Here is a 115,343-nt window from a genome sequence, read left to right as displayed (position 1 = left end):
CCGGCCAAACAAATTGAGCTACTAAAGAAAAAAGATTTTGGCCAATACATTGATAAGAAAAGAAGTGATCTCGTTGTTGGCTTTATTACCACCAATGATATCACAGGCGGTAATTCGGGTTCGCCGGTGATTAATGGGAATGGTGAGTTGATAGGTCTTGCATTTGACGGCAACTACGAAGCATTAAGCCACAAACTGGCTTTTGACAAGGATTTGAACCGCACCATCAATGTTGACATTCGCTATGTGCTTTGGTGCATTGATAAACTCGGCGGAGCGGGTCACCTAATAAAAGAGTTGAAGTTGATGAAGTAATAGCTTGTTTAAAAAATATCTTCCGTTACCGGTTGCCGGTTGCCCGTTATAGGGGACTGGTAACCGGTATTTTTTTTCTTATCATTGCAAAGCAAAATTAATTGTTGAAGAAAGTCATAGCCATACTACCAGGCCTCTTATTATACTTAACTGCTTTTTCACAACAGCCGCAGTTTAGTCTTTCCACGGATGCCAGTGTGATGCGAAGTTTCAGAAAAGATCAACGGTTTTGGGCTTTCGGACAAACGGTGACCGGTCATTTTCATTTTACACCTAAGGAGGGGCTATATGCATGGTTGGCTTATTATACCAACGGCAAATTCAACAATCATGTAACAGCCGGCGCTAAAACTGTTTTTGCCACGCCGATGGAAATAGCCTATATCAACCAGGCACTGCTTCGCTACAAACATATTTCAATTGGCTGGAGACACTATTTCAAAGGAGCCTATAATAATGAAGACACCTGGAACCTTTATGGTTACGCTGGTTTTGGGCTACTATTCGGTAGCGTGGAAAACACTCATTCTGTCGCCATTGACACGGTCGACTATCATCTTCCGGTTTTAAGCGGCAAAGCGAACTTTAAGCGATTAACGTATGATCTTGGCCTGGGCTTTGAAAAGCCTGTAGGTGGTGATATCTCGCTTTATATGGAAGGCAGGGTTTTTATTCCCGCAATGGGTTATCCCAGTCCTTATCTTTTTGTAAACGACAGAGCTCCCCTGGCCGCTTCCGTGAATGCGGGGCTACGAATTTTATTTGACTATTAAACACCTTTTTTATCAGCAACATGCCAGCAGAACTAAAGATCAGCCACGTAGCTTTATACAAACTGTTTATTCCGCTCAAAGAACCATTTGTAATATCACTAGGTCCCATTCTCAATGCAGAAAATGTTTTAGTTGTTATCCATACCGAACAGGGAATAATTGGCTTTGGCGAATGCAGCCCTTTTATGAGTATCAACGGTGAAAGCATGGATACCTGCTTTATCGTTGGACAATACTTTGCAAAACTGTTCAAAGGTAAAAATGCATTGGCCATTGAAGATCGCATTGCCGAGATGGATAAACTGATCTATGGCAACAGCAGCATTAAGAGTGCTTTTGACATGGCCTTGTATGATATCGCCTCACAACATGCCGGTGTACCGCTATACAAATTTCTTGGCGGCAGCAATAACAAAACAATCATTACTGATTATACTGTCAGCATCGGTGATCCCGAAAAAATGGCGGCTGACGCTATGAAGATAAAAGAAGAAGGCTATCCTGCTATTAAGATCAAATTAGGAAAAAATGGCGCCACCGATGTACTTCGGATAAAAGCCATCCGGGAAGCAGTAGGTGACGAAATTCCTTTGCGTATCGATGCCAACCAGGGTTGGGATGTAGAAGAAGCTATCAGCACACTAAAGGCATTGGCCCCTTTTGAGATCCAGCACTGCGAAGAACCGATTCCCCGCTGGGATTTTATGCGGCTACCGGAAGTCAGGAAAGAAAGCCCTATACCCATTATGAGTGATGAAAGCTGTGGAGATGAACACGATGCGGAGCGTTTGATTCAGTTGGGCGCCTGTGACTATATGAATATCAAATTGGGAAAATCAGGTGGCATCTTCAAAGCATTAAAGATGGTAAAACTGGCGAAAGCCGCTAAACTCCATTTGCAGGTTGGCGCTTTTATGGAATCAAGATTAGCTATGACAGCTTTTGCACACTTCTCACTATGTAGTCCCATCATTGAACATTTTGATTTTGACACAGCACTCATGTTCAGTGAAGATCCCGTAACCGGCGGTATTGTTTATGAAAAGAATGGTGTGGTAAAAGTGCCGGAGGTAGCAGGGCTTGGCGCCTCTGTTGATAGCAATTGGTTGAATAAACTGGAAAAGGTCATCGTTTGACAAACCCACCTATAGATATGGATGATCTGCTTGTATTTAAATCTTTCTATACTCAGGAAGAAGCTTTTTCGCTTTGAAGCACACTGCCTGGCCATCATAGCAGGATTTATTCTTTTACTAAAACGGAAATCGCCGGATGCTGCCTTTTTTAATAAGGCAGGAATTGCAATACATGGCATACTTGGTATAAGCAATATAACCTGGTTTCAAATTTTCCTCGATACTAACACGCTGCCTATGGGATACCTGACAACTCTAATCTATTTTCTTTTCGTGATGCTACACGCCATTGCTATCCAGCAAAAAAATCAACAGCGATATCACCCTGTCCAAATAGATGGAGAATTAAAGTAAAAGCCATGTTGATGTTTCTATTCATCTTTGACTATAAAACTTAAGATTAGCGAATTAACTACCATTGCGTGGTAAAAAATCCCCTTTCTGCAGCAGTTTCAAATTGATTGTAGCATGTAAAGCGTTGATCTATTATCCAGTGCACCGGGGTTCCTGCCTCTGGTCACGCAGGCATCGTATTTGTCCATTTAATTACAAATAAAAAGTTATGTGGCAAAAGATCCTTAAAGGAAGAATGTTTATGCTGACAATGGTAACAGGTTTAGGACTCATCGCTTCACCCTTTTTACAAGCTCAACAACATATTATAGCCAACAAGGATAATACGAGACCTGAACCCGGCAGGCAATATTCCAGCCTCGCCAATTTGTCAAACATGGCCATTACAAAAAATAGTGGTTACAATGAAATACAATGGACCCCGGTAGCAGAACAGACCAGTCAAAAATTTTATGTTGAATATAGCTTTGACGGAATTCGTTTTGAACCCGCAGGACAGGTAAGCTGGATGAATGGAACATACAAATACCGTCACCAGTTGAACGATACAAGACCAACAATATATCGTATCAGGGTAGAAGGATTAAGTAATAATCTTTACTATTCAAAAACATTTAAGCTGGAAGGATACGGGATTCCCCCGGTAAAAATATACCCGGTTAATGTTACAGGCAATGTCATCAATGCAAATGCCGGGTTACCGGTTGAAAGAGTTATGATTGTATCGGCTGACGGATTCCAGGTTTTTGCGAAAGATCTGAATGGTCAACGTGATTTTATACCGATTGCTATTCCTTCGCTAAATAAAGGTATTTACCTGATCACGTTTTATGGAAACGGATGGCTGAACACAACAAGATTTCTTATCTCCTGATTCTGACAAATAGAAAGGGCCTGATGGAAATCAAGCCCGGAGGTTATTTTTTCAGATTAGTATAGGTTGAATAATTCAAGAAATATTCCAATTTTTTCAGAAGCAGCGGAGAATTATTAAGACGATTTATTATACGGTGATTGGGCTTTAGTTTCGTGAGATTACTACTTCATAATTTTTTCCGCAATCATTTTTCTTTTATCCAAAAAAGCGGGAAAAATTTGGACATTTTAAGCTGGTTGTATCCACACAAATTAATCTACTAGTAACCATACGCATAGTCTCACGCTGAAGAGTATTTGATTTTCCTGCACAAGGGAAACAGCTGTTGAGCTAATTCAATCAATCGGCTTCATCATCACCGTGGCACTAACAGGGCAGACACTGCTAAACTCTGAAGATGCTTTAACGGGCTCCGGCACTTGTTCCCGGTCTATTGTTTTATATCCCTTTTTTTCAAAATACTTCGATGCTGTTTCTGTCAGCAGGTACATCGAAATGATTTCTTTTGATTTGGCTGCCTGTTCAAGGGTATTAACCAATGTTTCAGCAATTTATCTATTTCTAAAACCAGGATGAACTACCATGGACCTTAATAAGCCAAAGCGTCCATATCGTTCCATTCCAATTACGCCTACCAGTTGATCATTCTCGATTGCAGTATAGAAGTCGGTTAACAATACGGGTAAATCCTTTGTCGGCAGTTTTTGCGATTGTAACAATTGTATTATCTCGTCACGTCTCCGGTCTTCGGCATGTATTATATGCATAAGAAAAGTTTGAACTACGAAAATATAAATGCAAGTCACATTTTTACAAACCCGTTCTTATGCTAACCTGCTTTTTATTTTTTTGAATATTCCAGCTTTCCGAAACGGAAAATTGCTTTTGATTGCATTTGTACACATTGATTACTTCGTTTGCTGAGCCCTCAAATTTTTGCATGCAATAGTCTACACAGCAGGCTGTTTCATTTTGTTTTACTTCGTTGTTAGTAGTGTTCATTGTTTATTGTTTTAAATGGTTAAAAATCTTGAGTTGACGATAAATTAATTACAGCAGTCAGGTCCGCAGCATGATTTTTTTTCTTCCGTAGGTTTTTCGGCATACACTGTAACACTCCTGATGCCCGTTCCCGATTGTTTGAAATTCTCTATTTGAGTTGTCGACAGATAGTTTTTTAAAATGTCATCCGGGATAATGATAGGCTTGTCTTTCTGAACCGTGATATTTTTAAATCCATTGGCTTCCATCAATTGGAGGTAATCCGCTTTTTGAATCGCTCCGGCCACGCAACCGGCATACATTTCCGCTGCTTCTTTAATTTTTGCGGGCAGTTCTCCTTCGAGTACGATATCTGAAATGGAAAAATGGCCGCCTGGCTTTAATACCCGGTAAATTTCTTTTATAACGCCATCTTTATTGGGCACCAGGTTGAGTACGCAGTTACTGACTATCACATCCGCCACATCCGCACTGACAGGCATGTTTTCTATATCACCCTGCCTGAATTCAACGTTGTTGAAACCCCTTACTTCAGCATTTTTTCTTGCCCGCTCTATCATGGCAGGCGTAAAATCAATGCCGATCACCCTGCCGGTTTCACCTGTCTCGTGTCTTGCTATAAAAGCATCGTTTCCGGCGCCGCTGCCCAGGTCAATTACAGTATCGCCCTTTTTGATCTTAGCAAATTGGGTGGGGAGTCCACAGCCCAATCCTAAATCGGCGTCAGGATTATAGCCTTCCAGCTTTGTGTAATCGTCTGCCATGATGTTGTATACATCGGTACTGCAACAACCGGAACCGCAGCAGGAACTTTGATTGGTTTCTTTATCCTGCAAGGCAATTTCACCATATTTCTGCCTTACGAGGTCTTTTAGATTTTCTTGAGTGTTCATATGTTTTAGTTTTAAGTTATCGTAATATACCGATAGGATTGGTCAAAAAAAATGTCAGATGCAACTACCGCAACCAACTTTGTAAGCGTCAAACAATTGATTGATCCAGGCCTGGGCCGCTTTCCATTCTTTTTCATCAATGCAATAACAAACCTTGGCTCCTTCAATCTCACCTTTGATCAAACCCGCTTCTTTCAATTCTTTTAAATGTTGCGAAACGGTGCTTTGGGAAAGTGGTAACACCTCAACAATATCGCCACACATACAGGATTGCTGCTTGGCCAAAAAATTAAGGATGGCTATTCTCGCCGGATGAGCCAGGGCCTTAGCATATTTTGCCAGCCTGTTTTCTTTTACACTGAACTCGTATGATTTTGTTGCACCCATAATATTATCGCAATATTACGATAAGATTTTACATCAGCAAATTTTTTTTCACAGAATTTGTCATTCTGCGGACAATTAGTCCTGCCTTGGAATAAGATTACTACTATTATTTCCGCATCGGGAACCGCTACCAAACCTGGAATATTTCTCTTGACCCCGTCAGATACATATCGTGATAGCCTTTCATTTTCTCCTGCATTTCTTTCATCTTGTCCGTGTCTTGCTTATACTCTTCCCAGCTTTCTTCATAGGCCGTGAGGTTCTCGTATTGAGAAACCATTATCACCCTGTTGTACTGGCCCGTCATATCAGTTAAGATATTTACCAGTTCTTTGTTGCCAGCCATCACCTCTTTGAAAAGTTTGGCAAGCTTTGAAGCGTTACCGGGTTTGCAAACAAAAGTGTCATGTACAATGATCATAGCTTTATTTTTTTTGTGTTAAGGTTTCAATTTATATGCTAAAATCTGTCCAAAAAATATGCAGGAAATAAAATTTTGAATCAGGAGATAAAATCAGGTTGTAAGGTTATCAGTTGAAATGATAATGGTGTGACCACCAATTTCCATATTGTACGCAACCTTAAAAATGAACTTCCCCTTACTGCAAGGACGACATTTAATGCAAATTATTTCACTGCACATTGCAGCATTCTGCATTTTGGAGGACAGGCACACAGCCTTTAGTTCAACCGTAAATTAGAAACACTAAAGTATTTTTTAGCAATCTCCCCAGTTTTGATTTTCCTAACTTTACTCCATGCAAACCAAAAATGTGCGTTCGGTTTCAGAGTTCAATAATGAACTAAAGCTAAAAGGCTTTAAAGTGTTTCAAATTGAAAGCGATGGCCAGGCAACCCGCATTTATAGCAGAAAGGATTTTTATAAAATTTGCCTCACAACCGGTAAGAGCATTATTCACTATGCAGACAGGAGTTTTGAAACCGAGGGGACTGCTTTGTTTTTTGGCAATCCCCATATACCTTATTCATGGGAGACCATTTCAAGAAGTTATGTAGGCTACACTGTTCTTTTTTCAGAAGACTTTTTAAAATTATCTGACCGTTCTGAAAGCCTGCAACGGTCACCGCTCTTTAAGATTGGAGGCACACCTATTTTGAAAATAAATGAGCAACAGCGGGAATTTTTAAATACGATCTTCCAAAAAATGATTGATGAGCAACAAACCGATTATGCTTACAAAGACGACCTGATACGGAACTACATTAATTTGATTATTCACGAAGCTTTGAAACTGCAGCCTTCGGAAAACTATGACCAACACAAAAATGCTGCTTCACGCATTACTTCAGTATTTCTTGAACTGATGGAACGGCAGTTTCCGGTTGAAAGCACCGACCGTCCGCTTCAATTAAAGACCGCGCAGGATTATGCAAAGTCATTATCTGTACATGTTAATCATTTAAATCGTGCCGTGAAAGAAATTACCGGCAAATCAACTTCTACGCATATTGCTGAAAGGATTGTTACTGAAGCGAAGGCATTATTGCACCATACCGACTGGACGATTGCTGAAATTGCTTATGCGCTTGGCTTTGAATACCCTACCTACTTCAACAACTACTTCAAAAGAATAACCGGTACTATTCCCTCATCTTTACGGGTGGAGATTGCTTGAAATCCTTAATCATTGGTTTGATAATCTTTACCATGCAGGGTAATTATGGAGAGACCTTTGTGGTATGTTATCAAATGCAGTGGCAATGGACGAGCTGGAAAACCAAAATGTCTCCAATCAGAACGAAAGCGAAATATTTGATAGAATGAGAGCGGGAGGTTTATTTCGTTTTGATGACCCGCAATTTGCGAAGGTGAGGGAGTTGGTTGCCCGTGCACAAGAGTTGTCTGTGCATCTCAATGCTTCTATCAATATTGATCAGGTAAGAGAACGTTTAAGCGAGATCATCGGTTCTTCAATAGATAAGAGCACAAGAATATTTCCTCCATTCTTTACCAATTTTGGACGGTTTATTACTCTTGGTAAAAATGTATTTATCAACCATGCCTGTTCATTTCTCGATTTGGGTGGCATTACAATTGAAGATGATGTATTGATAGGACCCAAGGTCAACCTCATCACCGAAAATCATTCGTTAGATCCTGCAGACAGACAATCACTCCTGTTAAAGTCAATAGTTATCAAACGGAATGCATGGATTGGTGCAGCAGCCACGATACTGCCTGGTGTAACCATTGGTGAAAATGCTGTTGTTGCAGCAGGGGCAGTGGTTTCTAAAGATGTTGCAGACAATACGATTGTGGGCGGTATTCCTGCTAAAATTATTAAGCAAATTGATTTATCATAAATTTTAAAACCATGAAATGAGCCATAAAATTTTCGAGGTATTATACCAATCACCGATGAAAATTTTATGGCGAATTCCATGTGGCCAAAATACAATAAAAAATATACACATGAAAAGAATAGCAGTTTTTACAATGCTGTCCCTAACGATGATGGGACAAACTTATTCACAAACAAATCAAGAAGTAAAATGCAAAAAGATGAAAACAACAGAACAAACAGATCATTACACTTTTCAGTTAAGTGATAAAGTAACCCGGCAAAAAGTAACTTACAAAAACCGTTACGGAATATCTATATCAGCTGATTTATACCTTCCTAAAAATCGTGGAGGCGAACCATTAGCTGCACTTGCCATCAGCGGCCCGTTTGGTGCGGTTAAAGAACAATCTTCGGGACTATATGCTAACACAATGGCAGAACGTGGCTTTGTTACCCTTGCCTTCGACCCATCTTATACAGGTGAAAGTGGAGGCGAACCACGTAATGTAGCATCGCCCGACATTAATACGGAAGATTTTAGTGCAGCAGTGGACTATCTCGGTTTGCAATCGCTTGTTGACAGGAACCGGATAGGTATCATTGGTATTTGTGGTTTTGGTGGCATGGCGCTGAACGCCACAGCAATTGATAAACGTGTGAAGGCCGTTGCAACCACCAGCATGTATGACATGTCACGGGTGATGGCAAAAGGTTATTATGATAAACTTACCAGTGAACAACGCAATCAAATGCTTGAGCAGATGAGCCAGCAACGTTGGAAAGATGCAGAGAAGGAAACACCAGCTGCCGGCCCACGTATTTTACCTGAAAAGCTGGAAGGCAACGAACCTCAATTTGTAGTGGATTATTTCAATTACTACCGCACTCCCCGTGGTTTTCATCCAAATTCGCCCAACTCAACCGGTTCATGGACTGCTACCAATGCGCTATCGTTTATGAATATGCCACTCTTAACATACATCAAAGAAGCCTCACCCCGGCCAATTCTTTTAATAGCAGGTGAAAATGCCCATTCACGTTATTTCAGCGAAGATGCTTACAAAGCAGCAGCCGAACCAAAAGAGTTAATGATTATTCCGAACGCCAATCACGTTGATTTGTATGATAAGGTAGATGTTATTCCTTTTGACAAGCTGACATCATTCTTTACAAAGAGTCTGAAATAAGAAAAGCTTAAAGGAAAAAGATTTAAAGCAATGTATTGTCAAAACATTTAACTCCGGATAATTTTTAAAATATGAAAGTCATTATCGCATTATTGCTGGCTCTAATCTTCATCCCGCTCTACGCATGTAAAGCTGATGGCGATACTGCTTCTGCGAACAATTCCAATAACATTACAATTACAGACAGCATGAAGCTCAGAATAACCGTCGGTGATAAAGTGCTTACGGCGAGATTGTACGACAATGTGACAACAAGGGATTTCATTGCCCTTCTTCCCATTACAGTAAACCTTGAAGATTTTGCAGGAACGGAAAAGATTTTTTATCCGTCCCGCACATTATCTACAAATGAACGTAAAGCCGTAAGCGACCCTGCAATCGGTGATATTAATTGCTATGCACCGTGGGGTAACATTGCTATTTTCTATAAAAACTATTCCGGCTCAAGAGACTTGATCAGGATAGGAAGAATTGAGGGAGCAATAGATGCACTAAGCATTCCGGGGTCGGTGAACAATGTAAAATTTGAACTGGTGCAATAAAAATTAAACCGGTGAACCTTTTATATGAAAGCCGGACTGCAAGTAGAGCACATGGGCCGCCCTTGCAGATGGATTGATGAAAAACTTTCCTTACCCAATTTATTTTTCTTTTAATTCAATCCAGGCAGGCGCATGATCACTTGTTTTTTCCCAACCTCTTACATGGCGGTCTACTCCAGCCGCCACCAATCGGCGGCTTAGTTGTGGGCTCAATAAAAAATGATCAAGCCTGAGACCAGCATCACGACTAAAAGCATTGCGGAAATAATCCCAGAAAGTATAAACTCTCTCATTCGGATGCAGTTTGCGGATTGCATCTGTCCAGCCCTGGTCCGTCAATCGTTTAAAAGCGGTACGAACTTCTATGCGAAAGAGTGCATCATCAACCCAGCGTTCAGGCTTATATACATCCAACTCTGTTGGCATCACGTTAAAGTCGCCAATCAGAGCCACCGGTACCTCATGAGCAAGTAATTTTTTTGCGTGAGCAGACAATCGCCTAAACCATTTCAGCTTGTAGTCAAACTTAGGGCCGGGATAGGGATTACCATTTGGCAGGTATAAGCAGGCAATCACCATCTTGTTTATAATCGCCTCCATATAACGACTATGACTGTCTTTCGGGTCTCCCGGCAATACCCGCCTTAACTCCTGTATTTCTCCATAGCGGGATAAAATAGCAACGCCGTTCCAGCTTTTTTGTCCATTCCATATGGAATGATAGCCTGCCGCTAATATCTCCTTTTCAGGAAATTTGTTTTGCATTGCTTTAAGCTCCTGTAAACAAACGATATCTGGTTTTGCCTCTTTCAGCCACCGGAGTAAGACAGGCAGTCGTCCATTAATGCCATTCACATTATACGTCGCAATTTTCATCGTAGTAATTTACGGCCCTGTCCAAGGTAGTATTTCAGGCAGAAGAAATTACATATGGCTATAACAAATATTCCAAAAGAAGACTTTATGAATAGCCAAAAACTATAGACCCGATAGACGAATCCAAATTTTCAAACCCATATAGGCTGAATTATAAATCAGCAGACCCGCTTACAGAAAATCATGTTTTTTAGCTTTAATGTATCCTTCCTGCAATGGAGGAAGCAGGACTTGACGAACCTGCGGCAATGCCTGCATATTTATCAATTTTGCCCGGCTCCGGCTCTTCTTTTTGCTTTCCTTCTTAACGATAGTAAGCCCAGGCATACCTGGTGAGGTAATCGAATTTTCAGTCATAAGTTTAATGATTAAGGGAGCTGTGAGAATGAAAAAAGTATGCCGGATAAAGATTCAAATGTCATCTTATCAACATATTTTTTTAAAAGAATGTCAATGTTTGATCATTAATTTGAAGGCCGGCAGCAGTGGCTTTTAAACACTTATCAAAACCCGTTATATAACCAATTTGCAGCCAACAAGTAGAGAAGACGATTGATTAATTTTCGGTGGAGATGGAAGAATAGGTTGCTACCGGAATATTGACCACCTTTTTCCTCCATACAATTTCTTCCTGTATTTCTATTAAAAGAAGACGGCTATTCCTTAACTCCGTTTCTGATGCGCCGGAAGTAATCAATTGAGTATGCCACGCAGTCTGATCGACCAACAGGTCCAAAAGATCAGATAACTCCAGATTTTTTAAATCCAACATCGCAGTTGCGTTTGGATGCAGATAGCAAATGGCGTGCAAATAAAAATTACGCTTTATACAAAAAAGGTTGGGTAAGATTCGAGAAAATAGCTCTACACTCAAACGAGATGTAGAAAATATTTCCAGAAAAAATGTAGCCGACCAAAATTATGATAACTAACAGTTGGTAGGAAATAGGCTAAGTAACTTTAATCGATCCCATTCATTAACCAGCCAGCTTATTGAAATTATTCCCTGGCCGGTTAGCCTTTCTTTTTTCAATCTCCGCCTGGACCTGCTTGAGTTTGGCCTTACTGTTTTCCAGATCTTGCCGGCTGGTGCTTTGCGCTATAACCCGGATATGATCGGCTGTATACTGGCTTAATAAGTCAAGCAGCTCGGGCAGGTTATATTTCTTTAAATCAATCATGACGGCAAATTGAAATCACGTATGTATGCAAAAAACATACAATTAGTTCTATTTTTGAAGTCCCGGAGATGTTTTATCAAGAAAATGCGGAAAACTGCAAGGGGATTTGCCCATAGTCCGAAAACCTGCACCAATTACGGAGGAAAACTACTTCAGCTTTCATTCATACCATTTGATTACCGGTTTGTAGTATTACATTTCTCTCCTAATCGAGTATCTTTAAATACTTGCTTTTAGGGATCAGATTAAGGCACATTAAGGCAGCATAGTTGGTTATTCAAACCAACTGTGCGGGTATGACGATTATTATTGGAGACTATTAAACAGGATTATGACTGAAGAATACCTGAAACAAATGAACCTTGATGAACTCATTCAGCTTATGATGAAAAACATTCAGGAGCTGCAGGCGATGCATAAAGCCAACAAGCAAGAGCCGGGAATAGATGAAAAAAGAAAGCAAGTGGAGTTGCTGCATAAAATTATCGCTGAAAAAAAAGGAGAGATCAAACCCGATCTTTCAAAATAGAAGACCCCGCTTATTTCCCCGAGCTTTTCAGGTAAAAGAAATAACCTAAAAAGCTCAATGCAATACAAAATGACATGATTGCCAAAGAATGAATACCCAGCGGCATAGTATAATTTACCAGTGTAAGGCCGGCACCCATTCCCGCTAAAAGCGCTGCCCACTTTATATTGCTATCCTTATTTTCACGGGCATCCGTTTGTAAAATAGAGGAAGCAATGTTTTCGGCAATTCCTTTTTCTACAATTTTATTTTTTAAGCGATATTCAAAAATCCGTTTCAAAATCGAAATAATAAAAACCATAAACGACAGGAGCACGAATATCACGGCAACGGCTCTAAATACTTCTCCGCCAATGCGTGGATAATTGTCCTGGGCACTGGCAGCAGTGGTTATTAATCCGGCCAAAACAACGGTAACGATCTTTTTCATTTTTATATTTTTTACTTTTTTGACTTATTGAATTTGACGCATGTATTTTATGAATGTTGCACTATACCAGGTCCAATGCCTGCATTTTTCTTTGATAGTTTTTATACATATCCAGGCAAAAGAAGAGGAGTATGACAAAAACACTAATGATCATTAAATAAACTGCCAGCGAACCGATACCCGCAAACAATAAAGCCAGGTATTGACGAAAAACATATCCGGCTCCACCCAATAAGATCATAACAAAAGCCAGCAGGAAAATGGGTAACCTGTCTGCGGCAACTTGTTTTTTGGGAAGTTGAGCTACGACTAATTCTGCAAGGTTGAATTCAAAGCAAGGTTTCTCCTGTTCGGCGATGCCTGCAAACAATAGTTCATAGGTGGCGACCCTGGCCTTGCAGTCATTACATACCCGGAGATGATCCGCCATATTGCTATTTGATTGCTTCCCATCCAGCAGGAACCGCTGAATTTCTTCGTCGGTTAAATGTTTGTCTAACATAAATCCTCCTTTTTGTAATGAACTAACAAATTTTCTTTTAATGCCTTTCTTGCCCGGAATAAATAGCTCTTGACCGTCCCTTCCGGCAAGCCGGTGATATAACCAATTTCATCATAACTCAATTCCTGCTGATGATACAAACTGATCAATGTTCTATAAACAGGTGATAATGTTTCAATGGCTTCACGCAGGATGGCTGAAAGGTCTTTCTGCACGACAAGATCGTTACTGATCTGCGATGAATATGTTTGGAACGGGTCCCTATCGCCATAGTCTTCTTCCGGAACCTTTTCTTGTTCCAAATTGCCGGGGAGCAGCAATTTTTTCTTTCGCAGGTAATCAAAACAATTGTTATAGCTGACCTGGGCTATCCAGGTTGATAGCTTTGATTCAAATTTGAAAGAGCTTAGTTTATGGAACACTTTCAGGTAAATGTCCTGTGCAAGGTCCTTTCGATCTTCGGGGTTATCAATCATTTTAAAAACGATCTGGGCTACCAGGGGTTCCGTATTTTTTACAATAAGACCAAAGGCGGCGTTATCGCCGCCCAATACCTTTTCTACCAGTTGCCTGTCTGACCAGTTATTCCCTGCTGATGTATTCACTGTTTGATTCGACGGGTGAAGAAAAAAAATGTTGCAATAAAGATCCTGATACTGTGTCAACCGGATTTTGGCGATATGTATCCCGCCGCCAGGATTCACAAAGAAAAATACTTAGTGGGAAATATTTCAGTGACATAATGCCGGGATAATTTCCGGTTGAAGATAGTACCGGTTTTTGATTTGGTTACATCTTCTATTGTGCCTGTTACAATAAATTGCTGAAATTTGGGAGACATGCAACTTACCTCCGAACAAGAAGCCGTATTAAACACCAATACCAACCTGGTGATCAATGCCGTGGCAGGCAGCGGCAAAACCACTACGCTTATTGAATACGCTAAAAGCCGCCCGGCCAATAGCAAAATATTATACCTCGCTTTTAATAAAACAGTAAAAACGGAAGCAATTCAAAAGTTTGCAGCGGCGGGCATCAGCAATGTAAAAGTTGAAACGGCCCACTCCCTGGCATTTGATCATGTAGTGAAGCATAGCCCTTACCAGGTAGTAGCCGGTTATAAAAGTCATGAATGGTGCGATATGCTGGGCATTAAAACCGGCGACCGCCATGCTGATTTTATTGTAGCCAGCCATGTCACCAAGTTTATCAGTTATTTCTGCAACAGCCACCTGGTGAAAGTACAGGAGCTGAATTATGCGGATGTTGTTAGCGATATAAAGGCAAAAACCTTCGTAAAAAATTTTTATGCAGTCATTGAAGGTTTCACCCGGCAGGCATTGGCCAAAATGGATAAAGGCGATATAGCCGTCACGCATGATTTTTATTTAAAAAAATTCCAGTTAAGCCGTCCTGTTTTACACTATGAATATATTTTGTTTGATGAAGGGCAGGATGCCAGTGCAGCTATGCTTGATGTATTTTTAAAACAGGACGCTGTTAAAATAATAGTTGGCGATGCGCACCAGCAGATCTATGGCTGGCGCTATGCTATCAACAGCCTGCAGCAGGTGGATTTCCCGGTTTACAATCTCAGCAACAGTTTCCGATTTGATGATGAAGTGGCACTGGTGGCCAATAAAATATTAGCCTGGAAAAAGAAGTTGCAGCAAACACCGGCGGTAAAAATTACCGGCGCCGGCAAGCCTGATGCTGCCAATGCTACAAAAGCTACACTGGGCAGAACCAACCTGGGTTTATTGTTCAGCGCCATTGCGCAATGGCAACATGGCCAATTAGACAAGTTGTATTTTGAAGGTAATATCAACAGTTACACGTTCGCCGATGAAGGCGCTTCTTTATACGATGTACTCAATTTGTTCACTGGTAAAAGAGATAAGATAAAAGACAAGCTGATCGCTGAAATGAAAAGCATGAAGGAGCTGGAAGAGTATATTGAAAAAACAGAAGACAACAGCTTGGGCATGATCGTGGAAGTGGTGAAAGAATTTGGCAATAAGTTACCCGGCCTTATCAGTGAATTAAAACAACATCATACTGCTACAAAGGAAGAAGCCGAAAGGATCTTCAGCACCGTGCACCGCTGCAAGGGCATGGAGTATGATGAAGTGACCCTGCTCGATGATTTTATCAATGAAGAAAAATTAGAAAAATATATCGGGCAATATGGCGGCGATAATATAAATGAGGGAGATAAAAACCGGCTGGCTGAAGAAGTAAATATTTTATATGTGGCCGCCACCCGCGCCAAAAATAAATTGATCATGCCGGCGGAAATAAATCCTTTGCGAAGCATAGAACTGGCGGCGCCCATGCCAACGCAGCATGCCCGTTATAAAAACAACTTTTCCGATGACTGGGACGTTTACAGCCGTTCAGCAGCAAAAAATTATGGAGCTGGAAGTACATCAAAGAAAACAACCAACCACGGCAAACGCTGGACGGATGAAGAAGAGGATACGCTGGAAGAACTTTATGCCGCCGGCACTTCATTAAAAGATATAGCCAAAAAATTAGGCAGGGGAGAGAACGGTGTCCGGATTAAACTGATGAATATAGGTTTGTTGGATGAAGGGGATGTGTTTTGAAAGAGATAAAACATGATGGCCCAATTAGAACACAATCACAAAAATCATAAATAACTTCCTGTAACCAGCCATTACGCCTATTTGCTGAAATACCTAAACGAATAGCTTTATAAGGAGGACCATCCTACAACAACTGTTCAATATATTTCTTTTGTTTATCCTGTTTTCCACTCGTAAATATTAATTTCAATTTTTTTGAATATTGTATCTGAACTAAAGACAGATTCCAGTTGGTCAATAACGATACCTTCCATTAATTTCAAATGGTCGGCATCAACGTATTTCAACTGCTCCTTGTGTATTTCCTTTAAATGTTGTTTTGTGACAGGCAAGTGATAATCCTTATAACCATTTAATAATTGCTGTCGAAAGGGATAAAGTGCCAATAGTTCTTTGATGTTCCACCAGTGCGGCTCTAAAATAAATTCGGCCTTTAATGTATTGTTAGGGTAAAAATCAATTTTCAGTGCTAACGCCATATAAGTGTTTTACTTGGGAAATCCTATAAGCACTCAATACACAAAAGCAGGATACAGCAATTCAATTTACTGATAATTTCTTTGTGATTGTTCGTACAAGCTGAAAATTCTGTAATTGTTGAATGTTAAAAAAAGATATAAAAAGATTGATGCCGGCCATTCTATTTATGGTTCCCGATTGCAATCAGTTTCTTCACATCATGAACGATTATCTTCCTGCCCCTGGTCTCTAAAATATTCGCTTCTTTAAATTCGCCCAGCACCCGTACTATATTTTCTCTTGCTGTACCCACCAGGTTGGCAAGGTCATCACGGCTCATATTGATTTCGACAGGCATGCCTGGTTGAAAATTCACTTTGTATTTCTCGCGGAGTACAATCAGCTGAAGAGCCAGTCGCTCTCTTACCGATTTTTGAGCAAACATGGAAAGACTGTTTGCCAGAACGGCAAACTCATGACTGAGTGTTTTTAATAAGCGTCTCGACAGAATTTCAGATTGATGCAGGGCAGCCATGAAATCTTCTTTAGGAATAAACGCTATCCTGCTTTCTTCCAATGTAGCAGCAGAATCCGGGTACCGGTCTTCGGCAAGTATGGCGTGATAGCCGATCAATTCGCCGGTATTGGCTACATAAATGATTTGCTCTTTGCCTTCTTTGTCTACTTTATATTTTTTTATTTTTCCTTCCGTAATAAAAAAAATGCCGGAAGGAGTAGAACCCTCTCTAAATATGATTTCTCCTTTTGCGTATAGTTGTTCAGATTTATGAGCGGTTAACAATGCATAATCTTCCGTTGGCAAATCCGCCAAAACGGATTCGCTTTTAAAATTCCATTGATCTATGGGAAAAATGCCTCGTATGCTCATGCCGGTGGGCAAATTTACCCATTTAAAAATTGATAAAACTCACTTTTTGAAGTGACAAGGTTTAACGCAATGCAGTGATAGCACAGGTAGTTTTGTAGCTATGAAAACGGAACAACCGGCAAAAAAAGATTTGTATTATACCAAAGACCACGAGTGGATCGACTTCCAGGGGACGATTGCCTACGTGGGCATTTGTGGTTTTAAATTGCTTGGCTTTAAAGAAATACAGCAGCTGATCTTTAATGAACCTGCGGGATTCAAGAGACAAGGAGAAGTACTGGCTACGATCCGGTACAACGATTATCAAATTCAAGCACACATGCCGGTAGACGGTAAAGTATTAGCGATAAACGATTCATTGAGCAGCGGCAATGGAAATATGCTGATAGCACAACCCGAAGGCAACGGATGGATTGCAAAGATTATTCCGGCACAGCCTTATGAAAGAAAAGACCTGCTAATGCCAAAAGAATATCAAATGAATAGTAAAGGGAAATCTGCCGTTTAGCATTCACCAGGAAAACAGATCACTTATGACCCTTCTTGAAAGAAAAGTTGATGCTGACAAATGGTTTTATTCCGATCTAAACTTCGATCAACTTTATCCTGTGCCTATCCAGCAATTAGCCCGTATGCACTGGACCCCACTGGATGTGGCCCGAAAAGCTGCCAACTTCCTGGCAGTAAAACCAAATGTAAAAGTATTGGATATCGGCAGCGGTGTGGGTAAGTTTTGCCTGGGAGCTGCTTATTACAGACCTGATGCTTTTTATTATGGGACTGAGCAAAGGAAAGATTTAGTATACCAGGCCGATGCCGTCAAAGAAATGCTGGGTTTTGAAAACGTTGCCTTTTTTCATGGCAATTTCACACAATTAGATCTCAGGGATTATGATCATTTCTATTTCTACAATTCCTTTTATGAAAACCTTGCTGGCACAGATAAGATTGACAACAGCATAAATTACTCCGGGGAATTGTATGACTATTACAGCCGCTATTTATGTAATCAACTTGAGGGAATGCCGGCAGGCACAAGACTGGTCACTTTTCATAGCCTGGATGATGAAATACCACATGGTTATCAGAGAGTGGATTCAGGAGTTGACGACCTGTTGAAGTTTTGGATTAAAAAATAATAGCCCACTTTAAGAATATGCCAATTGATTTTGAATCAGAAATAACAGAGATAAGCGGCAAGCTCAGCCAGGTGGAAGGTTATTTGAGTTGCGAGAAAATAATAGTTCGCAATATTCAAAAGCAATTTCAAAATGGTAAGAATGACGAAAACATCCTTGCGTACCTGAGAGGAATTTCAGACTGGTTTAATAAAGAAATAAAAACCGGCCAGCAGTCAGCAGAGAGTGTCAACTACATGTATGCATCGGGTTTCATCGATACCCTGTTGAAGATGTCTTACTGGAAAAACTGGGTGAGAACTATTGACCGATAATATTAAAAAACTGCCATGACTATTGAAGAATACAAAACGTTTATTGTGCAAAAACTGGGAATGGCAGGTGATTGCGAAGAAACAGAGCAGATCATTAACAGATCGATAGAGCTTTTGAAAGAAAAACATTTACCAGCAAAAGTAAAGTCAGATTACCTGGCTAAACTGAAAGAAGGGTTAAAGGAGCTATCGCCTGCCAGCTTTGATTATATCCACTGGTGCAATATACAGTGCGCCATTTTGTATTTAAGAAAGCTGGCAAAAAAATAATCTTCGGAATGATATTATGAAAAGAAAGCATATTGGAAGTACTTTTTGAAATTCAAAACGGAGACTAAAAAAACCAGCATTGGTAACGATCATGGCTGATGTAAGATTATTTGTGAAGACTTTGATGAATGTCGCCGTCCCGATCGTTTGGATGGGCGACGGTCAGCGGTAAAAGAACACCAAAATCCGTTGATCTAGCCCTCCAAACTTTATTCAGATGCTTTTGGAAACGCAACTATTTTTCTAACCGGATTCATGCGGCGAACAATGTTTAGACCCAAATTACTAGATACCCTGAAAAATTATAACCGCCAGCAATTCACCAAAGATTTGATGGCCGGCTTGATAGTAGGTATAGTAGCACTGCCACTGGCTATTGCATTTGCTATTGCATCGGGTGTATCACCGGAGAAAGGGCTTTATACAGCCGTGATAGCAGGATTCATTATTTCGGCCATAGGAGGAAGCCGTGTGCAGATAGGCGGTCCTACCGGGGCTTTTATTGTAATTGTATACGGCATTGTTCAGCAGTATGGCATTAATGGTTTGATCATTGCCACATTTATTGCAGGTGTTATGCTTATTATTATGGGCATTGCCCGGCTGGGATCGGTCATTAAATTTATCCCTCATCCCCTGATCATTGGTTTCACGAGTGGCATTGCGCTTATTATCTTCTCGTCGCAGATGAAAGATTTTTTTGGCCTGCAGATGGGAGCGGTTCCGGCTGATTTTATTAATAAGTGGGAAACTTATTTTGCCAACTTTCAAACAGTCAATGTCGATGCTTTTTTAATTGCTGCTGTAACCGTGTTGATCGTTTTCCTCTGGCCGAAAATAACACACAAGATACCCGGCTCCTTAATTGCGATTATCCTTACCACAGCAGCCGCACAACTGCTGGATCTGCCTGTTGAAACCATCGGTAGCAAATTTGGGAGTATTCCTTCCAGCCTGCCGGCGCCCGCTATACCTGATCTAGATTTCAACACGATAAAAAACCTGGTACAACCAGCCTTTACCATTGCATTACTGGGTGGTATCGAATCTTTGCTTTCCGCCGTTGTGGCCGATGGAATGACTGGTGGCAATCACAGATCAAATATGGAACTGGTGGCCCAGGGAACCGCGAATATCTTTTCTTCCATCTTTGGCGGCATTCCTGCCACTGGCGCCATTGCCCGGACTGCTACTAATATAAAAAATGGTGGACGCACACCCATTGCCGGGATAATCCATGCCATTACCTTATTACTCATCATGCTTTTTGTTGGTCAATGGGCTGCTTTAATTCCTATGGCAACCCTGGCAGGTATTCTGGTGGTTATTGCCTACAATATGAGTGAATGGGAAAGTTTCGTATCTGTATTGAAGGGCCCCAAAAGTGATGTGGCTGTTTTGATCACCACTTTTTTGTTAACCGTTTTAATTGATCTGACCGTGGCGATTGAGATAGGAATGATACTGGCCGCTTTTCTTTTTATGCGCAAGATGATTCAATTCAGTACTGTGAGTATTTTGAAAAAAGAGATTGAGGAGACGGATAACGGAAAGGATGAAGAAGCTGTTGGAAATTTTTCTATTCCCAGAGATGTGGAAGTTTTTGAAATTACCGGGCCGCTATTTTTCGGGGCTGCACATAAATTTAAAGACGCCATTAAATTTATTGAGAAAACACCCCGGGTGTTGATTATACGAATGCGACAGGTACCCATTATTGATGCCACAGGCATAAAAACGATCGAAGAAGTATATAAAGAATCAAAAAGGCGGGGCACTAAACTGGTACTAAGTGAAGTGCACAGCGGGCAGGTGTTAAACGAACTGAAGGACGCCCGGCTACTTTTTGCCATTGGCAAGGCCAATGTGACGAATACATTGGAGCAGGCGATTGAAAGGAGTAAAGCAATTCTGAGGGGGTGATGATCCGAAAAGAAATTAGAGTTTAATAACTACCTCACGCCAAACTCTTTCTACCTCCACTTGAAGCTTTATTTATTGACAAAGTGCGGAATATCAAAAAAGAAAAAGGGCTCCATTTAATGAAACCCTTTAGTGTGGCTGCTCCTGCTGCTGGACTTGAACCAGCGACCCTCTGATTAACAGTCAGATGCTCTAACCAACTGAGCTAAGCAGGAATAATTTGCTTTGGGGGTGCAAAAATAGGGATTTTCTTTTTCCAGCCAATTTGTTAGAACACAAAAAAATAAAGCCCGTAGAAAAATTTTGTCAACATCTGGTTATTCCGGGCTTCGGGCAATTACGAAATTGACCAGGTATTTTCCCCTGATTTTTATAATTATTTCCTAAACAAACCTTCTCCCCGCCAGAATTTGAGACGATATTTATCGTTAAACATCCGGTATCCAATGAATCCTATCTTACACTTTAGCCAAACAGGCTGCTGCAGCGCTGTCATTGGCAGTTTCTCTTTGCCCAGATTTCACAACCATTTAAATTGCCCAGGCAAAAAAGTATGACCAAGCTCCTTACCTCCGTGCCTAAGGTTCAACCCAATGTAGTGCTGGTATTTGGAGCGGCCCTGCTGACTATCGCCCTATTTGCCACCCTGATTGCGCTTAGCAACCGGCAAACCAAAAAAAACGAAGAACTCGTCAATCACACCTATAAAATAAACCGGCAAGCCGAAGGTATTCGTTCGGCACTTGCTGAAACTGAATTATTGACCAGGCAGTTTGTGACCGATCGTGACCAGCGTTGGCTTCCGGCCCTTCGCTCCGCCTGGACGGGGATAACGCAGCTGGCAGACCAAACTTATTCACTGGCAATCGATCCCGCCCAGCGGGAAAAAATGGCCGGATTAAAAAAATTGATTGCGGGGAAAATTGCTTCCCAACAATCTATTGTAAATACGTTTGATTCGAATACGCATTCTGGACATCATGGCAACGATCAACAACTTACCCTCTCTATCCAAAAGGTGATCGGTGAGTTTCTGCAACGCCAGGAAGAGCTGTTGAAAGAAAGGATCCTGGCAAGTAACCATGCCCGCAATAGGGCAACTGCTACCATCATTATTGGAGCCACATTGTTGTTTATTTTTATTGCCGGCTCCCTTCTTAGCCTGAACAATGATATCCGCCGCCGTAAACTGGTTGAGGAAGAAATTAAAACCAGGGAAGCAAAATACCGTCGCCTGATAGAAGAAGCCGGGGTTACCCTGTTTACATCGGATAATAATGGCCTGTTTACCTATGTCAACGAACGCTGTCAACAACTGACAGGATTTTCGCAGGAAGAATTATTAGGCCAGAGCTTCACCACGCTTTTATTACCTTCTTGGATCGGGCAAATTTCGGCTGTGTATTTACAGCAAGTAAGAGATCAATCGGCTGATCTCACCGTAGAATTTCCCATTCTTACCAAAGACGGTGATATAAAATGGGTGGAACAACACTCCGTAGTTTTATACAGCGATCAAAAAAATCCGATCGGTTATCAATGTGTGGTAAAGGATATTACAGAGAAAAGAAAACAGGATGAAAAAATAAAGGAATCTGAATTCCGTTTTCGCACTACCCTGGAAAAAATCGGTGATAATATCTGGGAACATGATTTTTCGACAGGAAGAACTCAATTTCCACAAACATCGCACGACTTACTGGGTTTCCAAACGCATGAATTTTCTAATTATGCAGATCTCTGGTGGTCCCGTATACATGAAGATGATAAGTGGGTACTTGAAGAAAATATCAGGAAATACAAATCCGGAATTATTGACCAGCACTCAGAAGAATACCGGATGATCAGTTGTGATGGCAGGGAAAAATGGGTACTGGACCGCGGGATTGTAACTGATAAAATGCCGGATGGAACGCCTATAAAAATATTGGGTACCCACACTGATATTACAGTTTTGAAAGATACCCAAAAAGAACTGCGTGAATCCGATCTTAAAATCAAGGCCATGCTGGAGAGTAGTAAGGATGCATTTTACCTGCTTGATACGGATTGCAAAATCATCCTGCTGAATAAAGCGGCTCTGCGTGACCTGCGAATCATTGCCGGCAAAGATTGTGAATCCGGCGAAAACATGTTGGACTGTATTTCTCCTGTAAAAAAAGAAATTTTTCAGACCCTGTTTCAAAATGCGCTGGCAGGAAACACAGAAGAGTGGGAAGTAATGCTAAACACCCTGGAAGGAGAAAAATGGTTTTATATTAATTTTTTCCCGGTGTTGAATGCCGACAATACGGTGCAGGCTGTCAGCCTTTCTTCTAAAAATATTACCGAACACAAACTGATTGAAGCGGCGCTCGGGAAAACCCGCGCAGGACGGGCTTAAAAATATTTTTTCACCTGATACCGGCAAAGAAGTATAGCAAATAAGAAGCTTTAAAACTGACAAAACTGGTCAAAGGAATACTAGAACCAATTGAAGAATCCACCCGATTCCATACCCACAAAAATGCCATCGTCTTTTAACTCCACGGGCCAGTTTTTTAAGTAGTATCCTTCACCACTTATATTTCGTCCGTTTTTCAAATCATACCTATAGCGATGTAAAGGGCACACTACATTGCCCAGCGCATCAATATACCCTTCAGCCAGTATACCGCCGGCGTGGGGACATTTATAGGCAAAGGCAAAAAAATTGTCCCGGTGTTTACCAATACAAATTTTTTTCCCTTTTACTTCCACCATGGCAATATTATTATCTGCAAAATCCAGTTCGTTAAGATGATTAGCGATCTTATGCCAGGTATATTGTTTTGACACGAAGTTTTTTGAATTATACTATTTACACGAATTCCTAAAAAAAGCACACTGGCTTCACTTATCTAATAAAGAAACTCTGTTTTATAAGGATACCTGATCCGGTACATTTCTCTCACTTTTTGTAAAATCGTTTCACGAAGTTTATCCAGGTTTCTTCTTTCTATTGCTGATACAAAAACAGCGTTACCATTGGTTTCATTATTCCACCTTTCGTAGAGATCCTCCAGTATTTCTTTTTTGGTGCTTTCTTCTAACCATTCATCAAAGGTTTTCTCTTCATAAAGATCCATTTTGTTGAAAATGGTCAGTGTAGGTTTTTCGGACGCATTCATTTCATGCAATGTCTTATTTACTACGGCTATCTGGTCCTCATAGTTCGGGTGAGAGATATCGACAACATGTAATAAAATATCCGCTTCCCTCACCTCATCCAATGTGCTTTTAAAACTCTCTACCAGGTGGTGTGGAAGTTTACGGATAAATCCAACCGTGTCACTCAGCAGGAACGGTGTGTGCTCAAAAACCACTTTGCTGGTAGTTGTATCCAGTGTAGCAAATAATTTGTTTTCCGCAAACACATGCCGTTTACTCAGCAAATTCATAATAGTTGACTTTCCTACATTGGTATAGCCCACCAGTGCAACACGAATAAATTCCCCCCTGTCCTTACGTTGCGTAAACGCCTGCTTGTCTATTTCGGCAAGTCGTTTTCGCAACAGCGAAATTTTGTCCCTCACTATACGACGGTCTGTTTCTATTTCGGTTTCACCAGGGCCTCTTGTACCAATACCACCTCCCAGGCGTTCCAGGTGCTTCCACATACCTCTTAATCTTGGAAGTATATATTGATATTGCGCCAACTCTACCTGTGCTTTCGCCTGTGCTGTTTTTGCCCGGCGGGCAAAAATGTCAAGTATCAGGTCAGAGCGGTCGATAGCTTTTATGTCCAGTGCTTTTTCTATGTTGGTGATTTGAGAACCGCTGAGTTCGTCATCAAATATTACAATGCGGATATTTTTACCCTGCACATAATTTTTTATTTCTTCCAATTTTCCTTTGCCTACAAATGTGCGGCTGTCAGGATGCTGCAGCTTTTGAATAAAACGCTTCACCGTAACGGCACCCGCCGTTTCTGCCAGGAACGACAACTCATCCAGGTACTCCTGTACCTGTGTTTCTGTCTGATCTTTCTGCACCAGGCCGACCAGCACCGCCGGCTCTTCTTCTCTGATTATATTTTTCTTATCCAGCATATTAAAAAAACACCCTCATGATACATGAGGGATGCGCAAAGTTAACGGTAGAAAAATAAAAAAGGACTTCACTATTCCGTGAAATCCTTTCAATATATTTTAAGCCAGCTCACAATTATAGTCCGCTGATCGTAAGTCCGATCGAAAAAGGTCTTATTTCTGCAGCTACCCCTTCTTTAAACAAAGTGGTCAGCTGATAGCTCCCATATAATGTAAAATGACCAACACCTACCCTCGCCGTCCCTACCAACCTGGTTGTATTAAAAAATCGTTTGCTGGTTTCTTTCATCGTGTAAGAGTTCAGCGTATTACCACTTTTGTTTTCGAGGTCCTTGTTGCGGGTATGTGCATTGATCATAGTTCCTACCTTGGCGCCGATGGCAAACTTGAAACTCTTATCGCTGTTAAAAGGGTTGGCAACATACCTGAACTCTACCGGAGCCTCGAGGTAGGTTGTGTTTAATTTTGTCTTCTTAAAATGGTTCGTGTCCGACTGATCCCTGAACTGCATTGTTGTGGTGGCATCTTTAATGCCTACATAAGTGTCTTTGAAAATGATATGATCGGAAGAAATTCCCGGGCCAAAAGCCATGCTCAATTTTGGATTGGTTTTAAAGGGGAAATCGAACATGAAATAAACGTTGAAACTTTTTGAAAAACCACCGGTATTGATCGAATCAGGTTTACCCGCCCAACCGGCATAACCCAGCTGGATCATAAAATGGTCATTGGCACGGCCTGCAAGGCTAAGAGGCTCTTTTTTCCTGGTGACGATTGAATCTTGGGCAAATAACGAATTGATGAGGAGACAACTAAATGCAAACAGGGCGATTTTCTTCATAAATCAAGTTAAGGTCGCAAATATATTTTTCTTTCGGTTAAAGTAAGGTTAAGAACAAAGCAATTATTTTATTTCTTACTTTTGCCCTCCATCAAAAAGTTCTTAAGAAAGTTGATCGAATAACCAGGACCCTTAGCTCAGCTGGTTAGAGCACCTGACTCATAATCAGGGGGTCGCAGGATCGTGCCCTGCAGGGTCCACAAGTTTAAAAGCATTTGTAATTTCGGTTACAGGTGCTTTTTTTTATGTACTACGTTTACATTCTATACTCATCGTCCCGAGACAAATATTGGTTATACAGCTGACATTGGATCAAGGTTGGTTAAACATAATTCGAAGCATAATGGTTTTACACAGGGAGCAACTGACTGGATAATTGTTTTCTCAGAAACATTTTCCACCAAACAAGAGGCCTTGAAAAGAGAACAACAGATAAAATCATGGAAGAGCCCCAGGCTTATTGAAAATTTGATCCGGCAGGGCTCGGCTGGTTAGAGCATCCCGATTTGATCGGGGGGTCGCAGGATCGTGTCCGCCTTCGGCGGATCCACAAGTTTAAAAGCATTTGTAATTCCGGTTACAAGTGCTTTTTTTATGTACTACGTTTACATTCTATACTCATCGTCCCGCGACAAATACTATATTGGTTATACAGCTGACATTGGATCAAGGTTGGTTAGACATAATTCGAAGCATATTGGTTTTACACAGGGAGCAGCTGACTGGATAATTGTTTTCTCAGAAACATTTTCCACCAAACAAGGGGCCTTGAAAAGAGAACAACAGATAAAATCATGGAAGAGCCGCAGGCTTATTGAAAATTTGATCCGGCTGGGCTCGGCTGGTTAGAGCATCCCGATTTGATCGGGGGGTCGCAGGATCGTGTCCGCCTTCGGCGGATCCACAGGACGGTGTCCGTCGAAGGCGGATACACAATTAAAAGCATTTGTAATTTCGGTTACAAGTGCTTTTTTATTTATTTATTACGGCTACATCTTATATAGCTGACCATGGGATTATGGATTATGGCTTTTTGAAAATTGATCCGATAGAATGTCATTGGGCAAGTAGCGATTCACAGAGATTTTTCATCAATTTCAGCTTTTGAAAAATTCTCATTACTTCATAGCATTATCATATGTTCTTCTTTAAACTTTATAAATCTAAAAATGTTATAGCTCAAAATCCAGCTCATAATTCTTTTTGATAGTTAACCGGTGGTTAACGCAAGTAATGATGGAGTATGGAAACCGGAAATTGTACCTTTGATAATTATTACAGTTTTATTCTGTTATCCTAAAAAAAGTCTGGTGTAATGAAGCACATTCTTGTTACTGGCGGAGCAGGGTTTATTGGCAGTCACCTGGTTGAAACATTATTGGCAAAAGGTGATTACGAGATTTATTGTATTGATAATTTTGACCCGTTTTATGCTTACTCCGTAAAAGAACAAAACCTGCAAAGCGCAAAAGCGCATCCCTTATTTCACCTATATCAGTTCGATCTTGCACTCACCACTCCCGAAGAGCTGCTTAAAACATTTGACTCAGTTTCTTTCGACGCCATCATTCACATGGCTGCTAAGGCAGGTGTCCGGCCCAGTATCCAACATGCAGCTTCTTATTATAGCACCAACGTAACGGGTACCCTGCATTTACTGGAGTTTGCCCGGCAAGCCAATATTCCCCGCTTTGTATTTGCCTCATCCAGCAGTGTGTATGGCCGAAACCCCAATGTGCCGTGGAAGGAAGCAGACCTGCTTCAGCAGCCCATCAGTCCCTATGGCGCCACCAAACTTGCAGGCGAAGAAATAGGAATGGTTTATTCGCAGCTGTACCCCTTACAATTTATCGCTCTCCGCCTGTTTACCGTATACGGGCCAAGACAAAGACCCGACCTGGCGATTCACCGATTTTATGACCAGATCCGGGACAATCGACCCATTAATTTATTTGGCGATGGCAGCACTCTCCGCGACTATACGTTTGTCAGTGACATTGTGGACGGAATCATCGGTGCTTTAAATTATACAGGTAACGATTCGACAATTTTTAATCTTGGTGATAGCAGGCAAATATCCTTACTGCGGCTGGTACAGGTATTAGAAGAAAGTATGGAGACAAAAGCGATCATAAACTGGCAGCCTGAGCAGCCAGGTGATGTGCCGCAAACTTTTGCTGATATTTCAAAAGCAGCCGGTCTTTTAAACTATCAGCCCGCTGTTATGTTTGAGGAAGGGATTCACCGCTTTGTTGAGTGGAAAGAAAAACAGCGTTTGCACCTGAAAACAGCTTGAAAATAATAGGATGCATTCAAAATCTTTTTTGTTGGTAATCCTGCTTGCAGCTTTTCTTTTATTTATTAAACTAGGCGCAACTACGGTTTTCCAGGTGGCGGAAGCAAGAAATACCCGGGTGTCAGCCGAAATGATTGAACGAAAAGATTACATCGTACCTTTTTTCAATGGTGAACTAAGAACGGACAAGCCTCCATTGCACTATTATGCCATGTTATTGGCCTATCGCCTGGGTGGTATTAATGAAACCAGTGCAAGGTTCTTCTCCGCGGTTTGTGGTTTATTCATTATTGTCGCCACCTGGTTATTTGCAAAAAGAAATGCCGGAACCGGTGTCGCCCTATGGAGTTGTCTTGTTTTGCTAGCGTCTGTTCACGGTATTTTTCAATTTCGCCTGGCGACACCTGATCCGTATCTCATAGCCTGTCATGTACTGTCACTTTTTTGTTTTTGGGAAGGATTTAAAAATTACAAGCGGTCCTTTTTATGGTTGATGTATTTCTTTTTGGGACTCGCTATACTGGCAAAAGGGCCTGTAGGATTGGTATTACCAGCCATCACAATTTTTTTATTTCTTCTATTGAAAAGGGAATTCCCTGTCAGCGCTATTTGGAAACTCAAGCCATTACAGGGATTGATCATTATTATGGCCGTTGCTTTACCCTGGTTTTATTTAGTACATGTAAAAACTGACGGCATATGGACGCATGGATTTTTTTTTGAACACAATATTGGCCGATTCAATGATCCGTTTGATGGCCATAAGGGGCCGTTTATACTAACCTGGGGCTTTGTGATCATGGGTCTTTTCCCTTTTTCCATTTTTCTCATAAGGGCTATTGCAATGGCATGGAAAAAACGGGCCACCAATGCCTGGCTTTTTTTTAACCTGGTAGCAGCAATGGTTATTATTTTGGCTTATTCAGTGTCGGCTACAAAACTTTTAAACTATACTACTCCAGCCTACCCGTTCCTGGCTCTTGTTATAGGTTCTTTTATCTTTTCAACGATTGAATCAAAGGAAACAGTCAAAAAATTATGGCCTGAATGGATCATATTGCTGCTAATTGCATTGGTATTGCCAGCAGGATTTTATTTTTGGGCGCAATCTGAAAAATTCATGACGTCGATTGCCTGGATGAGTATTTTGTTATCAGTGCTGCCACTGGCTGTGGTGGCAGGGGTTATCTATTATAAAAAAATGTACATAGGAAAATCTTTTTATTTAACTGCATCAGGTGGAATACTTGTCAATATTCTATTCTTTTCCATCCTGTTTCCTGCACTGGATGCCAATGGCTCGGTGCATCAATTAAAAGATAGAGTAAAACCCGGCATGGCTGTTATCGCTTATCGTAAATTTAATGACGCATTTACTTTTTATCATCAAAAAAATATTCCTGTTATCAGCTCAACAAACACTATTGTTGAATTTTTGAAATACAATCCCAACGCACTAATAGTAGAAAGAGCCAGTGCGCCGCATCTGATGGACAGCGTTCAAGGCCTGATTATTAAAGAAAGTGCAAAAGATCTTTTTAGCAGGCAGTATAGTTTTATATATGAATTGAAAAAATAATCTCAAGAAGAAACGAATTATCAGTAACAAACAAAACCACAAAAGTGAAATCAATTTCAGTAGTCGTCGCATTATACAACGAGGCCGGTAATATAAAAGCCTTATTGGAACAAACAACTGCAGCTTTACAAAATTTAAATTATGAATTAATACTCGTGGATGACGGTTCTACGGATGAGTCCGTTGCTGTCATCAGGCAGCACCTGCAGCCACATATGAAGTTGGTTGTCCTGCGAAAAAATTATGGGCAGTCAGCCGCCATGGCTGCCGGTATTGATGCCGCAACCGGTGAGTTCATTGCCACCATGGATGCCGACCTTCAAAACGATCCCTCCGATATTCCCTTTATGCTGGATAAGATGATAGCAGAAGATTGGGATCTTGTTGCCGGTATACGGGCCAACAGGCAGGATAATGTAATCAGGAAAATACCCAGCCGCATCGCCAATAAGATCATTCGCACAACTACAGGCGTTACCCTACATGATTATGGCTGTACTTTAAAAGTTTTTCGGCGTGATATTGCGAAGAACCTCGGACTCTATGGTGACATGCATCGTTTTATTCCGGTGCTAGCCGCTGTACAGGGAACAAAAATGACTGAAGTACCGGTGAAGCATCACCCACGCATTCATGGTAAATCAAAATACGGGATGGGTCGCACATTTAGAGTGATGAGTGATCTCTTGTTGATTTTGTTTATGCAGAAATATTTTCAACGACCCATGCACATATTTGGTCCTGCAGGATTATTATCCTTTTTTGCAGGTTTACTGGTCAATGTATATTTATTGGTATTGAAAATCCAGGGAGCGCAGATCGGAAACCGCCCCTTGCTGATTTTGGGTGTTATCTTGCTGCTGGCTGGTCTGCAATTAATACTGTTTGGATTTGTAGCAGAAATATTGATGCGTACTTATTACGAATCACAACACAAGAAAGCCTATCGCATACGATCTGTGGTCCAAAATAACAGTGGTAAAGAATGAAGAAATGGATGCTCACTGTTCTCAAAGGAATTATTGCCATCGTAGCAATGTATTTTGCTTTTCGAAACATTAAGTGGGAAGAGCTGAAAGCCATCCGGTGGAGCCTTTCTTTAGTATGGCTGTTACCAGCCATACTTCTTTACAATGGTTCACAGTTTATCAGCGCCTACAGGCTATTACAATTTTATAAACTACTCGAGCCGACGCTTGTTTATCGTTTCAACCTGCAGTTATACTACATAGGCATGTTTTATAATCTTTTTTTACCGGGTGGCGTTGGTGGCGATTTTTATAAAGTGATGGTTATAAAAAAAAGAGGTGCCGCACTATTACAGGCTACCAAAGCCACTTTGCTGGATAGGGCTACCGGCTTGCTGGTACTACTGTCTATTATAACCGTTCTCGCCAATTTCGTTGAGATCAACTTACCGCATAAAATTTTACGGATAGTCGCTATCGCTGTTATTCCCGGTTTTTTTTGTTACTGGCTCATAATCCGCCGTTATTTTAAACCATTTGGTGCCGTTATACCAAAAGCTATTTCGCTATCCCTTCTCATCCAGTTTTGTCAATTGTTATCTTTTTGTTGTCTTCTTCTTTTTTTCCAGGCTCCCTGGGAATCGATCCCCAGGTATGCAGTAGTATTTTTTGCCGGCTCGGTAATCGCTGCTTTGCCGGTAAGCATAGGCGGTATCGGAACCCGTGAACTAGCTATGGCAACGGGTGCAGCATACCTCTCCCTGTCTCCGGCCATTGCTGTATCGGCCAGCCTTTTTTTCTACATCATCACGGCATTAAGCGCTTTAACCGGCTGGCTTTGCAGCAAGCATTCGCTTGTCCGGATAATGGAAGAGAAAAACAACTAGGGAATTACTTTACCTCTTCAAAATCAATGTAGTCGCCTGTTTTTTTTGACACAGGTTTTTCTTCAGCAGGTCTTGCAAAATCCTGGTACATGTCGGTTTGCTCCTGCATTTGGGTATGCATTTCCCGAAACTTCTTCTTCATTTGACGAGTCGTTTTATAAATGGGAACTATAAAACGAAAAACCAGGTTAAAAAGGAACCAGGCCAGCAGCCCGTATAATATTACCTTCATCATAACCACACAAAGCTACAATTACCTACTAAACCCTGATGGATTGGATCGTTAAAAAGCGGCGAATGACAGAGAAAGATCGGTAAATTGAGGTGTAACGATAAGTTTTGGAGAGAATAACTTATTTCCCTTACTTTTGCAGCGGAAGCAGAATTAAAGAAGGGAACGAAGACGTTCCCTTCTTCTTTTATCTACTATGAGCATAGACGGACAAATACAGTTACTGGAGCAAAAGGTGAGGGCGATGATTGAAGACGAACCCGGAATCTTCCTGGTCGAGATCAGGATCAAACCAACTAACAATGTGAAAGTATTTTTGGATGCGGATACAGGGATGAGCCTGGATAAGTTGATACATTACAATCGGAAACTATACAGAGATTTGGAAGAGAGCGGTTTTTTCCCAGGCAATGATTTTTCGCTCGAAGTATCTTCACCGGGATTAGATGAACCATTAAAGCTCCACCGTCAATACCTGAAAAATGTTGGCCGGGCTGTAGAGGTGATTCGTTTGGATGGGGTAAAAAATGAGGGTAAGCTTATTACTGTTTCTGATACTGATATCGTAGTTGAAGAGGAAAAAGGGAAAGGAAAGAAAAAAGAAGTGGTTCACCACACCGTTCCGTTTTCAGCTATCAAAGCAACCCGTGTACAAATTAAATTTTAAATAAGCGAAGTCCCGCTTGCTCTTTTTACATGAATGAGCAGAAGGATAACGCATAAAACAACAAAAATTCAAATCAAATTTTGAGAAAAGCAATGAGCGCCGGCTCAGTGCTCTGATCTCAGACCTGACAAAAAATTGAGAGTTATGGCAAGTATCAATCTTATTGAAGCGTTCCAGGAATTTAAGGATGCGGAAAATATTGACCGCCCTACCATGATGAAAGTGGTAGAAGATGTATTTAAAACCCTGCTTCGCAAAAAATACGGCAGCGACGAAAACTTTGACGTTATCGTAAATGCTGAAAAAGGTGACCTTGAAATTATCCGTCACAGGATGATTGTTGAGGATGGGCAGGTAGAAGATCCGTTGGCGCAGGTGGCCTATTCCGAGGCCGTTAAGATTGAACCAGATTTTGAAGTAGGTGAAGAGTTGTTCCAGGAAATTGATTTGTATGACTTTGGACGCCGCGCCATTCTTGCCGCCAAGCAAACCCTGGCGAGTCGGATCAGCGACCTAAAGAAAAACGTATTGGCCCAAAAATATAGTGACCGGATTGGTGAGATCATTAGCGCAGAGGTGTACCAGGTTTGGAAAAAAGAGATCTTATTATTGGATGAAGAAGGAAACGAATTGATCCTGCCAAAAAGCGAACAGATACCCCAGGATTATTTCAAAAAAGGAGAAAATATCCGTGCCGTAGTGAAGAGAGTGGACATGAAAAACAACAACCCGGTGATCATTCTATCCCGAACTGCCCCTGAGTTTTTGGCTAAATTATTGGAGATAGAAGTGCCGGAAATTTTTGACGGTCTGATCGTAATTAAAAAAATTGTTCGGGATCCGGGTGAAAGGGCTAAAGTTGCAGTAGAATCTTATGACGATCGCATAGACCCTGTTGGAGCCTGCGTAGGTATGAAAGGTAGCCGTATTCATGGCATTGTCCGGGAGCTGAAAAATGAAAATATTGATGTTATCAATTGGACCAACAATATCCAATTGCTCATTCAAAGGGCTCTCACTCCGGCAAAAATCACCAGCATGGAGCTGAATAATGAAAAAAATCATGCGAGTGTATATCTCAAACCAGACCAGGTCTCACTGGCTATTGGCCGTCGTGGTGTAAATATCAAGCTGGCATCTGAATTGACGGGTTATGAGCTGGACGTATATCGTGATTCTGAAGAGGAAACCGGAGAGTTTGATGTAGATCTTGAAGAATTTAGCGATGAAATCGAAACCTGGGTTATTGATGAGCTGAAGAGAGTGGGTTGCGATACTGCAAAAAGCGTATTGCGATTGACACCTGCAGAGCTCGAAAGAAGAACAGACCTGGAAAAAGAAACTATCGACGATGTGAGAAAAGTATTGCAAGCAGAGTTTGAAAATGAATAAAAAGTCAGTTGGTCATATAAGTTGAACGGTCAAAGCAGCTTTTTGGAGTGACCAGGTGACTACAATGACTTATATGACAAATTTGACATATTGAATTAAAATAACTGAATGGCAGAAATAAAACTTCCAAGATTATTAGCAGCAGCTAAGGAGTTCAACATTGGACAGGATACCTTAATTGACTTCCTGATAGGAAAGTCATTTCCTAAAGAGGAGCTTAAGCCTACGTCCAAGCTTACCGAAGCAATGTATAAGGCATTGCAACAGGAATTTCAAAGCGATAAGGCTGCAAAAATGAAAAGCGACCAGGTGGATCTACCCAAAGGTTCGCAGGACGCAAAAAAGAAAAAAGAAGAAGAAGAAATCAATTTTAAGAAAGAAGAGAAAAAAGTAGCTCCTAAAAAAGAGGAGCCGCCTGTCGTAGAAGTGGTAGAGGAGAAGCCGGCACCAGCAAAGCCAGTTGAAACCAAAGAAAAGGAGGAAGAAATTGTAAAAATTGAAGCTCCCGAAATTTCGACGCCGAAGATTATTGATAAAATTGATTTGTCGGCAATCGATTCTTCAACCCGTCCTAAAAAGACGATCAAGAAAAAAGCTGAGCAGGAAGCTGAACTTCCGCCGGTAGAAGAAAAATCGGAAGAGGTGAAAAAGCCGGCCGCGCAAGCTGAAGAAATTAAAGAGGTAGCCAAAAAGGAAGAGCCAAAAGTAGAAAAGGTCGTTACACCAGCCGAAGAGCCAGTTGCAGAAGAAGATGCTCCTCCTGTAATTGAAAATATCAGAGCGGAAAAGCTGGAAGGCCCAAGAATATTGGGCAAGATCGATTTGCCCGTTAATAGTGATACAAGGCCAGTTAAAGATGAGAAACGGAAACGGAAACGTATTCCTATTGAGAAAAGAGAAGTCAGACCTGATAATAATCAAAATCAAAACAGGGGCGACAGAAGACCCGGACCTGGTGGACCCGGCGGTGGCGGCGGTTTCAATCGCGGTGATCAGCGGGGCAGAGGAGGACAGCATGGTGGACCCGGTCACGGAGATCAGCGTGGTGGACGTCGTCCAATGATTCATCGCGAAGAAAAGCAGATCGATGAAAAAGCCATCCAGGAAAAGATAAGAGAAACCCAGGCCAAGTTGACCGGTGGTGGTGGTAAGGGTAAAAACCTGAAAGCCAAAATTCGTCGTGAAAAAAGGCAGGAACTGGCTGATGCCATAGGTGAAGCAGCAGATGATAACAAACTGCAGGTGACTGAATTTATCAGCGTAAGCGAATTAGCTAACCTGATGGATGTAAGTTTTGCAGAAGTGATCAGTAAGTGTATGAGCCTTGGTATCATGGTATCTATCAACCAGCGTCTTGATGCCGAGGTAATTGAATTGGTGGCAAGTGAATTTGGTTTCGATGTTGAATTTATCAACATGGAAAAACAAATGGAAATGGAAGAAGAAGAAGACGAAGATGATGAAGATGAGTTGGAACCTCGTTCCCCGATTGTAACCATCATGGGACACGTTGACCATGGTAAAACTTCGTTGCTCGATTATATCCGTAGTGCCAATGTGGTAGCGGGTGAAGCGGGTGGTATTACCCAGCACATCGGAGCTTATCAGGTTGAATTACCCAACGGAAAAGAAATTACATTCCTCGACACTCCCGGTCACGAAGCGTTTACTGCGATGAGGGCCAGGGGTGCGAAAGTTACAGATATAGCAGTTATCGTTATTGCGGCTGATGATGCAGTAATGCCTCAAACCCGTGAAGCAATTAGCCACGCACAGGCAGCTAATGTGCCCATGATCTTTGCTATTAATAAGATTGATAAGGATGGCGCAAACCCTGCAAAGATCTACGAACAACTTTCCCAAATGAACATTTTGGTGGAAGAGTGGGGTGGTAAATTCCAAAACCAGGAAATAGCAGCCAAGAGCGGTTTGAACATCGACAAGCTATTGGAAAAGATATTGCTGGAAGCCGAACTCTTAGACCTGAAAGCCAATCCTAACAGGGAAGGTACAGGAACCATCATCGAAGCTTCATTGGATAAAGGCCGTGGTTATGTAGCTACACTGCTGGTTGAGAATGGAACCTTACGGGCAGGTGACCTGGTAGTGAGCGGTCAATATTATGGTCGGGTAAAAGCCATGTTCAATGAACGAAACAAGCGGGAAGACGAAGCTGGTCCTTCAGCACCGGCAGTTATTCTCGGATTAAACGGGGCTCCCCAGGCTGGTGAAAAATTCAAAGTTTACGAAGATGAATCTGAAGCCAAAGAAATAGCTAATCGCCGGGCTCAAATTTTGAGAGAGCAGGGAATGCGGGCCAAAAAACATATTACCCTCGATGAGATTGGTCGCCGTTTGGCATTAGGAAACTTCAAGGAATTAAAAATTATTATCAAGGGTGACGTGGATGGTTCAGTAGAGGCCTTGAGTGACTCATTACAAAAACTTTCTACCCAGGAAATCCTGGTAAGTGTGATCCACAAGGGTGTGGGCCAGATCAACGAAAGTGATATCGTTTTGGCTGAAGCATCCGACGCTATCGTTATTGCCTTTAACGTTCGTCCTTCGCAACAAGCATCAAGACTGGCAGAAAATGCGGGTATTGAAATCAAGATGTACTCGATCATTTACAACGCTATCGAAGAAGTGAAAAGTGCGATGGAAGGTATGTTGGAGCCTACTATCCAGGAAAGAATTGTCGCTAATGTTGAAATACGTGAAGTGTTCAAGTTTGATAAAGCTACAGTCGCAGGATGTTATGTAACCAGTGGAAGAATGAAACGGGATTCCAAGATACGCCTGATCCGCGATGGTATTGTAATTTATCCAACAGCAGGTGCCGTAGCTGAATTGGGCTCACTGAAACGTTTCAAAGATGATGTGAAAGAAGTACTGTCGGGTATGGAATGTGGTTTGACTATCAAGAATTATAGCGACATCAAAGTAGGTGATGTGGTAGAAGCCTACGAACAGGAAGAAGTAAAACGGACACTTTAAATTGTAAGATACAAGGAACAAGGCGCAAGATTCAATGGATTTCTTTCTTGTGCCTTGTCTCTTGGGGTCTTGTACCTTCCACAGAAACTTTTGTTAAATACCTTTCAACGTGTTTACCGGTTTGACCGGTAAAATTACTTTTGATATCATGTATATTATAAAAAGAACACTGGCTGCCAGCCTGTTATTTCTAACAGGAGCGATGGCTGCCCAGGCGCAACCAAAAAAAATAAAAGCCGATGGCATCATCGCAGTCGTTGGTGATCGCATTATACTGCAATCGGATATTAAAAATTCTATTGAGGATGCCAAACGCCAGGGGAGCACCGTTCCTGAAGGCGCCGAATGTATGCTGATGGAGCAAGCTGTTGTTTCAAAAGTTCTAATGCTGCAGGCTGAGAAGGACTCTTTACCGGTATCTGATGAGGATGTGGAAGCTGAACTGGATCAGCGGGTCCGTCACTTTATCAACCAGGTAGGAAGCCAGCAGGCACTGGAAGAATATGCGGGAAAAACTGTTTACCAGATCAAAGATGACGCAAGAGAATCCGTTAGAGAAAACAAGTTGGCGTCGGCCATGCAACAAAAGATTGTGAGTGGTGTTAAGATTACTCCAACAGAGGTAAAAGCTTTTTTTGACCGCATACCAAAAGATAGCTTGCCTTTTTTTGAATCAGAACTGGAAGTGGGCCAGATTACTATTATTCCAAAGGCCTCAAGAGATCTGGAACAATATATAGTGTCCGAACTGAACAATTATAAAAAACAGATTGAAACAAAAGTGGCTTCTTTTGAGCAATTGGCACAACGCTATTCAGAAGACCCGGGAAGTAAGGACCGTGGCGGCCGGTACCAAATTAACCGCAATGAAAAAACATGGGATCCCGCCTTTCTTTCGGCTTCTTTCCGCCTGAAAAATGGTGAAATATCTTCACCGGTAAAATCAGAAAAGTTCGGCTACTTCCTCATACAAATGATGGAAAGAAGAGGTGATGATGCGGATGTTCGGTTAATTTTAAGAACACCCCCCGTAACTGATGCTGAAATCAATCAGGCCAAAGCAAAACTGGATACGGTTCGTTCAAAAATTATCGCCGGCACTATTGGTTTCAATGAAGCGGCCACGAAATACAGCGACGACGAAGCGGCAAAATACTCAGGTCCATTTTTGCTCAACCGTGACGGCTCGCCATATGTCACTATCGATCAAATGGATAAGGAAATGGTAGCCATGTTGAGCAAAATGAAAGTGGGCGATTTTTCTCAGCCAACGCCCTTTACGACCGAACAGGGTAAAAAAGGGGTTCGTATCGTTTACTTAAAATCCCGTTCAGAGCCCCACCGGATGAATATGTCCGATGATTACAGCAAGATTTCGCAAGCCGCCCTGGAAGAAAAGAAAACCCAGGCGCTTGACAAATGGATAAAGGCTAAACTACCTACCTATTACATCATGGTGGATGACGACGCAAAAGCGGAATGCCCTAAAATGCAACGCTTTGCAAGCACTGATCTAAAAGGCTATTAAATATTAAAAAATATCGGCAAGCCGCTTCATTAAGGAGCGGCTTTTTTTATCATTTCATTCAAGTTCGGCACTCCGTTTAATCGTTGTTCTAGCTTAACTTTGCGCCTTCCTTTCAAATACATACATGAGTGACCCGATCAAGCACGAATGCGGCTTAGCATTCATCCGGTTAAGAAAGTCTTTCTCGTATTATCAGCAACAATACGGCACCGTATTATGGGGACTTACCAAGCTTTATCTGTTGATGGAAAAACAGCATAACCGCGGCCAGGATGGCGCCGGTATTGCCACCGTTAAACTGAATGTAGAAGCTGGTTATCCCTTTATGAACAGGATGCGAAGCAATGCTAAACAAGCTATTGCAGATATTTTTCAACAAGTAAGCAGTGAGATAGAAGAATTGGAAAAATATCATCCGGGTATAAGAAATCATCCCGGATTGATGAAAGGCCACGTGAGCTATTTGGGTGAATTGTTATTGGGACATCTTCGCTATGGCACACAGGGAAAAAATAAACTGGAGTATTGCCATCCCTTTATTAACCGCGACACTATACCGGCCCGCAATCTGGCCATGGCCGGCAACTTCAACCTGGTCAATACCGACGAACTTTTTGCTTTAATTGGAAAAGAGCCGTCGGAACAAATGCGGTTCAGTGACCTTGCTGCGATGATCGAGGTGGTGCATGATTTTTTATGCAAAGCTGATGAAGAAGCGCCTCAGGGTTATGATATAACAGAAGTTTTGAAAAAAGCTTTTTCGCTGTTTGACGGAGGTTTTCATGTTGCTGGCCTTACAGGTAACGGAACTGGTTTCGTACTTAGAGATGCTCACGGTATTCGTCCCTCCTACTATTATGTCAATGATGAAGTAATCGTTGCAGCTTCTGAGCGGGCCGCCATTCGAACTACTTTTAATGTAGGTGAAAATGAGGTGAAAGAATTAATGCCGGGTGAAGGTTTAATTGTAAATGAAAAAGGCGATTACCAGATTGTCCAGATTTTACCAGCTAAAGAAAGGAAAGCCTGCAGCTTCGAACGGATTTATTTTTCGAGAGGCAGCGATGAGAAGATCTATAAAGAACGAACAGCACTCGGCTATAACCTCAGCGAGCAGGTATTAAACGCTATTGACAACGATACACGCAATACTATTTTTTCTTTTATTCCGAATACAGCTGAAGTTGCATTTTATGGTTTGGTGAAAGGCATGGAAGACTACCTTAACAAAAGAAAAATTGAGCGGATTCTTTCCTGGAATAAAGATTTTGATGAAGAAAAGCTGACAGAAATGATCAGCCGGCGCATTCGGATGGAAAAGATCGCCATCAAGGATGTGAAAATGCGCACTTTTATCACCGAAGATGCCAGCCGTAATGAAATGGTCCAACACGTGTATGACATTACTTATGGTACCCTGCGGCCCTATGAAGATACATTAGTAGTGATCGATGATTCCATTGTAAGGGGAACGACGTTAAAGGAAAGCATTATCCGGATGCTGGCCCGTCTGAAGCCAAAACGTATTATCGTTGTTTCTTCCTCGCCTCAGATACGCTACCCTGATTGTTATGGCATTGATATGAGCCGCATGGGCGATTTTATAGCCTTTAATGCCGCCGTCGCACTGATGAAGGAGCGTGGCATGGAAGGTGAGTTAAAAGAATTGCTGAACCGCTGCAAAGAATTACAACGCAATAACCAGTTGCATACAGAAAATGTCGTTAAACAGGTGTATAAGCCTTTTACCGCTGAGGAGATTTCGGCCAAAATTGCTCAATTGGTGACACCTTCTAATGTCGATATTCCCGTTGATGTTATTTTCCAAAGCATTGAAGACCTGCATAAGGCTTGCCCCAACAATTTAGGTGATTGGTATTTTACCGGCAACTACCCGACTCCGGGGGGGAATAAAGTCGTAAACAAGGCTTTTATTAACTACATGGAAGGAAAAAATGTGAGGGGGTACTAACTGTTGAAAGCCGGCAACCAATAATCAAATACATTATGGATAATGAATGTATTGTCATTATTGATCCACAAAAAGACTTCACCAGCATTCATGGCAGTTATGCCCGAAGACACGAGGGTATAAGCCAAATCCTGGATGCAAAAGCGAATATAAACAAGCTGCTAACGCAAATAGACAAAAATCGGTTTGTCATTGTTAGTTCAAATTATTCGATAAACCAGTTTGCCGGGGGCCTGTCGATTTGTATACCCGGTACAGAAGGCCATGAGATCGATATAAATGCAAATACCAGCTTCACATACGTTTCAAAGAAAGAGCACAGTTGTTTTTCCTCTTTTGAGTTTCTCCATTACTTAAACACTAACCATATCCACAAGCTGGTACTATGCGGCTTCCTGGCAGAATACTGTGTGATGGGTACTGCAACCGATGCTTTAAGAAATGGATATACGGTCAGCTTGTTAGAGGATTGTATTGGAACTGGAGATGATGTTCAGGAGCGAAAAAACAAAAGCCTAAGCGAATTAAAAAAGCTGGGTGCAGCGGTTGTTAGCCACGAAGATTATTTAAATTACCTGTATACTAATCCCAGTCTGCACCGTTAAGAAAGTTGTGAAAGTGCCCATTTATCGCCAGGCCGTGCCGCCCCTTCGGTCAAAATATTTCCTATTTCGTATCTTGTACTTTGTTGATATTGAAACTTGTTACATGAAACCGGGCATGATAACTGTTGTCTCACACCGGAGAATGAATATTGGCGAGGTTCCATCCGATCATTAAAAAATAAAAAATATACGCATGAAAACACTCATATTGGTGCGTCATGCCAAAAGCAGCTGGGACGATTTTTCTATAAATGATATTGACAGGCCATTAAATGATCGGGGGAAAAAAGATGCGCCGGCTATGGCAAAGCGATTGAGGGATAAGGATATCAAAATCGATGCGTTTATTTCGAGTCCTGCTAAGCGGGCCCGTAAGACAGCTGAAGCATTTGCAAAAGAATACAAAGAAGAAAAACAGAATATTGCTTTTTTTGATGAATTATACCTTGCCAGTCCCTCTACTTTTTTTGATGTCATCAGCAAAACAGATGATCAATTCAAAACGATTGCTGTTTTCTCTCACAATGATGGTATTACTTCCTTCGCCAATATGCTTACTTCAACAAGGATTGATAATATTCCCACCAGCGGAGTATTTGCTGTTAAGATTAAAACAAAGCACTGGGCTGATTTCGAAAAGGCAGAGAAAGAGTTCTGGTTTTTCGATTCGCCCAAAAAAGGGGAATAAATTTTCTGATGCGATGATGGCAGGTTATTAAATGGAAAATCCATGGACAAGGAGATCCGGCAACATTTTGATAATTTACACAGCAACAATGCTGATCAGCGTTACGCTTCTTTCCGATATATTATCAGTCTGACAAAGGAGCCAGTCGTTTGGGCTTATGAAGTGTGGGATGAGTTATTGCCTTTATTAAAAAAAGGAGATAACCATCAGCGTACAATCGCCGTTCAGGTTCTAAGCAACCTCGCCAAAAGCGATCCGGAACAGCGAATGCTGAAAGATCTTGATAAATTGATGGAAGTAACAAAAGATGAAAAATTCGTGACGGCCCGGCATTCACTTCAGTCTTTATGGAAAATAGGGATCGTCAATAAAGAATTGCAGGAAAAAGTGATAGACCGGCTTAGTAAGCGCTTTAATGAATGTATCGACGAAAAAAATTGCACACTTGTCCGATATGATATACAGGAAGTGTTCAGAAAAATATACGATGTAGTAAAAGATGAAAAGATAAAAGACGTTGCCTCGTTGCTTATCGGGACAGAAGAAGATCCCAAATATTCTAAAAAGTATATGGGGCTATGGAAAGATATTTTGAAAGTAAAGAAGTAATCAGGCCATCGAAATGTTTTTTTTCCTCACTTTCTCAAGAAAAGAACTGACTACTGAAGAAAGTTTGGTTTCTTCCGTGTTTAAAGGGATTTTATAATCAAAAGCATCTGCCTGTTGTAGCATTTTTTCCAATTGAAAATGGTGCTGCTTCACAGAAAAAGCGAATTTTTTTGTCATAAGATATTCTGCCAGGTATTCTTGTTCTGTTTGGCCCGGCGTGGGAATGACAATTGCCTTTTTCCCAAGTTTTGCAATATCCATTATGGTTGAGTAGCCACTTCGGCTAATCATAAATTCTGCTTTCTCCATTTCTTTATTGAAATCATCAGTAGGTAAATGGTTAAAGAAACGAATATCATTGGTAGAGGGAATCAAACTCGCCTCACCGGGCAGCCCCCTGACTATGGTCGCCGTTCCATGATAATGGCCCAATGCATCGACTATTTTATTTTCAAGCAAGGTCCGCTGAGGTTCTGGCCCGGATAAAGAAATAAATAAATGCTTTTTGAGTTGTGAGATATTATTCTTTTTTAATCTTGACAATGGTCCTAAATAATAAACCGGCGCTTTCGGAAATAGGGCCGGATGAGACAATTCACCAGCTAGCCCATATGTTCCTTCCAGGTCAGGAACCCAACATTCGTTGAAACGATTAATAAAAGAAGAATTCCTTTTTTGTATCAACCGGTCAATCCACGGACCAAATGGAGTTTTGATGGCGAGCTGGTGGGTTATAAAAGCAGATGGAACTCTTGAATGGTACAATCCAAAACGATTATCCGAAATGACCGCATCAACCTGGTATTGGTCCACTACTTCCCTGAGCCATTCGTTTTCGGTTTTAATCGCCCGCTGCAGTTTGGGAAGTTGGAAAAAAACCGCCCGAATTAGCCCAGCTGCCGTTCTCCCATACTTTATGCGGTAGCCTCGCAGTTTTAGAAAGGGAAGGGACGGGAACTCCTGTTTGAGCAAACTTTCCTGGGCGCCCTCAGCAGCTAACCAAACATCAGCATTTTGCCGCAACATTTCATAAATCAAAGGTATACAGCGGGTAGCATGCCCGAGCCCCCAGTCTAGCGGGGCGACCAGGATGCGTGGTTTACCTGCCTGTTTTACGGCGGAGTCTTGATACATGTTAATTTTTATGATTTTTAGGCAGAAAGCATACTAATTTCTTGATAAATTAGTTCTAAATTAGAATCCCCAAATTATGAAGAACATTAATAAAATAGCTTTGTTACTTTTGTTGACAGGAATGGTTTTTCTTTCTGCTTGTAGCCGGAATTACTATTCCGGTTCTGGAAAAGGTAGCAATTGTGGATGTCCCAGTCATAAAGGTATGTCGGGTTATTAAAAGACGCTGAACGATGAAAATGCCAAACAGGGATTTATTAGTACTGCTGAAAAGCGAATTCATGAGCCAACAGGCTATTGAACACGAAGTGGAATGCCTGAATGATATGCTTCGCAGAAGTGAATCGGATGAACAGTTTTGTATTGCTCATGAGTTGGTAGACCGTAACCGCATTACTTCCAAACCAAAAAAGATCCTCCGGGCAGTTCGTTATACCGAGTTAAAACAGTTTCGTTTTTTAATCAACAAAAATTAATTTTTACAGATCAGGCTTATAAAAAAGGAGAAAATGAAAATTTTCTCCTTTTTATTTTTTGATTGGCGCTACGATATTTTCCTCAATGCTTCACCTAATTTTTCAATCATTTCACCGATCTCTTCTTTCTTGCATGTTCCAACACTTAGCCTGTACCATGGCGAACTGTGGCTGGCGCCAAAAGCATAAAAAGGAACCACGGCAAGTTTGGCTTCGTTCAGAACATAAGTGGTGACATCATTTTGATTCTCCAGCAATTTTCCCCCAGCTGTTTTTTTACCAGCAAGATCAATTTTTATAGTAAGATAAATGGCGGCTTGGGGTGCTATGGCATCCACCAACAGTCCTTCCTTTTTTAACTGCTGGAAACCCTCATAAATTTTGCCCAGCCTTTCTTCTATCTCTTTTTTAAAATGGGCCATGTATCGTTTGATCGCATCACGGTTACCCAGGTAATAGGCCACTGCTTTTTGCTCGGCCATGGGGGCCCATGCACCGATATGTGTCAGAATGGCTTTCATTTTATTTATAATAGAAGCGGGGCCAAAACTCCAGCCCACTCTTACACCGGTGGCGGCAAACACTTTGCTGATAGCATCGATGAAAATCGTATAAGACCGCATCTCTGGCCGGAGAGATACCGGATTGTAATGTTCAATATCGCCGTAAGTGAGATGCCAGTACATCTGGTCGTACATGACATACAGTTTTTTTTCGTTGTCTCCCCGCCTTTTATTTTCTTCAAGCACCAGATCACAAATGGCTTCCAGGTCCTGCTTTTTAAAAGTAGTTCCTGTAGGGTTTTGAGGCGAGCATAATGCGATCAGCGATGCTTCTTTTATAAACGGGCGTATATCATCAGCAGAAGGCATAAAATTGTTTTCTGCTTTTGCTTCAACCACGACATGTTCACCTCCTACAAAATGAGTGTAATGATTATTATTCCAACTGGGTACTGCATAAATTACTTTGTCGCCTTTATCACATATAGCCCTGAAGACGGAATAGATTAAAGGTCGTCCGCCAGAAGCCACTAATACCTCGCTTATGCCATAGTCAAGTCCTTCGGTGTCTTTTGTAAATGAAACTATCGATTCACGCAGATCAAGATTTCCTTCTGCGGCTGGATAATTGGTAAAATGCCGGCGATAGGCTTCTACAATAGCGTCTTCCAACTCTTTTGGAATCGGAAAAATAGAAGGATCAAAATCACCTACAGTGAAATTGTATATCCGCTCACCCTGGCGGATTTTCTCCCTGATCTCCCCACCGAGTTTTACAATTTCAGAACCTATTAATGTTTCGGATAGATGCGACAGCTTCATGTCTTTTAGATTTAGATAAACGCAAGGCAGAAGCCTTCATGATGCCGCAAAAGTAGAATGATTCATGCAGATGACAAGCAAAGGCTTGACCAATGGCAAATACAAAGAAAAAGAAATAGCCGTCGGAGTGACGGCTACTTAAATAATTTAGACGAACATTAATGATGACCGTGCCCATGACCACGACCATGGCCTTTATGCTTGTGCTTATAGGGCTTACCATAGTAGCCGCCGTGTTTGCTGTATTTTATACGATGACTATCATAGTATCGATAGGCCCTTGGTTGATTAATTACAACCTTATATCCCCTGTACAGATCATAGTTTCTATAAGCAGGAGGAAGATGGGCCGAAAAAATCCAATTGCCTCCTGAAATATAGACAAACTGATGCCGGGGTACATAGTAATACGCTTCAATGTCCGGCAAATAGTAATATTCAACATAGTCGTATCCTCCCGGACCCCAATCGGGTTGAGAATTGATATTAATGCTTACGTTGACCTGGGCTTTACTGTTATTTGAAAAAGCCAGAGCAACAATGAGTGTGGTGACGGATAAAATAGTTTTTTTCACAATTAGGGCTTTTAGTTACTCAACAATTTTCAAAGAAAATGCCAACTCTGCCTAACAATAACTTAAACCAAAACCTTCGTAGTTGCTTTACAAATAGTATTTATACGATGATTGGCCAATAAAAAAGCTCCCTTTATGGGAGCTTATCTCATAAATACAAATCTGTTAATCTTGTGCGGGTTTTTCATTATACTTTTTCTCTGCTTCCTTTGCTTTGGCAAAATCCAATACTACACCGTTGATGCAATATCTCAAACCGGTTGGAGGTGGGCCATCGTCAAACACATGGCCTAAATGAGATTTACAACGTCCGCATTGAACCTCGGTTCTTTGCATTCCATGAGAGTTATCGGGTGTATAAATAATACTTCCTTTACTAATCGGATCATAGAAGCTGGGCCATCCGCACCCACTTTCAAATTTAGTATCGCTTTTGAACAGCGCATTTCCGCAAACAGCACAGTAGTACGTTCCTTTTTCACTCAGGCTTTCATAAGGGCTGCTCCAGGGTCTTTCTGTTCCTTTCAATCTTGCAATATTGAATACCTCTTTAGGCAATACTTTTTCCCATTCACTATCCGGGACATTTACTTTGCTTGTATCTGTATTGGAATAAAGCGGATGCTTTTTAGAAATATCCATGCTTTGTTGTTTTGAGTTTGAAGAATTGGTGTTCGACTGCGAATAGCTGCATTGCTGCAACAGCGAAGCCAGTAGCACAATCATAATTAATTTAGGTAGCCGCATATTTAATGTTTAACAAATTTACGATAAGCATGTTTTAACGGTTTTAGAAGTAACTGTCGCAGTCAACGATTAACATTTTATTGAAAATTCCCGAAATTTTGAACCTCCCTAAGTTGACTGCGGATTTTTAGCCACACTACGTTATATTTGTCACTCACCAAGATTAGATAGTGATTATGTTTAATGTGATCCTGTTTGGCCCTCCTGGTAGCGGAAAAGGTACACAATCTGAAAAATTAGTAGATAGATATGGGTTTGTACACCTGTCAACCGGTGATTTATTAAGAAAGGAACGACAGCTGAAAACTCCCCTTGGAATTGAGGCTCAACAATTTATAGACAAGGGCCAACTGGTTCCGGATGAAGTGGTGATTGGTATGATCAGTTCCGCCCTGGATGAAAATATGGGAGCAAGCGGCTTTCTTTTTGATGGATTTCCCCGAACTGTTGCCCAAGCAGAGGCATTGGATCGTTTATTGGATTTGAAAAAGTCTGAAATAGCGCTGGTCCTCTTCCTGGAAGTAAATGAAGAGGAACTGATCAAACGACTCGTTCACCGTGGTAAAACTTCAGGCAGAACAGATGATGCCGATGAAAACATTCAGCGCAAAAGGCAGGAGGTTTATAAAAATGAAACCCTTCCTGTTGCTGCTTATTATGCTAAGTCAAAGAAAGTGGTCAACATAGATGGTATCGGAACTGTAGAAGAAATTTTTGCAAGACTTTCCGCACAGGTAGATAAAAAAATGAAATCACTCGTTTAAATAGCAGGAACCCCGGAAACGCCGGGGTTCTTTCTTTATGTGTTGAGTGGTTTCTTTTTTATCAAACAGGATTCGTAAAATTGCAGCTTAGCGATCACTATATGAGTTTCGAAAAAGAAAATTTTCTGCGTACAAAGTTGATTCGTTATCTACAACGGCTTGATCCTGCAACACCACCACGCTGGGGTAAAATGAGTGTACAGCAGATGATCGAACACTTTGGTGGGGACGCTGTACGCAATGCCAACGGAAGATTGAAAATTGAAACAATCATTACGCCACCCGAAAATCTGCAACGGATGCGGGACTTCATGATGGGAAATAAACCTTTTAAAGAAAATACCAAGAATCCTTTACTCGGAGAAGAACCCCGGCCTTTGCGATACAAAACAGTGCAGGCGGCCATAGGCGCCTTACAACAAGAACTTATTTATTTTTTTGAAGCCTTTGAAAAAAATCCGGACCTCATTACAAGGAACCCCATTTTTGGCGACCTGAATTTTGAGCAAAACGTACAACTATTACACAAGCACGCCCTACATCATCTCCGGCAGTATGGCGTAGAGCCATTGGATGCCTAGAATTTATCCTTCAGCAACGAATCAGCTTTTTGTAAGCCAGTCAATATTGATTCCTTTACTTTGGATACTTTCAGCTTTTCGGATTTTAAATATTCAATCCTTTTTTCCATGTCGTTGACCGCGGAATCCATATTGAATTCCTCCATCCATTTATTCATTGCAAACTCAGCATAGCTAAGATCCTTTTGAAGGCTATCAAGTTTTAGTTTCAATGGAGCGGCAGCTTGCTTTGCTTTTGCTGGAAGTTTTTCTATTGAATCTATCAACCGCCTGGTTGCCTGCTCAGCTCTTGTTAATTTACCCATTTTTGCCATGCCTATATCATGTCCATCCATTACCTCTTTCCATAGAATTTGGGCTTCCGTTCTCGGTTGAGCTTCTGTCGGGCCGCTTTTTTCATTTTCTGAATCATTGCAGGAAATAAAAATACCTGCAACTATAAATAATATTACAAAAAACAGATGTCTCATATGCCATTTTGTTTTTACGGACAAATGCAAAGATAACCCGTACTGTTTACACGAAATAGATAACAGTCAAAGTCTGTTTTCAGCTAATTTCGTTTTCGAATATTGAATGATTGCCGCTATGAATAAATTACAAAACTATGTTACCGGCCGATGGATCACCGGCGAAGGTGATGGCCAAACATTATATAATGCCGTCACGGGCGAAGCAATTGCGTCCGCTTCTACAAAAGGATTGGATTTTAAATCAATTGTTGAATATGCCAGGAATACAGGCAACCCGGCCTTGCGGAAATTAACTTTCCATGAAAGAGGAAACAAGTTGAAAGCACTCGCCTTATATTTAAGGGAACATTTAGAAAAGTTTTATTCCATCAGTTACCAAACTGGTGCTACAAGAGCAGATAGCTGGGTAGACATTGAAGGAGGAATTGGCAACTTGTTTGCCAATGCATCACTGCGCAGAAAATTTCCTGATGAATCCTTTTGTATCGACGGCGAATCACACAATTTGAGCAAGCACAATAGTTTTATGGGTACGCATATCCTCGTACCCAAGGAAGGCGTAGCCATTCACATCAATGCTTTTAATTTCCCGGTGTGGGGAATGCTTGAAAAAATTGCGGTGAATTTATTGGCAGGAGTGCCCGCCATCGTAAAGCCGGCGACTGTTACATCCTACCTGACCGAAGCAGTAGTGAAAGAAATTATCGCTTCAAAAATATTACCAGAGGGTGCTTTGCAACTCATTTGTGGTAGTGCAGGCGATTTACTGGATCATGTCAGCTCGCAGGATGTCGTTACGTTTACCGGCTCTGCATCCACGGGTTTATTGTTAAAATCCAATGAACGGATATTGAAAGAGTCTGTTCCCTTCAATATGGAGGCAGATTCGCTTAACTGCATAGTCCTTGGTGAAGATGTAACCCTCGGCAAACCCGAGTGGGATATTTTTATCAAAGAAGTAAGAAAAGAGATGACCGCAAAAGCAGGACAGAAATGCACGGCGATACGAAGAATATTCGTTCCCGATAATAAAATGGAAGATGTGTGGAAAGCCATTGCCACTTCCCTTTCGCAAACGACAATTGGCAATCCGCTTAATGAAAAGGTAAGGATGGGCTCACTTGCGGGACAAGATCAAAGACAGGAAGTAAAAATGCAGGTGGAAAAATTATTGGCATCATCCCAACTAATTTATGGCTCGATGGATAGTGTGGAGGTACTGGATGCAGATGCAAAAAAAGGAGCTTTTGTATCGCCTCTTTTACTATTAAACAAAACGCCTTTTAGCAGTAATGAGCCTCACGAGGTAGAGGCTTTTGGACCCGTAAGCACTGTTATGCCGTATAAAAATATGGATGAGGCGATCGAGCTTAGCAAAAAAGGTAAAGGGTCTTTATGTTCCACTATTGTCACGGCGAATAATAAACTGGCCCGGCAATATGTTTTAGGTGCGGCAACACATCATGGGCGAATGTTGATATTAAATACAAGTTGTGCAAAAGAAAGCACTGGTCACGGCTCACCTTTACCGCTATTGGTACACGGTGGCCCAGGCAGAGCTGGCGGAGGCGAAGAAATGGGTGGCATTCGGGGAGTGAAACATTATATGCAAAGAGTAGCACTGCAAGGTTCGCCTACCACTATTACTGTCATTACAAATGTTTATCAGCAATATGCTGAAGGGAAGGATCCTGGAAAACATCCCTTCCGGAAGTATTTTGAAGACCTGGAAATCGGTGACCAGTTAATCACGGATAAAAGATTGATAACCTCTGAAGACATTGACCGTTTTGCAGATCTTAGTGGCGACCATTTTTATGCACATATCAAAACCACTAATTTTACAAACACAATGTTTGAACAACAGGTAGCGCATGGATATTTTATTATGAGCGTCGCTGCGGGTTTGTTTGTTGACAGCTATGAAAAAAATCCGGTGTTGTTGAACTATGGCATTGATGAGTTAAGGTTTACCAAGCCCGTTTATCCCGGCGCAGAAATATATATTAAATTCACATGTAAAGAAAAGCTGCCGCAGGATTTAAAACCCGCCCGAACGGCTGATACCGTTCAGTCGGGCGGGGATGAAAATGATATTCCGAAAGGAATTGTAAAATGGCTGGTTGAAATACTGGATGACACAGAAGAACCGATGGTAGGGATTGCCACGATATTAACAATGGTTAAAAGAAAAGAAAACTAATATGCTTACTGAAGTAAAAGAAGGCTATGTAAAATCTGAGTTCCACAATGGAATTACCACAATCGAATTTTTTCATCCCCAAAGCAATTCCCTGCCCAGCCGCATACTGGAAGAGCTGGCTCACGTAATCCACGGCGCTGGCAATGATGAGACTACCAAAGTAATAATTCTCCGGTCAGGTGGTGATAAAGCGTTTTGTGCCGGTGCTTCATTTGACGAATTAAAATCTATTAAGGATAAAGAACAGGGACTTCATTTTTTTAGTGGCTTTGCCCATGTAATCAACGCACTGCGAACCTGTCCAAAATTTATTATTGGCAGGATTCATGGCAAATGTGTTGGCGGTGGTGTTGGCCTGGCGGCCGCTGTTGATTATGCAATAGCGGTTGAATCTTCGGTGGAAATAAGATTAAGCGAGTTGGCAATCGGTATTGGTCCTTTTGTAGTGGGCCCCGCAGTTGAAAGAAAGATTGGTTTATCCGCCTTTTCACAACTCGCCATAGATGCCACGATGTGGCGCAATGCTGACTGGGCAAGAAGAAAAGGTTTATTTGCGGAGTTGCATCCAACTGTCGAAGGGATGGATGAATCTATCCAGCGATTATCGCATACGCTTATGCAATCAAGCACTGAGGCTATGGCGGAGTTGAAAAAAACATTATGGAAAGGCACTGAACATTGGGATAAGCTATTAATTGAAAGAGCTGCTATCAGCGGTAAACTAATATTAAGCGAGTTTTCCAAAAAAGCCATTGAGAAATTCAAGGCAGTTAAATAAATTATTGTGTCTGATATCTTATCAAGCTTTAGTGATAAAAACTTTCATTTACTCTGCGATAAACTTGGCCGTAAGGATAAAGACTTAAGAGGTATTTTAAAAAAATACGGTTACCCACCGCTTTGGTCAAGACCCAGCAGTTTTTCGACACTTATTCATATTATCCTGGAGCAGCAGGTTTCATTAGCTTCTGCTCTTGCTGCTTTTAATAAACTGAAGGAAAAGATTGGCTCTGTAACTCCCGAAAAGCTCTTGGCACTTTCTGATGAAGAAATGAGAGCCTGTTATTTCAGCCGCCAAAAAACCATTTATGCAAGACACCTGGCGGAAGTGATTGTTTCGGGCAAGTTAAATCTTGAAGAACTTTCAATTTTGCCCGATCACCTGATTCGTGAAAAGTTGAAGCAAATAAAAGGCATCGGCGACTGGACGGTTGATGTTTATTTATTATTCGCTTTAAAAAGAACGGATGTATTCCCGGTTGGCGATCTTGCAATGATCAATGCCTTCAGGGATATAAAACAACTATCAAAAGAAATAAGCAGAGAGGCCATCATTGAAATGGCGAGGCCATGGCAGCCTTATCGTTCCATTGGAACTATGCTATTATGGCATCATTATATTCAAAAAAGAGGTATCAGGACTTAAGCTGAATATTGATATGCACCCATCACGAAGCGAGATAGATTTTTGTTTGCTGATTCCCTGTTATAATAATTTTACCGGATTGATCAGCTCATTAAAAAGCGTTGTTTATCCTGCTGATAAATTTTTAATTGTAGTAGTAGACGATGGTAGTAAGGAGGCAGTAACCGAAGAAAGGATCCAAAAAGAAATAGGTAATGCAAAACCTGTTGTCGTTATACAAAATGAAAAAAATTTAGGGATAACAGCAACACTTAATAATGGTTTGCGATGGATAGAGGAAAACACTAATTCAAAATACATTGCACGGCTCGATTGTGGAGATATATGTGCAGAAGAAAGGTTTGTGATCCAGGTTCAATATATGGACGGACATCCAGAAGTTGGACTGATTGGAAGTTGGTGCATTTTTGAAGATAAAAAAACTTTTGAAAAATATCATTATAAAACCCCTTTGGACCATTTAGATATTTTGAAAGCTATGCACTTTCGAAATGTTTTTATTCATCCCACCACTATATTTCGCACCATGTCATTATCAAAAGTTGGGAATTACCCAATTTCTTTTGAACATGCTGAGGATTATGCGTTCTTCTGGAAATTAATTAATTATCAACCTTCTCATATTATTGATAGGTTTCTGGTAACCTGCGAAGTAAATCTAAGTGGAATCTCTTACTCAAACAGGATAAAACAATTAAAGTCAAGATGGAAAATTGTAAAAACCTATGGATCTTATAAGATAATGAAAATTATAGGTTTTATACGGATTTTACTATTGTATATTATCCCGAAAAGTTTAGTTTTGCGACTGAAGAAAATGATAGCTGATTGAAATGCAACGTTTTCTTCCTCCTGATTGTCAAGTGTTCGCTATCAAGTCCCTTGATTGCTTTCCACTATTTTAAGGATCTGATTTGCCAAATCATTAATGCATTATTTAATATGAAATGATGTAATGGTCTGGATTTTGTGTCCATGTTCAATATTCAGGAAAATAACTAAACCTATGATAATTGTCCACATTGTTGAACCTTTTGCCGCAGGCGTGGCTGTCTTCGTAAGATCACTTACGGAGGCCATGCCCGATGACATGCATATAGTGGTGCATGGTGAAAGAAAGAATGAAATGGCAGCTGCGGAGGTAAAAAAGAATTTTCCCAGGAAAAATGTACGTTTTATCAAATGGCGTTCTGTAGGTCGGCAAATTGATCCGTTCAAGGATCTTATGGCTTTAACAGAAGTTTACAAAATATTAATACGGCTGAAGGGAAAAAACATGATTGATGCAGTTCACCTTCATTCTTCAAAAAGTGGTTTGCTTGGGAGGATTGCCTGTCGGCTAGCCGGTATTTCCAATATTTTCTACACACCTAATGGTGCGTCGTTTCTTTCTGCTTCTAACGGAATAGCCAGGTACTTTTATCAGCTTCTTGAAAAGTTAAGTCATAGGTTCCTGGGAGGCAATATGATATGTTGTTCAGCCTCTGAATTGGAACAATATCAAAAAATTGGCATTATTGGTGACTATATAAACAATGGAATTAATATAAAAAGACCAAAAAGTTCCAATACGAGGATTAAAAACAAAAAGTTCACCGTTGTAACAAGTGGGAGAATTGAAGATCAAAAAAATCCTGCGTTATTCAACAACATTGCCTCTTATTTCGAGGATTTAGAACAAATTGAATTCGTGTGGGTAGGTGATGGCCAGGACAAAAATATATTTACCACTAAAAATATAAAAATCACAGGGTGGTTAAATGCAAACGAAGTAAATGAACATGTTCTATCCTCCGACGTATACTTGTCTACATCGAAATATGAAGGGCTATCCTTTTCCGTACTCGAAGCGTTGGCACTGAAAAAAGCAGTGCTTTTAAGTAATTGCACCGGAAATGTAGATATTATAAAGAATGGAATTAATGGGGATCTTTTTTCAACACCCAATGAGGCTATTATTAAAATATTACAGTATTACAATAACAGGGACATGCTGAATGTAATGGGACATTTTTCCCGTGAAATATGCAAGACAGAATTTGATGCCAAAGAAAACTTTAAATCATACCGCGAACTATATGCCGGATCATTAGCAGAAGCAGCTGGTGGAAGAGCAATATGGAGTTTGGGATAAACCTATATCTATGGAGCATTCAATAATAACACAATCTTTTTCGCCTAACGGAGATGAAAAACTGGATGAGTTGCAACAATCGCTCGAGTCTATAGAACAAAAATTAGATAATGAAGTTTTAAGCAAGCAAAAAACTATTGATCGGCAGGAACAGGAAATAAATCATTTGCACCTTCTCATAGAGGGAAAGGATAAAACCATTTTGGAGCTCACAGAAAAGTTATCTGAATGCATGCATAATGCTGAAGGGAACAGGCAATTGATTAATAAACTGCTCAACGATATTGATAGAATTAACCAGGATATTGAGTGGTATAAAAGAACATATGAAAAAAGAAGCTTGACAGGCACCATTATGCAAAAGTTATTTCGAAAAAATAACTAAATGTATCCCTCACCCTTTAATGTTTTTGATCATGGTATTTTATCATATCCTATCTCATCAATAATCATAAACCTAATTTTTGCCAAATTTTAAATTTAAAACCCAACAATGGAGTTCCAGATCGAAAAGACAATTTTGAGAGATGTATTTATTATTACCCCGGATATTTTTAAAGATGAGAGAGGCTTTTTTACAGAAACCTATCGAAAAGACAAGTATAAAGAACTGGGCCTAGATATTGAATTTGTTCAGGACAATCATTCACGTTCTGCTAAAAACGTAGTTAGAGGATTACATTTTCAATGGGAACCTCCGATGGGTAAGTTGATGAGGGTAACACAAGGTGTTGCTTTTTTGGTTGCCGTTGATATTCGTATCGGCTCCCCTACTTTTGGTAACTGGGTAGGAGTTGAAGCCTCGGTAGAAAATCGTAAACAAGTTTACGCTCCTGCAGGTTTTGCCAGAGGCTTTGGAGTGATGAGTGAGTTTGCAGAGATTCAATATAAATGCACTGGTGTTTATACAAGCACTAAAGCAGAGTCGGGTATTTTATGGAACGATCCTACAATTGGCATAGACTGGCCCGTTAAAAACCCCATTCTTTCCCAAAAAGATGAAGTAGCACAAACATTGGAGCAGTGGGCAAACCGACCTGAGTCAAAAAAATTTGTTTATTAATCTATAGGAAACTCAATTAAGATGAAAATATTAATTGCAGGTGGCGCAGGGTATGTGGGTTCAGCCCTGATTCCTAAATTGCTGGAACGCGGTTATGCCGTTGATGTGATTGATTTACTTTGGTTTGGTAATTTTCTGCCGGCAGAAGTCAAGATATTTCAAAAAGATATTTTTGAACTTCAGGAAGAAGAATTGAAATCGTATGATCAAGTGATGTTTCTCGCAGGCCTTTCTAATGATCCGATGGCAGAATTCTCCCCAGCTAAGAATTTTATTTATAATGCATCATCTCCTTCCTACTTAGCATATATCGCTAAAAAGGCTGGAGTCAGGAAATTTATTTATGCCAGTTCCTGTTCCGTATATGGATATACAGTCAATGAACTATATGATGAAACTGCACCTGCTATTTCCAATTATCCGTATGGTATTTCAAAATTACAGGGCGAAGAAGGTGTATTAGGAATGGCAGACAAAGATTTTTCAGTGATTTGTTTCAGAAAAGGTACCGTCAGTGGATATAGTCCCCGAATGAGACTCGATTTAATCGTAAACACAATGTTCAAGACATCTGTATCTTCCGGCGAGATAGTTGTAAACAACCCCTCCATTTGGCGCCCTATTCTTAGTATCGAGGATGCAATCAGTGGTTATGTCCGAGCCATCGAAAGTTCGGAAGGTATTAGCGGTGTCTTTAATCTATCAAGCGGTAATTATACCGTAGGAGAAGTAGCCGACCTCGTGAAAGAATCCGTGGAAAAGAAGCTCGGAAAATCGGTAAGACTTAATATTAAAAATATAAAAGATTTCAGAAATTATAAGGTGACGACAGATAAAGCAGTTACTACGTTGAGCTTTAAACCTAAGCATGATGTGACGGCGATACTGGATGGTCTTATCGCTAATATGGATAAGTTCAAAGATTTTGATAATCCCAACTACTACAATATTCAGATGTTTAAACAATTGAAATGATGAAGATAGCAATAATTGGAGCTAACGGACAACTAGGAACTGATCTGACAGAAGTGCTATCGGTAGAACATGAAGTATTGGCATTGAGCCATGCAGACATTGAGGTCACAGACATAGACAGCCTAAATAAAGCGCTTTGCTCGATAAAGCCGGATATAGTTCTGAACACAGCTGCCTATCACATTGTACCCGATGCGGAGAGGTTTCCTGACAAGGCTTTTCAAATTAATGGGAAGGGTGCGCTTAACCTGGCCAGAATCTGCAGTGATGAGAAGATCAGATTGGTGCATTATAGTACAGATTACGTTTTTGATGGAGAAAAAAAAACCCCATATACAGAAGATGATAAGCCCAATCCATTGAATGTATACGCCAACACTAAACTTTCCGGCGAGTATTTTGCTTTGAATTATTGCGATACATCTTATGTGATTCGTATCTCAGGTATTTACGGAAAAATTCCTTCCCGTGCTAAGGGCGGTAATTTTATAACGACCATGCTGAAGTTGGCAAAGGAAAAGCCGGAAGTAAAAGTGGTAAATGATGAAATACTTACTCCTACAAGCACTTACAGGATAGCCAGCAATACAGCCGAGCTTATAAAAACAGATTCATATAATTTGTATCACATGACTTCAGAAGGGCAGTGCTCCTGGTACGAATTTGCCAAAGTCATCTGGGATACATTAGGATTAAAAACGCCTTTGATTCCTACAAGTGTAAAAGAATTCAATGCTCCGGTAAAAAGACCCTTTTATTCCGTACTTGAAAATATGAATCTTAATAAGATAGGGTGTAACAATATGAAAGATTGGAAAAAAGACTTACAGGATTTTTTAATCAATAAGTTAAAGTAAATCTTCAACCGCAGAGCGGGAGGAGTTGAAAAATATTTTAAAAGCCATATTCAATCAAACCTAAATCCACCTATTAAAAATGGATGATAAAAATTTTTACGATCGGTACTACTACCTGACTTCATGCGGAATTTCATATGATAACAAAGAAAGTTGGCAATCTTTTTTTGGTACGATTGCAGATAGAATTGTCAGCGACATAAATCCTAAAACTGTGCTGGATGCCGGCTGCGCTTATGGTTACCTCGTTGCGGCGCTGAGAGACAGGGGCGTTGAGGCATATGGTATTGATATTTCGGAGTATGCCATCAACCAGGTGAGAGAGGATATCAGGCCATATTGTAGCGTTGGTTCAGTGTTGGATCCGCTCGATCGGCAATATGACCTGATCATTTGTATTGAGGTCATTGAACACCTGGCCGTGCAGGATGGCAGAACGATGATTGAAAACTTATGTCGCCATACTTCAGATTTTGTTTTTACTTCTACACCAGCAGACTTTAAAGAGGCAACCCATTTTAATGTTCACCCCACTGAATACTGGGCAAAACTCTTTGCCAGCTGTAATTTTTTCCGTGACATTGAGTTTGACGGATCTTTTATTATTGATCATGCTATCCGTTTTCGTAAACAGCAGCACACGTTGCCTGAAATCATATATGACTACGAGAAAGGATTTTTTAAAAATTATATTGAGAATAAGACGCTTCGTAGCGAGCTTATTAAATCACGTGCCGAACTGTCACAACGCTTTAACGAGAACGAAAGCTCGCTGTTAGCGGAGAAAAACCAGATTATCAAAGATAAAGACCGTCACATTTATAACTTGGATTCAGAGCTTAGGGGCAAGTCCGCTCATATCAGTGAAATAGAAAGAATATTAAAAGCAAAGGAAGAATATATTGGCCATCTCGAGGGTTTAACAAAGCAAAAAGAAGCAGCTCTGAACGAAAGAAGTGAGCAATTAAAACATTTTGAAGATAATCTTCATGAACTTGACAGGCAACAACTTTTCCAGATTGAAAAAATTATAGATGGGAATAATAATTTGCTCGGCGAGAAAGACAAGCAATTAAAAACCTGGGAAGAACATGTTCGGCAACTTCACAATCATTTAAGTCTTTTAGATAATATAGTTTTTAAAACAGAAGAGAAACACAATGAGCTTGCGGAATATCTTAATCAGCTAAACGGCTCTATTGAGTATCTCAATAAAACCATCGCTAACAAGGGAGAGCAGCTACAACATTTATCAAAAAGTCATGATGACGGGACAAGCAATAGTATGGCTGAAACGGAAGACCGGAAAACGATAGAGGAGCTCACGCATATTAATGAAGAGTACAGGCAGAAACTGATTTCGTCTTATAACGATAGAAATATGAAAGATAAACTCCTTCACGATCTGAACCTGCAGCTCAACAGCCTGAAACTCGGCGCCGAAATACCCAACTCCCAGAACCAGGCGATTATTATTGAATTTGAGCGAATCAAAAGGCTCAAAGGATATAAATTGTTGATGAAGTACTACATGATCAGGGATAGGTTGTTGAGGAGACACAAGCCAGGTAATACATCAAAAAAAAATAGTGTCAACTTACAGGGTTCATCTGTTTCTGCCGATAAGGCGTCGCCTATAGCTTCCATTGCCACTGGTGAAACGATTTTGCAGATGGAAAGAAAGTATTTTTCAAGCAATCCAATCTATAATGTCGAATTCGCTTATGTACCTCTAATTAGTGTCATTGTACCAGTTTACAACACTCCCATCAGTATTTTGAAGGAAATGATTGAATCCGTTTTAGATCAAACATATTCTCATCTTGAATTATGTATCGTAAATGGCAGTGCAGAGAACACACAGATATCTTCTTGTATTAAGAAGTACATGGAAACGGATGACCGGGTGGTATATATAGAGGTGGAAAATAAAGGTATTGCAGAGAATACCAATGCTGGTATAAAACTGGCAAAGGGAGAGTTTATTGCCCTTCTTGATCACGATGATATTATTACTCCTCACGCTTTGTTTGAAGTAGTATACAGGTTACAAGATGATATTACTTTATACGATTTCTTTTATTCTGATAAGGATATGATGCTTGAGCACGGTGAAACAAGTGTTAACCCTCTTTATAAGCCCCAATGGTCACCGGAAATCATGTTTTCAGCAAACTACCTGACACACTTCTGTGTTATCAGGAAAAGCCTGCTCGAAAAAGCCGGACTCTTAGACTCCGGTACCGATGGATCGCAGGATTGGGATATATTTCTTAAAGTATCGAGGCTTACAGATCGTATATGTCATATTCCTAGCATTTTGTACCATTGGAGAATTGTTAACACTTCAGTAGCCAGTGGGATTGGAGCCAAGCCCTATGCATTGCAAGCACAACTCACTTCATTGAAAAATCACCTGACGGCTCTGAATCAAAAAGCTGTGGTGTATTTTGCTTCTGAAGAAAAAGGAATTATAAAAGTTGATTGGGAAGCACCTGACACGAAAAAGATATCATTCATAGTCACCCATAGTGCAGATGACTATTTGTTGAAAAAACTGTTTCAGCAGATTAACGCATTTAAAACTGCATATGGGTATGAAACGGAAATTGTAGTACTTACTCAAGAGAGTATTGATGTTGATAAGTTGGGTAAAGGTGCAAGGATAGTAAATGCTAATCAGACAAATATTTATGAAAGTATTAATGCGGTAACTCCGGATCTTATTGGAGATATCCTTTTGTTTGCAGATAGTAAGGTAAATTTTACAGATGAACATTCTATAAATCAACTTGTAATTTGGGCAGCGCAAAAACCGTATGGCGCAATATCTCCCAAAATAATTGACTCCAAAGAAAAAATATTAAGTACAGGCCTGGTTTTAAACGGAAATTCAGTTGTAGACATTTTCCGGGGTACCGAAAAGGTTGAGTATACAATATTTGGTTATACTGAATGGTACAGAAATATCACTTCAGTGAGACAGGAATGTTTTGCTATAAACGCAACTCTCTTAAGCGAAGTTGGTTATTTCAATCCAGAGTATAAGGAGTTTTCATGTGTTGAGCTATGTCTTAGATTGTCGAAACACGGATATCGGCATGTATACAATCCGTTTTCGGTTGTCCAAACATCCATGGTGGCAGACCTCAATAATTTTACACGGAGCAAATACTTTTCAACTTTGCGTGATATCTATCAAATAAAGGAATGTGACAGACATTGGAATATTAACCTGCAATCCACCAGTAGTATACCGGTAGAAAATAAAAGAAAGTTACTTAGGTTCACATCTCCAAAGTTAATGGAGGTGAGGCCGCAAACCGGGTGGGAGAAATACAGCACTGATGCGTTGTATCTTGCAAATGCCTTTGATTTTTCAACCGCAGATTTTAAAAAGAATTCAGAACTGATAGCGTCCAATAGAAATTATATTGATATAAAATCTGTAAACTGGTTTTTACCTCATTTTGATTTTATATATTATGCGGGTTTGTATACTATATTCAGATTTGCTAACTATTTGCAATCGGTAAAAAAAGTAAAAAATACATTTATAATAGTAGGGGGTATTGATTCTGCTGAGACATATAATATGATAATAGAAGCTTTTCCACTACTGAAGGATAGCAAGGTGATAAGCCTAGCGGGAATTTCGGAGATAGATAAAGCCCCTTATGCAGACGCAAGCATCTGCAGCCTGTGGACTACAGCTTATTATCTATTACGATTCAACAAAACAAAGAGGAAGTTTTATTTTATTCAGGATTTTGAACCTCTGTTTTATCCAGCCGGATCAACATTTGGGCAAACCGAAACAACGTATAAATTCGGATTTTATGGAATAGCCAATACGGAAGGCATTAGAAAAATATATGAAAGTCAGTATAATGGCAAAGCCATTGATCTTAAACCTTGTATTGATACAACTGTATTTCATCATAACAACCGTCATAAGCCTCTACATAATAAATACAATGTATTTTTTTATGGGAGACCCGGACATCCCCGAAACGGCTTTGAGCTTGGTTCGGCTGCATTGCGAATATTGAAAACAAAACTTGGCGAAAAAGTCGAAATTTTTTGCGCCGGTGCAGAATGGGACCCTAAGGACTATGGTCTTGAAGGCGTAGTCAATAATATCGGTAGAATGGATTTTGAAAAGACAGCTGATCTGTACAGGATTTGTGATGTTGGACTTGTAATGATGTTCACTAAACATCCATCCTACCTTCCATTTGAACTAATGGCTTGTGGGTGTGCTGTTGTTTCTAATTATAACAATGATACAAAGTGGTTTTTAAAAGAGAATGTGAATTGCCTATTAACAGAAGCAACCGCCACCAGGATCGCTGAAACTATCGAGGAACTACTCCTCAATAACGCATTGCGAAATAAGCTGGTTGAAAATGCGATAGCTGATATTAGGAATAATCATACTAGTTGGGATATAGAGCTTAACACGATTTACGATTACATGTGTCAGCCGGAGAATGTTAAAACTCAACTTAAGACTAACTCTGACGTGAAAATGATTAAATGAAATGATGTTATCATGTCATATTGTAAGTGAATAAAAGAATAACATGAACAGCTACAGATTATTGCTTTGTAATGAGTCGCCCCATAATGGCAGGGTTTATTTTGTGTTAGGAAACTGCAGAAGGTGGATACCGTCTGGAACTCATATGGATTCATACGGTTTTAAATGGGAGGACATTGAAACTGTTTCCGCAGAATATATAGATTTGTTTGAACTTTCAGCTCCTCTGGCTTTGCCCGGTATACAATATACGCCTGATCTGCTGGTGGGAGCGATACGCGATCATATAGGCAGTCAACTTTCTGGATCGGGCATTGAATTCGGCGCTGCCTCTAATCCCTTTCCCTGTTCCATACATGCCATTATTGAGTATGCTGACTTTTTTGACAATTTCTCTGAAGACAGCCCTTACTTTAATAACAATACTTACACTAATGAGTTTGTGCGATGTAAATATCAAACTGGCATAGAGGATATGTCAGGCATAGCGGACCAATCCAAGGATTTTCTCATACTCTGCCATGTCATTGAGCATGTTCGAAATCCTTTACTTGCCATTGAAAAGGCCTGGACAAAGCTAAAACCAAATGGCAACCTTGTATTACTTGTTCCCCATAAAGAGTTGACTTTTGATTCTGCAAGAGATTTGACAACGTTGGATCACTTAATACTCGATTATAAACGTCCTTTACGCGAAAGGGATTTTCTGCACTTTGTAGAATTTTATGAGAAAGCTTTTGTTTCAGCAAACCCATATAAGAGGGCTGTAACCGAATTTAATAATAAATACAGCGATATTCATTACCATACCTGGAATGAGGACAGTTTTTTAGAAATGGTAAACTATTTTTCAAAAAATATAAAACCCTGGTCAAGCATAGTATATTACCCTCATTCAGTAGAAAAATCGGCCAACGAGTTTTATTTCATACTTCAAAAATAATTCAGCTACGGGTGAACTGGCTGGTATAGAAAAGAATTCAAAAAGTGTAAAGTGGCTAAATATTGTTGTTTATTCAATCATTTTAATCCTAAGAACAGCATCTATAATTATGTATATGCTCTCCTGGATGTATTTGCCTCGATTGAATGTGAAATAGTAATCATATCTAATTCTCCTTTTGAAGACAAAAATGTAAAGGAAAATTTAGAAGAAAAATATAAGTGCAAAGTTGTTGAGCGGGAAAACCAGGGGCTTGATTTTGGAGCGTGGCAATGGGCTATGAGAAATAAAATGGTTCCCGACGATACGGAGCATTTGTTTCTTGCAAATGATAGCGTTTTTGGTCCTTTTTTCGACATGCGTCCTATAATTGAAAGCATGACATCTGACCCCAGCATTGATTTCTGGGGATTAACCGATTCCTATGAAACAGAGTGGCATTTGCAATCTTACTTTATGGGCTTTTCCAGAAAGGCTTTCACAAGTGACGCCTTCCGATCAATCTTCAACCAGGACTTTGGTGTTTTAGGCAAGAAAAAAATTATAAGCAAGGGCGAAATTTTCCTATCACAATCTCTTCTCAAGAACGGGCTGCCAGGTAAAGCTTATTTTAGCTATGATAATTTCATATTACAATCCAAGGGAATAAACCACAATCCTACCCATTTTTTTTGGAGAGAGTTGATATGCGAGCATAATTTCCCTTTCGTTAAAAGAGACCTTGTGGTTTCTAATCCTGAAAATTTCGACGATATTCTGGACATTTTTTCTGTTATTGAAAAGAAAACTAATTATCCCGTTGACGATATCATTGAGGTGTTTTCCGATGGTCGCATCGATGGAAAACAGAACAACAATACAACACTCCGGCCCTTGGTGATATGTCATATATTTTTTTATGATATGGCATTAGCTTTTATCGATCAATTGACTATTCTCAATCAGCATAATTCATTTTTCATATTTAATATTTCTGCAGCACTTAGCAATAGCAAGCCGTTCATACAGATACTCAAAAAGGTTTTTCCCGCAAGTATAATAATAAACAGCTCACACAAGGGGAGAGATATTGGGGGGAAATTTGCCGCATTGAATGTTGCCTTAAAACTAAATATCCAGTCTGATATTACTTTAATTATTCATGATAAAAAAAGCCTCCACCTTGGAAATGGTGAATTGTGGAGAGACGAGTTATTTAAGATTATAAGTAAAGAATTGCTACCCACGGTTATTGAAAAATTTGAGAATAGTGATGAAACCGGTATTGTCTGTTCCGGTAATTATATTCAAAATGAGTATAACATCAAAACGGATAGTTTCATGTGCACAAGTAATAAGCAGTTGAAAATAATTTTAAACAATCATGATATACGAACCGACAACTATGACTTTATAGCAGGAAATATCTTCTGGATCAGAACAAAGCTTTTAAAAGATTTTTTTAAAAGCCGATCCCTGTTTAAAATCAGATCGGAGTTGGAGAAAGGAAATGTATTGGATTTTGGAAACGGAACATTTATACACTCATGGGAGAGGGCTATGTCATGGATTGCAACAAGTCAGGGATATAAGATTTATGGAGTCTAAACTGTCGGACATATGGCTAATAGCAAACCTTGAAGAAGCGAGGATAATATCCACGGAACTTTATCAGCAAAGACAAAAAATTTCTTTCCTGGTCAGGCCTTTCAATGCGGAAGAATTAAGAGATATATTGCAATACGTGTTTATGCCACAATTAAAACATGGATTTGCGATAACTGTTGATGCAAGGGAAATATTTGAAGAGAAGGGAGATGAGTGGGTTGATATTCTCTGTCTTCTCCTATTTCATCCTGAATATTACAAGTCACAAGAGAAGGTCATTGTTACTTTTTTGGCAGAGAAGGAAATATATGGGCAAACAGATTTAGTAAAAAATCGAATATTACAAGGAATAAGTTCACAGGGAATTGATAACATAGGTGTTGTTGATTTAAATAGTACAGAGACGAAGCCCGATCTCAATCACGGGATTACTTACATTCAACCAGCTTTATTCGAATCGATTGAGAAGTTTACGGATTTTTATCTTTCCAGCTTATTGGGAAGTGAAGATAGACTCCAGCTTTTTATCCGGCAGGATACCGGTTTAACAAATTGTCTGCAGGACTTTATAACAGATGCTGAATCCAAACTATTCCAGGAAGAGATGCATCTTGTACGTCTTATACAGTTGTTGCATAAAAAATCGGTCGGCTTACAAGATGCGCTACACGTAAACAAGCTCCTAGAAGAGGATCTGAAAGCAAAAAAGGATTATTTAGATTATATTTTTAGAAAAGCCAATGATTCAGACGCTCCGTTTAGCGATTTGCTGAAGTTGAAAAAGTATTATACAAACGAATATGAAGTACTTCCTTTATGGTATAAACGCTTTGGTCATATCATTAAGGTAGTAATGGGAAAACGAACTTTCCGGTCTTTATTTTCTAATGAAGTAAAAAAGTATAAAGATTGAGATATTGGCTACTTACGACGGAGTATCCGCCTTTCTTTGGCGGCGGAATCAGTACATACTGCTACAATACGGCAGTTATGCTGTCAACAAAAGGACATTTTGTTTCGATATTTATCAATGATGCGACAGTAAATGATATTCAAGTTGAAGAGTGGAATGGAATACGTGTTATCCGGTTCAACCCTTTACGGACTGGGTCATCACATTTTCTGGGGCATGTTACAAATATCAGCTATGAATTTGCTCATGTTGTAAAACACTTCATTTTAAAAGAAGGAAAGCCCGATGTAATTGAGGCCCAGGAATATTTGGGTATTGCTTATTATCTCTTGCAATACAAATATCTTCTTTATGAGTGGTGCAAGGAAATCCCTGTACTTATTACAATGCATTCGCCTTCGTTTTTATATATGGAATATAACCATATACCACAATATCGCTACCCTAACTTCTGGATATGTGAGATGGAGCGCTTCTGCTTACAGGCTGCCAATCATATCATATCGCCGAGTGAATATATGGTTAAGGAACTGTATAAACGATTTGAATTGGCCAACAGGAATTTAACAATTGTGCCTAACCCTTTTGCTAATCCACGGGAGTTTCCCGATAAGCCTGAATGGAACGAGCGGGCCAATCAAATTGTTTTTTACGGTAAACTTACTGCGCAAAAAGGAGCTTTCAGATTGCTTGCATATTTCAAAGATTTGTGGGAAAAGGGATTTAACAGGCCTTTGTATTTATTAGGTGGCCAGGATATTGTGTACCATGCCGAGGGTGCTTCAATGGGTGACCTGATACGAAAAAGATTTAAGAAATACATCCAAGCTGGGTTATTAAAAATGGAAGACAGGATTCCACCAGCTCAAATCAGCAAACGATTAGCTGATGCCGAAGTTGTAATTATTCCAAGCAATAACGACAACCTGCCCTATGTGGTCTTTGAAATGATGGCACTCGGTAAGATTCTGCTCGTATCCCGGCAAGGTGGACAAACCGAAGTTATCGAACATAGTGTAGATGGATTTATTTTCGATCACGAATCACCTGAAACATTTGGCGAGCAATTACAATCTATATTGCTATTAACCAATGAGCAGCGAAAAGCAATTTCGGCAAATGCAATTAAGAAAGTGAAGACACGGTATGGCTTCGAAGTTATTTATGAGGAAAAGATAAAAGTATTGAATGAATTAACTCAAAGGCAACATAAGACTTCGATATTTCCCTTTGTACGGCCACAAAAGCATAAGAAACAGACTGAAAGAGCAGGGATCCCTGGAAAGCTTTCAATTGTGATACCTTACTATAATATGGGAAAATATATCGATGAAACAATTCAATCTGTAATACAATCCGATTTTGAAAATAAAGAAATCATCATTGTAAATGATGGCAGTACAGACGAAGCCAGTGTCAGGCAACTGAATAACTACCGAAGCCTGCCACAGATTAAAGTGATAGATATTTCTAACGGTGGCTTGGGGAATGCCAGGAATTTGGGGGCAAGGGTATCCAGCGGTGAGTATCTTGCTTTCCTGGATGCGGATGATACGGTAGATTCTAAATATTATTCTCAGGCAGTTCATGTTTTCCATGAATATGAAAACGTAGACTTTGCCGGATGTTGGATAAAGTATTTTGGTTCTTCAACAAAAACATGGCCTGCTTTTTTACCAGAACCTCCTTTGATTCTTTTTCACAACCTCATTAATACCAGTTCATTGGTTTATAAACGAAGCAGTTTTATGAATGCAGGATTGAATGAAACTAACATGGTATTTCAGGGTTTAGAAGACTATGAGAGTCTAATTAACCTATTAAGTAACGGTTATAAAGGCGTAGCAATCCCGGAAGCATTATTCAATTATCGTATACGCCCTGATTCTATGATTAGGTATATATCGAAAGAGAAAAAGCTTTTTCTATATCAATATATCAGCCACAAGCATAGCCGGTTTTATGCTACTTTTGCCGCCGATATTTTCAACCTTGTGAATGCCAACGGTCCCGGAATTTCACTGGATAATCCCTCACTCGATCATAATCTGGCAGACAAACTGCCTTTTGGTGGCCAGGCGTCATTGAGAATAATAAGTATTATTAAACGAAACAGATATGCCAAAAGGATGGCCTATAAATTATACCGGCTTTTTAAAAAATAATCTATGATTCTTAAAGTAGTGAAAGACTGGTTCGGGCGAACCAATAAAATTGAACGTCTTTGGTTATTAGCAAAGATTGAATTTAAACTGCGATACTATGAAAACAAACTAGGATTGTTTTGGGCACTACTGAAGCCGATATTGGATATCTGCATTTACTACATAGTGTTTAAGCAAATATTGAAATCTGATGTGCCAGCTTTTGCTTCATTTCTTTTTATTGGCTTGATTATCTGGAATTTTTTTGTTGAATCCACTTCAGGAACAATACAAATATTAAATTCCAAAAAGTATTTGTATGAGTATAGCAATATGAATAAGCTTGAAATTTATATTTCAACCTTATTGAGCAATGCGATTGGTTTCTTTTTCAATTTTGTCATGTTCTTATTATTTTACAATCTTATTGAAAAAGATTCAATGGGTCTGTCTGTGTGCAACTTTTGGATAGCTCTGCTTTTTCTGAATCTTTTTATTCTTTCATTGGGTATATCTTTGATTTTGTCAAATATTTACATCATTGCGAAAGATATTTCTCAGATATGGACGGTCTTTACAAGCTTTCTTTTCTTCTTATCACCAATTCTATATAGTCTAAAAACATTTAGAAGCGCTTTACCCTCTTTTGATTATGCAAATCCTATTGCCGGGATTATTATCAATGCCCGGCATGTGATGATGGGAGGCAGAAACCCGGACATGCAATTACTTGTATGGGACATAATATATGCAACTTTCCTGTTACTAACCGGACTATGGACACTTAACAAACTGGGATCTAAAGCCGCTGAGAAACTTTAATTAAAGCTATGGAAAACAATTTCGCTATTAGTGCAAAGAACATCAGTAAAACCTTTCATATAAGCGAGGATAGTCACAATACAGTAAAGCATCGTTTATTTAATTTGTTTAACCCGCCCCGTCGTAAGCAGGTGCAGGCACTTAGAATGGTTTCGATGGATATTGAAAAAGGTGAATGCCTGGGTTTGATCGGCCGAAATGGATGTGGTAAGTCAACTCTAATAAAATTACTTTCAGGCGTTTATCCTACCGATACAGGGTATCTTAAAATAGAAGGAACTACGATGCTTATGAACCTCGGTGTGGGGATGAGTCATGAGTTAACGGCACGAGAAAACATTTATGTTTCCGGCTCTGTGCTTGGGTTAAAAATTAAAGAAATTGATAAGTTGTTTGACAAGATAGTGGCATTCGCAGAACTGGAAGAGTTTATTGATACTAAGATTAAATATTTTTCATCAGGGATGATGGCCCGTTTGGGATTTTCAATTGCAGTTAATGCAGGAGCAGATATTATGTTTTTGGACGAAATATTTGCTGTAGGAGATATGAAATTCCAGGAAAAAGCAATTAAAGTTTTTGAAAGTTCATGGATTGAGGGAAAGACGGTTGTACTTGTAAGCCACAGTATGGATACGATTCGTAAATATTGCCGGCGTTCTGCATTTATGAAAAATGGAGAATTAAAGTTTATTGGTGATACAGAAAAGGCAATTGAGTTATACATAGCCGACAATAATTAACGAAATCTTGCCTTGATGCCGGGCTTTTTACAAGAGATTAAAAAAGGGACAAAAAAGCCAACCAACAAAGCACCCAGGCTCCGGTCAAAATAGTTTTCGGTAATCATGGCTAAACTGAAGGTAATAAGGATGAGCAGTGCCAATCCGTCTTTACTTTGGGCGAATTGGATCGCTGGAAAAAATATCCAGCCTGCAAAAAAAAGAATGAAGCCTATGATTCCCAAGCTGTAAAGAATGTCAAGGTAGTTGTTGTGGACGTTCTTGTTGGTAGCGATAGCGAAGTGGAATTGTTTTTGTTCATATACTTTAAACAATTCATCCTTTTTATCACCTAGTCCAACACCTGCTATGGGATGCTCTTTGAAGATTTGCCAACCACATTGCCAGGCAGCGAGGCGAAAATTAGCGCCATTCCACTGGTCAGAAGTGAGCTGTCCGGCATAGTGGCTTTCCTTTGCTTGGCTTTGGTAGTCAAATTGGGTGAATGCTAATTCCTTAAACCTGTTAATGGTTTTGGGGAAAAATTTGAATATCAAAAAACCGGCGATGATCATGCCCATTATTAATGTGGCTCCTTCCAGCCATTTTTTCTTTTTGAAAATATAATAAAAAGAAAAACCAATGGTTGAGGCATATAGAATGAGCATCATATTTCGGCTGGCCAAAAGGTAACTAATGATAAATAAAAAAATAATGCCGAATCCCAGCCAAAATTTATACCCGCCGGATAACCGGGAATAAAGAAGGTGATAAGCAAAGATGTAAATGGACATGTTAACTAATAGTGATGTGTAAATGGATTGCTGGCCGATCAGAAAAGATAATGCATCGTTATATAGCCAGGCGGTGTCATGATGTTGACGATATCGAAAAATGGAGTAGCAAAGGCTAATGAAACAGCAAATGGTTACAATGGAAGCAATGCCAAGCAGTATTTTATTCCTTTGATCTTTTGACAATTGTATTAAACCAATGCTCAATGGAAACAATACCAGGGGGAGACGCAATTGCACAAAACGGGACGCAGCATGATGATTGCTTGAAAAAAAAGAACTGGTAAAAAGTAAAACTGCAAAAGCCAGCATAAACCAAATGGCCTTTCGCTCTTTTAAAAGATGAATTTTTTGCCGAATGGGGTTATTGATAAGGGCTGCCAAAATCACCAGGCCCATTGTAATAACTTTTAACGCAACAGCAACGGATAAAAACAGAGAGGCGATAAATAACAAACAGCAGGGTATGATAAGATGCTCTCTTTTCATTAAGATAAATTTTTACCCGGCAAAGGTAGCCTGCGAATGAAGGCATAAGGAAAAATTTTTGAACCTGAAAAATGTTAAGCGAAGTATGGAATTACTTTCAGTGGTGATCATAACATACAATGAAGAAAAGAACATCGGAAGATGTCTTGATTCACTAAGAGAAGTTGCAGATGAAATCGTAATACTTGATTCTTTCTCGACTGACCGTACAGTGGAAATTGCAGAGGAGAAGGGAGCTGTTGTGTTTCAGCAAAAATTTGCGGGATACATAGCGCAGAAGAATGCAGCGCTGGAGTTTGCAGAGAATAATTATGTACTATGCCTGGATGCAGATGAAGAGCTCGACGACCAACTGAAAGCATCTATCTTAAAAGCTAAAAAAGGGTTTGCCTTCAGGGCTTATAAGATGAACCGTTGTGCCAATTACTGTGGCAAATTTATCCGGCATGGAAGCTGGTATCCTGAATCAAAAGTTCGCTTGTTTGATAAACGTTATCTTAAATGGGGTGGGCTGGATCCGCATGATAAAGTGATTGTGCCACCCACTGTTGCTGTTTGCCCGTTGAAGGGTGACCTGCTTCATTATATTTGTAATAGCGTTGAAGAACATGTAAAAAGAAGTAATAATTTCAGCACCATCGCCGCCCGGTCACTTTACTTCGTTGGCAAAAAAACCAATTGGTTAAAAATAGTGCTCAGCCCGTTGTGGTCATTTATACATGCCTATATCCTGAGAGCGGGATTTTTAAATGGCTACCGTGGCCTGATGATAGCAAGTCAGCAGGCACGGTATCACTTTCTGAAATATTTTAAACTTTACCAGCTACAGCGGAATAAAATAACGGTGACAATACCGCCGCAGCCACGGACTTTAAATATTCAAACCCCCACAAACACTGATCGTCTGTCCCGTGATGTAAGAGCCCATGTTTGATGCCAGGAACAAAGTGGTATTTGCAATATCTTCAGCGCTGGCAAAACGGCCTAAGGGAATTCCTGCTTTGTATTTATCACCTGCATCACCTTCTTTAAGGTAGCTTGTCATATCTGTTTCTACAAAACCGGGTGCTATGGCATTGCAACGAATGTTGCGGCTTCCCAGTTCCTTTGCAACGCTTTTGGTAAATCCAATGATACCTGCTTTTGAAGCTGCATAACTGGTTTGACCCGCATTACCCATTTCCCCAATTACAGAACTCATATTGATAATGCTTCCATTTCTCGCTTTCACCATCGGTTTGATGACCTGCTTGGTCATATAGAATACACTGTTCAGGTTTACTTTTATTACTTCATCCCATTGATCAGGGCTCATTCTCAGTAGCAAATTATCTTTCGATATACCGGCATTGTTCACACATATATCCACTGTTCCAAATTCTTTCAATACATCATTGACAAAAGCTTCACATTGGGCAAAATCACCCGCGTTGCTTTTATAACTTTTTGCCTTTACATCCAGTGCTTTTAACTTTTCTTCGAGTGCCAAAGCTTTTTCAGCACTGCTATCACTTACATAAGTAAACGCAACATTCGCTCCGTGCTCCGCAAATTTCATAGCGATGGCCTCGCCAATGCCTCTTGCAGCACCTGTAACTATGGCAACCTTTCCATTTAATAGTTTCATTGGATTATTTTATTTGAACAAAAATAAGAGAATCGGCCAGTTGAATAATCAAAGTGAACCAGCGAAGAATTTTATTTCTTCTATATACTTTCTTTCGTTACTAAGTCGTGGAACTTTATGTTGTCCGCCCAACTTTCCTTTGCTATGCAGCCATTGATTAAAGGTTCCCTTTTTCAATGCATGAAGTACCGGTAATCTAAGCGCAATACCTTTATGCCGCTTAGCCTCATAATCACTATTAATACTTTTTAAGGCTGTATCGAGCTCTTGTGTAAATAAGTTGAGATCCGAAGGTTCTTTTTCAAATTCTATCAGCCATTCGTGGGCGCCATTTGAAGTGTCGGAAAAATAAACGGGAGCAGCCGTATAATCATTTACAACAGCACCTGTTTTTTCTGAAGCAATGGCAATGGCTCTGTCAGTGTTATCAACAATCACTTCTTCACCAAACGCATTGATATAATGCTTTAATCTCCCCGATACTTTTACTTTGAATGGTTTTAAGCAAGTAAATTGTATGGTATCTCCAACGAGATATCGCCATAGACCTCCATTAGTACTGATGATAAGTGCATAGTTTTTTCCTAGTTCCACGTCCTGCAGGCTGATGGTCTGCGGATGTTTTTTACCATATTCGCTTACGGGCATAAACTCCATGAAAATGCCATGATCAGTAAACAAAAGCATGCCGTCATCGCCGGGATTTTCCTGGGCGGCAAAGAACCCTTCGCTGGCATTATACATTTCCAGGTAATTGATTTTTTTGCCAATCAATTTTTGAAACTGCTCTTTATAAGGAGTAAATGAAACACCACCATGCATGTACAACTCTAATGATGGCCATACTTCAGCCATCGTTTTTTTGCCGGTGATTTTTAAAATGCGTTTAAATAAAACTAATGTCCAGGTGGGTACGCCTGATATGGAGGTAACATTTTCTTTAATGGTACTGTTTGCCAGTTTCTCTATTTTATTTTCCCATTCGTCCATCAAGGCAATGCTGAGATCGGGTGTTCGCAACCAATGACCCCAAAAAGGCGTGTTTTGCAGCAATACCGCACTTAAGTCCCCGTACTGCGCATCATTGTTCATGGGATTAATATTATGACTACCTCCTAATACCAAACCTTTACCTGTTAATAAAGCAGAATCGGGATTAAAATTATAATACAAGGTCAGCACATCTTTGGCGGCTTTAAAATGGCATTCTTCCAGGCTTTCTTCACTGATGGGGATGAACTTGCTTTTATCGCTGGTGGTACCGCTGCTTTTCGCAAACCAATAAATGGGTGTATTCCAAAGAATATTTTGTTCACCCTGCATGATGCGTTCAATATAAGGTTTCAGATCCTCGTATTCATGAATGGGAACAGCTTGCTTAAAGGATCGGACATTAAACAATTCATGAAAGTTGAATTTCCTTCCAAACTCGGTGTATTGAGCCGAAGTCACCAGGTCCTGCAGTACTTCACGCTGTGCATCCAATGGATTATTTTTCCACGCTTCGATGCGCCAAAAACGCATCCGGGCCAGGGATGATATGGCAGGACTTAAAATGCTCATTGCTGGTGGCAAAATAAAGCATTTGACTGAATTGTAGGTATTGAAGATTACCGGGCTGATTCGCCTGCAGCTTTTATCGCCTCTTCGTGCAAATAGTCTTTTCTTTTCAACTCAAAGTTTCTTCCAAGGTATAATTTTCTTACTTGTTCATCAGCAGCCAATTCTTCTGCAGTTCCATGTTTGAAAATTTTTCCATCGATCAAAAGATAGGCTCTGTCACAGATGGAAAGTGTTTCTGTCACGTTATGATCGGTAATAAGAATACCGATGTTTTTATATTTTAATTTAGCAACAATTGCCTGTATATCTTCTACGGCTATGGGGTCAATACCCGCAAAGGGTTCATCCAGGAGGATAAATTTTGGATCAACAGCCAGGGCCCGGGCTATTTCGGTTCTTCTTCTCTCACCCCCGCTCAATACGTCGCCATTGCTTTTGCGAACATGATGAAGCCTGAACTCGTCTAACAGCGATTCCATTTTTTCCTTTTGCTCCTGCTTGCTAAGCTTTGTCATCTCTAAAACTGCCGTAATATTATCCTCAACACTCAATTTGCGAAATACAGATGCTTCCTGCGGGAGGTAGCCAATGCCCATCTGTGCTCTCTTATACATCGGCAAAGAAGTAATATCCAGGTCGTTTAGAAAAACAGTGCCTTCATCCGGCCGCACAAGACCAACCACCTGGTAAAAAGAGGTTGTTTTACCGGCACCATTGGGGCCCAGCAAACCGACAATCTCTCCCTGGTTTACCTGAAATGAAACATGGTTAACAACTGTTCGGCTGCCATATTTCTTGACAAGATTTTGAGCATATATACTAGTGGACATAAGATTGCAAAAATAAGACATGCCATCGAGCCGCTCAAGAAGTTCCAAAGGTTTAACAGGTTTAAAGGCCTGGCCCTTTAAACTTGTTGAACTTATTAAACCTTTTAAACCTTTTCTATATTAGCTTTGCACCCCAATGAAACAAGGCCGGATTGTCCCGGCTTTTTAATAATGTAAAGAACCTGATGAAAGTTATTGATCACATAAAAGGAGCTAAGGACACACTGATCTCATTTGAGGTATTGCCTCCATTAAAAGGAAAAGGTATTGAAGCGTTGTATAGACATCTTGACCCCTTAATGGAATTCAGGCCATCGTTTATCAACGTTACCTATCATCGCAGTGAGCATGTATTTAAAAAAAGAGCTGATGGTAGTTTTGAAAAAGTGATCATCCGCAAGCGGCCGGGCACTGAAAGCATTTGCGCGGCTATCATGAACAAATACAATGTCGATACGGTTCCGCATCTCATTTGCGGCGGCTTTAGCATCAATGATACCGAAGATGCCCTTATCAACCTTCGTTACCTGGGTATTGATAATGTATTGGTGCTGCGGGGTGATGCTGCAAAAAATGAGGCCACCTTTGAACCCGAGCCCGATGGTCACCGCTATGCCAGCGATCTGCTTAAACAAGTAGTTCAATTGAATGCCGGAATCTACCTGGAAGAAGATCTTAAAGGAACTCACAAAACAGATTTTTGTATCGGCGTAGCTGGTTATCCTGAAAAGCATTTTGAGGCGCCTAATATGCAAACCGATCTCAATTACCTGAAAGCAAAAGTGGATGGCGGAGCAGACTATATTATTACGCAAATGTTTTTTGACAATGCAAAATATTATGAGTTTGTAAAGGCCTGTCGTGATATTGGTATCACCGTTCCTATTATCCCTGGATTAAAACCCGTCTACAGTAAAAAACAATTGACTGTTTTACCGAAGACCTTCCATATTGACCTTCCAGCTGATCTTGCCAACGAAATATTAAAATGCAAAACAGATGAAGAGGTGGAAAAAATAGGAGAAGAATGGTTATTGGAGCAATCGAAAGACCTGAAGAAAAATGGCGTTCCTGTTTTACATTATTATACACTCGGCAGGCCATTCATGGTAGCCAACGTGGTCAAAAAGCTTCTATAGTCTTAATCTTTAAAAAAGAGAAAGGTTGCCGAAACAGCAACCTTTCTTTTTTTATTATATATACTATAAAATCAGCTTTAAACGATATCAATGAATCTTTCCTGAAACCACATCATTGACAACTTTGTCATCCAGTTTCACCGGATATTTTTGCCGCAGTTGCTTAATCCACTCTTCTTCGAGCCAATTTTGATAGTCATTCATCACTAGCCCCTTTGCCTCGTTGAAACTACGTGGTGTCGGCTGATTGTATACTTTAGTAATTAAAGCAAATGAAGATGTCTTATCAGTCGCATTTACAGATAGCGGAGTGATCATCCCTGGCTTAGGCGTTGTTTTATCTAATCCGGGAATTTGTGTCCACTCATACCGGACTGAATCAGCTACAATTTTTTCTTTGTGAGGTTCTAATAACTCTTTCCAGTTAGCTGGATTTTTCTTTAACTGATCAGCAAATACCGTAGCGCTGGCGTCATCAGAGCAAAAAAAGATGATGGCATCAGCGCTTTGTTTCCAGTTGTAGGCCTCCTTATTTTTATTATACAATGCCTGCAAAGCGGCTGTATCATTTTGTGCCTTATTCCACACTTCCTGCTGCATGATTTCAAAAAAGAGATTACCATCCGTAAACTCTTCCATTTGATTGCGGAAATCCGAATTAAAGTCTTCGAGATGCGCCCGGTAGTATTGATAGAGAGAGCTTTTAATAAACTCATCCATCAAATCAGGATATGATTTTATCTTGCCTGATGTATTGTAACGGTTCATTTTTGCAAAATTGATCCATTCATCAACCGTATAAACAGTGCTTCCAATTTTGAAAAGACCCGACCCTTTATTCATGGTTCGTCCCATTAACCCCGGCTTGCTATCCAGCAAGCTATCTGACAATGACCACAGCACTACTTCTTTATACGGCAACTGCTGTAAACCTGCTTTGCTTTTCACCTGTATGTAAATAAAATCCTTCGCGGTTTTCCATCTGTCCGTTGCTTTTACTTTTTTCGACAGCTCATCTATATTGTCTTTATCCTTAGCATTTGTGATCACAGGTTTGGTTGAAATCTTTTTTACAATATGATAGCCATGTGTAGTCACAAAAGGTTTGCTTACCGCTCCATTTTTTAATGACCATACCTGCTTTTCAAATACCGGATCGTACTGGCCTATAGAAATATCAGGAATGTTTCCTTCCGTTGCGGCACTTACGTAGTCGTTGCTGTAGGTGGAAGCCAGTTTGCCAAAATCTTCACCCGCTAAAATTTTTTTGTAAATAGAATCTGCCAGCAATGCTGTCTTCTTTTTATCGGCATCTGAAATGCCGGGCGGGAAGGCCAATAATATCTGCTGCACTTTGACTTTACCCAATGCTTTTCTTTCCCCCAGATTTTTAAAAATATGATACCCGACTTTGGACATGTATGGCTTTGAGTATTTCCCGACAAGTGTAGAATAAATTATGTTTTCAAATTCGTAAGGCAGCGTAAAAACAGTGATGTAGCTCAAATCACCTTTGTTTGTTTTGGCAGCCGGATCATCAGAGAGCTGCTGTGCAACGGTCATAAAATCTTCGCCTTTTGCCAGTCGGTCAGTTACTTCGTTGAGCTTCTTTTGTGCAGTGATAGTATCAATTGCGCCGTTTGCATTTTTCAATGAAATAAAAATGTGAGCCGCATGCACATCTTTCAAGCTACGCTGAAAAGCTTCTTTTGTCATCCGGTCGATAACAGCCGGATCATTCATGTAGTTTTCGATAACCTGGCTGCGTAGGTTTTCCACCTCAACTTTTATTTGTGGAAGCGTATCGTATCTCCTGTCATACGCTTCCCGGATTTTAAGACGGGAGTTTATATAAAGGTCCAGGTACTCTTTCACCGCCTTTGGTGACGATGGTTGTTGGTTATTGCGGTTATAGGCCCTCAAAAAATCTTTTGCGTCAGCCTTATGACTACCGTAGGTAAATAATGTCTGAGACGAAACGGGAGATACAATTGCGAAAATGAATAAAGCAGTCAGCCAGTTTTTTGTCATGGTATGAATTTTCAAATGCCTTAGAATAACGAATTTGAATATCAATTATTGGAACTAATATTATTTATTGTGATTGCATTTTTACGTTTATAATCTCATCGGCCTGTTGCCAGGTAAGCTTTTTAGCTATGATCCTTTTATCCCTATCCAGCAGGAAAACCGCAGGCACCACCTGTGCGTCGTACAGCTGCGTGTAGCCAGGTATGCCGGCATCTACCCTGGTTTTCTCCTCGGCTTTGGAATAATAGACATTGGTCCAACCCTTTAACTGGTATTTATGGATAAAGTCCATCCAATCCTTTTTTGAACCATCTGTTTCTTTCGCCACTGCATAAATTTTTACCCCATTATGCTTCCATTTAGCCTGGTACATTGAATCCATCACGGGCAACACTTCCTTGCAATGTCCGCAGGTGGGATCCCAAAAACAAACGATGGTAAAACGGGAAGTGTCACTATACAATACCTTAGTAACTCCGGCCGTATCGGGCAGGGAGATATTTTCAGCGGGGTTGCCCATGATATTCGCCATCAGGCTATAGGCTCTTTCTGTAATGATCTTTTTGCCTTGGGGAGTGAGCCAGTCATAGTTTTTTTGCGAAAAATATTTTTCAAACAGGTGAACAAACACCTTATCCTCCCACATGTATTTCATGTTGAGATAGCGGTTCACAAATTTTACCAGCAGGTACCTTGTCATTTCAGGGCTGGCAGATGCATAGCCTAACATCCAGTCTATTTCTTTAATAACCGAGTCAGGGTGCTGGTAAACCAGCGTATTATAATACTTATCCAATCGTTCATCAAACAAGGAGGCTGGAGTACGGCTCATTCGGTCATCCCAAAAACCCAATCCATCCCAATAATGATCTTTAAAATAGCGGTAGGCAAATGTCGAATCATATTTTCCACCAGGATGTTTTTCAGCAGGCGGAATTTTTGGTTCTTCCATTAAGTGCATCAATAGGCTGAGAATATTATCCGGATGCTTCGCAATAAACTGTGACCGGTAGGCCGATATTTCTTCTAAGGTTTTTTTGATATTTTCAGTAATGCCCGCCGAGTCTTTGGCCGTTTTGGCTGTTTTTAAAGCATTGTTATTGGATTCGATAGTCGCTCCTTTCCTGGCCATATATTTCTGATACTCGTTGAAGAGTTCATTATCAGGCGAGTTCACAAATTTTTTTGCCCTCGAATCAGTTGTATCAGCTATCAATGAAAATTGCTGCTTTTTGTCGATCAGTATCTCGAGGAACCTGTCCTTATTTGGATATACAACCAGGTATATACCTCCGCCTAACTCTTTCGGACCTTTAAAAACTCCTTCACTTTTTTCATTCAATTTTACCGAATCAACTACGGGATATTGTTTACCTGAATAATGGCCAAGGTAGATATATTGATTTTTGACAGGCTTAAGCGTTACTTTTATCTCATAACCGTTTTGTGCAAATGCGAGAGAAGATAGCAGCAAAAGCGGGATCATTGACAATTTTTTCATCCGTTGACTTTCATATGTTTAATTGTTATCATTTTTTTGGCCATATGGAATTCGCCAAATAAACGTACCGTTGATAGCAAACATTATCATGGCTCATTTCATTTGATTTGGTCGTTCAAGAGCCAGAATAATCGGTAAAGTTATCTAAAAAACCTCCGGAATTGCAACGCCGGAATCCATTAACAAATTGTTTCATAGAGGTTTTAACCCTTGAAACAGTTGCTTTCTCTAAAAATTAGAGAAATATCTGGTTTTGGGTCACCGTTAAAAGCCGGGGGCTTAGTTTTGCGCCGTGAGCAGAAAAAAGAAAAATATTGTACTGGAAAAGATAAGAGTGGAAGATTATGCCGCGGAAGGTAAGTCGTTGGCAAAAGTTGATGGTAAAGTGATTTTTATTGAAGGCGTTGTCCCTGGCGATGTGGTTGATGTTCAATTGGGCCGAAACAAAAAAGATTGGGCCGAAGGACGACCGCTTCGGTTTCATTCATTATCACCCGACAGAGTTGAGCCATTTTGCTCCCATTTTGGCGTTTGCGGTGGCTGTCAATGGCAAATGTTGCCATATGAAAAACAATTGCAATACAAACAACGGCAGGTTAAAGACAATCTTCAGCGGATCGGTAAAGTTCAATTACCTGAAATGATGCCCATACTCGGCGCAAAGGAAACAAGATACTATCGCAATAAAATAGAATACACTTTTGGTAACAAGCGATTCTTGCTGAAAGAAGAGCTGAATGACCCCTTGATCAGCAGCCAGCAAAATGTAGCTGGTTTTCACGCCAAAGGCATGTTTGACAAACTGGTAGATATTCAAACATGCTACCTGCAGGAAGAACCAACCAATGCGCTACGGCTGGCCATCAAAAAATTTGCCCTGAACCATAATTACAGTTTTTATGACATCCGCAATCATACAGGGTTTTTAAGAACCATGCAGGTGCGTTTATGCACCACCGGAGAGTTAATGGTAAATATTGTATTTGGCGAAAAACAGGACCGGAAAATCAAAGTATTGCTCGACCATATTTTGGATTTATTTCCGGGAATTACCACCCTCCTTTACACCATTAACATGAAGAAAAATGACAGCCTTCATGATTTGGAACCGGTTATTTATTCCGGAAAAGGATATGTGATCGAGAAGCTCGAAGATTTTTCGTTTAAGATCGGGCCTAAGTCTTTTTTTCAAACCAATAGCAGGCAGGGCGAAGCGTTATACAAAGTTACCCGGGATTTTGCTGAACTGACGGGCAATGAAACCGTATATGACCTTTATTGTGGCACGGGTAGCATTGGCATTTTTGTAAGCCGGAGCGCCAAAAAAATTATCGGCGTGGAAATGATTGCAGCTGCAATAGAAGATGCTAAAGAAAACGCCGCACTGAACAATCTGAACGATACGGCGTTCTTTGCAGGAGACGTGATCGACGTTTGCAATGATGAGTTTTTTGCCGACCATGGACGACCTGACGTAATCATCACCGATCCACCGCGGGCCGGCATGCATGAAAAACTGGTGAGAAAGATATTGGATATGGCGGCGCCAACCGTGGTGTATGTAAGTTGTAATCCCGCCACACAGGCAAGAGACCTTAACTTACTCAATGAAAAGTATGAGGTAAAGAAGATTCAGCCGGTTGACATGTTTCCGCACACCTTGCATATTGAAAATGTGGTTCAGTTAAAATTAAGATAGTAGAAGATTAGTTGTCCGGCCTTTAAGCAGTAAAAAAGTATTTTTGTTTTATGAGTCAATTTCGTTTTACACGACCCAGCAATTTTCCCCCGATTGTCAAAAACCTTATCATCATTAATATTTTGGTTTGGATTGCCCAACTGATTTTTCATAAGGATTTTGATCTCACCAATAAAATTGCTTTATACCCTATTGATACACCTTACTTCAAGCCATACCAGATAGCTACACATATGTTTGCTCACGCAACTTATGATGGCTTTGGCAACATTATGTTCTTTCATATCCTTTTCAATATGTTTACGCTGTGGATGTTTGGAAAGATCCTGGAGAATGTGTGGGGCTCAAAACGATTCTTATTCTTTTACCTGTCTTGTGGTGTTGGTGCTGCTTTATGTCATTTATTAGTTCAACACCTGCGTTTTGATCCTGCTTTGGTTCAACAGCTTGAAACTGCTTATGTGAACCAGGATCAACAAGCTTACAATGCTCTCATGCCTAAAGTAAGTGGATTTTTTGCGTCGGCTGTTGGCGCTTCAGGCGCCGTAATGGGAGTAATGGTGGGCTTTGCCTATTTGTTTCCCAATACTGAACTATACCTCATGTTTATCCCAATTCCGGTAAAGGCCAAATGGGCCATTTTGGGTTTGGTATTATTAGATCTTTTTGGCGGTATTAATCCCCTGCAGGGTGATAACATTGCTCATTTCGCCCATTTAGGCGGAGCTATAACGGGTTTTATAATCGTTTACATCTGGAACAAAACCAACCGCAAAACGTTGTATTGATAAAGGGTTTTAAACAGGTGACAAACGATAATTTCTGCATGTCATTATCTTCCTGTTTTGAACATCCTGGTTTACTTTTGCATTGACACTATGGCGTACCACGAACGACAGCACCGAAAACGATTATCACTGGCGCAGGCAAATAATGCGTTGATCCTCTTAATTGCGATCAACATGATCATCTTTGTTGTTCTTGCCTTTTTATACGCTGTCTTTCACCTGCGCTATGAAAATGCAGCCGAAGCCCGCCATTTTTATGAAACAAAAATTTTAAGCCAGTTCGCATTGCCTGCTGACTTCAGTAAAATAGCCGCCAAACCCTGGACCATCCTTACCCACATGTTTACCCACGACAGTGTTTGGCATCTGCTTGGGAACATGCTATGGCTTTGGGTTTTTGGTTATATTTTTCTTGATCTTACCGGCAACCGTAAGATCATCCCACTTTATATCTATGGGGCTTTGGGTGGCGCTTTGGCATTTATTTTAGCGTATAATTTTTTACCTGGCTTGAAGCAATCACTTCCGGTGGTTCAGGCCTTGGGTGCATCTGCGGGTGTCATGGCTATTGCGGCAGGCGTAACCACTATTTCGCCAGGCTACCGGATCTTTCCTATGCTCTTCGGCGGCATTCCTATTTGGGTGTTAATGGTTATTTATCTCATCATTGACCTAGCCGGTATCCCGCTTAGTAACCCGGGCGGGCATATCGCTCACCTGATGGGTGCTTTGACAGGGTTTTTATTCATTGTTTCTTTCCGTCGTGGCTATGACTGGAGCGAATGGATGAATAATTTCTTTGATTGGTTTGGTAATCTTTTCAATCCTGATAAACCCAAAAAGGGAAAAAACATCAAGCAAGAGCTGTTTTATAAATCAGACAAGCAGCCTTATAAAAAAACACCCAATATCACTGAGCAAAGGGTCAATGAAATTTTGGATAAGATCAACCTCAAAGGATATAATACCCTAACCGAAGAAGAAAAAGATATTTTAAGAAGGGCCAGCCAGGAATAGCGCAGGTTCAAAAGTTTAATAGGTTTAAGGCTGGCTGCTTATGGTTTTCAAACTTTGAACCTCTTTATCTTCCCTCCCTTTTTTTGTAATTTGCAACAATGGCCAACAAGTTGCGGATTTACTCCAAACGATTCCTGATTTTGCTTAATTGCGGGATTGTTTTCTTGTTTTTACTGGCCTGTTTAAATCCTTATATCAATCCTCAAAATTGGTGGTTTGTTTCTCTTTTGGGAATAGGATTTCCTTTTTTGTTACTGGCGGTAGTTGGCTTTTTGATTTGGTGGCTTTTTATAAAAAAAAGATATGCCCTTATTTCCGGGATAGCGCTGCTGTTGGGATTAAAAAATATAACTGCTTTTTTTTCTTTTCATTTTCCACGAAGCTTCAAGGCTGAAAAAAAACTGCAAACCATCCGCATAGCTACCTGGAATGTGGCCCGGTTTATTGAAATGAGAAAAAATAATAACAAGGGTAGCCAAACCAGGTTAAAAATGTTGGAGCAAATAAAGCAACAAGATGCTGACATCATTTGCCTGCAGGAGTTTTTTCATTCGTATGATGAAGACTGGTATCATAATATTGACTTCATGCGTGACAGTCTCCACTATCCTTATTTCTGTTATTCGTATGAAGCTGATGGCGATAAAAAATTTACCGGTAATGCTATTTTTTCCCGCTTCCCGATTATTGATAGTGGCTTGATCCGCTATCCGCGACCCTCCATGCCTGAGAATTTGGTGTATGCCGATATTCGGTTAAAAAATCGGATTATCCGCGTTTATACCACGCACCTGCAATCTGTTCAACTTAGAAAAAGCGATTATGAAACCATTGAGAACATCAAAGAGGGAGAAGAAGGTATTAGCCCCAAGTCAAAAACAATTTTCTCAAAACTAAAAACTGGAGTCATCAACCGGAAAATACAAACCGACATCATCAACCAGGTGTTGGGCGACAGCCCATATCCCACCATCTTTTGTGGCGATCTGAATGATATCCCGAACTCTTATACCTATTTTAAAATAAAGGGTAATATGCAGGACGCCTTCTTAAGAAAGGGATTTGGAATCGGCCGCACTTTTTCAGCCATTTCGCCTACGCTAAGGATTGATTATATTTTTGCCGACCGGCGTTTTCGGGTTGCACAATTTAAACGTATTGTAAAAAACTATTCAGACCATTATATGCTGGTTTCGGATATGGAGCTTAAAACGATCGGCCGCTAGCAACTCCGGTTCAATATCGGAGGATAATTACCATTACTTTTGCATCAATTTTTTGCAAGAAACAGGCGTTGAAAGTCAAAATTTATGAGTGAACTGAAAGTCTATAATTCGTTGTCGAGAACTAAAGAAGTTTTTACTCCCATCACACCGGGGCATGTGGGATTGTATGTGTGCGGACCAACAGTAAGTGGCGAAAGTCATTTGGGTCATGCCAGGCCCTACATAACTTTTGATGTGATCAATCGTTACCTCGGATATTTAGGTTATAAAGTTCGATACGTCAGGAATATTACAGATGCCGGTCACTTTGAGGAAGAAGGAAGAGAAGCAGAAGATAAAATTTCTAAAAAGGCCGTGCTGGAGAAGCTGGAACCAATGGAGCTGGTGCAGAAATACACCAACCTGTTTCATTGGGCGATGCAGCAGTTTAATACATTGCCTCCTTCGATTGAGCCCACAGCCACCGGGCATATCGTTGAACAAATTGGCATGATCGAAACGATCATCAAAGCCGGTTATGGTTATGTAGTGAATGGCTCTGTTTATTTTGATGTAAAAAAATATGCTGCTTCGCATGACTACGGTAAGTTAAGCGGTCGTGTTATTGACGATCTCTTAGAAACCACCCGTGACCTGGAAGGCCAGGAAGAAAAAAGGGATAAAGCTGATTTTGCCCTATGGAAAAATGCCGCACCTGAGCATATTATGCGTTGGCAAAGTCCCTGGGGTGTGGGCTTCCCGGGCTGGCATATCGAATGCTCCGCGATGGCCACAAAATACCTGGGATCACAGTTTGACATTCATGGCGGCGGTATGGACCTTTTATTCCCGCATCATGAAAGTGAAATTGCCCAAAGTACCATTTGCAATCACCAGGCGCCTGTTCGCTATTGGATACATAACAATATGATCACCATCAACGGTAAGAAGATGGGCAAGAGTTATAATAACCAGATCATGCTAACAGAGATGTTTAGTGGTAGCCACCCAATACTGGAAAAAGCTTACCATCCAATGGTAATACGATTTTTTATCCTGCAAACGCATTACCGGAGTACATTGGATTTTAGCAACGACGCGTTGCAGGCAGCCGAAAAGGGATTAAAGAGACTCTGGGAAGCGTATGAAAATTTAGGAAAATTGAGAGATGCCGGATACGAACTAAAAGATACAGGCAGTGATCCCGAACTCGATGCCCGTGTGGTCAAGCTTATAGGTGAGTTTGACGATTTCATGAATGACGACTTCAGCACGGCCCGTGTTTTGGCTAACATGTTTGAACTCGTACCGGTGATCAACTCGATGAAGGATAAAATCATTCCTGTTGATTCCCTGTCAAAAAAGACGTTCGAACTATTACAGCAACAATTCAAAATTTATATCGAAGACATTCTTGGGTTAAAAAGCATTGCCGAAGCAGATAATAAAAAACTGCAGGGGCTGATGCAATTACTCATCGATATTCGCAAAGAAGCAAAAGGAAAAAAAGATTTCGTTACATCCGATAAGATAAGAAATCAACTGGCCCAATTAGGCATTTCATTGAAAGATGAGAAGGGTGGTGAAATGAGCTGGAGTATAGATTAACAGAACCACGATTTGTAGGATTGAAAGGGATTTTGAGGTAATTATTAAACTCCTCCTAATCCATCTAAATCAATTTAATCGTGGTTCTTTTTTGCCCTCACCATTTCTCTTTTGCCGGGAGGTCCGGGAATTTTTTCAACCATAAACCCTGCAGCCTGCATAGCCCGGCGAACTTCCCCTTTACTGCAGTAGGTAGTCAGCAATCCCCCTGGATACAGCATAGAAATAAGTTTTTGAAATATTTCCTTTGTCCAAAGTTCTGGCTGCGCAGTTGGCGCAAATGCGTCAAAGTAAATAACGTTGAACCGTTGGCTGGATGAAAAGTTGGCCAGGTTGGTTTTTACTTTTTGCAATTTGAAAAAAGAAGAAATATCGACTTCCTGATTCCATTCACAATTGTGTAAACGTTCAAAAATGGCAGGCAAGTCCGGCCTTTTTAACTGATCACAATAATTCAACGCAGCTATTTCCTCGTGTTGCAAAGGAAACAATTCAACAGCCGTATAATTGACATGCATATTCAGCTTTTCTGCTTCAATATATGTCAGCAACGCATTGAGTCCCGTGCCAAAGCCCATTTCGAAAATGTGAATGTCACCGTGATTAGAATTTAATAACCAGGATTTGAGCCCGGCTTCAATAAATACATGCAGGGATTCCTGTATAGCGCCATGCAGGGAATGATAAGTGACATTCATTTCCGGGACTGAAACGGTATGAGAACCGTCTTTTGTGATAACTGGTTGCCGCAGCATGCGACAAAATTCTATATTTATTCCCCAAAAAAATCGATTCTCTCAATCAATAAAAACAAGTCATGCACTACGTCGCACATCTTTCCAGGGATAAGAAATTGAAGAAGCTGATCGAAAGCGGAAAAACCTATGAGTTGAGAAAAAGAAAAAATATCTGCACTTATCTGTGCGCCTCTATCATGAGCCAGCAATTATCTACCAAGGTAGCGACGGTCATTCACAATCGCTTTCTCGCTTTATATGCTGGCAAAGAGCCTACTCCGCAACAAATACTTGATACTCCCTTCGAAACCTTGCGGGCTATTGGCTTATCCAACGCCAAAGTGAGTTATGTAAAAAACGTGGCGCAGTTTGAAATTGATTTTGGCATGGATCATAAGAAACTGCATAAAATGGATAACGAGGAAGTAATTGTTTACCTCACCCAAATAAAAGGCGTAGGACGATGGACCGTTGAAATGCTGCTGATGTTTGCCCTTGGCCGTGAAGACGTATTTGCTATCGATGACCTTGGCATTCAAAATGCGATGATCAAGCTATATAAACTTGACCGTGAGGATAAAAAGAAATTCAAGGAAGATCTGCTCCGCATCTCCCAAAAATGGTCTCCCTACCGGACTTTTGCCTGCAAACACCTATGGGAGTGGAAGGATAATGCACCGGTACCTGTCAAACCCAAACAAAAGCCGGCTGCAAAAGCCTGATTATTCGTATTTCTGTCTTTTGTCCATTCAGGGCGTTGGCAAAGCAAAGCATATTTAATTTTTTCCTTTTCAAAAATATCCGCCGAAAAGCAATGTGGACAATAATTTGACAAAAACGGAGTTAATACATAAGCTACAATCCTAATATGAAAAACCAAAGCGATGAAAATTCCTTCCACCCTGCTGGCCTTTATCGGCGGCGCCCAAGGTCGTAATCTATCCTTACGCCACTTTATTATCACCACATTTTTTGGTCTCCTGTTTTTGACCAAAGCGATGGCACAATCCAACCCGGCCTACACCCGTAGTTATTTAAACAACATTGTTGAAATCGGCTTAAGCGACTACGGCATCATAACAGGTGAGGATTCATCCAATATTTATTTTATCGCCGTACGTCGTGTCATTACTGAAAAACAAGACTATGCCGAAAGGATCGCACCGGTTATCAAGAAAGTAAAATTTTATAATGGCACTTACAGAACAAAAGCCGTCAAATTGAGTGAAGTACGTATCGGTGCATTTGCGTTGGTGCTTTATGAATCTGCGAGACCTGCAACAAGTCAATGGCAAAGGAATTATTATCATTCACTGACCTATAAAAAAGGCAAACTCTCCACTTTCCGGGATAAATGGTTGAGCGATAAAATCTGGTCGGTACACGACACAAAGATTGCAGTAATAAAACAGGGAAAAACCGGAGTTATAACCCTAAAGGTTCCCCGCGATGCCGGTGTTGCTAAAGGTATGCCTTTGATAAACAGCGATGGGTTTATGGCGGGTATATTAACCGAATCTACCCTGGGCAAAACAGTAGTGCGGGCAATTAATATGCAGGATATTGCCAATGCTCTCTACATTCTCGGAAAAAATGATTGCCGTTATTTTAGTATGGTGGAATGGGGTAAAGAAGATAATCGCTGTGTGCTGGAAGAAAAAGCAAGAATAGCAGCAGCTGAAAAAGCATTACTGGATGCAGAAGCAAAACTTAAACAGCCTGTCGAAACAATTGCCGACCCAACCCTTGCAGATACCATAAAAAAACAAAAGAAAAATCATTTCATTGATTATGGCATCAATGTTAGTTTGCTAGCTGACCCGTTGATGGATAACAATCCGGCCAAGGACAATTATTTTAGCACCCGTGCTTTCCACGCAGGACTATCATTTCATTTTAACATCGACAAAAAAGGCGCTAACAGGCTTACCTTGAAACCCCGTTTCGGAAGCTTCTATGAAAAAACAAATCAGAATTTTTGGGTTTCCCCCGGCGGCGAAGTAAGCATTTTTATCACCTCGTATAAATATGCGGAAATGCCCATTGTATTTGAAAGACGGATCATCAATGCTTCCAACTTTTCGATTTCTCTTGGCGCAGGTTATTCACCGGGATTAGTATTTGATCACAAATACAATCTGTGGGAAAAAGCCACGACGTCTATTTACAAGCAGTCAGTTTCGGGAGGTGGTTCAAATATTATCCATCGTGCTGTTGGTGAACTTTATTTTTACGAATCCAAATCATTACGGGTGGCAGCCGTCTATCGTAAAGATTTATCTGGCTATCCGCATCAAACATACCAGTTGCCGGTCAATGGAACTAATTATACCCCTTTTGCCGATCGAAAAAAATCCTGGTATATCGGGCTTGAATTAGGAATACGGCTAAGAGGATCGTGGTCACATCCAAGGATCGCTGAATAGGTTTTGACTAACCTGTTGTCGCTGTTTTCTAAACTCCCAGGGAGCGATGGGGCCCGGCTTTTTCCAAAGTCCTGCTTTAGCTTTTCTTGCCTGGCTTTCTGCCTGTGCAAAATTGATATCGGAGGAGTATTTTGAAAAATGCCAGGCAAACCCATTTTTAATCATCGCCAGGTTAATATTTTGACCGTTGCAATAAACCATTGCAATTGTTCGCCTGTTACGATCATGCCCGGTTATTTTTAATTGAACGTTCTTTTTAAAAATATAAGCGGCCAAGGCATTTTTTGCAGACTGATAAAAATCCTGTTTCTTTTCAGGACAGTCGATTCCATACATTCTCACCCTCAATGTTGCCTGATCTGCTGTCAGCAGATCAAATGTATCGCCATCCACAATTTTTATGACGGTTCCGGCCTGATCAGTGGCTTCTTTATTATTTATCTCCGGGGAAGCCAGGAAAAATAAACAGCTCAATAAAAACAGTTTCATAGGAAATGACTCTTTCGATTTTATCGTAAAGTTATCTTTTGTTGAATATTCAGGAGATGAGTTAACAATTTGTTAGGTCAATATCTTACTACTTTCCCTAAAAACAAATTATGCTTCGCTGTATTTTACCCTGCTGTTTGCTACTTGTTTCCGTTTCGTTATTCGCACAACCGAAAACAAATAAAACAGTTTTCATTATCGTGGACGGTATACGGCTGGGTGATATTGTCAAATCTGACCGCAATAGATGCTCAATAAGGGAAAAAATTCACCAGTCCTATCCGTCCTTTTTATTCGGGAACTAATACTAACTTAGAAATAAACAAACGGGGTCTATGCTTTCAGCTTCCACAATAAAATTGCTGCGGCTTCCTTTTTCCATTTTTTTATCCCCTATTTATTTTTTTGCTATATCACAGGTACCAACTGTTGATTGGACCAGGGCTATCTTAATTTTTATTATTCTTCATTTCATGGTCTACCCGGCCAGCAACGGCTATAACAGTTATATGGACAGAGACACCGGTAGCATTGGCGGTTTGGAAAAACCACCTTCACCATCAAAACAACTATATTTCACCACAATCGTTTTAGACCTCGCAGCTATCTTGCTGGGCTTTTTAATAACTCCGCTGTTTGGCTTCCTGATGCCACTTTATATCGGCGCTTCGAAGGCGTATAGTTACCGGGGTATCCGTCTAAAAAAATATCCGGTCATTGGCTACCTGACAGTCATTGTTTTCCAGGGAGCATTCACATTTTGGCTGGTATACTACGGCAGCCAGCAGATACCGGAATTTTTTGTTCCCTGGCAGGGCATGCTTATTTGCGCCTTATTGATTGGTGGTTTTTATCCCCTCACCCAGATCTATCAGCATCAGCAGGATTTTGAAGACGGCGTCATTACCATTAGTTATAAACTTGGTTACAATGGCACTTTTATCTTTTGTGCTGTTGTTTATTTTTTTTCATGGTTATTCATGGCACAATTCTTTATAACCACCAACCAGGGGAATGAGTTTTTGCTAGTAAGCATCTTTTTCGTTCCAATCGTCGTTTATTTCATCAAATGGTTTGTAGCGGTTAAAAAAGATAACCGTGCGGCCAATTTTAAAAATACGATGAAGATGAACTGGCTGGCTGCTATATGCACCAATTTGGCTTTTATCATTTTATTAATTGCAAATCAATTTGAGTAAGATTGTTTCGATAGCGACATCAGTACCTGAATACCGGCACGGGCAAGAAGATATTCTTGATTTTATGCAAAGAGTATATGCTTTAAATGAAGAGGATAAGCGTAAACTGAAATTTCTTTACCGGCAAGGTGGTATTGATACCCGCTATTCCGTCATACCCGATTATAGTTTACCAGCATCGGACTGGCAGTTTTATCCTCCTTCAGAAAATTTGGAGCCCTTTCCCAGCCTCGAAAAAAGACTTACCTGGTACCAGCAATATGCGGCTCCGCTCTCTTTAACGGCGATTGAAAAATGTTTACGAAACTCCAATGCTAATATCACTCATCTAATTACTGTTAGCTGCACAGGAATGAGTGCACCCGGGCTTGACCTTGAATTATTAGAATTATTGCAATTGCCTTCCACTACATTTCACACCTCGGTAAATTTTATGGGTTGCTATGCGGCAATTCAGGCCCTGCGAATGGCAGATGCCTTTTGCCGGACTGATAAAAATGCCAACGTGTTAATTGTGTGCACCGAACTCTGCACCCTGCATTTTCAAAAAGAACATACCATTGACAATATTACCAGCAGTATGCTGTTTGCCGATGGTGCAGCTGCAATTTTAGTCACGGGAAATAAAAAACAACCGGGACCCCTGATTGAGCATTTCTACTCAACAGTCGATATAAGTGGCAAAGATGATATGGCCTGGAAGTTATCTTCAAAAGGATTTTTAATGACGCTTAGCGGGTATGTCCCGGCTTTGATCGAAAAAGATTTTAGCGAACTGGTGATGAGTGCCCTCCAACCTGCCGGGTTAACAAAAGAAGATATCACTCACTGGTGCGTTCATCCGGGTGGTAAAAAAATTTTGGAAGCCGTGCATGGCAGCTTGGGTCTGCAAGATGGGCAATTGGATAAGTCGTATGAAGTGTTACAGCAGTATGGTAATATGTCGTCGCCGACGATTTTATTTGTATTGGAGAAGATCATGAATGAACCGAGCTATTCCAATACCGATAAGATCTTTGGTGCAGCCTTTGGACCGGGCATTAGCATGGAAACGTTTATTTTATCTGCATGATCAATCTACAACAACGCAGCTACCAGAAAGAGCTAATGGATGACAGCAACATTCCGTTTGCAGCTATCACACAAACTTTAAAGGAATTAAATATCATCAACACCTGGCTCGGCGGTCATGCGATCACCATTAGCGGCGTTAAACAATTAAAAAAAGGCAATGGGCCAATAATTATATGCGAGATCGGATGTGGTGGTGGCGACAATCTGGTTGCCATCGATAAATATTGCCGGAAAAATAATATCGCTTCATCTTTTATCGGCATTGACATGAATCCCGACTGCATTGACTTTGCAAAAAAGCAATACCCTCAATTAAACTGCAAATGGATCTGTAGCGACTATGCAACTGTAAGTTTCGGCAATATCAAGCCGTCTATTATTTTTTCGTCCCTTTTTTGTCATCACTTTACAGACGAGCAATTGGTTTTTATGTTAAGATGGCTTCGGCAAAATTCGCTTGACGGCTTTTTCATCAACGATCTTCACCGGCATTGGCTCGCTTATTACCTGATCAAATACATCACAAAATTTTTCAGCAAATCCTATCTTGTAAAAAATGACGCCTGCTTGTCTGTTGCCCGGAGCTTCACCGCAAGCGACTGGGCCAGGTTGTTTGAAGCGGCCAAACCAGGCAAGCCTGCTATTAAATGGCGATGGGCTTTTCGCTACTTAGTCAGTTATAAAAACGAGTCCAATGGCTAGCGCCAAAAACACTTTACCCGCAGAAGCTCCGGCTCACACTTATGTCCAAAACGAATACGACGCCGTCATAGTTGGCGGTGGTTTAGCGGGTTTGGCAATATCTATCCAACTGGCAAAAAGGGGTTATAAGGTCATTATTCTTGAAAAAGAACAATATCCTTTCCACAAAGTGTGTGGCGAATATATCAGCCTTGAGTCATGGGATTTTCTTATTGGGTTAGGACTTCCTTTGGATGAGATGAATATATCACACATTTCCCGGCTGCAGATCTCTCTGACCAATGGAAAAACGCTGGATCAGCAATTGCCGCTGGGCGGCTTTGGCATCAGTCGTTTTGTGCTTGATTATGCACTGGCAGAAATTGCAAGAAGCAATGGTGCTTTAGTTGAAGAAAATACGAAAGTAACCGGGATTCATTTTAACTCTTCTTCCTTTACTGTTGAAGCACAAGGAAAAGCTTATACGGCTCCTGTTGTTTGTGGCAGCTTTGGTAAAAGAAGCAACCTGGACATTCGTTGGAAGCGACCTTTTATTTCAAAGAAAAAAAGTAAACTCAATAATTATATTGGAGTGAAGTATCATGTGCAGGTTGATTTTTCACCGGATACGATTGCATTACACTATTTTCCCAACGGATATTGTGGTATAGTGAAGATAGAAGAAAACAAATATTGTCTTTGTTATTTAACCACTGCTGGCAACCTCGCCAGGTGCAATGGGTCCATTAAAGTAATGGAGCAAACAATCCTATCGCATAATCCCTATCTAAAAAAAATTTTTATTGAGCACTATAAACTGTTTGATCAGCCGGTTACCATATCGCAGATAAGTTTTGACCGGAAAACACAGGTAGAAGAACATGTACTATTGGCCGGCGATGCCGCCGGTATGATCACACCCCTATGTGGCAATGGAATGAGCATGGCCCTCCATGCCAGCAAACTGGCCGCAGAACAGATCGACCTTTTCCTGAAAGGAGCTATTTCCCGTGAAAAAATGGAGAAACAATACAATCGGCTATGGCAAACTAATTTTTCGAAACGATTAAAAACAGGGCGTATAATTCAAAGAATGTTTGACAACAAATGGCTTATTTATCTTCTCATATACCTGGGAAAAAAAATTCCTAAGCTCGCATTATACCTCGTGCGTCAAACTCATGGTAAATCTTTTTAAAAGAGTAAAGTTTATTGTCAAATTCTTCCAAATGTCATGGCATAGTTTTTAGATCATATAATGTATAATTATCTTCATCTAAAAACATGACACATGAAACAATCAGCGATCTTGTTTAATTTAAAACGCTTCCTGGGTATAATAATGCTTTGCCTCTTTCAAACCGCCTTATTGGCGCAGGATAGTACCAGCTCGAGTACTTCAAAAACAACTACGACAACTACCACTACTACAACATGGTACACACAACCATGGGTATGGGTTCTGGGCGGGGCAATATTTATTTTAATTCTTTTTGCCCTGATGCGTGGCAATACGTCCAGCACAACGGAAAAAACTACCGTAGTAAGAGACAGGGAAGTTTAAGTTATTCAGCGGTTCACTCTTGTCGCACTGTGGTATTTTTTCCACTTAATTATAATCAGCTCCGGCTTAAAGTTTGGAGCTTTATTTTTTTAGCGATGTTGTTCATAATATTTCGCAGGTAGCGCTTCCTGCAACATTGCCATAGCTTCTTCAGTAAGTTTCTCTTTATTGGTTGTTGCAGCAATCTCTTTCAATTGTTCCATTTTACTTATCCCTATCACCGAGGCCGTTATAGCTGGTTGTTGCAATACATATAATAAAGCAGTTTGCGCAGCAGTTTGATTAGTCACAGTAATTCCCTGCATTAATTGAGCCGCCGCTATGATCGCCCCAGGGGTATGACCTAAATATTCTTTCGCAGGTTTATTGATCAGCAGGCCCTGTGCAAGTGAACCTCTCGCCAATACGCCAATATTATTTTCCTGTAATAAGCCGAAAATAGTTTCCTCCGGTCTTCTGTCGGCCAGGCTATATTGCATCATTACACTTACAATCGAAGAACGCTTTACATATTCACGGATTACATTAGGCCTGATAGAGGAGATTCCATAATACCGGATCTTTCCTTGTTTCTTTAAAAGTTCAAATGCCTCAATCGTTTCATCGATGGGATCGTCGATAGTGCCACCATGCAATTGGTACAGATCAATCTGATCAGTCTGCAATCTTTGCAGGCTTGACTCTACAGCTTTTACAATATATTCTTTGCGGGGATTCCACTCCCAACCGCTTCCATCTTCTTTCCATTGATTGCCGGCCTTGGTTGCAATAATCACTTTGTCTCTTTTTCCCTTCAATGCTTTGCCCAACAATTCTTCGTTTTTTCCCTTGTCATATAAATCAGCCGTGTCAAAATAATTAATACCCTGTTCTATTGCCTGGTCAATTATTGCTTTGGCTTCCTGTTCTTTTAAGGGAGACAAGGACATGCAGCCGAGGCCGATCGTTGAAATCCGAAGTTCAGACTTGCCCAATTGCTTATATTCCATAACTAAATTTTATTTTACAGGGGGATAAGAGAAACTGTAACTTGCAAAAATATGGAACTTCCCCTCCATCATATGACCACCCAAAAACACTGGGCAGATATTGTTTTAAACTCTTCTACGTTACAACAAATAGACCAACTCAGAAGTTGGCTGGCGCAGCATGCAGGTTTGGTAAATCAAAAAAACAAGTTGAAAGACGGCTACCGCGTTTTATTCTACGGCCCGGGCGGTACTGGCAAAAGCACGGCCGCATCCATTTTAGCAAAAGAAATTTCAACTGATATCTGCCGTGTTGATCTTGCTGCAACGGTTTCAAAATACATTGGGGAAACAGAAAAAAATCTTGCCCGGCTTTTTGATACTGCAGAACAAAAAGGCTGGATATTATTTTTCGATGAGGCGGATGCATTGTTTGGTAAACGGAGCGAGGTTAAAGATTCACATGACAGGTATGCAAACCTGGACGTTAACTATTTGTTGCAACGCATCGAAAATTATAATGGCCTGGTCATTATGGCAAGCAATATGAAATCAAATATTGATGAGGCCTTTACCCGCCGTTTTCAATCGATCATCCATTTTCCTCCGCCAACCAAAGAGGAGCGGAAAAGAATTTGGGAAATGGCCCTCGGAGATAATAGTTTGCTCAACAATGAAACGAAGCTGAATTCACTTGCAGAAAATTATGAACTGACGCCGGCTGTAATTATCAATGTTACGGATTCAATAAAAACCAAACTGGCATCCAAAAGAGAATTAAACAAAGAGCAATTGTATGAGAGTTTACAAGCCGAACTTGCTAAACTTAAATCAAACAACGAGTAGTCTAAAAAAAATTTTCACTTTTAAATCCTCTGATTATGGCACGATTAATTTCTGACCAGGAAGTCCGGGCCTTTCACAAAGATGGTTATGTCATTGTTCCTGACTTTTTCAGTAAAGAAGAAATCGACAAGCTTTACAGCATTGCTGTTGAAGACACCGTTATTAATCAGCATGCGGTTGACCTCAACGATCAGTCTGGTAAAAAAACAAAATTAACACTGTGGTTTAAACCGGGTGACGATGTATACAGCCTTTTATTGCGCAGCAACCGGATGGTGAATTCTGTTGCCAAATTGCTTGACAGCGATTCACCGGTCTGTCATTTTCATACCAAACTGATGCAAAAGCAACCCAAAGTAGGCGGCGCCTGGGAGTGGCACCAGGATTATGGTTATTGGTACAAAAACCAGTTTCTTTTTCCAGATCAGCTTGTGAGTGTGATGATTGCTTTAACTGAAGCCAATAAGGCCAATGGATGCCTGCAGGTGATCAAAGGTTCGCATAAACTCGGTCGTGTCAACCATGGCTTTGCCGGCGAGCAGGTTGGCGCCGATATGACGATGGTAAACCATGCCTTGAAAACAATGGACCATGTATATGTTGAAATTCAACCCGGCGATGCCTTGTTCTTTCATAGCAATTTGTTGCACCGGTCCGAAGCCAACACATCTGATAAACCACGCTGGTCGATCATCTCTTGTTATAACTCCTTATCCAATCCCGCTTACAATGATGATTCCACATCATGGAAGGAACCGGTCAATATTGTTGCTGACAGTGCGTTGATGGAAGCCGCTGCAAAAGGCGCCTCAGAAGCAGGTGATTTTTTGCAAAAAGAAAAAGACCCCGCATTGAAAGAAACAGGCTGGGAAAAAGAAGTGAATACAAAGTGAAAAGTGAGAGGTGAAAAGTGAAAAACAATAAACCAAAAAACAGTAAACTATAAACATCACTATGCAACGTATCGCTATGCTTGGGTCGGGTTTTATCGGCCGGTTTTATGCTGAATCATTACAGGGTCAACGAAGCAAGGATAAGATTGTCAGCATTTATTCACGCAGGGAAGAGAGTGCTAAAAAATTCGCCGCGGACTACCACTGCGAACATTGGACCACATCCATGGAAGAAGCGATTGCACATCCCAATGTAGATGTGGTTTGTATTTCACTCCCCAATAATTTGCACGAGGCTGCAGTATTATTATGCTGTAAACACAAAAAAGCAGTGATCACAACCAAACCGCTTGGCAGAAATGCGGCGGAGGCGAAGCGAATGCTGGAGGCTGTTGAAGCCGCCGGCATATTCAATGGTTATTTGGAGGACCTTGTTTATACACCTAAATTTTTAAAGGCTATTGAAAGTGTAAAGGCAGGTGCTATTGGTCGCATACTTTGGGCAAAATCAAGGGAAACACATCCCGGGCCACACAGCGATTGGTTTTGGGACATAGAGCAGGCCGGTGGCGGTTGCATTTTAGACCTGGGTTGTCATTGCATAGAGATTACCCGAAGCTTTATTGGCAAGGACATAAAGCCCGTCGAAGTAATGTGCTGGGCCGATACACAGGTAAAACCTATCGATGCCGAAGATCATGCAATAGGATTGGTGAAATATGAAAACGGCGCCATCGGCCAGTTTGAAGTAAGCTGGACCTTTCGCGGTGGCCTCGATCTGCGGGATGAAGTGATGGGTACCGAAGGAACCATCTGGATGAATAATTTTTTACGAACCGGCTTCGAAATGTTTTCGACCGGTAAGGGTGCTGATTACGTAGCCGAAAAAGCAGAAAGTGACAGAGGCTGGTTGTTCCCGGTTGGCGATGAGCTAAACGAGTTGGGATATAACCATATGTTTACTGATATGTTCAATGCGCTGGAAAAAGGTAAAGCGCCAAAAGAAACTTTTTATGATGGCTATGTGGTGAATGCTGTACTGGACGCCGCTTATAAATCTGCAAAAACAAAATTGTGGGAGCCGGTGCAACTGGATATCTGGAGAGGTAAAGTGGGTGTAAGCAAAGACAGTCATTTAACCGACTACGACGCCGATCACTATTTGATCAAAGAAGAAGTGACACACTATGGCGCCAAAAAATTAATCCTGAAAAATAAACAGACGAATAAGATTATTGAGAAGGTACTTGAATAATGTAATGAAATGATGTTTTGCAAATCCCGCCAACAGCGGGATTTGTTTTTTGAATAAAGCTTTATTCAATCTTCCAAACTATCTTCGTCGCCATTCTCCATGCATACCACTCCTGCAAAAAATGTTTATATCGGTATCGGCCTTGCCCTGCTGGCAGTCATCATTTGGTCCGGCAATTTTATTGCGGCCCGGGGTGTGATCAAACAAATTCCACCTGTCAGTCTTGCATTTTATCGCTGGCTGACGGCTGCTATTATTATTATCCCTTTTGTTATTAAGCGACTGAAGACGGAGTGGAAAATAGTGAAACGGTCAGGAGGGCATTTGTTTTGGGCGGCTTTAACAGGTATTGCTCTTTTCAATACATTCGTTTATATCGGCGCTCATTATTCTACTGCGATCAATCTCGCCCTGATCGGTACTACTTCCTCTCCCATCATTGCCATTGTGCTGGCCCGGATTTTCTTAAACGAGAAGATCGGTCAATTAAAAATTGCCGGTATGTTACTTTGCCTGGCCGGTGTTCTGTATCTCTTGTCAAAGGGAAACATCTCTAACCTGCTCAACTTCCGGTTTACAGCCGGTGATGGCTGGATCTTATTAGCAGCTTTTTGTTTTGCGGTGTACAATACACTGGTAAAAAGAAAACCAGTGGGTTTGTCGCCGGTTAATTACCTGGCTATTCTTTTTTGTATAGGAACACTGTTGTTATTTCCATTTTATCTGTGGGAAATTTCACATGCGCCGAAAGTTGAATGGAATATCAATCTTTTGCTTGTCATCATCTACCTTGGATTAGGCACCTCCGTTATTAGTTTTCTATGCTGGAACCTGGCTATTGGAAAATTAGGCGCGGGCCGAACGGCTTTGTTTGGAAACCTGATACCCGTATTCAGCAGTATCGAAGCCGCCTTGATTTTACACGAAGAATTTACAACGACTCATATTATAAGCATGCTGTTGGTATTTACAGGAATCGTCATTGCAAACCTGAAGCTGGCGAAATAAAAGAAGAAGTTGTTAATCCCTTTGAACGGGCACTCTTCTAAAATTAAGTTTGTCCAATACCAGGTCAACGGCCCTCCTGGTAAAAGGTTTCCGGAGAAAATAATGGATCCCCTCATCAATAGCTTTTTCCCGGATCCAGGGTGAAGAGTCCGCAGTCATCATAATGATCTTGATCTCATTATCAGACTCTTTGATCTTATGAATAAAATTCACACCAAGCCCCCCGGGAAAATTATTATCGAGAAAGATAACCGTCGGTTTTAGGTAGGAAAGATAGATTTCTGCTTCTTCCAATGTGTTAACGATCAGCGTATGTATTTTTCTCGCTTCCAAAATAGCGGCGAGCAACAGGCCAAGATCTGCTTCATCATCAATTATCATCGCTGTTTGCACTGGTAGCCCCATTCCTCTGTGGTTTATGAATTGAAAGCAAAAATTTCGCCCAATTTTTATAACGGGAATAAAAAATCAAATGAGTATTCATTTACTCACATCGTCCTAAAATTCTACACCACATTCACTGCGTTTTTTGCACGGAATTTTACGATGCATAAGTTTATACTCTTATTATCCGTTATGCATTGACTACTGCTTTGATTCCTTCAAATTGAATTGGTTTAACAGGGACTTTTAGTGCTTTTATCGGATCACAAATTTTTGAAGCACCTATCAAAAGCGATTTTACAAACAGTCGATAAGAATTTCAATCATTTGATTCATTAATTTCATTTATCAAAACCAATAGCTTGCTTATGTCAATCAGAATTTTTATCACCGGTGGAACATTTGACAAAGAATATAATGAACTCAACGGCGAACTATATTTTAAAGACACTCACCTGCACGACTTGCTGGAATTAGGCCGTAATAAAGTGCCTGTTGTGATTACGACACTGATGCTGATCGACAGTTTAGAAATGACGGAAAAAGATAGAGAAGGAATTGTGGAGCAATGCAGGCTATGCCCTGAAGACAAAATCATCATTACACACGGCACCGACACCATGGCCGAAACAGCCCGTGTGTTGGCAAAAAATGTTACTGGTAAAACAATTGTATTAACCGGCGCCATGATCCCGATTAAATTCGGTAGCTCCGATGGCTTATTTAACCTGGGCGGCGCTATGGCTTTTGTGCAGACATTGCCTGCCGGAGTTTATGTTGCCATGAACGGTCGCTACTTCAACTGGAATAATGTTCGAAAAAATAAACTCACCGGCCGTTTTGAAGAATTATCATAAATTTTTTGTTGCCATTTTTTGGGCTTCAAAAAACAGGATTACAATTAGCTGACATTCGGCCAACACCATCTTTATAAAAAGCTGTTAAAGCAGCTTATAAGACGCCAATAAGGCATGGAAAATGCGTTAAGGATAAGCTTAATATTTCGCCATGACCCTTAACAAACTTCTCCCTGCATGCCTTTTAACGTTGGTGTTATTTTACAGTTGTAAAAAATCAGCCAATGACTCCATAACAAAGAACCCGGGCGACGATATTGATGACTGTGTTCAGACTAGTTTCATCATTTCTAATGACACCTTAGAAGGCCAGTATATCGTCGTTTACAAAACTTCAGCAGAAGAGACTAGGACGATTAGTTCCCGAAGGTCTAATGAATTGAACAGTAATGTGCTGGAAAGACATCATATCGCAAGGCAGGCATTGAAAAGAAGTTTCGAAGGCCGCAATGCCGGTTTTGTAGCCCGTTTATCATCTGATGAAGCAAAGCGGCTGGCACAAGATGAAACAGTGGCTGCCATAGAACCCGACAGGATCATTTCGCTGGGTACCTGTTTTACCGTAGCTGCCCCCCGGTTAATCACCTGGAATATTAACCGCGTTGGCTATGGAAATGGTATTGGCAAACGAGCCTGGATCATCGATACCGGGATAGATTTTGCCCATCCTGATCTTACGGTCGATGCTACACTCAGCAAGTCATTTATCAGCGGTCAAAGTTCAGCGGAAGATGAAAACGGTCATGGCACCCATATTGCCGGAATCATTGGGGCTAAGAATAACACCTTTGGTGTATTGGGTGTTGCCTCAGGCGCCACATTGATTTCACTCAGGGTGTTGGATAAGGATGGCAAAGGCTTATTATCAAACATTATCAATGCACTGGCTTATGTAAGCAGTAATGCGTCAGCGGGTGATGTGGTGAACCTGAGTGTGGGTGATGAGGAGGGGATTTCAACTACCCTTGATCAGCAGGTTAAAAACACAGCGGCTAAAGGCATTTATATCTCCATTGCCGCAGGTAACGAAAAATCGCTGGCTAACAAATATTCTCCCGCCAGGGCCAATGCCGCAAATGTCTACACGGTATCAGCAGTCGACAGTCTTGATAACTTTGCAAAGTTTTCTAACTATGGAAATGATGTAGTGGATTTTGCAGCGCCAGGAGTCCGCATATTATCTACATTTACCAACGGACGCTATGCTTACCTGAGCGGCACTTCCATGGCGGCGCCGCATGTTGCAGGTTTACTATTGTTAAGAGGAAATGCGATCAGCAGCGCCGGCAGTGCAAAGAATGATCCTGATGGCCAGGCTGACCTGATAGCACATTACTAATTTTCTTTACCAAAGAAGATGATAGAGCCAGCTTTTAAGATTAAGGTCTACAATCGCTTTTTGCAAACAGTGCTCGATAAGGTTTCGATGCTGCAACAGGAACTATTGGATTTAAAAGAAAGCAGCAGTAACGAAACCAAGAGTACCGCTGGTGATAAACATGAAACCGCTTTGGCTATGCTGCAGCTCGACCAGGAGAAAACAAGCCGCCAGTTACAAGATGCTTTGGTTCAGAAAGCATTGTTTGAACAAATAGATCCTGCCATTTCAACCCAAGGGATTACCAATGGAAGTCTTGTGAAAACGAATAAAGGCTATTTGTTTCTGAGTGTTGCCATTGGAAAAATAATAATAGATGGAAAAACTGTGATTGCTCTTTCACCAGGATCACCAATGGGTAAAGCCTTAATGGGTCTCCGGAGAAACGATACCGCTTCTATCAACGGCAACCTTTATCAAATTGAAGACATCTGCTAATTTGATTTTTATCTTCGTTGAATGGAAAATGCCAGCAAGGTTATTGAGCAAACAAAAAAATGGATCGTTGACGTAGTGATTGCCTGCAATTTTTGTCCGTTTGCTGCCAGAGAAATAAAAAGAAACAGTATTCATTACGAGGTAGTGACTGAAACAAACCTGAAAAAATCCCTGCAGCTATTTATAAATGAATGCCAGCGACTGGATAGCCAAACTGAAATTGAGACCAGCCTTTTAATTTTTTCCAAAGGATTTTTTTCATTTAACGAGTACCTGGTCTTGTTGCGTGAAGCCGAAAAACTACTAAAACGAAAAGGATACGAAGGCGTATACCAGCTGGCCAGTTTTCATCCCCATTATCGTTTTGCGGAAGCATCGCCCGATGATGCTGCTAATTATACCAACAGGTCTCCTTATCCAATGCTTCATTTATTAAAAGAAGAAAGTATTGAAAAGGCCTTGCAGCATTATCCAAACCCGGAGCAAATTCCCGAAAGAAATATCCGGTTTGCGCGGGAAAAAGGGCCAGCATATATGAAGATGCTAAGAGATTCCTGCCTGTAGGGTTTGTTTTATTTCACCGGTATGGTTACAGCCAGCGTACAACCCTTGCCAATAGCAGATGTAACATCAACGGTTCCATTATAAAACTGGGTTCGTTCATGGATATTAGCCAATCCTATTCCTTGCCGTGTTTGGTGCGGATCAAATCCCCTTCCATTATCGGTTATAGTAAGAACAACGGCATCGTTTATTGTTTGCAACGAGACCTGGGTAGTGGTTGCATTACTATGCTGGATGATATTCTTAAGCTGTTCCTGCAAAATGCGGTATAGTGTTATTTTTTTGCTTCCGGATAATAAGGTATCGTCAACATTGTGGGTAAAACTGATTTTTAACGCCCCGGTCAATTGAAGATCGTCGATCATTGTGTTAATGGTATCGGTAAGCTTTCCTTCTTTCAACTGCGGGGTGACCAACTCCTTGGACAGTTTACGAATTTCTTCAATTGCCAGTTGCAGGTATTCAATGCTTTTTTGCTTTAGTTGTTTTTGTTCGGCATTAGAGGGAACTACGCCGTCAAAAAATAGTTTAACCGTTGATAATATCTGGTTGACATTATCATGCAGTTCATGGCCAATACGTGTCCTTTCCTTCTCCTGCATCTTGATAATGGTCTCCGATATTTCCTTTTGCTTTTGCATTTGCACATTAGCCAGTTCATTTTCCAGCTCTTTCAGGGAAGAAACATCTTGTAAAGAGCCAATCATTTTTACCGGCAACCCATTTTCGTATACCACAAAACCTTTATCCTCCACATGCTTGTAGCTGCCATCGGCGCACTTGAACCTATATTCATCATGCCAGGATTGCTGGAAGTTTTCAGTTGCTTCCTTTATCTTATCGGCCAGGCGGTTGCGATCTTCCGGATGTATTCGGCGAAGCCACCATGAAAGACCCCTGGAGTTGTCAAGTTGATAGCCGATCATTTCCATCAACGCCTCGTTACGGAATATTTGACCCGTCTGCATATCCCATTCCCAAATAGCATCCGAAGTAGCACGGCTGAGGTTTAACAGTCGTTCATGTGCTTCTTTCAAATCCTTTTCCAGTTTGCTTTTGTCAGGCAAATTAATAGCGTGACCACCTACTAACTTGCTTTTACCGGTAACAGAGCAAATGGGAAAAATATTGATATGAGAAATGGACTGCGTGCCGTCGGCCCATTTAATCTTTTCTGTAGCTTGTACCGGTTTACACGTTTTAAATACTTCCAGGTGTTTTTCGTACAGTGCCCGGTAAACTGAGGGGGGCACTACTTCAGCAATTTTTACATTGATGCAATCCTTTTCTTCGACATCAAAATATTTATAAAAGGCATCGCTGGCAAATTTTATATTCGTTTCCTCGTCAATCACCCACGAAAGTGTCGGTGTTTGTTGGAAGAAAGCGCTGATCATAGCCTGCCCATCCTTTAGCTGGTTGAGCAAGTGACGCTCCGGTGTTATATCTATCAAGTGTGATACTGCATAAAACTGATTGGGGTCTTCTTCATCCGGCAAAGGTTGAGAGTTGAACAAAAGACACCTGTTCTCGCCATTGTGAAGACGGATAATGAGACTTTGTGTTTGAACCTGACCCGTGTGAATAGCTTTGATGAAAGGAGCTTCTGTAAAAGCTACTTTTTTTCCGTTTTCATTTGTTATTTGCCATTCATTGTCCCAAAACCAGGAAATGTTTTTTAGCTGATATAAATTTTCAAGGGTTGTGTTGAAAATGGCTGCGGCTTTTTGATTGGCAGCAATCAATTCGCCATTACTATCATGAAAAATGACACCACTGAGCCCTTCAACAATTTGCTGGGAATTGTTTTGTACTAAATCTTTGAACCTCTTTAATCTTTCATCGTCTACGATTGTATACCCGGCACAGAAATATTTTTTTTCATTTCCCCCGTTTTGAAGCCTTATCAATTTCCATTTCATTGGTTGGTAATGGCCGTTCTTCACATATAGTTCAATAGCTACCGGGTCATTATCTTCCGGGATTGAAATCAGCGTTTTTTTTAGGTCGCCGACATTGGCGGGGTGTACCAGGTCAAAAAAATTAATGGCAGATTGGCGGGGGTCATTCAGTTCAAGCTTTCTAACCATCCTGGCATTGGCACAGGAAATTTCCCCTTCTTCATTGATTAACGTCAGGAATAAATCGGCCTGAGATGGGTGGTTGCCGATAAGACGTCTCAAAGTGGTCCAGCATGCTTTTTTCATTAGGGATATTTTATTCAACCTTGGTTTTCATGAATATTTCAAACGCATTGTCTGGATAAGGAACTTCAACTACGAATTGTGGCAAATGTAATGAAGTAAAAAGCTAAAACTAAGTAATCGTATTATTATTGTTAGTTTATCAAATCATTGCTGTTTTGTAGATAAACAACTACAAAAAAACGCTTAATTAACCCTTAGCAAATGCTGTTGTTCAGTCGTTTTTTTTTTCCGGCCCGAGTATAACACGGATTGATTTGATAAGGTCGCCTGGTAACCCATCCTTGCTAATAAAATCTTCGGCCCCTGCTTTGATTAACCTGGTTGCATATTGATCAGCCGGGTAAGTACTAAGGATGAGTACCGGCAATTTTTTCTTCACTGCTTTTATTTTCTTAAGCGCAACAAGGCCACCGCCACCTGGCATAGCAAGGTCGGAGATTACAAGGTCCCATTCCTCATGCAAGACTTTTTCAAGAAGAGACGGAGTGTTTGATACTTCTTCTACATACACACCCGGAAATTCTTCTTCTACTATTTTTTTTAAAGCCTGCATGACGACAGGGTGATCGTCAGCAATAATTATCCTCAACATAACGTGGCAGGTGTTGGATTAGCAGAAATTCAACCTGCTGCAAAATAGATTTTTGGGTCCATGCCGCTTGTAGCCTTGATTTTTTAAATAATGTAGAGTTTATACTACATGCAAAATGTTTAAATGAGTTTTTTCTCGAGGGCATACCGTGTAAGATCCGCATTGGATTTGATTCCCATTTTTTCCAGGATTCTTGACCTGTAGGTACTTACTGTGGTTGTGCTGAGTGATAGCTGGCTGGCAATCTCGGATACAGACTTGCCTGACGCTATTAATTTAAATACATCAAACTCCCTGTCCGATAGCAATTCATGCGGCTGTTTGTTATTTGTATTGTGAAAGGCTTCGGCCAGGCGCTCGGCAATTGTCGGCGTAATAAACTTTTTGCCCAGCTTGACGGTTTGTATGGCTTTGATCACATTATCGTGAATGCTTTCTTTTTCGAGGTAGCCGGAAGCTCCGGCTTTTAATACCCGCAAAGCATACTGCTCTTCGGGATACATGCTCATTATAAGCACTGGCAGGTTAGGTGATACTTGTTTTATTTGGCCCAGGGCATCCAGTCCGCTACGGCCAGGCATGTTCATATCGCAAATGACAATATCCCAACCATTGCTGATAATCTCTTTTAAAAGATCCTCTGTATCCGACACTTCGCCAATTACAGCAGAGGGGTATTCCTCCAGCAATAATTGTTTTAATCCACGTCGGACTATGGCATGATCGTCTGCAATTAGAATTTTTAGCATAGTGAGGTTTTGTTTTTACAGGTCGGCGTCGGGCAATGGAACAGCAACCGTTACGGTAGTTCCCTCACCAATTATGCCGGAAATGTTATATTGACCACCCATCATTAGGGTTCTTTCTTTCATTCCCAGTAAGCCCAGTGTTTTCTTTACGGTACCCGATTCATCAAACCCTTTTCCATTGTCATGCACTGTCAATACTAACTCCTTATCCCTTTGCTGCAGGCTCACCTTTACTTTTTTCGCTCCGGAATGCCTGGCAACATTTGTCAATGACTCCTGAAAAATACGGAAAAGTCCTATTTTAAGTGCATCAGGCAGAGGTTGTTCTATTTCCAGCAATGAACTTTCTGTTTCAATACCCGATCGTCGTTCAAATTCTTCCAGGTGCCATTCCATTGCTGCAAGCAAGCCAAGATCATCCAATAAAGTGGGCCGGAGTTCTGAAGCTATCCGTCTTACTGATTTTACGGTAGAATCAATGAGTCCTAGTATTTCCGCCAATTTTTCCTTTGCAGCCGCATTCTCCGGCTCTATCCTCTTATTTAACCAGGATACATCCATTTTCAAAACGGTCAGCAATTGCCCCAATTCATCATGAATTTCACGGGAGATATGGAGCCGCTCTTCTTCTCTTACATTTTGAAGGTGTCCGGTGAGTTTTCTGATCGATTCATAAGACTCCTTTAGCTTTTGTTCGGCAATATGTTTTTCTGTGATATCATTCGCCAACACGAGTCTTGTTTGTTGTCCCTTATAATAAAAGTCATGAGTATAAATATCGACATAAATGATCGTTCCGTCTTTTTTTAAATGTCGCCAAACACCTGCATGATAAATACCCCTGAATGAAGTATTGGTACTTGCTTTAAAACGTTCGACATCTTCTTTGGGCCGAAAATCAGCCATGGACAGGTTTAAAAATTCTTCTTTAGTATATCCATATTTCAATAAGGCCACATTATTAACGTCAACGACATTGTAATCCGGTAAACTTAGCATCCACATCGAAAGCGGGTTATTCTCAAACAGGAACTTATATTTTTGTTCAGAGGAAATTAATTCTTCTTCAGCCCTCTTTCGTTCGGCAATATCAATTCCATTACCCAACAGGCAGGGCTTGCCTTCAAAATTTATCAATACTGCTTTAAAATAGTAGGGTATTCTTCGTCCATCTTTCGTTAAAAAACTTGCCTCTGCATCGTTGATGCCTTCCAGGAAAACACTTTCTATTCTTTGCACTATATAGGCTTTCGATTCTTCACCAAAAAAGTCAGTGGGGTGCATGTTTTCTATTTCTTTCGACGTATATCCTGTCACTCTTTCAAACTCCCTGTTCCAGCGTATGAATCTTCCGTTTGCATCAAAGAAATAAAATACACCGGGAAGGCTTCCGATCAGTTTTTCCGCCAGGTCCCTCGCCTTATTAACTTCCGTTTCTGCTTTTTTCTGTTCAGAAATATCCCGGATAAAAATCGACAACCCATTCGGTGAAGGATAAATATAGTTGGCTTGCCACAAATTTAAAGGCGCATAATAATCGGTATTGGCAACATAAGTTTGCTCCGTCATTGCTTTTATAAAAGCATGGTAAGTTTCAGAGCCAACTGTCAGCGGAAATTCTTCCCATACATTTTTTCCAATAAGCGAGGCCGGATCACGGTGAATGAGTTCACCCGCTTTTTCATTGACGTAGGTATAATTAAAATTTTTATCCAATGCAATGAACCCGTCGGTGATCCGTTCAAAAATATCAGTGAGCTCATTGGTTTTTTCTTCTACCTGGCGGGATAGTTCTTCATTAAAAGTCTTTAACCTGTTTTCTATTTCTTTTTTCTCAGTAATATCTCTCACAAAGCCAATAAAAAACCGTTTTCCTTCCAGCAATAGGGGTGAGATGCGTAAAGAAACATCGATGCTTTCCCGGTTTTTTTTTATTGCCCAGAGGTCAATTGTCTTTCCAATTATCCGGCTCTCGCCGGTCTGTAAAAAACGTTCTAACCCCTTTTTGTGTGCTTCCCTGAACTCTTCCGGTATTATTAACTCTGCCAGCAGTCTGCCTCTTGTTTCTTCTTCCTTCCAACCCAAAAGATGCTCAGCTTCAGGATTCCACTTGGTGATAATTCCCTTACTATCCATCACGATTACGGCATCGGGAGCGCTGTGAAAAATGGCTTGTATATGTTGCTCACTATCCCGCAATGCATTTTCAGTTTGTTTGCGGAGCAGATCTCTTTTATTTAGCAGGTAGGCATTATACCAGATTATAGCCACAAAAATAAAAATGATGCTTAAAGAGTAAAGAGCAGTTCCGAATTCATTATTATAGATCCCCTTCCAATATCCCTGCAAATGCAATAAACCTAATACCGCAGGAATGATGATGGCCGCTGGTATCAATACTCTTGCCAGGACACTTCCGACCAGGCTGCTGGTAAACTCTTTCATTACTCCCTTGTCCGCATCTGCAAAAAGAACCGATAGTGAAAAAAGAAAAAAACACAAAGCAGTGGACGGAGCCATGGAGATGTGAACAAGAAAACTGGTTGAAGTATCTACATTATATAATCGGCCCAACAGCGAAAGCATCCCAATAAATGCCACGATGAGAACAAGGTAATGCGAAGTTCTTTGCTGTAAACCTGCTTCATATTTGAACAGGATTAGTGAAATACCCGCCAGTAAAAAACAAAAAGCAGTATTGGGAGCCATTTGGTTTACCAAGCCACGCCCCCTTTGCTCAGCTAGTTTATCGGCATACAATACCGTGTCAAGTTGCCAATCGAAATTGAAAAGAAAACCACCAAACTCTGAAACTCCTATAATCAAAACAAGTATGGTTAATACAAAAGCAGTTTTGTTGTGAGAAGATCGGAGAAATAAAAACACAGCTATGCTGGTCATTAAAAATCCAACTGCGGTCAATGGGTTCATGGAGGTTGGGGGCAGTCCCATCTGTCTTAATCCGGTAATATCAAATTGCCACCCTATCAACACCAGCAAAGCAATAACCCCCACGGTGATGATCAGGTACTTTGACCAACTCCTGAATTTTTGCTGTAACACTGTATCAATGGGTAACTTCATACCAATACTTACTTCTTCTTATAGAATTAGGATTTTGAAGCATCAAAGCCGGCTAGTCTACCGTGTTGAATGTTTTGCGCATGCCCCGGCTAATCCCTCAAATGCTACAATTCAAAGTACCAAGAACCTGGTTATCCGATAGATCACAAACACTTTTCTTTCAATGAAGTACTAATCAGAATATTAAATTTAATGAAAAACAAATCTTCAAATCATCTGTCGTAAAAATAAATGCAATTCTGTCGAATACTTATTAGGAAAAACACCTATTCTGCATTATTATAAAATCAGTCAAGTTGATTTCCGGCTCTTTATCCTTCAAAATTTCAATTTCCTCTGTTTATTTTTTATTGTTTTTGGCCGGAGGGAACCTGGATGTTTCATCTGTTTATTTTTTGCCGGTGAGAGTAAAATCTTATTTTTGATTTCCAGTCAAGCATACGAATATGAAAATGTGTTAAGGTTCGCCCCCATTGTAAATCAGAACCTGCCTTTTTTTCGGACAATAAACTAAAAGCAACAACCCGTTGCTGTATTTCATTTCATCTTAATACAAAGAATTTATCATGTCGGAGTCAATGATTTCAACGAATAAGATTTCGTCCTTTTATGTATTGTTGAAGCAAGCTATACGGGGAGACGAGATGGATTACACCACTGGCAGCATTCGCAAAGCGGTATTCATGCTGGCCATACCTATGATGCTGGAAATGTCGATGGAATCGGTGTTTGCAGTAGTTGACCTTTATTTTGTAGGACACCTGGAAGACAGCAGTCATGCTATACAGGTAGTAGGGTTAACCGAATCAGTATTGACAATTATCTATTCCCTGGCCATAGGAATGAGTATGGCCGCCACTGCCGTAGTAGCACGGCGGGTGGGAGAAAAAAATACCGATGCGGCTGCCCATGCAGGCGTGCAGGCAATCTTAGTAGCTATTGCCATTACCATTGTTATCAGCATTCTTGGATTGGTATATGCAACAAACATTCTCGAAATAATGGGCGCCTCACCTGAAGCTGCGATAAAAGGGACTCCTTTTATCCGCATCATGATGGGAGGCAGTGTAGTAATTATGCTGCTGTTTTTGATCAATGGTATCTTTCGTGGGGCTGGTAATGCAGCAATAGCCATGAGAAGTTTGTGGCTGGCCAACATTTGTAATATCATCCTGTGTCCGCTTTTCATCAATGGCCTTGGACCTATCCCGGCCTTTGGCTTAACAGGGGCAGCCATTGCTACCACAACCGGCAGGAGCATCGGTGTTTTCTATCAGCTGTTTCATTTATTGAAGGGGAGTGGCCTGCTGAAAATAAAAACAGAACATTGGAAGATAGATTGGCCGGTGATCCAGTCATTAACCAGGATCGCCGCACCCGGTATTCTCCAATTTGTTATTGCTTCGTGCAGCTGGATATTCCTGGCGAGATTAGTGGCGCTGACAGGCAATGACGAAGGATCGGCGGGTTATCAAACCGCAATACGCCTGATGTTATTCTTTATACTGCCAGCATGGGGACTGAGCAACGCCGCGGCTACTTTAGTGGGTCAAAATTTAGGGGCAAAAGAATTGCAACGGGCTGAATTATCGGTGATGAAAACAATCCGCTACAATACCATTTTTATGGCGATTGTGACAGTATTCTTTTTCATCTGTAGCGACTGGCTCGTTTCTTTTTTCACCAATGACCCCGAAGTACAGCAAATCGCCGGTGTTGCCTTACGAATCATTACTTCCGGTTATATCTTTTATGGTATTGGAATGGTCATGATGAATACATTCAATGGTGCAGGAGATACCTGGACACCTACAATAGTCAATCTCTGTGGATTCTGGCTCTTCCAAATCCCGCTTGCTTATTTATTGGCTAAACATTTTGAAATGGGAGCCCCCGGTGTTTTTATTGCAATACCCGTAGCCGAAACTGCCATAACTATTGCTTCTTATATTTTATTCCGAAAAGGTAATTGGAAGAAAGTAAAAGTGTAGTGACATATTAATAAAATACTTGTTACCCTGAATGGTAGCAAGTATTTTTTCTTTGAGCGGAATCAAATCACTGCGTAATAATGCTCAATCTGTCATGAAACAATACTTTATTGCTTTCAATTCTTAAAAGCCGATACTAATTTTGACCTCAATAGCGTTTGGTATTTTGAAATCCGTACCCTCTTGAAAAACCCTGTAACAATATCGATTTGTTGCCTGTTATTTGCATTGTTCAGTCTCTCCTGGCTGGGCTTACCCAAAAATAATAGTGTTGAAAATGTGCCGGTAACTTCTGGTCTGCCTGTGGGTTTAAAGCTGCCGGCAGATGAGATAGTATCTTTATACCTGTTACTCAACTTACATGAAATGGGCTTGTCGCAGCCGGTATTTGAGTATGCATACAAGGGCTACAACTACCTGGTAAAGAAAAAAATCATCAGTAAACAGAATTATCTCACTATTTGTGATTTTAGCCAATCTTCTAACAGCAAAAGACTTTATGTGGTGGATTTGGCAAAAAAGGAAGTGTTGTTAAATACCTATGTCGCTCACGGACGAAATTCAGGTGGAGAGTATGCTACCCGTTTTTCAAATAAGCTAAGGTCATTGCAAAGTAGCCTCGGATTCTATATTACACAAAACACTTATTACGGGGAGCATGGTCTTTCACTGCGTATGAAGGGGCTTGAAACAGGTTATAATGATAAAGCGGTCCGCAGGCGGATCGTTATTCATGGAGCCGATTATATTGGTGATGACTGGCTAAATCAAAACCCGTACATGGGACGTAGCTATGGGTGTCCCGCTATTCCAAGAAAAGAAAGCAACTACCTGATCAATACGATCAAAAACGGAAGTTGTCTCTTTATATACCATCCTTCCAAACGATATATGAAAGAATCGAAAATATTAAACGGCTGATTGGACACAGAACAAGGATGGATGATAACAAAAGGCCCGCCTCACCCTATGGTCGGGCCTCTTTGTTTACACCTTGAAAACAAAGGTTAACTAACTCGTGGGATAATTTCTTTTAATCTTCTACGGCCTCCCGGCTTACCTTTACAAATCATGTCCCGCATCAATCGACACGATACGATTAATCTTTTATCTAAACTAAGTTTTCGCCGTGCCTGGAATGGGATAAAAGTGCTGAGTAGCTTCTACCTGAGCAAATGGACCAGGAAACCTATACAATGGGGATACCCGGTTTCCATTTCTTTTGAGCCCACCACTTCCTGCAATCTTCGCTGTCCCGAATGTCCCAGCGGACTAGGAGCCTTTACAAGGCCGACAGGCATGTTACAAAAAGATTTTTTTAGCGAAACAATTGATCAGCTTTACAAAGATCTTTTGTACCTGGTTTTTTATTTCCAGGGTGAGCCCTACCTGAATCCTTCTTTCCTGGATATGGTAAAATATGCTTCATCAAAAAAAATATATACCGCCACTTCAACCAATGCGCATTATTTAACTGATGCCAATGCCAAACGAACTATTGAAAGCGGCCTTGATCGCCTGATTATTTCAATAGATGGCACTACGCAGGACACATACCAGCAATACCGGGTGGGTGGTAAATTGGAAAAAGTGCTGGAAGGTGCCCGTAATATTGTAAAATGGAAAAAAAAATTAAAAAGCAAAACCCCTTTTGTTGTTTTCCAATTCCTGGTAGTACGACATAATGAGCACCAGATCGAAGAGGTAAAAAAAATGGCAAAGGAAATTGGCGTAGATGATGTGTGGTTTAAAACAGCACAGGTTTATGATTATGAAAACGATCCCAACAACCTGATCCCAACCATTGATAAATACAGCCGCTACAGGAAAACGGCTGCAGGAACTGAGTTTAAAGGAAATCTTTCCAATCAATGCTGGCGCCTTTGGCATGACCCCGTGATAACCTGGGATGGATTGGTCGCACCTTGCTGCTTTGATAAAGATGCGCAACACAAACTTGGGAACCTGAAAGAAAAATCATTCAAAGAGATCTGGAAAAACGGTGAATACACTAAATTCAGATCGCAGATATTGAAGGGCAGAAAGAATATCGATATATGTGCCAATTGTTCAGAAGGCACAAAGGTCTGGAGCAATGATTAGTACGGTTTGACAACAAGCAGACATTAAACCAATCCCAATATGCAAATTCCATCCTCTGTTTCCACCCGCCTGCAATACCAGCACAAATCACTATTAGATATCCTGGACGGCTTATCCGATGAACAAATAAGAAGACAAGTGCAGCCGGGCAAATGGTCCATCTTTGAAAATATTGTACACCTGCAAACCTACCAGCACACATTTATTACCCGGGTACAAAAAATTCTTGAAGAAGATAATCCAAACTTTTCAGCATATACGGCAGAAGCCGATCCGCTGTTTCCTGATAATTGTACTAAAACAAGCAGGGAAATAATACAGGATTTACTTTCGACCCGCAAAGAGATGGCTGCAGGCATACTTTCCTTCAAGGAAACAGATTTTGTCAAAACGGCTAATCATCCTGCTTATGGCAAGATGAGCTTGTTAATGTGGTTAAATTTTTTCCTGTTGCATGAAGCGCATCACCTTTTTACCATCTTTAAACTGGGTGGGATGCTGAAAAAGGAAAATCCAGAACCCTACCAGCGTTTCATTTGATTATAGAGGCCGGTATAAAAGGATATAAAACCTTCATAAAAACTCCTGATGGACTCAACAATTAATTTCATGCTGTAAGATTGGAACTGTGTGATAATTTGCTTGTGATACAAAGAAAGTTCATTTCCTTTCATGAAAAATTTCTGTGTTTCCGGATTTTATACACAGGTGTGAAAAAAGGCCAAATAAACGATGCAAGAAATTAATTTGATGTTGAAACATTAACTTTGCGCTAATTATCGAGCCCGGTGAAAACAAAAATGCTGCTGACAGGGAACGTTTTAAACTATTCTATTTTTATTAAACAATCCTTTTGCAATGGGTATAGATCATGACATTCACCAATCGAAGTTCCGCAATGAATACCAACGGGCAGGAGTGAACCTGTTGTTCACTTATGGTTGGGTAATGGAAAGGACGAAAGAGCTTTTTGCCTCCGAGGATATTACACCGCAGCAGTTTAATATCCTTCGCATCTTGCGCGGCAGCCATCCGCAGCCGTTATCCACTTTGCAGATAAGAGAGCGAATGCTGGATAAAATGAGTGATACCAGCCGCATTGTTGATCGCTTAATTGCAAAAGGGCTCCTGAAAAAAGGTACCTGCAAAACTGACCGCCGTCTGGTAGATGTAATGATCACCGATAAGGGAAAAAAACTGCTGGAACGTTTGGATGAACGCCAGGACGAATTGGATAAAATCGTAGGCAATCTGACCGAAGAAGAAGCTGCTACACTCAGTAAACTACTGGATAAAATAAGAGGTTCGGAATAAGCGTTAAAGCAACAATAGTTTTTTTATAATTTGATTAACCCTTATTGAGTTAATTTCACCGCTTTATTTATTATTTGCTGAACTATGAGGTTATTGCTTTCTACCCTTGCTTGTTTTTTCGCTTTTTCTGTTTTTGCACAACCACAATATGAATTTCGCGGCGTATGGATCGCCACTGTTGATAATATCGATTGGCCCTCAAAAGGTGTGCATACCGTCTATAGCCAAAAGGTGGAATTTATACGCCAGTTAGATCAGCATAAAAAAAACGGGATGAATGCGGTTATCGTGCAGGTTCGTCCCTCAGCCGACGCTTTTTATCCATCGACGCTGGAGCCCTGGAGCCAATGGCTCACCGGCGTTCAGGGTCGTTCGCCTTCGCCCTACTACGATCCGCTGCAGTTTATGATCGAGGAGGCGCATAAAAGAGGAATGGAGTTTCACGCCTGGTTAAATCCTTATCGTGCCAACTTCAACATCAGGTCGGCGTCTATCGCTCCCAACCATATCACCCGCATCCACCCGGAATGGTTCATAACTTATGGTGATAAAAAATATTTTGACCCGGGAAATAAAGAGGCGCAGCAGCATGTAATAGCTGTGGTGAGGGATATTGTAAAAAGATATGCAATTGACGCCATTCATATGGACGATTATTTTTATCCCTACCGCATTCCAGGCAAAGAATTTCCTGATCAAACTTCTTATTGGAGATCGGGAACTAAGCTTTCAAAAGATGATTGGCGCCGGAGCAATGTCGATTCTATTATTAAAAAACTGAACGTTGTAATAAAAGAAGAAAAACCTTACTGCAAATTTGGGATTAGCCCTTTTGGTGTTTGGAGAAATAGTGATAAAGACCCGGAGGGAAGCAATACCAAAGCGGGCCAAACTAATTACGATGATCTTTATGCTGATATATTGCTGTGGCTGGAAAATGGATGGATTGATTATGTAGCGCCGCAGTTGTATTGGGAAATTGGACATAAGCTGGCCGATTATAAAGAACTTATCGACTGGTGGAGCCGCCATAGTTACGGCCGTCATGTGTATATCGGCCATGGCATTTACCGGGCTTATGAAAAAAACGCCGCGTGGAAAAATCCTAATGAATTGCCTAACCAGATCAAATTGCTGAGACAATATCCCGAAGTACAGGGCAGCATTTATTTTAGCAGTAAAAGTTTTGAGCACAATCCCAATGGCTGGAATGACAGCCTGCAGAATAATTATTATAAAAGCGGGGCTTTGATACCTGAGATGGACTGGCTGCCTTCGAAAAGCACAAGTGCCAGGAGATAGCCTTACAGCTATTTTGCATCTTCAGCCGTTCTCAGCAAACAAACCAACAGGGAAAGTGTCAGATTTTTAAAATCACGGCTGTTGCATTGCAGGGCACTGAATAATCAAATTGCTTTCATCGTCACAACCGAAAATCCTCCACTCATAAAATTATCGGGGCCGTAGTGCATTCGGTTTTTGTTCCAGGTAATTAATTCAAGTTGCTAGTTAAAGGGTGAGCTTATTCAGGGTAAAAGCCAGAATAAACATCACCAGTTTTAGCAGGAACCCCTTAAAGGTCACTGCATGTATTTTTCTTAAAAACAACGCCTTTATTTC

The 115,343-nt window shown here is 40.7% G+C and carries 116 protein-coding genes, 2 tRNA genes and 1 pseudogene (1 of these 119 running past the window's edge); 79 read left to right on the top strand and 40 right to left on the bottom strand.

Going from position 1 to position 115,343, the window contains the following annotated elements; translation table 11 throughout:
• The 5 genes from P2W73_RS20595 to P2W73_RS20575 all read left to right on the top strand — a co-directional run.
• On the top strand, nt 1–315 hold the end of the coding sequence (locus tag P2W73_RS20595) for a S46 family peptidase (RefSeq protein ID WP_276503989.1). The gene continues 1,851 nt to the left of window position 1, outside the view; 315 of the gene's 2,166 nt are visible here — the last part of the coding sequence; its start codon lies off the left edge, out of view; its stop codon occupies nt 313–315.
• A 104-nt stretch (nt 316–419) separates the two neighbouring features.
• Nucleotides 420–1,088, top strand: coding sequence for a hypothetical protein (locus P2W73_RS20590; RefSeq protein ID WP_276503988.1), 669 nt, complete (start codon nt 420–422; stop codon nt 1,086–1,088).
• Between the two features lie 20 nt (nt 1,089–1,108).
• Nucleotides 1,109–2,224, top strand: coding sequence for a mandelate racemase/muconate lactonizing enzyme family protein (locus P2W73_RS20585; protein ID WP_276503987.1), 1,116 nt, complete (start codon nt 1,109–1,111; stop codon nt 2,222–2,224).
• Between the two features lie 21 nt (nt 2,225–2,245).
• Nucleotides 2,246–2,578 carry a hypothetical protein gene (locus tag P2W73_RS20580; protein ID WP_276503986.1) on the top strand — a complete coding sequence of 111 codons (333 nt, stop codon included), beginning with the start codon at nt 2,246–2,248 and terminating at the stop codon, nt 2,576–2,578.
• 208 nt (nt 2,579–2,786) lie between these two features.
• Nucleotides 2,787–3,452 carry a hypothetical protein gene (locus P2W73_RS20575; protein ID WP_276503985.1) on the top strand — a complete coding sequence of 222 codons (666 nt, stop codon included), beginning with the start codon at nt 2,787–2,789 and terminating at the stop codon, nt 3,450–3,452.
• Nucleotides 3,453–3,790: 338 nt separating this feature from the next.
• On the opposite strand, the gene P2W73_RS20570 is transcribed toward P2W73_RS20575, so the two are convergent.
• The 6 genes from P2W73_RS20570 to P2W73_RS20545 all read right to left on the bottom strand — a co-directional run bounded on the left by P2W73_RS20570 (nt 3,791) and on the right by P2W73_RS20545 (nt 6,158).
• Nucleotides 3,791–3,994 carry a GNAT family N-acetyltransferase gene (locus P2W73_RS20570; RefSeq protein WP_276503984.1) on the bottom strand — a complete coding sequence of 68 codons (204 nt, stop codon included), beginning with the start codon at nt 3,992–3,994 and terminating at the stop codon, nt 3,791–3,793.
• 12 nt (nt 3,995–4,006) lie between these two features.
• A complete protein-coding gene (locus P2W73_RS20565; RefSeq protein WP_276503983.1) occupies nt 4,007–4,222 on the bottom strand; it encodes a GNAT family N-acetyltransferase in 216 nt (71 codons plus the stop codon).
• 43 nt (nt 4,223–4,265) lie between these two features.
• On the bottom strand, nt 4,266–4,457 hold the full coding sequence (locus P2W73_RS20560) for a hypothetical protein (RefSeq protein ID WP_276503982.1): 192 nt from the start codon (nt 4,455–4,457) through the stop codon (nt 4,266–4,268).
• 44 nt (nt 4,458–4,501) lie between these two features.
• Nucleotides 4,502–5,350 carry an arsenite methyltransferase gene (locus tag P2W73_RS20555; RefSeq protein ID WP_276503981.1) on the bottom strand — a complete coding sequence of 283 codons (849 nt, stop codon included), beginning with the start codon at nt 5,348–5,350 and terminating at the stop codon, nt 4,502–4,504.
• Nucleotides 5,351–5,404: 54 nt separating this feature from the next.
• Nucleotides 5,405–5,737 (bottom strand): ArsR/SmtB family transcription factor, encoded by a 333-nt coding sequence (locus P2W73_RS20550; protein ID WP_276503980.1) that lies wholly within the window; start codon nt 5,735–5,737, stop codon nt 5,405–5,407.
• Nucleotides 5,738–5,864: 127 nt separating this feature from the next.
• On the bottom strand, nt 5,865–6,158 hold the full coding sequence (locus tag P2W73_RS20545; protein WP_276503979.1) for an NIPSNAP family protein: 294 nt from the start codon (nt 6,156–6,158) through the stop codon (nt 5,865–5,867).
• A gap of 337 nt (nt 6,159–6,495) precedes the next feature.
• Here P2W73_RS20545 and P2W73_RS20540 point away from each other — a divergent pair, with 337 nt between their 5' ends.
• From P2W73_RS20540 to P2W73_RS20525, 4 genes are all read left to right on the top strand, one after another.
• Nucleotides 6,496–7,374 carry a helix-turn-helix domain-containing protein gene (locus P2W73_RS20540; protein ID WP_276503978.1) on the top strand — a complete coding sequence of 293 codons (879 nt, stop codon included), beginning with the start codon at nt 6,496–6,498 and terminating at the stop codon, nt 7,372–7,374.
• Between the two features lie 64 nt (nt 7,375–7,438).
• A complete protein-coding gene (locus P2W73_RS20535; protein WP_276503977.1) occupies nt 7,439–8,062 on the top strand; it encodes a DapH/DapD/GlmU-related protein in 624 nt (207 codons plus the stop codon).
• 109 nt (nt 8,063–8,171) lie between these two features.
• Nucleotides 8,172–9,230 carry an alpha/beta hydrolase gene (locus tag P2W73_RS20530; RefSeq protein WP_276503976.1) on the top strand — a complete coding sequence of 353 codons (1,059 nt, stop codon included), beginning with the start codon at nt 8,172–8,174 and terminating at the stop codon, nt 9,228–9,230.
• A 71-nt stretch (nt 9,231–9,301) separates the two neighbouring features.
• Nucleotides 9,302–9,772, top strand: a complete 471-nt coding sequence (locus P2W73_RS20525; protein WP_276503975.1) for a cyclophilin-like fold protein — start codon at nt 9,302–9,304, stop codon at nt 9,770–9,772.
• Nucleotides 9,773–9,871: 99 nt separating this feature from the next.
• Here P2W73_RS20525 and xth read toward each other — a convergent pair whose 3' ends face one another.
• The 4 genes from xth to P2W73_RS20505 form a co-directional block, all read right to left on the bottom strand.
• On the bottom strand, nt 9,872–10,648 hold the full coding sequence (xth, locus tag P2W73_RS20520; RefSeq protein WP_276503974.1) for an exodeoxyribonuclease III: 777 nt from the start codon (nt 10,646–10,648) through the stop codon (nt 9,872–9,874).
• Between the two features lie 171 nt (nt 10,649–10,819).
• On the bottom strand, nt 10,820–11,005 hold the full coding sequence (locus P2W73_RS20515) for a hypothetical protein (RefSeq protein ID WP_276503973.1): 186 nt from the start codon (nt 11,003–11,005) through the stop codon (nt 10,820–10,822).
• A gap of 199 nt (nt 11,006–11,204) precedes the next feature.
• The gene (locus P2W73_RS20510) at nt 11,205–11,420 is read right to left on the bottom strand and encodes a hypothetical protein (RefSeq protein ID WP_276503972.1); all 216 of its coding nucleotides are present in this window, start codon (nt 11,418–11,420) and stop codon (nt 11,205–11,207) included.
• Between the two features lie 205 nt (nt 11,421–11,625).
• Nucleotides 11,626–11,829: a hypothetical protein gene (locus tag P2W73_RS20505; protein WP_276503971.1), complete on the bottom strand. Its 204-nt coding sequence runs from the start codon at nt 11,827–11,829 to the stop codon at nt 11,626–11,628.
• Between the two features lie 331 nt (nt 11,830–12,160).
• Between P2W73_RS20505 and P2W73_RS20500 the strand changes: the two genes are divergently transcribed.
• Nucleotides 12,161–12,358 (top strand): hypothetical protein, encoded by a 198-nt coding sequence (locus tag P2W73_RS20500; protein WP_276503970.1) that lies wholly within the window; start codon nt 12,161–12,163, stop codon nt 12,356–12,358.
• A gap of 10 nt (nt 12,359–12,368) precedes the next feature.
• Here P2W73_RS20500 and P2W73_RS20495 read toward each other — a convergent pair whose 3' ends face one another.
• The 3 genes from P2W73_RS20495 to P2W73_RS20485 form a co-directional block, all read right to left on the bottom strand.
• Nucleotides 12,369–12,788 (bottom strand): hypothetical protein, encoded by a 420-nt coding sequence (locus P2W73_RS20495; RefSeq protein WP_276503969.1) that lies wholly within the window; start codon nt 12,786–12,788, stop codon nt 12,369–12,371.
• A 61-nt stretch (nt 12,789–12,849) separates the two neighbouring features.
• Entirely contained in the window at nt 12,850–13,290 is a 441-nt protein-coding gene (locus P2W73_RS20490; RefSeq protein ID WP_276503968.1) for a hypothetical protein, read from the bottom strand.
• Nucleotides 13,284–13,895: an RNA polymerase sigma factor gene (locus P2W73_RS20485; RefSeq protein WP_276503967.1), complete on the bottom strand. Its 612-nt coding sequence runs from the start codon at nt 13,893–13,895 to the stop codon at nt 13,284–13,286. The genes P2W73_RS20490 and P2W73_RS20485 overlap by 7 nt, the downstream gene beginning before the upstream one ends.
• 234 nt (nt 13,896–14,129) lie before the next feature.
• Here P2W73_RS20485 and P2W73_RS20480 point away from each other — a divergent pair, with 234 nt between their 5' ends.
• Nucleotides 14,130–15,899, top strand: coding sequence for a 3'-5' exonuclease (locus P2W73_RS20480; RefSeq protein ID WP_276503966.1), 1,770 nt, complete (start codon nt 14,130–14,132; stop codon nt 15,897–15,899).
• Between the two features lie 155 nt (nt 15,900–16,054).
• Here P2W73_RS20480 and P2W73_RS20475 read toward each other — a convergent pair whose 3' ends face one another.
• Complete coding sequence (locus P2W73_RS20475) at nt 16,055–16,378, bottom strand: hypothetical protein (RefSeq protein WP_276503965.1); 324 nt, start codon at nt 16,376–16,378, stop codon at nt 16,055–16,057.
• A 161-nt stretch (nt 16,379–16,539) separates the two neighbouring features.
• Nucleotides 16,540–17,247, bottom strand: coding sequence for a Crp/Fnr family transcriptional regulator (locus tag P2W73_RS20470; protein WP_276503964.1), 708 nt, complete (start codon nt 17,245–17,247; stop codon nt 16,540–16,542).
• A 100-nt stretch (nt 17,248–17,347) separates the two neighbouring features.
• Here P2W73_RS20470 and P2W73_RS20465 point away from each other — a divergent pair, with 100 nt between their 5' ends.
• From P2W73_RS20465 to P2W73_RS20445, 5 genes are all read left to right on the top strand, one after another.
• Nucleotides 17,348–17,755, top strand: coding sequence for a glycine cleavage system protein H (locus P2W73_RS20465; RefSeq protein ID WP_276503963.1), 408 nt, complete (start codon nt 17,348–17,350; stop codon nt 17,753–17,755).
• Between the two features lie 25 nt (nt 17,756–17,780).
• Entirely contained in the window at nt 17,781–18,386 is a 606-nt protein-coding gene (locus tag P2W73_RS20460; RefSeq protein WP_276503962.1) for a methyltransferase domain-containing protein, read from the top strand.
• 17 nt (nt 18,387–18,403) lie between these two features.
• Nucleotides 18,404–18,700 (top strand): hypothetical protein, encoded by a 297-nt coding sequence (locus tag P2W73_RS20455; RefSeq protein WP_276503961.1) that lies wholly within the window; start codon nt 18,404–18,406, stop codon nt 18,698–18,700.
• Nucleotides 18,701–18,715: 15 nt separating this feature from the next.
• The gene (locus P2W73_RS20450) at nt 18,716–18,970 is read left to right on the top strand and encodes a hypothetical protein (RefSeq protein WP_276503960.1); all 255 of its coding nucleotides are present in this window, start codon (nt 18,716–18,718) and stop codon (nt 18,968–18,970) included.
• Nucleotides 18,971–19,225: 255 nt separating this feature from the next.
• The gene (locus P2W73_RS20445; RefSeq protein WP_276503959.1) at nt 19,226–20,893 is read left to right on the top strand and encodes a SulP family inorganic anion transporter; all 1,668 of its coding nucleotides are present in this window, start codon (nt 19,226–19,228) and stop codon (nt 20,891–20,893) included.
• A gap of 141 nt (nt 20,894–21,034) precedes the next feature.
• Here P2W73_RS20445 and P2W73_RS20440 read toward each other — a convergent pair.
• Nucleotides 21,035–21,108, bottom strand: a tRNA-Asn gene (locus P2W73_RS20440).
• A gap of 338 nt (nt 21,109–21,446) precedes the next feature.
• Between P2W73_RS20440 and P2W73_RS20435 the strand changes: the two genes are divergently transcribed.
• Nucleotides 21,447–23,276 (top strand): PAS domain S-box protein, encoded by a 1,830-nt coding sequence (locus P2W73_RS20435; protein ID WP_276503958.1) that lies wholly within the window; start codon nt 21,447–21,449, stop codon nt 23,274–23,276.
• Between the two features lie 80 nt (nt 23,277–23,356).
• Here P2W73_RS20435 and P2W73_RS20430 read toward each other — a convergent pair whose 3' ends face one another.
• The 3 genes from P2W73_RS20430 to P2W73_RS20420 form a co-directional block, all read right to left on the bottom strand.
• Nucleotides 23,357–23,710 carry a Rieske (2Fe-2S) protein gene (locus tag P2W73_RS20430; protein ID WP_276503957.1) on the bottom strand — a complete coding sequence of 118 codons (354 nt, stop codon included), beginning with the start codon at nt 23,708–23,710 and terminating at the stop codon, nt 23,357–23,359.
• 62 nt (nt 23,711–23,772) lie between these two features.
• Nucleotides 23,773–24,963 (bottom strand): GTPase HflX, encoded by a 1,191-nt coding sequence (gene hflX, locus P2W73_RS20425; protein WP_276503956.1) that lies wholly within the window; start codon nt 24,961–24,963, stop codon nt 23,773–23,775.
• Nucleotides 24,964–25,078: 115 nt separating this feature from the next.
• On the bottom strand, nt 25,079–25,804 hold the full coding sequence (locus tag P2W73_RS20420) for an outer membrane beta-barrel protein (protein ID WP_276503955.1): 726 nt from the start codon (nt 25,802–25,804) through the stop codon (nt 25,079–25,081).
• A gap of 126 nt (nt 25,805–25,930) precedes the next feature.
• On the opposite strand from P2W73_RS20420, the gene P2W73_RS20415 reads away from it, so the two are divergent.
• The 7 genes from P2W73_RS20415 (at nt 25,931) to P2W73_RS20385 (ending at nt 31,534) form a co-directional block, all read left to right on the top strand.
• Nucleotides 25,931–26,004: transfer RNA gene (locus P2W73_RS20415), tRNA-Ile, on the top strand.
• Entirely contained in the window at nt 25,988–26,299 is a 312-nt protein-coding gene (locus P2W73_RS20410; protein ID WP_276503954.1) for a GIY-YIG nuclease family protein, read from the top strand. Before P2W73_RS20415 ends, P2W73_RS20410 begins: the two co-directional genes overlap by 17 nt.
• Nucleotides 26,300–26,398: 99 nt before the next feature.
• Nucleotides 26,399–26,653, top strand: a complete 255-nt coding sequence (locus P2W73_RS20405) for a GIY-YIG nuclease family protein (protein ID WP_276503953.1) — start codon at nt 26,399–26,401, stop codon at nt 26,651–26,653.
• Between the two features lie 466 nt (nt 26,654–27,119).
• Nucleotides 27,120–28,100 carry a GDP-mannose 4,6-dehydratase gene (locus P2W73_RS20400; protein ID WP_276503952.1) on the top strand — a complete coding sequence of 327 codons (981 nt, stop codon included), beginning with the start codon at nt 27,120–27,122 and terminating at the stop codon, nt 28,098–28,100.
• A gap of 10 nt (nt 28,101–28,110) precedes the next feature.
• Entirely contained in the window at nt 28,111–29,679 is a 1,569-nt protein-coding gene (locus P2W73_RS20395) for an ArnT family glycosyltransferase (protein ID WP_276503951.1), read from the top strand.
• Nucleotides 29,680–29,723: 44 nt separating this feature from the next.
• Nucleotides 29,724–30,668: a glycosyltransferase family 2 protein gene (locus tag P2W73_RS20390; RefSeq protein WP_276503950.1), complete on the top strand. Its 945-nt coding sequence runs from the start codon at nt 29,724–29,726 to the stop codon at nt 30,666–30,668.
• Nucleotides 30,665–31,534 (top strand): lysylphosphatidylglycerol synthase transmembrane domain-containing protein, encoded by an 870-nt coding sequence (locus P2W73_RS20385; RefSeq protein WP_276503949.1) that lies wholly within the window; start codon nt 30,665–30,667, stop codon nt 31,532–31,534. The genes P2W73_RS20390 and P2W73_RS20385 overlap by 4 nt, the downstream gene beginning before the upstream one ends.
• Nucleotides 31,535–31,538: 4 nt before the next feature.
• Here the strand turns inward: P2W73_RS20385 and P2W73_RS20380 are convergent, their stop codons facing one another.
• On the bottom strand, nt 31,539–31,676 hold the full coding sequence (locus P2W73_RS20380; protein WP_276503948.1) for a hypothetical protein: 138 nt from the start codon (nt 31,674–31,676) through the stop codon (nt 31,539–31,541).
• A 286-nt stretch (nt 31,677–31,962) separates the two neighbouring features.
• Here P2W73_RS20380 and rimP point away from each other — a divergent pair, with 286 nt between their 5' ends.
• The 8 genes from rimP to P2W73_RS20340 all read left to right on the top strand — a co-directional run bounded on the left by rimP (nt 31,963) and on the right by P2W73_RS20340 (nt 42,224).
• Nucleotides 31,963–32,433, top strand: a complete 471-nt coding sequence (gene rimP / locus P2W73_RS20375) for a ribosome maturation factor RimP (protein WP_276503947.1) — start codon at nt 31,963–31,965, stop codon at nt 32,431–32,433.
• Between the two features lie 144 nt (nt 32,434–32,577).
• Nucleotides 32,578–33,825, top strand: a complete 1,248-nt coding sequence (nusA, locus tag P2W73_RS20370; RefSeq protein ID WP_276503946.1) for a transcription termination factor NusA — start codon at nt 32,578–32,580, stop codon at nt 33,823–33,825.
• Between the two features lie 108 nt (nt 33,826–33,933).
• A complete protein-coding gene (infB, locus tag P2W73_RS20365; RefSeq protein ID WP_276503945.1) occupies nt 33,934–36,822 on the top strand; it encodes a translation initiation factor IF-2 in 2,889 nt (962 codons plus the stop codon).
• Nucleotides 36,823–36,970: 148 nt separating this feature from the next.
• On the top strand, nt 36,971–38,350 hold the full coding sequence (locus P2W73_RS20360) for a peptidylprolyl isomerase (RefSeq protein ID WP_276503944.1): 1,380 nt from the start codon (nt 36,971–36,973) through the stop codon (nt 38,348–38,350).
• A 124-nt stretch (nt 38,351–38,474) separates the two neighbouring features.
• The gene (locus tag P2W73_RS20355; protein WP_276503943.1) at nt 38,475–40,322 is read left to right on the top strand and encodes an amidophosphoribosyltransferase; all 1,848 of its coding nucleotides are present in this window, start codon (nt 38,475–38,477) and stop codon (nt 40,320–40,322) included.
• 35 nt (nt 40,323–40,357) lie between these two features.
• Nucleotides 40,358–40,927, top strand: coding sequence for a cysteine hydrolase family protein (locus tag P2W73_RS20350; protein WP_276503942.1), 570 nt, complete (start codon nt 40,358–40,360; stop codon nt 40,925–40,927).
• A gap of 193 nt (nt 40,928–41,120) precedes the next feature.
• Nucleotides 41,121–41,615: a SixA phosphatase family protein gene (locus P2W73_RS20345; protein WP_276503941.1), complete on the top strand. Its 495-nt coding sequence runs from the start codon at nt 41,121–41,123 to the stop codon at nt 41,613–41,615.
• A gap of 42 nt (nt 41,616–41,657) precedes the next feature.
• A complete protein-coding gene (locus P2W73_RS20340; RefSeq protein WP_276503940.1) occupies nt 41,658–42,224 on the top strand; it encodes a hypothetical protein in 567 nt (188 codons plus the stop codon).
• On the opposite strand, the gene P2W73_RS20335 is transcribed toward P2W73_RS20340, so the two are convergent.
• A complete protein-coding gene (locus P2W73_RS20335) occupies nt 42,225–43,358 on the bottom strand; it encodes a glycosyltransferase (protein ID WP_276503939.1) in 1,134 nt (377 codons plus the stop codon). It abuts the gene before it with no gap.
• Between the two features lie 233 nt (nt 43,359–43,591).
• On the opposite strand from P2W73_RS20335, the gene P2W73_RS20330 reads away from it, so the two are divergent.
• Nucleotides 43,592–43,834 carry a hypothetical protein gene (locus tag P2W73_RS20330; protein WP_276503938.1) on the top strand — a complete coding sequence of 81 codons (243 nt, stop codon included), beginning with the start codon at nt 43,592–43,594 and terminating at the stop codon, nt 43,832–43,834.
• Between the two features lie 68 nt (nt 43,835–43,902).
• On the opposite strand, the gene P2W73_RS20325 is transcribed toward P2W73_RS20330, so the two are convergent.
• The 3 genes from P2W73_RS20325 to msrB form a co-directional block, all read right to left on the bottom strand.
• Nucleotides 43,903–45,159, bottom strand: coding sequence for a pyridoxal phosphate-dependent aminotransferase (locus P2W73_RS20325; protein ID WP_276503937.1), 1,257 nt, complete (start codon nt 45,157–45,159; stop codon nt 43,903–43,905).
• 158 nt (nt 45,160–45,317) lie between these two features.
• On the bottom strand, nt 45,318–45,734 hold the full coding sequence (locus P2W73_RS20320; RefSeq protein WP_276503936.1) for a hypothetical protein: 417 nt from the start codon (nt 45,732–45,734) through the stop codon (nt 45,318–45,320).
• A 165-nt stretch (nt 45,735–45,899) separates the two neighbouring features.
• Nucleotides 45,900–46,481 (bottom strand): peptide-methionine (R)-S-oxide reductase MsrB, encoded by a 582-nt coding sequence (msrB, locus tag P2W73_RS20315; protein WP_276503935.1) that lies wholly within the window; start codon nt 46,479–46,481, stop codon nt 45,900–45,902.
• Between the two features lie 176 nt (nt 46,482–46,657).
• On the opposite strand from msrB, the gene P2W73_RS20310 reads away from it, so the two are divergent.
• Nucleotides 46,658–47,245, top strand: a complete 588-nt coding sequence (locus P2W73_RS20310; protein WP_276503934.1) for an adenylate kinase — start codon at nt 46,658–46,660, stop codon at nt 47,243–47,245.
• Between the two features lie 101 nt (nt 47,246–47,346).
• On the top strand, nt 47,347–47,826 hold the full coding sequence (locus tag P2W73_RS20305) for a hypothetical protein (protein ID WP_276503933.1): 480 nt from the start codon (nt 47,347–47,349) through the stop codon (nt 47,824–47,826).
• Here P2W73_RS20305 and P2W73_RS20300 read toward each other — a convergent pair.
• Nucleotides 47,823–48,296 carry a hypothetical protein gene (locus P2W73_RS20300; protein ID WP_276503932.1) on the bottom strand — a complete coding sequence of 158 codons (474 nt, stop codon included), beginning with the start codon at nt 48,294–48,296 and terminating at the stop codon, nt 47,823–47,825. The two genes, P2W73_RS20305 and P2W73_RS20300, sit on opposite strands and share 4 nt — an antisense overlap.
• A gap of 118 nt (nt 48,297–48,414) precedes the next feature.
• Between P2W73_RS20300 and paaZ the strand changes: the two genes are divergently transcribed.
• The 16 genes from paaZ (at nt 48,415) to P2W73_RS20220 (ending at nt 68,652) form a co-directional block, all read left to right on the top strand.
• Complete coding sequence (gene paaZ, locus P2W73_RS20295; protein WP_276503931.1) at nt 48,415–50,502, top strand: phenylacetic acid degradation bifunctional protein PaaZ; 2,088 nt, start codon at nt 48,415–48,417, stop codon at nt 50,500–50,502.
• 1 nt (nt 50,503) lies between these two features.
• Nucleotides 50,504–51,280 carry an enoyl-CoA hydratase/isomerase family protein gene (locus tag P2W73_RS20290; protein ID WP_276503930.1) on the top strand — a complete coding sequence of 259 codons (777 nt, stop codon included), beginning with the start codon at nt 50,504–50,506 and terminating at the stop codon, nt 51,278–51,280.
• 6 nt (nt 51,281–51,286) lie between these two features.
• Entirely contained in the window at nt 51,287–51,928 is a 642-nt protein-coding gene (locus tag P2W73_RS20285; RefSeq protein ID WP_276503929.1) for a DNA-3-methyladenine glycosylase family protein, read from the top strand.
• Nucleotides 51,929–51,941: 13 nt separating this feature from the next.
• Nucleotides 51,942–52,760 (top strand): glycosyltransferase, encoded by an 819-nt coding sequence (locus P2W73_RS20280; RefSeq protein ID WP_276503928.1) that lies wholly within the window; start codon nt 51,942–51,944, stop codon nt 52,758–52,760.
• A gap of 174 nt (nt 52,761–52,934) precedes the next feature.
• Entirely contained in the window at nt 52,935–54,062 is a 1,128-nt protein-coding gene (locus P2W73_RS20275; RefSeq protein WP_276503927.1) for a glycosyltransferase, read from the top strand.
• Between the two features lie 10 nt (nt 54,063–54,072).
• Entirely contained in the window at nt 54,073–54,447 is a 375-nt protein-coding gene (locus tag P2W73_RS20270; protein ID WP_276503926.1) for a hypothetical protein, read from the top strand.
• 108 nt (nt 54,448–54,555) lie between these two features.
• Nucleotides 54,556–55,125 carry a dTDP-4-dehydrorhamnose 3,5-epimerase gene (rfbC, locus tag P2W73_RS20265; protein WP_276503925.1) on the top strand — a complete coding sequence of 190 codons (570 nt, stop codon included), beginning with the start codon at nt 54,556–54,558 and terminating at the stop codon, nt 55,123–55,125.
• 21 nt (nt 55,126–55,146) lie between these two features.
• Entirely contained in the window at nt 55,147–56,100 is a 954-nt protein-coding gene (locus P2W73_RS20260; RefSeq protein ID WP_276503924.1) for an NAD-dependent epimerase/dehydratase family protein, read from the top strand.
• Nucleotides 56,097–56,957, top strand: a complete 861-nt coding sequence (gene rfbD, locus P2W73_RS20255) for a dTDP-4-dehydrorhamnose reductase (protein ID WP_276503923.1) — start codon at nt 56,097–56,099, stop codon at nt 56,955–56,957. Before P2W73_RS20260 ends, rfbD begins: the two co-directional genes overlap by 4 nt.
• A 79-nt stretch (nt 56,958–57,036) precedes the next feature.
• Nucleotides 57,037–61,500: a rhamnosyltransferase WsaF family glycosyltransferase gene (locus tag P2W73_RS20250; RefSeq protein WP_276503922.1), complete on the top strand. Its 4,464-nt coding sequence runs from the start codon at nt 57,037–57,039 to the stop codon at nt 61,498–61,500.
• A gap of 43 nt (nt 61,501–61,543) precedes the next feature.
• Nucleotides 61,544–62,443, top strand: coding sequence for a methyltransferase domain-containing protein (locus P2W73_RS20245; protein ID WP_276503921.1), 900 nt, complete (start codon nt 61,544–61,546; stop codon nt 62,441–62,443).
• A 51-nt stretch (nt 62,444–62,494) separates the two neighbouring features.
• Nucleotides 62,495–64,030: a rhamnan synthesis F family protein gene (locus P2W73_RS20240; RefSeq protein ID WP_276503920.1), complete on the top strand. Its 1,536-nt coding sequence runs from the start codon at nt 62,495–62,497 to the stop codon at nt 64,028–64,030.
• A complete protein-coding gene (locus P2W73_RS20235; protein WP_276503919.1) occupies nt 64,020–64,943 on the top strand; it encodes a hypothetical protein in 924 nt (307 codons plus the stop codon). The genes P2W73_RS20240 and P2W73_RS20235 overlap by 11 nt, the downstream gene beginning before the upstream one ends.
• On the top strand, nt 64,940–67,108 hold the full coding sequence (locus tag P2W73_RS20230) for a glycosyltransferase (protein ID WP_276503918.1): 2,169 nt from the start codon (nt 64,940–64,942) through the stop codon (nt 67,106–67,108). Before P2W73_RS20235 ends, P2W73_RS20230 begins: the two co-directional genes overlap by 4 nt.
• A gap of 3 nt (nt 67,109–67,111) precedes the next feature.
• Entirely contained in the window at nt 67,112–67,909 is a 798-nt protein-coding gene (locus P2W73_RS20225) for an ABC transporter permease (RefSeq protein WP_276503917.1), read from the top strand.
• A gap of 155 nt (nt 67,910–68,064) precedes the next feature.
• Nucleotides 68,065–68,652 carry an ABC transporter ATP-binding protein gene (locus tag P2W73_RS20220; protein WP_276503916.1) on the top strand — a complete coding sequence of 196 codons (588 nt, stop codon included), beginning with the start codon at nt 68,065–68,067 and terminating at the stop codon, nt 68,650–68,652.
• Here P2W73_RS20220 and P2W73_RS20215 read toward each other — a convergent pair.
• The gene (locus tag P2W73_RS20215; RefSeq protein WP_276503915.1) at nt 68,649–69,914 is read right to left on the bottom strand and encodes an O-antigen ligase family protein; all 1,266 of its coding nucleotides are present in this window, start codon (nt 69,912–69,914) and stop codon (nt 68,649–68,651) included. The genes P2W73_RS20220 and P2W73_RS20215 overlap by 4 nt on opposite strands.
• Before the next feature lie 85 nt (nt 69,915–69,999).
• Between P2W73_RS20215 and P2W73_RS20210 the strand changes: the two genes are divergently transcribed.
• The gene (locus P2W73_RS20210) at nt 70,000–70,848 is read left to right on the top strand and encodes a glycosyltransferase family 2 protein (RefSeq protein WP_276503914.1); all 849 of its coding nucleotides are present in this window, start codon (nt 70,000–70,002) and stop codon (nt 70,846–70,848) included.
• On the opposite strand, the gene fabG is transcribed toward P2W73_RS20210, so the two are convergent.
• From fabG to lptB, 3 genes are read right to left on the bottom strand one after another with little or no spacing between them, the layout of a single operon-like run.
• Nucleotides 70,786–71,541, bottom strand: coding sequence for a 3-oxoacyl-[acyl-carrier-protein] reductase (gene fabG, locus P2W73_RS20205; protein ID WP_276503913.1), 756 nt, complete (start codon nt 71,539–71,541; stop codon nt 70,786–70,788). The two genes, P2W73_RS20210 and fabG, sit on opposite strands and share 63 nt — an antisense overlap.
• A 48-nt stretch (nt 71,542–71,589) precedes the next feature.
• Complete coding sequence (locus P2W73_RS20200; RefSeq protein ID WP_276503912.1) at nt 71,590–73,116, bottom strand: GH3 auxin-responsive promoter family protein; 1,527 nt, start codon at nt 73,114–73,116, stop codon at nt 71,590–71,592.
• Between the two features lie 35 nt (nt 73,117–73,151).
• Nucleotides 73,152–73,934 (bottom strand): LPS export ABC transporter ATP-binding protein, encoded by a 783-nt coding sequence (gene lptB, locus P2W73_RS20195; RefSeq protein ID WP_276503911.1) that lies wholly within the window; start codon nt 73,932–73,934, stop codon nt 73,152–73,154.
• A 185-nt stretch (nt 73,935–74,119) separates the two neighbouring features.
• On the opposite strand from lptB, the gene metF reads away from it, so the two are divergent.
• Nucleotides 74,120–75,073, top strand: a complete 954-nt coding sequence (gene metF / locus P2W73_RS20190) for a methylenetetrahydrofolate reductase [NAD(P)H] (protein ID WP_276503910.1) — start codon at nt 74,120–74,122, stop codon at nt 75,071–75,073.
• A gap of 87 nt (nt 75,074–75,160) precedes the next feature.
• On the opposite strand, the gene P2W73_RS20185 is transcribed toward metF, so the two are convergent.
• A complete protein-coding gene (locus P2W73_RS20185) occupies nt 75,161–77,104 on the bottom strand; it encodes a peptidylprolyl isomerase (RefSeq protein WP_276503909.1) in 1,944 nt (647 codons plus the stop codon).
• 64 nt (nt 77,105–77,168) lie between these two features.
• The gene (locus P2W73_RS20180; protein WP_276503908.1) at nt 77,169–78,605 is read right to left on the bottom strand and encodes a TlpA family protein disulfide reductase; all 1,437 of its coding nucleotides are present in this window, start codon (nt 78,603–78,605) and stop codon (nt 77,169–77,171) included.
• A gap of 292 nt (nt 78,606–78,897) precedes the next feature.
• Here P2W73_RS20180 and rlmD point away from each other — a divergent pair, with 292 nt between their 5' ends.
• From rlmD to cysS, 5 genes are all read left to right on the top strand, one after another.
• Nucleotides 78,898–80,304: a 23S rRNA (uracil(1939)-C(5))-methyltransferase RlmD gene (gene rlmD, locus P2W73_RS20175; protein WP_276503907.1), complete on the top strand. Its 1,407-nt coding sequence runs from the start codon at nt 78,898–78,900 to the stop codon at nt 80,302–80,304.
• A 50-nt stretch (nt 80,305–80,354) separates the two neighbouring features.
• Complete coding sequence (locus tag P2W73_RS20170) at nt 80,355–81,092, top strand: rhomboid family intramembrane serine protease (protein ID WP_276503906.1); 738 nt, start codon at nt 80,355–80,357, stop codon at nt 81,090–81,092.
• A gap of 90 nt (nt 81,093–81,182) precedes the next feature.
• A complete protein-coding gene (locus P2W73_RS20165; protein ID WP_276503905.1) occupies nt 81,183–82,109 on the top strand; it encodes a rhomboid family protein in 927 nt (308 codons plus the stop codon).
• A gap of 98 nt (nt 82,110–82,207) precedes the next feature.
• Complete coding sequence (locus P2W73_RS20160) at nt 82,208–83,335, top strand: endonuclease/exonuclease/phosphatase family protein (protein ID WP_276503904.1); 1,128 nt, start codon at nt 82,208–82,210, stop codon at nt 83,333–83,335.
• An 84-nt stretch (nt 83,336–83,419) separates the two neighbouring features.
• Nucleotides 83,420–84,922 (top strand): cysteine--tRNA ligase, encoded by a 1,503-nt coding sequence (gene cysS / locus P2W73_RS20155; RefSeq protein WP_276503903.1) that lies wholly within the window; start codon nt 83,420–83,422, stop codon nt 84,920–84,922.
• 74 nt (nt 84,923–84,996) lie between these two features.
• Here cysS and mnmC2 read toward each other — a convergent pair whose 3' ends face one another.
• Nucleotides 84,997–85,677, bottom strand: coding sequence for a tRNA (5-methylaminomethyl-2-thiouridine)(34)-methyltransferase MnmC2 (gene mnmC2, locus P2W73_RS20150; protein ID WP_276503902.1), 681 nt, complete (start codon nt 85,675–85,677; stop codon nt 84,997–84,999).
• Nucleotides 85,678–85,739: 62 nt separating this feature from the next.
• Here mnmC2 and P2W73_RS20145 point away from each other — a divergent pair, with 62 nt between their 5' ends.
• Together P2W73_RS20145 and P2W73_RS20140 are read left to right on the top strand one after the other, a co-directional pair.
• Nucleotides 85,740–86,381 (top strand): DNA-3-methyladenine glycosylase family protein, encoded by a 642-nt coding sequence (locus tag P2W73_RS20145; protein WP_276503901.1) that lies wholly within the window; start codon nt 85,740–85,742, stop codon nt 86,379–86,381.
• 162 nt (nt 86,382–86,543) lie between these two features.
• Nucleotides 86,544–88,085, top strand: coding sequence for a hypothetical protein (locus P2W73_RS20140; protein WP_276503900.1), 1,542 nt, complete (start codon nt 86,544–86,546; stop codon nt 88,083–88,085).
• Here the strand turns inward: P2W73_RS20140 and P2W73_RS20135 are convergent.
• Nucleotides 88,062–88,574, bottom strand: coding sequence for a thermonuclease family protein (locus P2W73_RS20135; protein WP_276503899.1), 513 nt, complete (start codon nt 88,572–88,574; stop codon nt 88,062–88,064). The two genes, P2W73_RS20140 and P2W73_RS20135, sit on opposite strands and share 24 nt — an antisense overlap.
• A 335-nt stretch (nt 88,575–88,909) precedes the next feature.
• Between P2W73_RS20135 and P2W73_RS20130 the strand changes: the two genes are divergently transcribed.
• The 5 genes from P2W73_RS20130 (at nt 88,910) to P2W73_RS20110 (ending at nt 93,092) form a co-directional block, all read left to right on the top strand.
• Nucleotides 88,910–89,773, top strand: coding sequence for a UbiA family prenyltransferase (locus tag P2W73_RS20130; RefSeq protein WP_276503898.1), 864 nt, complete (start codon nt 88,910–88,912; stop codon nt 89,771–89,773).
• Nucleotides 89,766–90,845 carry a type III polyketide synthase gene (locus P2W73_RS20125; protein WP_276503897.1) on the top strand — a complete coding sequence of 360 codons (1,080 nt, stop codon included), beginning with the start codon at nt 89,766–89,768 and terminating at the stop codon, nt 90,843–90,845. Before P2W73_RS20130 ends, P2W73_RS20125 begins: the two co-directional genes overlap by 8 nt.
• A complete protein-coding gene (locus P2W73_RS20120; protein WP_276503896.1) occupies nt 90,842–91,549 on the top strand; it encodes a methyltransferase domain-containing protein in 708 nt (235 codons plus the stop codon). The genes P2W73_RS20125 and P2W73_RS20120 overlap by 4 nt, the downstream gene beginning before the upstream one ends.
• On the top strand, nt 91,542–92,726 hold the full coding sequence (locus tag P2W73_RS20115) for an NAD(P)/FAD-dependent oxidoreductase (RefSeq protein WP_276503895.1): 1,185 nt from the start codon (nt 91,542–91,544) through the stop codon (nt 92,724–92,726). Before P2W73_RS20120 ends, P2W73_RS20115 begins: the two co-directional genes overlap by 8 nt.
• A 93-nt stretch (nt 92,727–92,819) precedes the next feature.
• Entirely contained in the window at nt 92,820–93,092 is a 273-nt protein-coding gene (locus P2W73_RS20110) for a hypothetical protein (protein WP_276503894.1), read from the top strand.
• 89 nt (nt 93,093–93,181) lie between these two features.
• On the opposite strand, the gene P2W73_RS20105 is transcribed toward P2W73_RS20110, so the two are convergent.
• Nucleotides 93,182–94,081, bottom strand: a complete 900-nt coding sequence (locus P2W73_RS20105) for an aldo/keto reductase (RefSeq protein WP_276503893.1) — start codon at nt 94,079–94,081, stop codon at nt 93,182–93,184.
• 51 nt (nt 94,082–94,132) lie between these two features.
• Between P2W73_RS20105 and P2W73_RS20100 the strand changes: the two genes are divergently transcribed.
• The 4 genes from P2W73_RS20100 (at nt 94,133) to P2W73_RS20085 (ending at nt 98,062) form a co-directional block, all read left to right on the top strand.
• Nucleotides 94,133–94,906, top strand: coding sequence for an ATP-binding protein (locus P2W73_RS20100; protein ID WP_276503892.1), 774 nt, complete (start codon nt 94,133–94,135; stop codon nt 94,904–94,906).
• 35 nt (nt 94,907–94,941) lie between these two features.
• Nucleotides 94,942–95,799 (top strand): phytanoyl-CoA dioxygenase family protein, encoded by an 858-nt coding sequence (locus P2W73_RS20095; protein ID WP_276503891.1) that lies wholly within the window; start codon nt 94,942–94,944, stop codon nt 95,797–95,799.
• 61 nt (nt 95,800–95,860) lie between these two features.
• Nucleotides 95,861–97,054 carry a Gfo/Idh/MocA family protein gene (locus P2W73_RS20090; RefSeq protein ID WP_276503890.1) on the top strand — a complete coding sequence of 398 codons (1,194 nt, stop codon included), beginning with the start codon at nt 95,861–95,863 and terminating at the stop codon, nt 97,052–97,054.
• A gap of 99 nt (nt 97,055–97,153) precedes the next feature.
• Nucleotides 97,154–98,062, top strand: coding sequence for a DMT family transporter (locus P2W73_RS20085; RefSeq protein ID WP_276503889.1), 909 nt, complete (start codon nt 97,154–97,156; stop codon nt 98,060–98,062).
• Nucleotides 98,063–98,074: 12 nt separating this feature from the next.
• Here P2W73_RS20085 and P2W73_RS20080 read toward each other — a convergent pair whose 3' ends face one another.
• Nucleotides 98,075–98,467 (bottom strand): response regulator, encoded by a 393-nt coding sequence (locus P2W73_RS20080; protein ID WP_276503888.1) that lies wholly within the window; start codon nt 98,465–98,467, stop codon nt 98,075–98,077.
• 347 nt (nt 98,468–98,814) lie between these two features.
• On the opposite strand from P2W73_RS20080, the gene P2W73_RS20075 reads away from it, so the two are divergent.
• From P2W73_RS20075 to P2W73_RS20060, 4 genes are all read left to right on the top strand, one after another.
• Nucleotides 98,815–99,303 carry an asparaginase domain-containing protein gene (locus P2W73_RS20075; protein WP_276503887.1) on the top strand — a complete coding sequence of 163 codons (489 nt, stop codon included), beginning with the start codon at nt 98,815–98,817 and terminating at the stop codon, nt 99,301–99,303.
• Nucleotides 99,304–99,454: 151 nt separating this feature from the next.
• Nucleotides 99,455–100,642, top strand: coding sequence for a S8 family peptidase (locus tag P2W73_RS20070; protein ID WP_276503886.1), 1,188 nt, complete (start codon nt 99,455–99,457; stop codon nt 100,640–100,642).
• Nucleotides 100,643–100,660: 18 nt separating this feature from the next.
• A complete protein-coding gene (locus P2W73_RS20065; protein ID WP_276503885.1) occupies nt 100,661–101,119 on the top strand; it encodes a hypothetical protein in 459 nt (152 codons plus the stop codon).
• A 21-nt stretch (nt 101,120–101,140) separates the two neighbouring features.
• Nucleotides 101,141–101,683 (top strand): DUF1415 domain-containing protein, encoded by a 543-nt coding sequence (locus P2W73_RS20060; RefSeq protein WP_276503884.1) that lies wholly within the window; start codon nt 101,141–101,143, stop codon nt 101,681–101,683.
• Nucleotides 101,684–101,691: 8 nt separating this feature from the next.
• On the opposite strand, the gene P2W73_RS20055 is transcribed toward P2W73_RS20060, so the two are convergent.
• The 4 genes from P2W73_RS20055 to P2W73_RS20040 all read right to left on the bottom strand — a co-directional run bounded on the left by P2W73_RS20055 (nt 101,692) and on the right by P2W73_RS20040 (nt 108,315).
• Complete coding sequence (locus tag P2W73_RS20055; protein ID WP_276503883.1) at nt 101,692–103,890, bottom strand: sensor histidine kinase; 2,199 nt, start codon at nt 103,888–103,890, stop codon at nt 101,692–101,694.
• Between the two features lie 211 nt (nt 103,891–104,101).
• Nucleotides 104,102–104,482, bottom strand: coding sequence for a response regulator (locus P2W73_RS20050; protein WP_276503882.1), 381 nt, complete (start codon nt 104,480–104,482; stop codon nt 104,102–104,104).
• Nucleotides 104,483–104,601: 119 nt separating this feature from the next.
• Nucleotides 104,602–105,231: a response regulator gene (locus P2W73_RS20045; RefSeq protein WP_276503881.1), complete on the bottom strand. Its 630-nt coding sequence runs from the start codon at nt 105,229–105,231 to the stop codon at nt 104,602–104,604.
• 15 nt (nt 105,232–105,246) lie between these two features.
• A complete protein-coding gene (locus tag P2W73_RS20040) occupies nt 105,247–108,315 on the bottom strand; it encodes a PAS domain S-box protein (protein ID WP_276503880.1) in 3,069 nt (1,022 codons plus the stop codon).
• Nucleotides 108,316–108,881: 566 nt separating this feature from the next.
• Between P2W73_RS20040 and P2W73_RS20035 the strand changes: the two genes are divergently transcribed.
• The 6 genes from P2W73_RS20035 to P2W73_RS20010 all read left to right on the top strand — a co-directional run bounded on the left by P2W73_RS20035 (nt 108,882) and on the right by P2W73_RS20010 (nt 115,025).
• Complete coding sequence (locus tag P2W73_RS20035) at nt 108,882–110,306, top strand: MATE family efflux transporter (RefSeq protein WP_276503879.1); 1,425 nt, start codon at nt 108,882–108,884, stop codon at nt 110,304–110,306.
• A 183-nt stretch (nt 110,307–110,489) separates the two neighbouring features.
• Nucleotides 110,490–111,227, top strand: a complete 738-nt coding sequence (locus P2W73_RS20030; protein ID WP_276503878.1) for a murein L,D-transpeptidase catalytic domain family protein — start codon at nt 110,490–110,492, stop codon at nt 111,225–111,227.
• Between the two features lie 150 nt (nt 111,228–111,377).
• Entirely contained in the window at nt 111,378–112,409 is a 1,032-nt protein-coding gene (locus P2W73_RS20025) for a radical SAM/SPASM domain-containing protein (protein ID WP_276503877.1), read from the top strand.
• 39 nt (nt 112,410–112,448) lie between these two features.
• The gene (locus P2W73_RS20020; RefSeq protein ID WP_276503876.1) at nt 112,449–112,949 is read left to right on the top strand and encodes a DinB family protein; all 501 of its coding nucleotides are present in this window, start codon (nt 112,449–112,451) and stop codon (nt 112,947–112,949) included.
• 318 nt (nt 112,950–113,267) lie between these two features.
• A complete protein-coding gene (locus P2W73_RS20015) occupies nt 113,268–113,723 on the top strand; it encodes a MarR family winged helix-turn-helix transcriptional regulator (RefSeq protein ID WP_276503875.1) in 456 nt (151 codons plus the stop codon).
• A gap of 84 nt (nt 113,724–113,807) precedes the next feature.
• Nucleotides 113,808–115,025 carry a glycoside hydrolase family 10-like protein gene (locus tag P2W73_RS20010; RefSeq protein WP_276503874.1) on the top strand — a complete coding sequence of 406 codons (1,218 nt, stop codon included), beginning with the start codon at nt 113,808–113,810 and terminating at the stop codon, nt 115,023–115,025.
• A gap of 207 nt (nt 115,026–115,232) precedes the next feature.
• Here the strand turns inward: P2W73_RS20010 and P2W73_RS20005 are convergent.
• Nucleotides 115,233–115,343 (bottom strand): annotated as a pseudogene (locus P2W73_RS20005) (IS982 family transposase); the annotation flags it as partial.

Source organism: Terrimonas pollutisoli (assembly GCF_029360765.1).
GTDB lineage: Bacteria > Bacteroidota > Bacteroidia > Chitinophagales > Chitinophagaceae > Terrimonas_B > Terrimonas_B pollutisoli.
This window is presented reverse-complemented; position numbering and strand designations above follow the sequence as displayed.

Coding starts and splice junctions, on each gene's coding strand:
- P2W73_RS20585 (WP_276503987.1), top strand. CDS start 1,109: ATGCCAGCAGAACTAAAGATCAGCCACGTAGCTTTATACAAACTGTTT.
- P2W73_RS20580 (WP_276503986.1), top strand. CDS start 2,246: ATGATCTGCTTGTATTTAAATCTTTCTATACTCAGGAAGAAGCTTTTT.
- P2W73_RS20575 (WP_276503985.1), top strand. CDS start 2,787: ATGTGGCAAAAGATCCTTAAAGGAAGAATGTTTATGCTGACAATGGTA.
- P2W73_RS20565 (WP_276503983.1), bottom strand. CDS start 4,222: ATGCATATAATACATGCCGAAGACCGGAGACGTGACGAGATAATACAA.
- P2W73_RS20560 (WP_276503982.1), bottom strand. CDS start 4,457: ATGAACACTACTAACAACGAAGTAAAACAAAATGAAACAGCCTGCTGT.
- P2W73_RS20555 (WP_276503981.1), bottom strand. CDS start 5,350: ATGAACACTCAAGAAAATCTAAAAGACCTCGTAAGGCAGAAATATGGT.
- P2W73_RS20550 (WP_276503980.1), bottom strand. CDS start 5,737: ATGGGTGCAACAAAATCATACGAGTTCAGTGTAAAAGAAAACAGGCTG.
- P2W73_RS20545 (WP_276503979.1), bottom strand. CDS start 6,158: ATGATCATTGTACATGACACTTTTGTTTGCAAACCCGGTAACGCTTCA.
- P2W73_RS20540 (WP_276503978.1), top strand. CDS start 6,496: ATGCAAACCAAAAATGTGCGTTCGGTTTCAGAGTTCAATAATGAACTA.
- P2W73_RS20535 (WP_276503977.1), top strand. CDS start 7,439: ATGTTATCAAATGCAGTGGCAATGGACGAGCTGGAAAACCAAAATGTC.
- P2W73_RS20530 (WP_276503976.1), top strand. CDS start 8,172: ATGAAAAGAATAGCAGTTTTTACAATGCTGTCCCTAACGATGATGGGA.
- P2W73_RS20525 (WP_276503975.1), top strand. CDS start 9,302: ATGAAAGTCATTATCGCATTATTGCTGGCTCTAATCTTCATCCCGCTC.
- xth (WP_276503974.1), bottom strand. CDS start 10,648: ATGAAAATTGCGACGTATAATGTGAATGGCATTAATGGACGACTGCCT.
- P2W73_RS20515 (WP_276503973.1), bottom strand. CDS start 11,005: ATGACTGAAAATTCGATTACCTCACCAGGTATGCCTGGGCTTACTATC.
- P2W73_RS20510 (WP_276503972.1), bottom strand. CDS start 11,420: ATGTTGGATTTAAAAAATCTGGAGTTATCTGATCTTTTGGACCTGTTG.
- P2W73_RS20505 (WP_276503971.1), bottom strand. CDS start 11,829: ATGATTGATTTAAAGAAATATAACCTGCCCGAGCTGCTTGACTTATTA.
- P2W73_RS20500 (WP_276503970.1), top strand. CDS start 12,161: ATGACTGAAGAATACCTGAAACAAATGAACCTTGATGAACTCATTCAG.
- P2W73_RS20495 (WP_276503969.1), bottom strand. CDS start 12,788: ATGAAAAAGATCGTTACCGTTGTTTTGGCCGGATTAATAACCACTGCT.
- P2W73_RS20490 (WP_276503968.1), bottom strand. CDS start 13,290: ATGTTAGACAAACATTTAACCGACGAAGAAATTCAGCGGTTCCTGCTG.
- P2W73_RS20480 (WP_276503966.1), top strand. CDS start 14,130: ATGCAACTTACCTCCGAACAAGAAGCCGTATTAAACACCAATACCAAC.
- P2W73_RS20475 (WP_276503965.1), bottom strand. CDS start 16,378: ATGGCGTTAGCACTGAAAATTGATTTTTACCCTAACAATACATTAAAG.
- P2W73_RS20470 (WP_276503964.1), bottom strand. CDS start 17,247: ATGAGCATACGAGGCATTTTTCCCATAGATCAATGGAATTTTAAAAGC.
- P2W73_RS20465 (WP_276503963.1), top strand. CDS start 17,348: ATGAAAACGGAACAACCGGCAAAAAAAGATTTGTATTATACCAAAGAC.
- P2W73_RS20460 (WP_276503962.1), top strand. CDS start 17,781: ATGACCCTTCTTGAAAGAAAAGTTGATGCTGACAAATGGTTTTATTCC.
- P2W73_RS20455 (WP_276503961.1), top strand. CDS start 18,404: ATGCCAATTGATTTTGAATCAGAAATAACAGAGATAAGCGGCAAGCTC.
- P2W73_RS20450 (WP_276503960.1), top strand. CDS start 18,716: ATGACTATTGAAGAATACAAAACGTTTATTGTGCAAAAACTGGGAATG.
- P2W73_RS20445 (WP_276503959.1), top strand. CDS start 19,226: ATGCGGCGAACAATGTTTAGACCCAAATTACTAGATACCCTGAAAAAT.
- P2W73_RS20435 (WP_276503958.1), top strand. CDS start 21,447: ATGACCAAGCTCCTTACCTCCGTGCCTAAGGTTCAACCCAATGTAGTG.
- hflX (WP_276503956.1), bottom strand. CDS start 24,963: ATGCTGGATAAGAAAAATATAATCAGAGAAGAAGAGCCGGCGGTGCTG.
- P2W73_RS20420 (WP_276503955.1), bottom strand. CDS start 25,804: ATGAAGAAAATCGCCCTGTTTGCATTTAGTTGTCTCCTCATCAATTCG.
- P2W73_RS20405 (WP_276503953.1), top strand. CDS start 26,399: ATGTACTACGTTTACATTCTATACTCATCGTCCCGCGACAAATACTAT.
- P2W73_RS20400 (WP_276503952.1), top strand. CDS start 27,120: ATGAAGCACATTCTTGTTACTGGCGGAGCAGGGTTTATTGGCAGTCAC.
- P2W73_RS20395 (WP_276503951.1), top strand. CDS start 28,111: ATGCATTCAAAATCTTTTTTGTTGGTAATCCTGCTTGCAGCTTTTCTT.
- P2W73_RS20385 (WP_276503949.1), top strand. CDS start 30,665: ATGAAGAAATGGATGCTCACTGTTCTCAAAGGAATTATTGCCATCGTA.
- P2W73_RS20380 (WP_276503948.1), bottom strand. CDS start 31,676: ATGAAGAAGAAGTTTCGGGAAATGCATACCCAAATGCAGGAGCAAACC.
- rimP (WP_276503947.1), top strand. CDS start 31,963: ATGAGCATAGACGGACAAATACAGTTACTGGAGCAAAAGGTGAGGGCG.
- nusA (WP_276503946.1), top strand. CDS start 32,578: ATGGCAAGTATCAATCTTATTGAAGCGTTCCAGGAATTTAAGGATGCG.
- infB (WP_276503945.1), top strand. CDS start 33,934: ATGGCAGAAATAAAACTTCCAAGATTATTAGCAGCAGCTAAGGAGTTC.
- P2W73_RS20360 (WP_276503944.1), top strand. CDS start 36,971: ATGTATATTATAAAAAGAACACTGGCTGCCAGCCTGTTATTTCTAACA.
- P2W73_RS20355 (WP_276503943.1), top strand. CDS start 38,475: ATGAGTGACCCGATCAAGCACGAATGCGGCTTAGCATTCATCCGGTTA.
- P2W73_RS20350 (WP_276503942.1), top strand. CDS start 40,358: ATGGATAATGAATGTATTGTCATTATTGATCCACAAAAAGACTTCACC.
- P2W73_RS20345 (WP_276503941.1), top strand. CDS start 41,121: ATGAAAACACTCATATTGGTGCGTCATGCCAAAAGCAGCTGGGACGAT.
- P2W73_RS20340 (WP_276503940.1), top strand. CDS start 41,658: ATGGACAAGGAGATCCGGCAACATTTTGATAATTTACACAGCAACAAT.
- P2W73_RS20335 (WP_276503939.1), bottom strand. CDS start 43,358: ATGTATCAAGACTCCGCCGTAAAACAGGCAGGTAAACCACGCATCCTG.
- P2W73_RS20330 (WP_276503938.1), top strand. CDS start 43,592: ATGAAAATGCCAAACAGGGATTTATTAGTACTGCTGAAAAGCGAATTC.
- P2W73_RS20325 (WP_276503937.1), bottom strand. CDS start 45,159: ATGAAGCTGTCGCATCTATCCGAAACATTAATAGGTTCTGAAATTGTA.
- msrB (WP_276503935.1), bottom strand. CDS start 46,481: ATGCGGCTACCTAAATTAATTATGATTGTGCTACTGGCTTCGCTGTTG.
- P2W73_RS20310 (WP_276503934.1), top strand. CDS start 46,658: ATGTTTAATGTGATCCTGTTTGGCCCTCCTGGTAGCGGAAAAGGTACA.
- P2W73_RS20305 (WP_276503933.1), top strand. CDS start 47,347: ATGAGTTTCGAAAAAGAAAATTTTCTGCGTACAAAGTTGATTCGTTAT.
- P2W73_RS20300 (WP_276503932.1), bottom strand. CDS start 48,296: ATGAGACATCTGTTTTTTGTAATATTATTTATAGTTGCAGGTATTTTT.
- paaZ (WP_276503931.1), top strand. CDS start 48,415: ATGAATAAATTACAAAACTATGTTACCGGCCGATGGATCACCGGCGAA.
- P2W73_RS20290 (WP_276503930.1), top strand. CDS start 50,504: ATGCTTACTGAAGTAAAAGAAGGCTATGTAAAATCTGAGTTCCACAAT.
- P2W73_RS20280 (WP_276503928.1), top strand. CDS start 51,942: ATGCACCCATCACGAAGCGAGATAGATTTTTGTTTGCTGATTCCCTGT.
- P2W73_RS20275 (WP_276503927.1), top strand. CDS start 52,935: ATGATAATTGTCCACATTGTTGAACCTTTTGCCGCAGGCGTGGCTGTC.
- P2W73_RS20270 (WP_276503926.1), top strand. CDS start 54,073: ATGGAGCATTCAATAATAACACAATCTTTTTCGCCTAACGGAGATGAA.
- rfbC (WP_276503925.1), top strand. CDS start 54,556: ATGGAGTTCCAGATCGAAAAGACAATTTTGAGAGATGTATTTATTATT.
- P2W73_RS20260 (WP_276503924.1), top strand. CDS start 55,147: ATGAAAATATTAATTGCAGGTGGCGCAGGGTATGTGGGTTCAGCCCTG.
- rfbD (WP_276503923.1), top strand. CDS start 56,097: ATGATGAAGATAGCAATAATTGGAGCTAACGGACAACTAGGAACTGAT.
- P2W73_RS20250 (WP_276503922.1), top strand. CDS start 57,037: ATGGATGATAAAAATTTTTACGATCGGTACTACTACCTGACTTCATGC.
- P2W73_RS20245 (WP_276503921.1), top strand. CDS start 61,544: ATGAACAGCTACAGATTATTGCTTTGTAATGAGTCGCCCCATAATGGC.
- P2W73_RS20235 (WP_276503919.1), top strand. CDS start 64,020: ATGGAGTCTAAACTGTCGGACATATGGCTAATAGCAAACCTTGAAGAA.
- P2W73_RS20225 (WP_276503917.1), top strand. CDS start 67,112: ATGATTCTTAAAGTAGTGAAAGACTGGTTCGGGCGAACCAATAAAATT.
- P2W73_RS20220 (WP_276503916.1), top strand. CDS start 68,065: ATGGATATTGAAAAAGGTGAATGCCTGGGTTTGATCGGCCGAAATGGA.
- P2W73_RS20215 (WP_276503915.1), bottom strand. CDS start 69,914: ATGAAAAGAGAGCATCTTATCATACCCTGCTGTTTGTTATTTATCGCC.
- P2W73_RS20210 (WP_276503914.1), top strand. CDS start 70,000: ATGGAATTACTTTCAGTGGTGATCATAACATACAATGAAGAAAAGAAC.
- fabG (WP_276503913.1), bottom strand. CDS start 71,541: ATGAAACTATTAAATGGAAAGGTTGCCATAGTTACAGGTGCTGCAAGA.
- lptB (WP_276503911.1), bottom strand. CDS start 73,934: ATGTCCACTAGTATATATGCTCAAAATCTTGTCAAGAAATATGGCAGC.
- metF (WP_276503910.1), top strand. CDS start 74,120: ATGAAAGTTATTGATCACATAAAAGGAGCTAAGGACACACTGATCTCA.
- P2W73_RS20185 (WP_276503909.1), bottom strand. CDS start 77,104: ATGACAAAAAACTGGCTGACTGCTTTATTCATTTTCGCAATTGTATCT.
- P2W73_RS20180 (WP_276503908.1), bottom strand. CDS start 78,605: ATGAAAAAATTGTCAATGATCCCGCTTTTGCTGCTATCTTCTCTCGCA.
- P2W73_RS20170 (WP_276503906.1), top strand. CDS start 80,355: ATGAGTCAATTTCGTTTTACACGACCCAGCAATTTTCCCCCGATTGTC.
- P2W73_RS20165 (WP_276503905.1), top strand. CDS start 81,183: ATGGCGTACCACGAACGACAGCACCGAAAACGATTATCACTGGCGCAG.
- P2W73_RS20160 (WP_276503904.1), top strand. CDS start 82,208: ATGGCCAACAAGTTGCGGATTTACTCCAAACGATTCCTGATTTTGCTT.
- cysS (WP_276503903.1), top strand. CDS start 83,420: ATGAGTGAACTGAAAGTCTATAATTCGTTGTCGAGAACTAAAGAAGTT.
- mnmC2 (WP_276503902.1), bottom strand. CDS start 85,677: ATGCTGCGGCAACCAGTTATCACAAAAGACGGTTCTCATACCGTTTCA.
- P2W73_RS20145 (WP_276503901.1), top strand. CDS start 85,740: ATGCACTACGTCGCACATCTTTCCAGGGATAAGAAATTGAAGAAGCTG.
- P2W73_RS20140 (WP_276503900.1), top strand. CDS start 86,544: ATGAAAATTCCTTCCACCCTGCTGGCCTTTATCGGCGGCGCCCAAGGT.
- P2W73_RS20135 (WP_276503899.1), bottom strand. CDS start 88,574: ATGAAACTGTTTTTATTGAGCTGTTTATTTTTCCTGGCTTCCCCGGAG.
- P2W73_RS20130 (WP_276503898.1), top strand. CDS start 88,910: ATGCTTTCAGCTTCCACAATAAAATTGCTGCGGCTTCCTTTTTCCATT.
- P2W73_RS20120 (WP_276503896.1), top strand. CDS start 90,842: ATGATCAATCTACAACAACGCAGCTACCAGAAAGAGCTAATGGATGAC.
- P2W73_RS20115 (WP_276503895.1), top strand. CDS start 91,542: ATGGCTAGCGCCAAAAACACTTTACCCGCAGAAGCTCCGGCTCACACT.
- P2W73_RS20110 (WP_276503894.1), top strand. CDS start 92,820: ATGAAACAATCAGCGATCTTGTTTAATTTAAAACGCTTCCTGGGTATA.
- P2W73_RS20105 (WP_276503893.1), bottom strand. CDS start 94,081: ATGGAATATAAGCAATTGGGCAAGTCTGAACTTCGGATTTCAACGATC.
- P2W73_RS20100 (WP_276503892.1), top strand. CDS start 94,133: ATGGAACTTCCCCTCCATCATATGACCACCCAAAAACACTGGGCAGAT.
- P2W73_RS20095 (WP_276503891.1), top strand. CDS start 94,942: ATGGCACGATTAATTTCTGACCAGGAAGTCCGGGCCTTTCACAAAGAT.
- P2W73_RS20090 (WP_276503890.1), top strand. CDS start 95,861: ATGCAACGTATCGCTATGCTTGGGTCGGGTTTTATCGGCCGGTTTTAT.
- P2W73_RS20085 (WP_276503889.1), top strand. CDS start 97,154: ATGCATACCACTCCTGCAAAAAATGTTTATATCGGTATCGGCCTTGCC.
- P2W73_RS20080 (WP_276503888.1), bottom strand. CDS start 98,467: ATGGGGCTACCAGTGCAAACAGCGATGATAATTGATGATGAAGCAGAT.
- P2W73_RS20075 (WP_276503887.1), top strand. CDS start 98,815: ATGTCAATCAGAATTTTTATCACCGGTGGAACATTTGACAAAGAATAT.
- P2W73_RS20070 (WP_276503886.1), top strand. CDS start 99,455: ATGACCCTTAACAAACTTCTCCCTGCATGCCTTTTAACGTTGGTGTTA.
- P2W73_RS20065 (WP_276503885.1), top strand. CDS start 100,661: ATGATAGAGCCAGCTTTTAAGATTAAGGTCTACAATCGCTTTTTGCAA.
- P2W73_RS20060 (WP_276503884.1), top strand. CDS start 101,141: ATGGAAAATGCCAGCAAGGTTATTGAGCAAACAAAAAAATGGATCGTT.
- P2W73_RS20055 (WP_276503883.1), bottom strand. CDS start 103,890: ATGAAAAAAGCATGCTGGACCACTTTGAGACGTCTTATCGGCAACCAC.
- P2W73_RS20050 (WP_276503882.1), bottom strand. CDS start 104,482: ATGTTGAGGATAATTATTGCTGACGATCACCCTGTCGTCATGCAGGCT.
- P2W73_RS20045 (WP_276503881.1), bottom strand. CDS start 105,231: ATGCTAAAAATTCTAATTGCAGACGATCATGCCATAGTCCGACGTGGA.
- P2W73_RS20040 (WP_276503880.1), bottom strand. CDS start 108,315: ATGAAGTTACCCATTGATACAGTGTTACAGCAAAAATTCAGGAGTTGG.
- P2W73_RS20035 (WP_276503879.1), top strand. CDS start 108,882: ATGTCGGAGTCAATGATTTCAACGAATAAGATTTCGTCCTTTTATGTA.
- P2W73_RS20025 (WP_276503877.1), top strand. CDS start 111,378: ATGTCCCGCATCAATCGACACGATACGATTAATCTTTTATCTAAACTA.
- P2W73_RS20020 (WP_276503876.1), top strand. CDS start 112,449: ATGCAAATTCCATCCTCTGTTTCCACCCGCCTGCAATACCAGCACAAA.
- P2W73_RS20015 (WP_276503875.1), top strand. CDS start 113,268: ATGGGTATAGATCATGACATTCACCAATCGAAGTTCCGCAATGAATAC.
- P2W73_RS20010 (WP_276503874.1), top strand. CDS start 113,808: ATGAGGTTATTGCTTTCTACCCTTGCTTGTTTTTTCGCTTTTTCTGTT.